This window comes from Variovorax sp. S12S4, from assembly GCF_023195515.1.
In the GTDB taxonomy this organism is placed as follows: domain Bacteria; phylum Pseudomonadota; class Gammaproteobacteria; order Burkholderiales; family Burkholderiaceae_C; genus Variovorax.
On record NZ_JALPKR020000002.1, the window covers coordinates 3,745,093 to 3,853,683 of the forward strand.

At 64.5% G+C, this 108,591-nt stretch carries 116 protein-coding genes, 3 tRNA genes, 1 pseudogene and 1 riboswitch (1 of these 121 only partly in view); of the genes and pseudogenes, 68 read left to right on the forward strand and 52 right to left on the reverse strand.

Features of this window, described 5'->3' with window-relative positions; genetic code table 11:
• The 3 genes in view from uvrC to M0765_RS18390 are tightly spaced (at most 56 nt apart) and all read left to right on the forward strand, a layout consistent with a single transcriptional unit that may run on beyond the window.
• A protein-coding gene (gene uvrC / locus M0765_RS18380) for an excinuclease ABC subunit UvrC (protein ID WP_258505252.1) crosses the window boundary here: on the forward strand, positions 1–569 show its final stretch. 1,393 nt of this gene lie to the left of the window's left edge; the window shows 569 of its 1,962 coding nt (coding positions 1,394–1,962); its start codon lies off the left edge, out of view; the stop codon is at positions 567–569.
• 56 nt (positions 570–625) lie between these two features.
• On the forward strand, positions 626–1,192 hold the full coding sequence (gene pgsA / locus M0765_RS18385; RefSeq protein WP_126747358.1) for a CDP-diacylglycerol--glycerol-3-phosphate 3-phosphatidyltransferase: 567 nt from the start codon (positions 626–628) through the stop codon (positions 1,190–1,192).
• A complete protein-coding gene (locus M0765_RS18390; RefSeq protein WP_443303855.1) occupies positions 1,189–2,076 on the forward strand; it encodes a DMT family transporter in 888 nt (295 codons plus the stop codon). Before pgsA ends, M0765_RS18390 begins: the two co-directional genes overlap by 4 nt.
• 17 nt (positions 2,077–2,093) lie before the next feature.
• On the opposite strand, the gene M0765_RS18395 is transcribed toward M0765_RS18390, so the two are convergent.
• Positions 2,094–3,056, reverse strand: a complete 963-nt coding sequence (locus M0765_RS18395) for a LysR substrate-binding domain-containing protein (protein ID WP_258505256.1) — start codon at positions 3,054–3,056, stop codon at positions 2,094–2,096.
• A 70-nt stretch (positions 3,057–3,126) separates the two neighbouring features.
• On the opposite strand from M0765_RS18395, the gene M0765_RS18400 reads away from it, so the two are divergent.
• The 6 genes from M0765_RS18400 to M0765_RS18425 all read left to right on the forward strand — a co-directional run bounded on the left by M0765_RS18400 (position 3,127) and on the right by M0765_RS18425 (position 8,432).
• Complete coding sequence (locus M0765_RS18400; RefSeq protein ID WP_258505257.1) at positions 3,127–4,041, forward strand: alpha/beta fold hydrolase; 915 nt, start codon at positions 3,127–3,129, stop codon at positions 4,039–4,041.
• On the forward strand, positions 4,038–5,123 hold the full coding sequence (locus M0765_RS18405) for a tartrate dehydrogenase (RefSeq protein ID WP_258505259.1): 1,086 nt from the start codon (positions 4,038–4,040) through the stop codon (positions 5,121–5,123). The genes M0765_RS18400 and M0765_RS18405 overlap by 4 nt, the downstream gene beginning before the upstream one ends.
• Positions 5,124–5,335: 212 nt before the next feature.
• Positions 5,336–5,608, forward strand: a complete 273-nt coding sequence (locus tag M0765_RS18410; RefSeq protein WP_007830705.1) for an HU family DNA-binding protein — start codon at positions 5,336–5,338, stop codon at positions 5,606–5,608.
• Between the two features lie 27 nt (positions 5,609–5,635).
• Positions 5,636–5,711 (forward strand) — tRNA-Val (locus M0765_RS18415).
• A gap of 75 nt (positions 5,712–5,786) precedes the next feature.
• Positions 5,787–7,697, forward strand: a complete 1,911-nt coding sequence (locus M0765_RS18420; protein WP_258505267.1) for a SurA N-terminal domain-containing protein — start codon at positions 5,787–5,789, stop codon at positions 7,695–7,697.
• Between the two features lie 60 nt (positions 7,698–7,757).
• Entirely contained in the window at positions 7,758–8,432 is a 675-nt protein-coding gene (locus M0765_RS18425) for a histidine phosphatase family protein (protein WP_258505268.1), read from the forward strand.
• Between the two features lie 42 nt (positions 8,433–8,474).
• Here M0765_RS18425 and M0765_RS18430 read toward each other — a convergent pair whose 3' ends face one another.
• Together M0765_RS18430 and M0765_RS18435 are read right to left on the reverse strand one after the other, a co-directional pair.
• Positions 8,475–8,807 carry a hypothetical protein gene (locus tag M0765_RS18430; protein WP_126747351.1) on the reverse strand — a complete coding sequence of 111 codons (333 nt, stop codon included), beginning with the start codon at positions 8,805–8,807 and terminating at the stop codon, positions 8,475–8,477.
• Positions 8,808–8,826: 19 nt separating this feature from the next.
• A complete protein-coding gene (locus M0765_RS18435; protein WP_126747350.1) occupies positions 8,827–9,075 on the reverse strand; it encodes a GlsB/YeaQ/YmgE family stress response membrane protein in 249 nt (82 codons plus the stop codon).
• Between the two features lie 348 nt (positions 9,076–9,423).
• On the opposite strand from M0765_RS18435, the gene M0765_RS18440 reads away from it, so the two are divergent.
• From M0765_RS18440 to M0765_RS18450, 3 genes are all read left to right on the forward strand, one after another.
• Positions 9,424–9,918, forward strand: coding sequence for a YbhB/YbcL family Raf kinase inhibitor-like protein (locus M0765_RS18440; protein ID WP_258505270.1), 495 nt, complete (start codon positions 9,424–9,426; stop codon positions 9,916–9,918).
• Positions 9,919–9,992: 74 nt separating this feature from the next.
• Positions 9,993–10,068 (forward strand) — tRNA-His (locus tag M0765_RS18445).
• Positions 10,069–10,344: 276 nt separating this feature from the next.
• Positions 10,345–10,689, forward strand: coding sequence for an H-NS histone family protein (locus tag M0765_RS18450; protein WP_258505272.1), 345 nt, complete (start codon positions 10,345–10,347; stop codon positions 10,687–10,689).
• 87 nt (positions 10,690–10,776) lie between these two features.
• Here the strand turns inward: M0765_RS18450 and M0765_RS18455 are convergent, their stop codons facing one another.
• Positions 10,777–11,763 (reverse strand): NADPH:quinone oxidoreductase family protein, encoded by a 987-nt coding sequence (locus tag M0765_RS18455; RefSeq protein WP_258505274.1) that lies wholly within the window; start codon positions 11,761–11,763, stop codon positions 10,777–10,779.
• Between the two features lie 127 nt (positions 11,764–11,890).
• Between M0765_RS18455 and surE the strand changes: the two genes are divergently transcribed.
• The 5 genes from surE to rlmD are packed head-to-tail and all read left to right on the forward strand — an operon-like array spanning position 11,891 to position 16,853.
• Positions 11,891–12,649: a 5'/3'-nucleotidase SurE gene (surE, locus tag M0765_RS18460; protein WP_258505275.1), complete on the forward strand. Its 759-nt coding sequence runs from the start codon at positions 11,891–11,893 to the stop codon at positions 12,647–12,649.
• 2 nt (positions 12,650–12,651) lie between these two features.
• On the forward strand, positions 12,652–13,425 hold the full coding sequence (locus M0765_RS18465) for a protein-L-isoaspartate(D-aspartate) O-methyltransferase (RefSeq protein ID WP_258505276.1): 774 nt from the start codon (positions 12,652–12,654) through the stop codon (positions 13,423–13,425).
• Between the two features lie 11 nt (positions 13,426–13,436).
• On the forward strand, positions 13,437–14,327 hold the full coding sequence (locus M0765_RS18470) for a peptidoglycan DD-metalloendopeptidase family protein (protein WP_258505278.1): 891 nt from the start codon (positions 13,437–13,439) through the stop codon (positions 14,325–14,327).
• The gene (locus M0765_RS18475) at positions 14,327–15,340 is read left to right on the forward strand and encodes a sigma-70 family RNA polymerase sigma factor (protein WP_258505280.1); all 1,014 of its coding nucleotides are present in this window, start codon (positions 14,327–14,329) and stop codon (positions 15,338–15,340) included. The genes M0765_RS18470 and M0765_RS18475 overlap by 1 nt, the downstream gene beginning before the upstream one ends.
• 52 nt (positions 15,341–15,392) lie before the next feature.
• Positions 15,393–16,853 carry a 23S rRNA (uracil(1939)-C(5))-methyltransferase RlmD gene (gene rlmD / locus M0765_RS18480; protein WP_258505281.1) on the forward strand — a complete coding sequence of 487 codons (1,461 nt, stop codon included), beginning with the start codon at positions 15,393–15,395 and terminating at the stop codon, positions 16,851–16,853.
• Between the two features lie 61 nt (positions 16,854–16,914).
• On the opposite strand, the gene M0765_RS18485 is transcribed toward rlmD, so the two are convergent.
• Positions 16,915–17,616 (reverse strand): Bax inhibitor-1/YccA family protein, encoded by a 702-nt coding sequence (locus M0765_RS18485; RefSeq protein WP_258505283.1) that lies wholly within the window; start codon positions 17,614–17,616, stop codon positions 16,915–16,917.
• A 162-nt stretch (positions 17,617–17,778) separates the two neighbouring features.
• On the opposite strand from M0765_RS18485, the gene M0765_RS18490 reads away from it, so the two are divergent.
• Positions 17,779–18,186 carry a GlcG/HbpS family heme-binding protein gene (locus M0765_RS18490; RefSeq protein ID WP_028258861.1) on the forward strand — a complete coding sequence of 136 codons (408 nt, stop codon included), beginning with the start codon at positions 17,779–17,781 and terminating at the stop codon, positions 18,184–18,186.
• 192 nt (positions 18,187–18,378) lie between these two features.
• On the opposite strand, the gene hemP is transcribed toward M0765_RS18490, so the two are convergent.
• The 5 genes and pseudogenes from hemP to M0765_RS18515 all read right to left on the reverse strand — a co-directional run bounded on the left by hemP (position 18,379) and on the right by M0765_RS18515 (position 20,927).
• Positions 18,379–18,591 (reverse strand): hemin uptake protein HemP, encoded by a 213-nt coding sequence (gene hemP, locus M0765_RS18495; RefSeq protein WP_018903010.1) that lies wholly within the window; start codon positions 18,589–18,591, stop codon positions 18,379–18,381.
• 95 nt (positions 18,592–18,686) lie between these two features.
• On the reverse strand, positions 18,687–19,100 hold the full coding sequence (locus tag M0765_RS18500) for an ExbD/TolR family protein (protein WP_126748853.1): 414 nt from the start codon (positions 19,098–19,100) through the stop codon (positions 18,687–18,689).
• 5 nt (positions 19,101–19,105) lie between these two features.
• A complete protein-coding gene (locus M0765_RS18505) occupies positions 19,106–19,822 on the reverse strand; it encodes a MotA/TolQ/ExbB proton channel family protein (RefSeq protein ID WP_258505287.1) in 717 nt (238 codons plus the stop codon).
• 22 nt (positions 19,823–19,844) lie between these two features.
• Positions 19,845–20,546, reverse strand: a pseudogene (locus M0765_RS29485) (energy transducer TonB).
• A gap of 108 nt (positions 20,547–20,654) precedes the next feature.
• Positions 20,655–20,927 carry a (2Fe-2S)-binding protein gene (locus M0765_RS18515; protein WP_258505289.1) on the reverse strand — a complete coding sequence of 91 codons (273 nt, stop codon included), beginning with the start codon at positions 20,925–20,927 and terminating at the stop codon, positions 20,655–20,657.
• A 373-nt stretch (positions 20,928–21,300) separates the two neighbouring features.
• On the opposite strand from M0765_RS18515, the gene M0765_RS18520 reads away from it, so the two are divergent.
• From M0765_RS18520 to M0765_RS18535, 4 genes are read left to right on the forward strand one after another with little or no spacing between them, the layout of a single operon-like run.
• The gene (locus M0765_RS18520) at positions 21,301–23,631 is read left to right on the forward strand and encodes a TonB-dependent receptor (protein ID WP_258505290.1); all 2,331 of its coding nucleotides are present in this window, start codon (positions 21,301–21,303) and stop codon (positions 23,629–23,631) included.
• Positions 23,632–23,677: 46 nt separating this feature from the next.
• Entirely contained in the window at positions 23,678–24,364 is a 687-nt protein-coding gene (locus M0765_RS18525; RefSeq protein WP_258505291.1) for a Fe2+-dependent dioxygenase, read from the forward strand.
• A gap of 37 nt (positions 24,365–24,401) precedes the next feature.
• Entirely contained in the window at positions 24,402–24,704 is a 303-nt protein-coding gene (locus M0765_RS18530) for a PepSY domain-containing protein (RefSeq protein WP_258505292.1), read from the forward strand.
• An 11-nt stretch (positions 24,705–24,715) separates the two neighbouring features.
• The gene (locus tag M0765_RS18535) at positions 24,716–25,270 is read left to right on the forward strand and encodes a cytochrome b/b6 domain-containing protein (RefSeq protein WP_258505293.1); all 555 of its coding nucleotides are present in this window, start codon (positions 24,716–24,718) and stop codon (positions 25,268–25,270) included.
• 49 nt (positions 25,271–25,319) lie between these two features.
• Here M0765_RS18535 and bfr read toward each other — a convergent pair whose 3' ends face one another.
• On the reverse strand, positions 25,320–25,796 hold the full coding sequence (bfr, locus tag M0765_RS18540) for a bacterioferritin (protein ID WP_126748857.1): 477 nt from the start codon (positions 25,794–25,796) through the stop codon (positions 25,320–25,322).
• Positions 25,797–26,058: 262 nt separating this feature from the next.
• Between bfr and ahpC the strand changes: the two genes are divergently transcribed.
• From ahpC to M0765_RS18575, 7 genes are all read left to right on the forward strand, one after another.
• Positions 26,059–26,622 (forward strand): alkyl hydroperoxide reductase subunit C, encoded by a 564-nt coding sequence (gene ahpC, locus M0765_RS18545; RefSeq protein ID WP_157613151.1) that lies wholly within the window; start codon positions 26,059–26,061, stop codon positions 26,620–26,622.
• A gap of 89 nt (positions 26,623–26,711) precedes the next feature.
• Complete coding sequence (gene ahpF / locus M0765_RS18550; RefSeq protein ID WP_258505294.1) at positions 26,712–28,268, forward strand: alkyl hydroperoxide reductase subunit F; 1,557 nt, start codon at positions 26,712–26,714, stop codon at positions 28,266–28,268.
• Positions 28,269–28,439: 171 nt separating this feature from the next.
• Entirely contained in the window at positions 28,440–30,650 is a 2,211-nt protein-coding gene (locus M0765_RS18555; RefSeq protein ID WP_258505295.1) for a TonB-dependent hemoglobin/transferrin/lactoferrin family receptor, read from the forward strand.
• A 44-nt stretch (positions 30,651–30,694) separates the two neighbouring features.
• Entirely contained in the window at positions 30,695–31,798 is a 1,104-nt protein-coding gene (locus M0765_RS18560) for a hemin-degrading factor (RefSeq protein WP_258505296.1), read from the forward strand.
• A gap of 45 nt (positions 31,799–31,843) precedes the next feature.
• Complete coding sequence (locus M0765_RS18565; RefSeq protein ID WP_258505297.1) at positions 31,844–32,743, forward strand: heme/hemin ABC transporter substrate-binding protein; 900 nt, start codon at positions 31,844–31,846, stop codon at positions 32,741–32,743.
• 28 nt (positions 32,744–32,771) lie between these two features.
• On the forward strand, positions 32,772–33,782 hold the full coding sequence (locus M0765_RS18570) for a FecCD family ABC transporter permease (protein WP_258505298.1): 1,011 nt from the start codon (positions 32,772–32,774) through the stop codon (positions 33,780–33,782).
• A complete protein-coding gene (locus M0765_RS18575) occupies positions 33,779–34,585 on the forward strand; it encodes a heme ABC transporter ATP-binding protein (protein ID WP_258505299.1) in 807 nt (268 codons plus the stop codon). The genes M0765_RS18570 and M0765_RS18575 overlap by 4 nt, the downstream gene beginning before the upstream one ends.
• A gap of 36 nt (positions 34,586–34,621) precedes the next feature.
• Here the strand turns inward: M0765_RS18575 and ppsR are convergent, their stop codons facing one another.
• The gene (ppsR, locus tag M0765_RS18580) at positions 34,622–35,443 is read right to left on the reverse strand and encodes a posphoenolpyruvate synthetase regulatory kinase/phosphorylase PpsR (RefSeq protein WP_021006527.1); all 822 of its coding nucleotides are present in this window, start codon (positions 35,441–35,443) and stop codon (positions 34,622–34,624) included.
• A gap of 191 nt (positions 35,444–35,634) precedes the next feature.
• Between ppsR and ppsA the strand changes: the two genes are divergently transcribed.
• The 7 genes from ppsA to dnaB all read left to right on the forward strand — a co-directional run bounded on the left by ppsA (position 35,635) and on the right by dnaB (position 41,945).
• The gene (gene ppsA / locus M0765_RS18585; RefSeq protein ID WP_258505300.1) at positions 35,635–38,028 is read left to right on the forward strand and encodes a phosphoenolpyruvate synthase; all 2,394 of its coding nucleotides are present in this window, start codon (positions 35,635–35,637) and stop codon (positions 38,026–38,028) included.
• Positions 38,029–38,233: 205 nt separating this feature from the next.
• Positions 38,234–38,788 carry a hypothetical protein gene (locus M0765_RS18590; protein ID WP_258505301.1) on the forward strand — a complete coding sequence of 185 codons (555 nt, stop codon included), beginning with the start codon at positions 38,234–38,236 and terminating at the stop codon, positions 38,786–38,788.
• A 115-nt stretch (positions 38,789–38,903) separates the two neighbouring features.
• On the forward strand, positions 38,904–39,278 hold the full coding sequence (rpsF, locus tag M0765_RS18595; RefSeq protein WP_126748861.1) for a 30S ribosomal protein S6: 375 nt from the start codon (positions 38,904–38,906) through the stop codon (positions 39,276–39,278).
• 4 nt (positions 39,279–39,282) lie between these two features.
• Complete coding sequence (priB, locus tag M0765_RS18600) at positions 39,283–39,600, forward strand: primosomal replication protein N (RefSeq protein ID WP_242631045.1); 318 nt, start codon at positions 39,283–39,285, stop codon at positions 39,598–39,600.
• A 21-nt stretch (positions 39,601–39,621) separates the two neighbouring features.
• Complete coding sequence (gene rpsR, locus M0765_RS18605; protein WP_007830781.1) at positions 39,622–39,903, forward strand: 30S ribosomal protein S18; 282 nt, start codon at positions 39,622–39,624, stop codon at positions 39,901–39,903.
• Positions 39,904–39,915: 12 nt separating this feature from the next.
• Positions 39,916–40,368, forward strand: a complete 453-nt coding sequence (rplI, locus tag M0765_RS18610; protein WP_126748862.1) for a 50S ribosomal protein L9 — start codon at positions 39,916–39,918, stop codon at positions 40,366–40,368.
• A gap of 170 nt (positions 40,369–40,538) precedes the next feature.
• The gene (dnaB, locus tag M0765_RS18615) at positions 40,539–41,945 is read left to right on the forward strand and encodes a replicative DNA helicase (RefSeq protein ID WP_157613155.1); all 1,407 of its coding nucleotides are present in this window, start codon (positions 40,539–40,541) and stop codon (positions 41,943–41,945) included.
• On the opposite strand, the gene M0765_RS18620 is transcribed toward dnaB, so the two are convergent.
• The 7 genes from M0765_RS18620 to M0765_RS18650 all read right to left on the reverse strand — a co-directional run bounded on the left by M0765_RS18620 (position 41,939) and on the right by M0765_RS18650 (position 47,217).
• The gene (locus tag M0765_RS18620; protein ID WP_258505303.1) at positions 41,939–42,679 is read right to left on the reverse strand and encodes a helix-turn-helix transcriptional regulator; all 741 of its coding nucleotides are present in this window, start codon (positions 42,677–42,679) and stop codon (positions 41,939–41,941) included. The genes dnaB and M0765_RS18620 overlap by 7 nt on opposite strands.
• Complete coding sequence (locus M0765_RS18625; protein WP_258505305.1) at positions 42,679–43,146, reverse strand: MGMT family protein; 468 nt, start codon at positions 43,144–43,146, stop codon at positions 42,679–42,681. Before M0765_RS18625 ends, M0765_RS18620 begins: the two co-directional genes overlap by 1 nt.
• Positions 43,143–43,610 carry a GyrI-like domain-containing protein gene (locus M0765_RS18630; protein WP_258505306.1) on the reverse strand — a complete coding sequence of 156 codons (468 nt, stop codon included), beginning with the start codon at positions 43,608–43,610 and terminating at the stop codon, positions 43,143–43,145. The genes M0765_RS18625 and M0765_RS18630 overlap by 4 nt, the downstream gene beginning before the upstream one ends.
• Positions 43,611–43,664: 54 nt before the next feature.
• Positions 43,665–44,036, reverse strand: a complete 372-nt coding sequence (locus M0765_RS18635) for a VOC family protein (protein WP_258505307.1) — start codon at positions 44,034–44,036, stop codon at positions 43,665–43,667.
• Positions 44,037–44,198: 162 nt separating this feature from the next.
• A complete protein-coding gene (locus M0765_RS18640) occupies positions 44,199–46,010 on the reverse strand; it encodes a PhoH family protein (protein ID WP_258505308.1) in 1,812 nt (603 codons plus the stop codon).
• Positions 46,011–46,221: 211 nt separating this feature from the next.
• Positions 46,222–46,698, reverse strand: coding sequence for a peroxiredoxin (locus tag M0765_RS18645; RefSeq protein ID WP_007830801.1), 477 nt, complete (start codon positions 46,696–46,698; stop codon positions 46,222–46,224).
• A gap of 135 nt (positions 46,699–46,833) precedes the next feature.
• The gene (locus M0765_RS18650; RefSeq protein ID WP_258505309.1) at positions 46,834–47,217 is read right to left on the reverse strand and encodes an Mth938-like domain-containing protein; all 384 of its coding nucleotides are present in this window, start codon (positions 47,215–47,217) and stop codon (positions 46,834–46,836) included.
• Between the two features lie 100 nt (positions 47,218–47,317).
• On the opposite strand from M0765_RS18650, the gene M0765_RS18655 reads away from it, so the two are divergent.
• The 6 genes from M0765_RS18655 to M0765_RS18680 all read left to right on the forward strand — a co-directional run bounded on the left by M0765_RS18655 (position 47,318) and on the right by M0765_RS18680 (position 53,495).
• A complete protein-coding gene (locus M0765_RS18655) occupies positions 47,318–48,547 on the forward strand; it encodes a pyridoxal phosphate-dependent aminotransferase (protein WP_258505310.1) in 1,230 nt (409 codons plus the stop codon).
• A 25-nt stretch (positions 48,548–48,572) separates the two neighbouring features.
• The gene (locus M0765_RS18660; RefSeq protein WP_258505311.1) at positions 48,573–49,895 is read left to right on the forward strand and encodes a homoserine dehydrogenase; all 1,323 of its coding nucleotides are present in this window, start codon (positions 48,573–48,575) and stop codon (positions 49,893–49,895) included.
• Between the two features lie 21 nt (positions 49,896–49,916).
• On the forward strand, positions 49,917–51,332 hold the full coding sequence (thrC, locus tag M0765_RS18665; RefSeq protein WP_258505312.1) for a threonine synthase: 1,416 nt from the start codon (positions 49,917–49,919) through the stop codon (positions 51,330–51,332).
• Between the two features lie 84 nt (positions 51,333–51,416).
• Positions 51,417–51,962, forward strand: a complete 546-nt coding sequence (gene mobB, locus M0765_RS18670; protein WP_126748873.1) for a molybdopterin-guanine dinucleotide biosynthesis protein B — start codon at positions 51,417–51,419, stop codon at positions 51,960–51,962.
• On the forward strand, positions 51,955–53,232 hold the full coding sequence (locus M0765_RS18675; protein WP_258505313.1) for a molybdopterin molybdotransferase MoeA: 1,278 nt from the start codon (positions 51,955–51,957) through the stop codon (positions 53,230–53,232). Before mobB ends, M0765_RS18675 begins: the two co-directional genes overlap by 8 nt.
• Positions 53,233–53,243: 11 nt before the next feature.
• Entirely contained in the window at positions 53,244–53,495 is a 252-nt protein-coding gene (locus tag M0765_RS18680; protein WP_258505314.1) for a MoaD/ThiS family protein, read from the forward strand.
• Here the strand turns inward: M0765_RS18680 and M0765_RS18685 are convergent.
• Complete coding sequence (locus M0765_RS18685) at positions 53,482–54,378, reverse strand: 4-hydroxy-tetrahydrodipicolinate synthase family protein (RefSeq protein ID WP_258505315.1); 897 nt, start codon at positions 54,376–54,378, stop codon at positions 53,482–53,484. The genes M0765_RS18680 and M0765_RS18685 overlap by 14 nt on opposite strands.
• A 252-nt stretch (positions 54,379–54,630) precedes the next feature.
• On the opposite strand from M0765_RS18685, the gene M0765_RS18690 reads away from it, so the two are divergent.
• Positions 54,631–55,107, forward strand: coding sequence for a molybdenum cofactor biosynthesis protein MoaE (locus M0765_RS18690; RefSeq protein ID WP_258505316.1), 477 nt, complete (start codon positions 54,631–54,633; stop codon positions 55,105–55,107).
• 126 nt (positions 55,108–55,233) lie between these two features.
• Here M0765_RS18690 and M0765_RS18695 read toward each other — a convergent pair whose 3' ends face one another.
• Positions 55,234–56,229, reverse strand: coding sequence for a Bug family tripartite tricarboxylate transporter substrate binding protein (locus M0765_RS18695; RefSeq protein ID WP_258505317.1), 996 nt, complete (start codon positions 56,227–56,229; stop codon positions 55,234–55,236).
• A gap of 110 nt (positions 56,230–56,339) precedes the next feature.
• On the opposite strand from M0765_RS18695, the gene clpB reads away from it, so the two are divergent.
• Complete coding sequence (gene clpB / locus M0765_RS18700; protein ID WP_258505318.1) at positions 56,340–58,961, forward strand: ATP-dependent chaperone ClpB; 2,622 nt, start codon at positions 56,340–56,342, stop codon at positions 58,959–58,961.
• Between the two features lie 9 nt (positions 58,962–58,970).
• On the forward strand, positions 58,971–59,309 hold the full coding sequence (locus M0765_RS18705) for a hypothetical protein (protein WP_258505319.1): 339 nt from the start codon (positions 58,971–58,973) through the stop codon (positions 59,307–59,309).
• A gap of 16 nt (positions 59,310–59,325) precedes the next feature.
• Here the strand turns inward: M0765_RS18705 and M0765_RS18710 are convergent, their stop codons facing one another.
• The 6 genes from M0765_RS18710 to M0765_RS18735 form a co-directional block, all read right to left on the reverse strand.
• On the reverse strand, positions 59,326–61,146 hold the full coding sequence (locus tag M0765_RS18710; RefSeq protein WP_258505320.1) for an AMP-dependent synthetase/ligase: 1,821 nt from the start codon (positions 61,144–61,146) through the stop codon (positions 59,326–59,328).
• Positions 61,143–61,988, reverse strand: coding sequence for an ABC transporter ATP-binding protein (locus tag M0765_RS18715; protein WP_258505321.1), 846 nt, complete (start codon positions 61,986–61,988; stop codon positions 61,143–61,145). Before M0765_RS18715 ends, M0765_RS18710 begins: the two co-directional genes overlap by 4 nt.
• 3 nt (positions 61,989–61,991) lie before the next feature.
• Positions 61,992–63,176, reverse strand: a complete 1,185-nt coding sequence (locus M0765_RS18720) for an ABC transporter substrate-binding protein (protein ID WP_258505323.1) — start codon at positions 63,174–63,176, stop codon at positions 61,992–61,994.
• Between the two features lie 16 nt (positions 63,177–63,192).
• Positions 63,193–64,230, reverse strand: a complete 1,038-nt coding sequence (locus M0765_RS18725; RefSeq protein ID WP_258505324.1) for a branched-chain amino acid ABC transporter permease — start codon at positions 64,228–64,230, stop codon at positions 63,193–63,195.
• A gap of 324 nt (positions 64,231–64,554) precedes the next feature.
• On the reverse strand, positions 64,555–65,436 hold the full coding sequence (locus tag M0765_RS18730) for a branched-chain amino acid ABC transporter permease (RefSeq protein WP_258505325.1): 882 nt from the start codon (positions 65,434–65,436) through the stop codon (positions 64,555–64,557).
• On the reverse strand, positions 65,433–66,296 hold the full coding sequence (locus M0765_RS18735; protein WP_258505326.1) for an ABC transporter ATP-binding protein: 864 nt from the start codon (positions 66,294–66,296) through the stop codon (positions 65,433–65,435). The genes M0765_RS18730 and M0765_RS18735 overlap by 4 nt, the downstream gene beginning before the upstream one ends.
• A gap of 139 nt (positions 66,297–66,435) precedes the next feature.
• Here M0765_RS18735 and M0765_RS18740 point away from each other — a divergent pair, with 139 nt between their 5' ends.
• Genes M0765_RS18740 through arfB form a run of 3 tightly spaced genes read left to right on the forward strand, consistent with a single transcriptional unit; the run spans position 66,436 to position 68,771 of the window.
• On the forward strand, positions 66,436–67,119 hold the full coding sequence (locus M0765_RS18740) for a TetR/AcrR family transcriptional regulator (RefSeq protein ID WP_258505327.1): 684 nt from the start codon (positions 66,436–66,438) through the stop codon (positions 67,117–67,119).
• Positions 67,120–67,162: 43 nt separating this feature from the next.
• Positions 67,163–68,347, forward strand: coding sequence for an acetyl-CoA C-acyltransferase family protein (locus M0765_RS18745; RefSeq protein WP_258505328.1), 1,185 nt, complete (start codon positions 67,163–67,165; stop codon positions 68,345–68,347).
• Between the two features lie 16 nt (positions 68,348–68,363).
• A complete protein-coding gene (gene arfB / locus M0765_RS18750) occupies positions 68,364–68,771 on the forward strand; it encodes an alternative ribosome rescue aminoacyl-tRNA hydrolase ArfB (protein WP_258505329.1) in 408 nt (135 codons plus the stop codon).
• Here the strand turns inward: arfB and M0765_RS18755 are convergent.
• Positions 68,740–69,270 carry a hypothetical protein gene (locus M0765_RS18755; RefSeq protein ID WP_258505330.1) on the reverse strand — a complete coding sequence of 177 codons (531 nt, stop codon included), beginning with the start codon at positions 69,268–69,270 and terminating at the stop codon, positions 68,740–68,742. The genes arfB and M0765_RS18755 overlap by 32 nt on opposite strands.
• Positions 69,271–69,384: 114 nt before the next feature.
• Between M0765_RS18755 and M0765_RS18760 the strand changes: the two genes are divergently transcribed.
• Entirely contained in the window at positions 69,385–69,954 is a 570-nt protein-coding gene (locus M0765_RS18760) for a DUF3299 domain-containing protein (protein ID WP_258505331.1), read from the forward strand.
• A 6-nt stretch (positions 69,955–69,960) separates the two neighbouring features.
• Here the strand turns inward: M0765_RS18760 and M0765_RS18765 are convergent, their stop codons facing one another.
• From M0765_RS18765 to M0765_RS18790, 6 genes are all read right to left on the reverse strand, one after another.
• On the reverse strand, positions 69,961–70,845 hold the full coding sequence (locus M0765_RS18765; protein ID WP_258505332.1) for a LysR family transcriptional regulator: 885 nt from the start codon (positions 70,843–70,845) through the stop codon (positions 69,961–69,963).
• Between the two features lie 18 nt (positions 70,846–70,863).
• On the reverse strand, positions 70,864–72,597 hold the full coding sequence (locus tag M0765_RS18770; protein WP_258505333.1) for a SulP family inorganic anion transporter: 1,734 nt from the start codon (positions 72,595–72,597) through the stop codon (positions 70,864–70,866).
• A 67-nt stretch (positions 72,598–72,664) separates the two neighbouring features.
• Positions 72,665–73,873, reverse strand: a complete 1,209-nt coding sequence (locus tag M0765_RS18775; protein WP_258505334.1) for a beta-ketoacyl-[acyl-carrier-protein] synthase family protein — start codon at positions 73,871–73,873, stop codon at positions 72,665–72,667.
• The gene (locus M0765_RS18780; RefSeq protein WP_126748885.1) at positions 73,870–74,112 is read right to left on the reverse strand and encodes an acyl carrier protein; all 243 of its coding nucleotides are present in this window, start codon (positions 74,110–74,112) and stop codon (positions 73,870–73,872) included. Before M0765_RS18780 ends, M0765_RS18775 begins: the two co-directional genes overlap by 4 nt.
• Positions 74,113–74,206: 94 nt before the next feature.
• Positions 74,207–74,923 carry a phosphatase PAP2 family protein gene (locus tag M0765_RS18785; protein ID WP_258505335.1) on the reverse strand — a complete coding sequence of 239 codons (717 nt, stop codon included), beginning with the start codon at positions 74,921–74,923 and terminating at the stop codon, positions 74,207–74,209.
• An 84-nt stretch (positions 74,924–75,007) separates the two neighbouring features.
• Complete coding sequence (locus tag M0765_RS18790; RefSeq protein WP_258505336.1) at positions 75,008–75,904, reverse strand: AraC family transcriptional regulator; 897 nt, start codon at positions 75,902–75,904, stop codon at positions 75,008–75,010.
• 88 nt (positions 75,905–75,992) lie between these two features.
• Between M0765_RS18790 and M0765_RS18795 the strand changes: the two genes are divergently transcribed.
• Positions 75,993–77,246 (forward strand): MFS transporter, encoded by a 1,254-nt coding sequence (locus tag M0765_RS18795; protein ID WP_258505337.1) that lies wholly within the window; start codon positions 75,993–75,995, stop codon positions 77,244–77,246.
• A gap of 54 nt (positions 77,247–77,300) precedes the next feature.
• Complete coding sequence (locus M0765_RS18800; RefSeq protein WP_258505338.1) at positions 77,301–78,053, forward strand: sulfite exporter TauE/SafE family protein; 753 nt, start codon at positions 77,301–77,303, stop codon at positions 78,051–78,053.
• A 17-nt stretch (positions 78,054–78,070) separates the two neighbouring features.
• Here M0765_RS18800 and arsC read toward each other — a convergent pair whose 3' ends face one another.
• From arsC to M0765_RS18845, 9 genes are all read right to left on the reverse strand, one after another.
• The gene (arsC, locus tag M0765_RS18805) at positions 78,071–78,454 is read right to left on the reverse strand and encodes an arsenate reductase (glutaredoxin) (RefSeq protein ID WP_258505339.1); all 384 of its coding nucleotides are present in this window, start codon (positions 78,452–78,454) and stop codon (positions 78,071–78,073) included.
• Positions 78,455–78,463: 9 nt separating this feature from the next.
• Positions 78,464–79,150, reverse strand: a complete 687-nt coding sequence (locus M0765_RS18810) for a glutathione S-transferase family protein (RefSeq protein WP_258505340.1) — start codon at positions 79,148–79,150, stop codon at positions 78,464–78,466.
• Positions 79,151–79,182: 32 nt separating this feature from the next.
• On the reverse strand, positions 79,183–79,698 hold the full coding sequence (locus M0765_RS18815; RefSeq protein WP_258505341.1) for a 6,7-dimethyl-8-ribityllumazine synthase: 516 nt from the start codon (positions 79,696–79,698) through the stop codon (positions 79,183–79,185).
• Between the two features lie 108 nt (positions 79,699–79,806).
• Positions 79,807–79,980: riboswitch (FMN riboswitch) on the reverse strand.
• 117 nt (positions 79,981–80,097) lie between these two features.
• The gene (locus tag M0765_RS18820) at positions 80,098–81,189 is read right to left on the reverse strand and encodes a DNA glycosylase AlkZ-like family protein (RefSeq protein WP_258505342.1); all 1,092 of its coding nucleotides are present in this window, start codon (positions 81,187–81,189) and stop codon (positions 80,098–80,100) included.
• A gap of 335 nt (positions 81,190–81,524) precedes the next feature.
• Positions 81,525–82,403 carry a sugar phosphate isomerase/epimerase family protein gene (locus tag M0765_RS18825; protein WP_258505343.1) on the reverse strand — a complete coding sequence of 293 codons (879 nt, stop codon included), beginning with the start codon at positions 82,401–82,403 and terminating at the stop codon, positions 81,525–81,527.
• A gap of 8 nt (positions 82,404–82,411) precedes the next feature.
• Entirely contained in the window at positions 82,412–83,599 is a 1,188-nt protein-coding gene (locus tag M0765_RS18830; protein ID WP_258505344.1) for a dihydrodipicolinate synthase family protein, read from the reverse strand.
• A gap of 10 nt (positions 83,600–83,609) precedes the next feature.
• On the reverse strand, positions 83,610–84,773 hold the full coding sequence (locus M0765_RS18835) for a Gfo/Idh/MocA family protein (protein ID WP_258505345.1): 1,164 nt from the start codon (positions 84,771–84,773) through the stop codon (positions 83,610–83,612).
• 51 nt (positions 84,774–84,824) lie between these two features.
• Positions 84,825–85,808 (reverse strand): tripartite tricarboxylate transporter substrate binding protein, encoded by a 984-nt coding sequence (locus M0765_RS18840; protein ID WP_258505347.1) that lies wholly within the window; start codon positions 85,806–85,808, stop codon positions 84,825–84,827.
• A gap of 144 nt (positions 85,809–85,952) precedes the next feature.
• A complete protein-coding gene (locus M0765_RS18845; protein ID WP_126748897.1) occupies positions 85,953–86,609 on the reverse strand; it encodes a TetR/AcrR family transcriptional regulator in 657 nt (218 codons plus the stop codon).
• Between the two features lie 93 nt (positions 86,610–86,702).
• Between M0765_RS18845 and M0765_RS18850 the strand changes: the two genes are divergently transcribed.
• Positions 86,703–88,421 carry a thiamine pyrophosphate-binding protein gene (locus tag M0765_RS18850; RefSeq protein ID WP_258505350.1) on the forward strand — a complete coding sequence of 573 codons (1,719 nt, stop codon included), beginning with the start codon at positions 86,703–86,705 and terminating at the stop codon, positions 88,419–88,421.
• A gap of 99 nt (positions 88,422–88,520) precedes the next feature.
• On the opposite strand, the gene M0765_RS18855 is transcribed toward M0765_RS18850, so the two are convergent.
• The 3 genes from M0765_RS18855 to M0765_RS18865 are packed head-to-tail and all read right to left on the reverse strand — an operon-like array spanning position 88,521 to position 89,984.
• The gene (locus M0765_RS18855; RefSeq protein ID WP_342456068.1) at positions 88,521–88,838 is read right to left on the reverse strand and encodes an SWIB/MDM2 domain-containing protein; all 318 of its coding nucleotides are present in this window, start codon (positions 88,836–88,838) and stop codon (positions 88,521–88,523) included.
• Positions 88,745–89,077: a hypothetical protein gene (locus M0765_RS18860; protein ID WP_258508501.1), complete on the reverse strand. Its 333-nt coding sequence runs from the start codon at positions 89,075–89,077 to the stop codon at positions 88,745–88,747. The genes M0765_RS18855 and M0765_RS18860 overlap by 94 nt, the downstream gene beginning before the upstream one ends.
• A 40-nt stretch (positions 89,078–89,117) precedes the next feature.
• Positions 89,118–89,984, reverse strand: coding sequence for a DMT family transporter (locus M0765_RS18865; RefSeq protein WP_258505351.1), 867 nt, complete (start codon positions 89,982–89,984; stop codon positions 89,118–89,120).
• A 97-nt stretch (positions 89,985–90,081) separates the two neighbouring features.
• On the opposite strand from M0765_RS18865, the gene M0765_RS18870 reads away from it, so the two are divergent.
• The 13 genes from M0765_RS18870 (at position 90,082) to M0765_RS29260 (ending at position 101,917) form a co-directional block, all read left to right on the forward strand.
• Positions 90,082–90,510, forward strand: coding sequence for a gamma-glutamylcyclotransferase family protein (locus tag M0765_RS18870; protein ID WP_258505352.1), 429 nt, complete (start codon positions 90,082–90,084; stop codon positions 90,508–90,510).
• Positions 90,511–90,764: 254 nt separating this feature from the next.
• The gene (gene aceA, locus M0765_RS18875) at positions 90,765–92,084 is read left to right on the forward strand and encodes an isocitrate lyase (protein WP_258505353.1); all 1,320 of its coding nucleotides are present in this window, start codon (positions 90,765–90,767) and stop codon (positions 92,082–92,084) included.
• A 323-nt stretch (positions 92,085–92,407) separates the two neighbouring features.
• Positions 92,408–94,315 (forward strand): threonine--tRNA ligase, encoded by a 1,908-nt coding sequence (gene thrS / locus M0765_RS18880; RefSeq protein ID WP_126748902.1) that lies wholly within the window; start codon positions 92,408–92,410, stop codon positions 94,313–94,315.
• A 104-nt stretch (positions 94,316–94,419) separates the two neighbouring features.
• Positions 94,420–95,034 (forward strand): translation initiation factor IF-3, encoded by a 615-nt coding sequence (infC, locus tag M0765_RS18885; RefSeq protein ID WP_157616638.1) that lies wholly within the window; start codon positions 94,420–94,422, stop codon positions 95,032–95,034.
• Between the two features lie 168 nt (positions 95,035–95,202).
• Complete coding sequence (gene rpmI, locus M0765_RS18890; RefSeq protein ID WP_007832497.1) at positions 95,203–95,406, forward strand: 50S ribosomal protein L35; 204 nt, start codon at positions 95,203–95,205, stop codon at positions 95,404–95,406.
• A gap of 24 nt (positions 95,407–95,430) precedes the next feature.
• On the forward strand, positions 95,431–95,790 hold the full coding sequence (gene rplT, locus M0765_RS18895) for a 50S ribosomal protein L20 (protein WP_012747009.1): 360 nt from the start codon (positions 95,431–95,433) through the stop codon (positions 95,788–95,790).
• A gap of 113 nt (positions 95,791–95,903) precedes the next feature.
• Positions 95,904–96,980 (forward strand): phenylalanine--tRNA ligase subunit alpha, encoded by a 1,077-nt coding sequence (pheS, locus tag M0765_RS18900; RefSeq protein ID WP_258505355.1) that lies wholly within the window; start codon positions 95,904–95,906, stop codon positions 96,978–96,980.
• 40 nt (positions 96,981–97,020) lie between these two features.
• Entirely contained in the window at positions 97,021–99,462 is a 2,442-nt protein-coding gene (pheT, locus tag M0765_RS18905) for a phenylalanine--tRNA ligase subunit beta (protein ID WP_258505357.1), read from the forward strand.
• A 5-nt stretch (positions 99,463–99,467) separates the two neighbouring features.
• Positions 99,468–99,839, forward strand: coding sequence for an integration host factor subunit alpha (locus M0765_RS18910; protein WP_258505358.1), 372 nt, complete (start codon positions 99,468–99,470; stop codon positions 99,837–99,839).
• 73 nt (positions 99,840–99,912) lie between these two features.
• The gene (locus M0765_RS18915; RefSeq protein ID WP_258505359.1) at positions 99,913–100,374 is read left to right on the forward strand and encodes a MerR family transcriptional regulator; all 462 of its coding nucleotides are present in this window, start codon (positions 99,913–99,915) and stop codon (positions 100,372–100,374) included.
• Positions 100,375–100,400: 26 nt separating this feature from the next.
• Positions 100,401–100,477 (forward strand) — tRNA-Pro (locus M0765_RS18920).
• A 190-nt stretch (positions 100,478–100,667) separates the two neighbouring features.
• Positions 100,668–101,477, forward strand: a complete 810-nt coding sequence (locus M0765_RS29255) for a tyrosine-type recombinase/integrase (protein WP_342456020.1) — start codon at positions 100,668–100,670, stop codon at positions 101,475–101,477.
• Positions 101,384–101,917: a tyrosine-type recombinase/integrase gene (locus tag M0765_RS29260; protein ID WP_342456021.1), complete on the forward strand. Its 534-nt coding sequence runs from the start codon at positions 101,384–101,386 to the stop codon at positions 101,915–101,917. Before M0765_RS29255 ends, M0765_RS29260 begins: the two co-directional genes overlap by 94 nt.
• Before the next feature lie 350 nt (positions 101,918–102,267).
• Here M0765_RS29260 and M0765_RS18930 read toward each other — a convergent pair whose 3' ends face one another.
• A complete protein-coding gene (locus M0765_RS18930) occupies positions 102,268–102,891 on the reverse strand; it encodes a tyrosine-type recombinase/integrase (protein WP_258505360.1) in 624 nt (207 codons plus the stop codon).
• Positions 102,892–103,840: 949 nt separating this feature from the next.
• On the opposite strand from M0765_RS18930, the gene M0765_RS18935 reads away from it, so the two are divergent.
• The 3 genes from M0765_RS18935 (at position 103,841) to M0765_RS18945 (ending at position 105,642) form a co-directional block, all read left to right on the forward strand.
• Positions 103,841–104,155, forward strand: coding sequence for a hypothetical protein (locus M0765_RS18935; RefSeq protein ID WP_258505361.1), 315 nt, complete (start codon positions 103,841–103,843; stop codon positions 104,153–104,155).
• A 148-nt stretch (positions 104,156–104,303) separates the two neighbouring features.
• On the forward strand, positions 104,304–105,020 hold the full coding sequence (locus M0765_RS18940) for a hypothetical protein (RefSeq protein ID WP_258505362.1): 717 nt from the start codon (positions 104,304–104,306) through the stop codon (positions 105,018–105,020).
• A 142-nt stretch (positions 105,021–105,162) separates the two neighbouring features.
• Positions 105,163–105,642: a shikimate kinase gene (locus M0765_RS18945; RefSeq protein WP_258505363.1), complete on the forward strand. Its 480-nt coding sequence runs from the start codon at positions 105,163–105,165 to the stop codon at positions 105,640–105,642.
• 135 nt (positions 105,643–105,777) lie between these two features.
• Here the strand turns inward: M0765_RS18945 and M0765_RS18950 are convergent, their stop codons facing one another.
• From M0765_RS18950 to M0765_RS18970, 5 genes are all read right to left on the reverse strand, one after another.
• On the reverse strand, positions 105,778–106,467 hold the full coding sequence (locus tag M0765_RS18950) for a hypothetical protein (RefSeq protein ID WP_258505364.1): 690 nt from the start codon (positions 106,465–106,467) through the stop codon (positions 105,778–105,780).
• 76 nt (positions 106,468–106,543) lie between these two features.
• Positions 106,544–106,915, reverse strand: a complete 372-nt coding sequence (locus M0765_RS18955) for a VOC family protein (protein WP_258505365.1) — start codon at positions 106,913–106,915, stop codon at positions 106,544–106,546.
• A 69-nt stretch (positions 106,916–106,984) separates the two neighbouring features.
• Entirely contained in the window at positions 106,985–107,332 is a 348-nt protein-coding gene (locus M0765_RS18960) for a hypothetical protein (protein WP_258505367.1), read from the reverse strand.
• A gap of 101 nt (positions 107,333–107,433) precedes the next feature.
• Positions 107,434–107,685 (reverse strand): hypothetical protein, encoded by a 252-nt coding sequence (locus M0765_RS18965; RefSeq protein ID WP_258505368.1) that lies wholly within the window; start codon positions 107,683–107,685, stop codon positions 107,434–107,436.
• A gap of 110 nt (positions 107,686–107,795) precedes the next feature.
• Positions 107,796–108,527: a hypothetical protein gene (locus M0765_RS18970; RefSeq protein WP_258505369.1), complete on the reverse strand. Its 732-nt coding sequence runs from the start codon at positions 108,525–108,527 to the stop codon at positions 107,796–107,798.
• Positions 108,528–108,591: the final 64 nt, after the last annotated feature.

Here is a 108,591-nt window from a genome sequence, read left to right on the forward strand (position 1 = left end):
AGGTGCTGCATCGCCGGTACGGCAAGCTCGCCGAGGCAATGGCGGCCGAGACCGACGCGCCGCCCATGGGCGATGCCGCGGGCGCGGGCACCGATGCACCCGCGAGGACCAAGGCCGCGCGCATGCCCGACCTGGTGCTGGTCGACGGCGGCAAGGGCCAGGTGTCGATGGCGCGCGAAGTGTTCAGCGAGCTGGGCCTGGCGCTCTCGCTCATCGTGGGCGTGGAGAAAGGCGAGGGCCGCAAGGTCGGGCTCGAGGAACTGGTGTTTGCCGACGGCCGCGAGAAGGTCTACCTGGGCAAGGACTCCGCCGCCCTGATGCTGATCGCCCAGATCCGCGACGAGGCGCACCGCTTCGCCATCACGGGCATGCGTGCCAAGCGCGCGAAGGTGCGCGTGGGCGGCAGCCAGCTCGAAGACATTCCGGGCATCGGGCCGAAGCGCCGGGCGCGCCTGCTGCAGCGTTTCGGCGGAATCCGCGGCGTGGCGGCCGCCAGCGTCGAGGACATCGCATCGGTCGAAGGCATTGCCACCGACCTTGCCGAGGAAATCTATCGCGCACTGCACTGACGCCGATTTGCCCTTTGGCCTTCGGCCGGTCACGCGCGCATGACACAATCGCCCGCATGTTCTGGACCCTCCCGACCATCATGACCTGGACGCGCATCGTCGCGATTCCATTGATCGTTGGCGTGTTCTACCTGCCGATCGCCGAGCCGATGCGCAACCTGATTGCCACGGTGATGTTCATCGTCTTTGCCGCCACCGACTGGCTCGACGGCTATCTGGCGCGCAAGCTCAACCAGACCTCGTCCTTCGGCGCCTTCCTCGATCCGGTGGCCGACAAGTTCCTGGTGTGCGCCGCGCTGCTGGTGCTGGTGCACCTGCAACGCGCCGATGTGTTCGTGGCGCTGATCATCATCGGCCGCGAGATCGCCATCTCGGCGCTGCGCGAATGGATGGCGCGAATCGGCGCTGGCAAGAGCGTGGCGGTCCACATGATCGGCAAGGTGAAGACCACGGTGCAGATGGTCGCGATTCCGTTCCTGCTCTATGACGGGCGCCTGTTCAAGGTCATCGACACGGGCCTCTGGGGCCAGTGGCTGATCTGGATCTCGGCGGTGCTCACCGTGTGGTCGATGGTCTATTACCTGCAAAAGGCCATTCCCGAGATCCGGGCCCACAGCAAATGACGGCGGCGGCCGCGGCACGTGGCTCCGGGTGGCTGCGGGCCATGCCGGCGGTCTTCGTGCTGATCTGGAGCACGGGTTTCATCGTCGCGCGGTACGGCATGCCGTATGCGCCGCCACTCAAGTTCCTGGCCGTGCGCTATGCGCTGTCTCTCGTGTGCTTCTGCATCTGGGTCGCTCTCGCGCGGGTCGCCTGGCCGAAGGAGCGTGCGCAGTGGGGGCACCTTGCGGCCACGGGCGTGCTGATGCAGGCGGGTTACCTGGGCGGCGTCTGGGCTGCTGTGCATGCGGGCATGGGCGCGGGGCTGGTGGCGCTGATGGTCGGCATCCAGCCGGTGCTGACCGCCATCTGGCTTTCGTTCACCGGCGGGCGCATTTCGCAGCGCCAATGGGCAGGGCTGGTCCTGGGATTTGCCGGCCTGGTGCTCGTGGTGTCGCGCAAGTTCGGGCAGGGCACTGAAGTCAGTGCGTTGACGATGGGGCTCGCCGTCATGGCGCTGCTTTCGATTACCGCGGGCACGCTGTACCAGAAGCGCTTCGTTGCGCCGTGCGACGTTCGCAGCGCGAGCGCCGTGCAGATGGCGGCGGCGTTGCTCGTGACCTTGCCCTTTGCGGCCATGGAAACGCAGGGCATCGAATGGAACGTGTACTCGACCGGCGCCATGGCGTGGTCGGTGCTGGTGCTGTCGCTCGGCGGCAGTTCGCTGCTCTACATGCTGATCCAGCGCGGCACGGCCACCGCCGTTACCAGCTTGCTGTACCTTGTGCCGCCATGTACGGCGGTGATGGCCTGGCTGCTGTTCCGCGAGCCGATCACCCTGGTGACCTTGCTGGGCATCGGGCTGACTGCGGCGGGCGTGAGCCTGGTGGTGCGCAGCGAGCGCTGACCGGGCGCGTTTTTCTTTCAGCGCGGCGAACCGGGCTTTCCCGGCTTCCAGGGTTCGCCGCGGAACTGTTCGGCCAGATGGTCGAGCAGCAGGCGCACGCGGCGCGGCGTCTTGGGGCGCCAGGGCGCGATCCAGTGGATGTCCGCATCGGGCATGGCATAGTGGGGCAGCACGCGCACCAATTCGCCGGACGCCAGTTGCGGCGCAATATCCCACAGGCTGCGCAGCATGATTCCGTGGCCGGCCAGGCACCAGTCGCGCACCATCTCGCCGGAATTGCTTGTCAGCGGCCCCTGAACGCGCACGCGCGCCGTGCTGCCGTCGCGCGCGTGGCGCAGCGTCCACAGCGCGAACTGGTGCTGGTTGACCTCGCCGTTTTCGCGCGCCACCAGGCAGTCGTGCGTGCCCAGCGCGTCGACCGTGGCCGGCAGGCCGCGCCGCTCTATATATGAAGGAGAGGCGGCAAGCACGCGCTGGTTGCGCGCGATGCGGCGCGTGACCCAGTCGGCCGCGCGGCGCTGCTGCACGGCCCAGAGCCACAGCGCGCCGTCGTAGCCTTCGGCGCCGAGGTCCGGGAGCCGCTCGGTCAGCAGCAGCTCGATCTGCAGCCCGGGGTGCCGCGCCTGGAACGCGGCCAGCGCGGGGCCGAGCCAGCGCCGGCCGAACCCGAAGGTGGCGGCGAGCCGTATCGTGCCGACCAGTTCGTTCTGCCGTTCGCCGAGTTCGCTTTCGAGAGCCGCAAAACCCTCGAGCAGCGCCTTGGCATGCAGGCAGACAGCCTCGCCCTCGGCCGTGACGCTGAGCCGGCGGGTGGTGCGTTCGAACAGCCGCTGGCCCAGCCGCGCCTCGAGTGCGCCCAGTCGCTTGGTCACCACCGAAGGCACCACGTCCAGCGTGGCGGAAGCGCCCGCCAGGCTGCCCTGGTCGCGAATGGTCAACACCAACTCCAGGTCGCCCCGGTCCATCGACAATGAATTCATGCCAGATTGGAAAGTATGAATTGGCTGATTGTTGCTTGATGGCCGGCAGAGCGCAACGCACAATGGCTGCGTGACTGCTTCCTTCTTCGACTTTCCTGAATTCGACATCGAACGCAACGGCGTGCGCGTGCATGGCCGCATCGGCGGCCGCGGTGCTCCGTTGCTGCTGTTGCATGGCCATCCGCAGACGCACCTCATCTGGCATCGGGTGGCACCGGCGCTTGCCGAGCGGTTCACTGTGGTGGCGGTGGACTTGCGCGGCTACGGCGACTCTGGCCGCCCCGCGGACGACGCCGAGCACGTGGCCTATAGCAAGCGCGAGATGGCGCTCGATGCACTCGCCGCCATGCGGCACCATGGCTTCGAACGCTTCGGCGTGCTTGCACACGATCGCGGCGCGCGTGTGGCGCACCGGCTGGCGGCGGACCATTCCGCTGCCGTCGATCGCATGCTGCTGCTGGACATCGCGCCCACGCTCTCGATGTACGAGAACGCCGGCGAGGCATTTGCTCGCGCTTACTGGCACTGGTTTTTTCTGATCCAGCCGCCGCCGCTGCCCGAGGCGCTGATTGCTTCGGACCCTGTGCGCTACGTGCGCAGCGTGATGGGCGGGCGCCACGCGGGGCTCGCGCCCTTCGCGCCCGAGGTGCTGGCCGAGTACGAGCGCTGCGCCGCAATAGCGGGCACGGCCGAATCCATTTGCGGCGACTACCGGGCTTCCTCCACCATCGACCTCGTGCATGACCGCGCCGACATTGCCGCCGGCCGGCAACTTGCGCAGCCCCTGCGCGTGCTTTGGGGCGAACACGGCGCGGTAGGCCGGTGCTTCGACGTGCTGGCGCTCTGGCGCGAATGCGCCCGGCAGGTTTCGGGCCGTGCATTGCCGTGCGGCCACTATGTTCCGGAAGAAGCTCCCGGCGAGGTGCTCGCCGAAGCACTCCAGTTTTTTACTCCCCCTCTCCAGCAAGAAGGAACCAGACCATGACCACCCACAGAATCGCAGTCATCGCCGGCGACGGCATCGGCAAGGAAACCATGCCCGAAGGCCTGCGCGTGGTCGATGCCGCGGCGCGCAAGTTCGGTATCGACCTGAAGTTCGACCACTTCGATTTCTCTAGCTGGGATTACTGCGAGAAGCACGGCAAGATGCTGCCCGACAACTGGAAGGACCAGATCGGCGGACACGATGCGATCTACTTCGGCGCGGTGGGCTGGCCCGAGAAGATTGCCGACCACGTGTCGCTGTGGGGTTCGCTGCTGCTGTTCCGTCGCGAGTTCGACCAGTACATCAACCTGCGCCCCGCACGGCTGATGCCCGGCATCATCGCACCCGTGGTGCGCCGCGACGGCACCCCGCGCGAGCCGGGCGAGATCGACATGTACATCGTGCGCGAGAACACCGAGGGCGAATACTCCAGCATCGGCGGGCGCATGTACGAAGGCACGCCGCGCGAGATCGTGGTGCAGGAAACGGTGATGTCGCGCGTGGGCGTGGACCGCGTGCTCAAGTTCGCCTTCGAGCTTGCGCAATCGCGGCCGAAGAAGCATTTGACGAGCGCCACCAAGTCGAACGGCATCTCGATCACCATGCCGTACTGGGACGAGCGCGTGGCCGAAATGGCCAAGAACTACCCGGGCGTGAAGCTCGACAAGTTCCATATCGACATCCTCACCGCCCACTTCGTGCAGCGGCCCGACTTCTTCGACGTGGTGGTGGCCAGCAACCTGTTCGGCGACATCCTGTCCGACCTGGGTCCGGCATGCACCGGCACCATCGGCATTGCGCCCAGCGCCAATCTCAACCCCGAGCGCACGACGCCTTCGCTGTTCGAACCGGTGCACGGTTCGGCGCCCGACATTGCCGGCAAGGGCGTTGCCAACCCTATTGGACAGATCTGGTGCGGCGCGATGATGCTCGAGTTCCTGGGGCACAAGAAGGCGCACGACGCGATTCTTTCCACCATTGAAAAGGTGCTCGCGCCCCAAAGCGGAGCACCGCGCACGCCCGACATCGGCGGCAAGGCGAGCACCAGCGACTTGGGCAAGGCAATTGCCGAAGCGCTTTGAAATAGAGTTCACGAAACGCCCCTAAAATCGCGCGCTCCGCTGTTCTGCATGGCCTCGTGTCGTATTGACACCCTGCAGACCAGTGGTTGTAATCCTCGCTGGCAGCGCGCTGCCGAGGCGTCAGTCCTGCCACACTTCTTGCGCCGCGTCATTCGCGGCCAGGTCGCACTGACGAAAGCCGACCAACTTTATTTCTTCGACAAGGGGCCCTTGTGAACAAGACCGAACTGATTGAGCACATCGCAAAAAACGCCGATATTTCCAAGGCAGCCGCCACGCGCGCGCTCGAATCCACCATCGGCGCCATTCGTACCACGCTCAAAAAAGGCGGCTCCGTGTCGCTGGTCGGTTTTGGCACTTTCGCAGTGGGCAAGCGGGCTGCTCGCACCGGCCGCAATCCCCGGACCGGCGACGCGATTAAAATCAAGGCCGCCAAGATTCCGAAGTTCCGTCCGGGCAAGGCGCTGAAAGACGCGCTCAACTAAGACGTAGACTCGGAGAGTTTCCCGGTGGGGTGCTTAGCTCAGTTGGTAGAGCGGCGCCCTTACAAGGCGTAGGTCGGGGGTTCGAGCCCCTCAGCACCCACCACCACCGATGCAAAGGCGAACACAGGTTCGCCTTTTTTATTGCCGTTCGACATCCGTCGCAAGAGAGTGTTCAAGCATGTTTGATTTCTTCCGCAAGTACAACAAGATCGTCATGATTTTCTTGTTCTTGCTGATCATTCCCTCGTTCGTCCTCTTCGGTGTGGACCGCTACCAGGGCTCCGGCAACGAGGAAAAGGTTGCGCGTGTCGATGGCAACAACATCACCCGTTCCGAATGGGACGCGCAGCACCGCAACGAAGTCGACCGCATCCGGCAGCAGTCGCCGAACGTCGACCCGACGCTGCTCGATTCCGATGCAATGCGCTATGCCACGCTGGAACGGCTGGTGCGCGACCGCGTGCTGGCAGCGGCTGCGGCCAAGTCGAACATGACGGTTTCCGAAGAGCGGCTGACCCGCATCTTCGCGCAGGACTCGGGCCTTGCCGCATTCCGCACGCCGGACGGCAAGTTCGATCGCGAGACCTTCCAGCGCGTGACCGGCCGCACGCCGGAGCAGTACGAGGCCTCGATGCGCGCCGACCTTGCAACGCAGCAGGTGCTGTTGGGCATTTCGGGTACGGCGTTCACGCCGCCCGCGCTGGCTGCCGCCACCATCAACGCCTTTTATGACAGCCGCGAGATCCAGGTCGCACGCTTCACTCCCGATAGCTTCGCATCGAAGGTGACGATCAGCGATGCCGACATCGAGACCTACTACAAGGACCACACGGCGCAGTTCCAGGCCCCCGAGCAGGCCAGCATCGAGTACCTGGTGCTCGACCTCGAGGCAGCCAAGAAGAACGTCTCGGTGAACGAGGCCGACCTCAAGACCTACTACGAACAGAACAAGGCGCGCTTCGGCACGAAGGAAGAGCGCCGCGCGAGCCACATCCTGATTACCGCACCGGCCAGCGCGTCGGCGGCCGATCGTGAGAAAGCCAAGGCAAAAGCAGAACAACTGCTAGCCGAAGTGAAGAAGGCACCCACCACCTTTGCCGATGTGGCGCGCAAGAATTCGCAGGACCCTGGCTCCGCCGAGAAGGGCGGCGACCTCGACTTCGTGACCCGCGGCGCAATGGTCAAGCCTTTCGACGACGCGATGTTCGCGCTCAAGAAGGGTGACATCAGCGACGTGATCGAAACCGAGTTCGGCTATCACATCATCCGGCTGACCGACATCAAGCCGGCCGTGGTGCCTCCGTTCGAGCAGGTGCGCGCCACCATCGAGAGCGACGTTCGCGCGCAACAGGCAACGCAGGAGTTCGCAAAGGCCGCGGAAGCCTTCACCGACGCGGTGTACCAGCAGCCCGACAGCCTCAAGCCGGCGGCGGAAAAGCTGAAGCTCACGATCCAGACTGCAACCAATGTGGCGCGCACGCCCGCACCGGGCGCCACCGGCGCGCTGGCGAGCCGCAACTTCCTGAGTGCGTTGTTTGCGCCCGATTCGCTCGACCGCAAGCAGAACACCGAAGCCATCGAAGTCGGTTCGAACCAGCTCGCATCTGGCCGCGTGACGCAGTACTCGCCGGCGCGTCCCATTCCGTTGGCCGAAGTGAAGGACAAGATCCGCGCGCAACTCGTCACCGAACGCGCCGCGGTATTGGCAAAGACCGAAGGCGAAGCCAAGCTTGCTGCCTGGACCACGAAGGCCGACGGCGCAACCTTTGGCGCACCGGTCACGGTTTCGCGCCGTGAATCGCAGAGCCAGCCGCTGGCGATCATCGATGCCGCGCTGCGTGCCGATGCGTCCAAGCTGCCCGCGCTGGTGGGTGTCGAACTGGGCACCCAGGGCTATGCGGTGGTTCGCGTGACCAAGGTCGTTCCGCGCACGCCTTCGGCCCCTGAGCAGGCGCAGCAAGAGAACGCGCAGGTCGGCCAATCTGTGGCTGCCGCGGAAGACGTGGCGTACTACAACATGCTGAAGGAACGCTTCAAGGCCGAGATCCTCGTGCCGAAGCCAGCTGACACGCTGCCAGCGGCACGCTGACCCGGCGTTCCGTCACACGAGGGACAAGCGCGCAATGCGCTTGTCGCCAGAATCGCATGCATGGGAACCCTCTATCTCGTGCGCCACGGGCAGGCCAGTTTCGGCGCTGCCGACTACGACAACCTGAGCGAGCTCGGACACAGGCAGTCCGTGCGGCTGGGTGAATACTGGCGCGAGCGCGGCATGCACTTCGATGCGGTGATCACGGGCACCCTGAAGCGGCATCGGCAGACCTGGGAGGGCATTGCACAAGGGCTCGGACTGCAGCGCGACGACGTGCTGCCATGGCCCGGGCTCAACGAGTACGACAGCGAGGCTGTCATTGCCACCATCCACGAAGGCAAGCTCGAGAAGCCCGATTCGCCCGAGATGTACCGCCACCATTTCCGCCTCTTGCGCAGCGGCTTGGGCGCCTGGATGCAAGGCACGACCCAGCCTGCCGGCATGCCGAGCTATGTGGACTTTCTGGCGGGCGTGACCACGGCGCTCGACCATGTGCGCGACCGCCACCATGGCGCAAAAGTTCTGGTGGTGTCGAGCGGCGGACCGATCAGCACGGCGGTCGGACATGTGCTTGGCACGAGCGCGGAAACGACCATCGAACTCAACTTGCGCATTCGCAATACGGCGGTGACGGAGTTCGCCTTTACGCCCAAGCGCCACATGCTCGTGACGTACAACACCCTGCCGCACCTGGATGCCCCGGCCTACGAGGGCTGGATCACTTACGCCTGAATCTGCAGCGCCAGAAGAGGGCGTTGAAAGAGGGCGTCGGTTTCAGGCCTGCCAGACGCCATAGCCGTTCGCGCGCAGCCGGATGCCGAGTTCGACCTCCATCGACCGCGCGTCCTCGTAGCTCATCGGGTTGTAGCGCTCATAGAGGGCGGGCAGCAGCCGCAGGCCGAACTCCTGCACGAAGGTGTTCGCCTGGATGCCGGCCTTGTGCTTGTCGAAGCGAATGTCCGGGTCGAGCCCGGTCATTCCGACATAGACGAAAGGCTTGCCGAGTTGATAGTCGGGATTGGCCCGCCTGAAGCGGCCATGGTTCCATACGCGGTCGTCGAGCTCGACCACGTAGACATGATGCTTGGCGCGTGGTTTGCGCGGCATCCCTACGCAGCCCCCGGAATCAGCTCTTGCGCTTGATCAGGCCGTAAAGAACGAGCAGCACGATCGCGCCGAGCACCGACGCGATGAAACCGGCGCCCTGGCCCGCGGTGTACCAGCCCATGGCCTGGCCGACATAGGTCACGATCAATGAACCCGCAACGCCGATCAGCGTGGTCACGATGAAGCCGGCGGAATCGTCGCCCGGCTTGACGGCCCGCGCAACCAGACCCACGATGAACCCGATCAGAATAGTCCAGACGATGCTCATGAAGAAGTTCCTTTGGCGGTGAATTGGAAGAAGCGGGAAAGCATTGCCCGTTGATTCGGGCGACGATCATGATAGCGGAGCAAAACCGGCTCCACGGGCCGGGAAATACATCGGATTTGCGTTCGAGAAATTTGGCGCGGACGACCGCCATCTCTTGCATGCAGCGGCGTCCTACAGGGTGAACTGCCGGACGGGGCTATACCGAAGCCATGCTCGAAAAATTGCCTGAAGTCATTGGCCACGCCCTGCACGGCGTGCGTGCCGGCCTGGACAAGATCGTTTTCAATACGCTCGGAATGCGGCAGGGCATGGCGTCCATCGCCCTGACCAGCGTGGCATTCGTGGACCATGGGCCGCTGCCCCCGCGCTATACGGCCGACGGCGAAGGCTTGTCGCCGCCGCTTCCAGTGGGCCCAACTGCCGGCGGAAACCACTTCGTTGGTGCTGGTGGTGGAGGATGCCGACTCGCCAACCCCGAATCCGCTGGTGCATGCGATCGTGGTGGGGCTGCGGCCGAGCGACGGCAAGCTCGACGAGGCCGCAATTCCGAGCCGCGACAACGAAGGCACTGCCGGCCTGCAGGTTGGCCGCAACTCGGGACTGCAGGCCGCGTGGCTACCGCCGGACCCGCCTCCGGGGCACGGCGCGCACCGCTACGCCTTTCAGTTGTTTGCGCTCGGCAGCGCGCCCTCGTTTTCGTCCACGCCGGGGCGCGACGAAATATTCGAAGCGCTGCGCGAGCATGCACTGGCGAGCGGCCTGCTGATTGGCACCTGCGAAAGGCCGGACGGCTCCATCAAGATCGAGAAGACCGCGCCGGCGGGCCCTTTGGCAACGGGTTGAGCAGGGCTTCAAGCGTCTTTGAATGCCCGGTGGCGAAAACGGGAGTTTTTGACGCTACAATTGCGGGCTCTTCGGTGGCTGTAGCTCAGCTGGTAGAGTCCCAGATTGTGATTCTGGTCGTCGTGGGTTCGAGTCCCATCAGCCACCCCAAATACTTTCCCTGACTGCTATTGCGCAATAGCGTCCAAGGGGGCATGAACGCCGGGCCAGCCCCGGCGTTGTCATTTCCGGCTGTTGCTGCCGTTGGGGCTTAACCCCTTGTATTCCCTCTTTTTGTTCGATAAGAACGCGCGAGCCAAGTGCGCTTTGCATTGTGCGCCGCCGCAAACTAACGGTGCGCCCCGGGTTTTTTCTGGTACCGGCATGCTTGTTTTAAATTGGAATTGAATTAAAATCCGCCCCGTTTCCAATTTTCAGGAGTCCACAATGGCTTCGACCCTTGCCGATATCAATTCCCAGATCAAGAAGCACGACGAGCTGATTGCGCAATTGCGCAAGCAGGCCGAAGACCTCCGCAACCAAGAACGTGCGGGCGTCATTGAAGAGGTGCGCAAGAAAATCGCCGAATACGGTTTGACCGCTTCCGATCTGAAACTCAGCGCGCGCGGCGGGTCGGTCAAGCGCGGCAACGCGGTTCCCGGAGCCAAGGCAGCGGCCAAATACCGCGGCCCGAGCGGTGAAACCTGGTCTGGCGGTCGTGGCCGCAAGCCGCGTTGGGTGACCGAAGCCCTGGCCGCCGGCAAGTCGCTTTCCGAGTTCGAGATCAAGTAAACGCTCGACAGGGCCTTCAGCCAATAAAAAAGCCCGCATCTGCGGGCTTTTTTATTGCGGGCGTGGAACCAACCGGGCGCAGGGCGCTCAGTTCACCATGACGAGTTTTCCTTTGACGCCGCGTGAGCCCATGTGGGTGTAGGCCGCTTTCAATTCTGCCATCGGCATCGTGCTGTCGATCACGGGCTTGATCTTTCCCTGGCCGTACCACTGCGCCAATTCAGCCATCATTTGTGCATTGGCCTTGGGCTCGCGCTTGGCAAAATCGCCCCAGAACACACCAACCAGCGATGCGCCTTTCAGCAGCGTCAGATTCAATGGCAGCGACGGAATCGGGCCCGATGCAAAGCCGACCACCAAATAGCGGCCGCGCCAGCCGATCGAGCGAAATGCCGGCTCCGCAAAATCGCCGCCCACCGGGTCGTAAATGACGTCAGGCCCCTTGCCGTCGGTCGCCGCCTTGATGGCGTCGCGAAAGCCGTTTGGAAGCGCATGCGTCGTGTAGTTGATGGTGGCATCGGCGCCAATGGAGCGGCAGAGTTCGCATTTCTCGTCGGTGGAAGCCGCCGCAATCACTTTTGCACCGGCTGCCTTTGCGATCTGTATGGCCGCGGTGCCCACGCCGCCGGCGGCACCCAGCACGAGCACAGTTTCCCCGGCCTTCAGCTGCGCCCGGTCCATCAGCGCATGCCACGATGTGGCATAGATCATGATGAACGCCGCCGCGTCGACATGGCCGAAGCCTTCCGGCAAAGGCATGCAAAGCGCGGCCGGCGCCAGCGTGTGGGTTGCGAAGCCTCCGGTTCCCGAAAGGCACGCCACGTTCTGGCCGATCGAAAGATGCGTGACGCCTTCGCCCACCGCCTGGACGATGCCGGCGTATTCCGAACCGGGCACGAAGGGCAGGGGCGGCTTGATCTGGTATTTGTTCTGGACGATCAGCAGATCGGGGAAATTGAGGCTGGCAGCCCTGATTTCGATCAGCACCTGGCCCGGACCCGGCGTTGGTGTGGGCAGTTCCTTCCAGGTCAGCGCATCGACGCCGGTGGGGTTTTCGCAAAGCCATGCGTGCATGCTCGGTCTCCTTGGATGAGTCGTGTGTGGGCAATGAATGCGAGGCGATGATAGGGGGCGCGGCAGGGCGCCGTTGTCCCTGCTGCGACGCACCCGGCGCCTACAATCCGGGGCACCCAGAAGCACCATGAAGATACTTATTTCCAATGACGATGGCTTTCAGGCGCCGGGCATCGTCGCATTGCACGACGCCCTGAAAGACATCGCCGATGTCGAGGTGGTTGCACCCGAGCACAACAACAGCGCCAAGTCGAATGCGCTGACCCTGGCCGCACCGCTCTACGTGCACAAGGCGCACAACGGTTTTCGCTACGTCACGGGCACCCCGGCCGATTGCGTCCATATCGCGCTCAAGGGGCTGCTCGACTACCGGCCCGACCTGGTGGTGTCCGGCATCAACAACGGCGCCAACATGGGCGACGACACCATCTACTCGGGCACCGTCGGCGCGGCGATGGAGGCATACCTGTTCGGCATTCCGGCCATTGCGTTCTCGCAGATCGAAAAAGGCTGGGCGCATGTCGATGCGGCCGCGCAAGTGGCGCGCCGGCTGGTTCAGCGGATCGAAAGCGAGCGCATGATCGAAGGCGGCGCTTTCCTGCTCAACGTGAATGTGCCGAACCGGCCGTTCGAGGAACTCAAGCCGATCAAGGTTTGCCGGCTCGGCCGCCGCCACGCGGCAGAAAAGGTGATTACGCAGGAAAGCCCGCGCGGCGAAACGATGTACTGGATTGCGGGCGCCGGCAGCGCCAAGGACAGCGGCGAAGGCACCGACTTTCACGCAACCGCCGCGGGCCACGTGGCACTGACGCCGCTGCAGATCGACCTGACCGATCACGCCAACCTGGCGCAATGGCGCGAGACGGTAGCCCGTCTCGGCAACTGAGCATGGCCACGCAACGGCCTGGTTTCCCGGTTCGCCTGACACCCACCGCATCGGCCGCCACGCGAGGGCGCATGCCCGCCGTGCCGGCCAAGCCAATGGTGCCGGCCACCCCCTCGATGGCTTCCGACGCCGTGCGCGCACGCATGGTGCAGAAGCTCGCCGCCCAAGGCATTACCGACCCCCGCGTGCTTCGTGCGCTGGGCGCGGTGGAGCGGCATCGTTTTGTCGACAGTGCGCTGGTCAACCAGGCCTATGAAGACACGAGCCTGCCCATCGGGCTGGGCCAGACCATTTCCAAGCCCAGCGTGGTGGCTCGCATGATCGAGCTTCTGCTGGGTGCGCCCGCGTTGGTGGGCAAGCCGCAAGAGCGGCTCGGACGCGTGCTCGAAATCGGCACCGGCTGCGGCTACCAGGCCGCGGTGCTGAACCATGTGGCCACGGAGGTCTACAGCATCGAGCGCTTGCGCGGGCTGCACGAGCGCGCGCGCGCCAACCTGCGGCACTTCCGGCTCGCGACCGTGCACCTGATGCTCGGCGACGGCATGGTTGGCTACGCCAAGGGTGCGCCCTACGCAGGAATCATCGCCGCCGCAGGCGGCGAAGCGGTCCCGCAAGCCTGGACCGATCAACTCGCAGTGGGCGGACGCATCGTCGCGCCCACGCAATCGGCGGGGGGCGGACAGGCCCTCGTCGTCATCGATAAAACCGCCCGTGGACTGGAGCGCCGCATTCTTGAGGCGGTTCACTTTGTCCCCCTAAAATCGGGCATCGCTTGAAGGAACAACACATGCAGGGTTTTGGCAATCGGAGTTGGTGCGCTGGTATCACGTTGGCCGTTGTGCTCGTGATCGCGGGCTGCGCCGCACCGCGAGGGCCGGCGCCGGTCGAAGACCGTGGCACGATGACGCGCGCCCCCAATGCGGCACCCGGAGGCCCGCTCATCACCACCGATGCGTCGGGCAAGCCGCTGCCCGGCATCGAGAACTATGGCAAGCCGGGCTACTACGCTGTGCGCCCCGGCGACACGATTCGCCGCATCGGAATCGAAACCGGCCAAGGCTGGCAGAACATTGCACGCTGGAACAATCTCGAGAATCCCGACCTGATCGAAGTCGGCCAGGTGCTGCGCGTGGTTCCTCCGGTGGGGCCGACGTCCACCACCGTGGCGGCCGCGGCCGCTCCCGCCGAGGGCGCCGTAACCAAGCCTGTGACGCCGCCCGCGGTGTTGCCCGCGGCGCCCGCGAGCGCGGCGGCCAGCAAGCCGGCGGTCACCGCATCGCCATCGGCACCCGCCGCCAATTCGGGCGACGAGGATCTCGGCTGGATCTGGCCCGCGCATGGCACGCTCATCGCAGGGTTCGACGACGCCAAGAACAAGGGCTTCGATATCGGCGGCAAAGCCGGCGACGCGGTCCTGGCCGCGGCCGATGGCCGCGTGGTCTATGCAGGCGCGGGCCTGCGCGGCTACGGCAACCTGATCATCCTGAAGCACAACAACACCTACCTCACGGCGTATGCGCACAACCAGACGCTGCTCGTGAAGGAAGACCAGTCGGTGCAAAAGGGACAGAAGATCGCCGAAATGGGCAACAGCGACGCGGACCGTGTCAAGCTGCACTTCGAAATCCGTCGCCAGGGCAAGCCTGTCGATCCGGCACGCTACCTGCCGAGCCGGTAATGCCATGGCCGCCTCCTCGCCCCCGTCGCACACTGCCTGTGCGCCGGGCGGTGGGCAAGGGCGAAGCGGCCGCAGACAACAATCCAGAGAGCACGCCTGCCGCAAGGCCCGGCCGTGCTGCCGCAGACCCGATTGCGTTTGCCGAACCGCTAGGCGGCGAGGGCGCGGATGCCCTGACCATCTACCTGCGGCAGGTGCGGCGCACGGAACTCTTCACGCCCGAGCAGGAATACCAGGCCGCATGCGCTGCCCGCGCCGGCGACTTTGCAGCGCGGCAATCGATGATCGAACACAACCTGCGGCTGGTTGTGAACATCGCCAAGGCGTATCTGGGCCGCGGCGTGCCGCTCTCCGATCTGATCGAGGAAGGCAACCTCGGCCTGATGCACGCGATCACCAAGTTCGAACCCGAGCGCGGCTTTCGCTTTTCCACCTATGCGACGTGGTGGATCCGGCAATCGGTCGAGCGAGCCGTCATGACGCAGGCGCGTGCAATCCGCCTGCCCGTGCAGGTGGTGCGCGAACTGCAGCAGGTGCTGCGGGCCCGCCGCACGCTGGAGGGCGATTCAGACTTCCTGGCGAACCGGCCCGACGGTGTGCGGGTGGAAGACATCGCCGCATTTCTGGGACGCGAAGTGCAGGCAGTGGCGGAGCTGCTGGCGCTTGCGGAGGCGCCGCGCTCCCTGGATGGCGGCGACGCGCACGGCGACGAGGGCTTTATCTTGGCCGACACCGTGGCCTCCGACGACGAGCGAAGCAGTCCGACCGACGTGACCCACACGCACGAGGTCGAACGCCTGCTCGACCAATGGGTTCATGCGCTCGATGCGCGCGAGCGCGAGGTGCTCGAAGGTCGCTACGGCCTGCATGACCGGGAGCCCGAAACGCTCGAGGTCCTGAGCGTTCGGCTGGGCCTGACGCGGGAGCGCGTGAGGCAGATCCAGAACGAGGCGCTCGCCAAGATGCGCCGCCAGCTGGTCCGCTCCGGTGTGGGGCGCGACGCCTTGTTCTAGGCGGCGCCGGCGCAGCCGCGGGAGGCCGGGCCGGCGCTGAGACAATCGGGGGATGACGGAATCCACTGAAGAAAAGAAAGTCCCCACGAAAGCGGCCGGGAAGACCCCGGCCAGCGCCCCGGACGAATGGCTCAAGGTCGAGTCGCTTGACCTGGACGCGCAGGGCGTCGCGCACAACGCCGAGGGCATGGTCGTGTTCATCGAGGGCGCCTTGCCCTTCGAGGAAGTGCAGCTCAACGTGCACCGGCGCAAGAACAACTGGGAGCAGGGCACGGTCACCGCAATCCGGCGTGAATCGTCGCAACGCGTGCGCCCGGGCTGTCCGCATTTCGGGCTGCACACCGGCGCGTGCGGCGGTTGCAAGATGCAGCATCTGGACGCCGCGGCGCAGGTGGCGGTGAAGCAGCGTGCGCTCGAAGACAACCTGTGGCATCTCGGCAAGGTGCGGCCCGAGAACGTGCTGCGGCCGATGGAAGGGCCGGCCTGGCACTACCGATACCGCGCCCGGCTCTCGGTGCGCCACGTGGTCAAGAAGGGCACGGTGCTGATCGGGTTTCATGAGCGCAAGAGCCGGTATCTCGCCGACATGCAGGTGTGCCCGGTGCTGCCTAAGCAGGTCAGCGACATGCTGATGCCGCTGCGCGCACTCATCGGCTCGATGGATGCACGCGAGACCTGCCCGCAGATCGAACTTGCCTGCGGTGATGCGCCGGGAACGACCGCGCTCGGCACAATCGCGCTGGTGCTCAGGCACCTGGAGCCGCTGTCCAGCGCGGACATCGGCCGCCTGAAAGCGTTCGCGGCGCAGAACCCCGGCGTTCAATGGTGGCTCCAGGCCAAAGGCCCCGAGACAGTGAAGCTGCTGGAAGAGGGCGGCACGCCGCTGTCGTACGAACTGCCCGAGTTCGGCGTCACCATGCCGTTCAAGCCAACTGATTTCACGCAGGTCAACCCGCACATCAATCGCGCGCTGGTGGGCAAGGCGCTGCGCCTTCTCGATGTGCAGCCGCAAGAGCGGGTGATCGACTGGTTCTGCGGGCTGGGAAATTTCACCCTGCCGCTGGCCAGCCGTGCGCGCGAGGTGCTGGGCATCGAAGGCAGCGACACCCTGGTGGCGCGCGCGAGCGACAACTTCAAGAAGAACGAACCAGCCACGCTGGCCAGGCGGGCGCTTTCGCCGACCCGGTTCGTGGCGCGCAATCTCTTCGAAATGACGCCCGCCATGCTGGTGGCCGACGGCAGCGCGGACAAGTGGCTGGTCGACCCCCCGCGCGAAGGCGCGTTCGCGCTCGCCAAGGCCATGGCCGACCTGCACCTGCAGCCGGAGCTGCGAACCGACGGCTGGACGCCGCCGAAGCGCATCGTGTACGTGAGCTGCAATCCGTCCACCTTGGCGCGCGATGCCGGCCTGCTGGTACATCAGGCGGGATACCGCTGCACCTTTGCCGGAGTGATCAACATGTTTCCGCACACGGCGCACGTGGAGTCGATTGCGGTGTTCGATCTGGCATGAAAAAAGGGCCCGACGGGGCCCTTTTTCTTGGCGCCGCGGGAAGCGCCTTCGTTCGATTCGATCAGTCGCGCTCGCCGCCGGCAATGCCCAGCAGGGCCAGCAGGCTCTGGAATACGTTGAACAGGTCCAGGTAGAGCGCGAGCGTGGCGCTGATGTAGTTGGTTTCGCCGCCGTCCATGATCTGCTTCAGGTCATAGAGCATGAAGGCCGAGAAGATGCCGATGGCGGCCACCGAGATGGCCATCATGCCGGCGCTCGAGCCGACGAAGACGTTGATGATGGAGCCCACCATCAGCACCATGGCGCCGACGAAGAGCCACTTGCCCATGCCGGACAGGTCGCGCTTGATCACGGTGGCCAGCGAAGCCATCACGAAGAACACGCCGGCGGTGCCGCCGAACGCGGTCATGATGAGCTCGGAGCCGTTCTTGAACCCCAGCACCATGGCGATGAGCCGCGACAGCATCAGGCCCATGAAGAAGGTGAAGGCCAGCAGCACCGGCACGCCGGCGGCCGAGTTCTTGGTTTTCTCGATGGCGAACATGAAGCCGAAGGCGCCGCCGAGGAAAACGATAAGGCCCAGCCCGCCCGTGAGCGAGCGGGTAATACCGGTGCTCACGCCGATCCATGCGCCCAGCACGGTGGGCAACAGGCTCAGGGCGAGCAGCCAGTAGGTGTTGCGCAGGACGCGTTGGCGCTCAGCCTGCGGCAGCACCTGGCCGTAGCCGGTGGAAGTGTCGAGGGTGGTCACGCGGTCGTTCATGGCAGTAGCTCCTTTGGTTGCTGCACTGACGCAGTTGGGCGCATTCTAGGGTTCTGCAAGAGGGGGTGATACAAAGACCGTATGGATGATGGTCCTAAGGGCGCCGGGACCGGCCGGCTCTTTGGCCGTTATGCTCTTGGGTTTACGCAACCGACGCTCCAAATGAAGACCAAGTCCTTCCTCGAACTCGCCGACGTCAAGGCCATTGCCGCAGCCGCGGAAGCCGAAGCCCTCAAGAACAACTGGGCCGTCACCATTGCCATTTCGGACGACGCAGGCAACCTGCTCTGGCTCCAGCGCCTGGACGGGGCTGCGGCCCTGTCTTCGCACATTGCCCCGGCCAAGGCCCATACGGCAGCCATGGGCCGCCGCGAAAGCAAGGTCTACGAAGACATCATCAACGGCGGTCGCACCGCGTTTCTCACGGCACCGGCCGTGCAGGGCCTGCTGGAGGGCGGCGTGCCGATCGTGAAGGACGGCCAGGTGATCGGCGCCGTGGGCGTGAGCGGCGTGAAGTCGAACGAAGATGCGCAGATTGCCAAGGCCGGCATCGCAGCGCTCGGCCTTTGAAGTAATTCGTCCGGCGGGCTGTGCCCCGCTGAAAGCAAAACGCCGACTTCAAGGTCGGCGTTTTCTTTCGGGTATTCAGCGTGAAAAAAGCTTGGCTAGTCGGCGAACCGTTGGCTAGCAAAAACGACCCTTCGGAGATGAATCTCCTGGAGTCGCCCCACGATGAAACTTGCGTGAAGGGCGGGCTGATGCTTACTTGGTAAGAATCAGCTTGCCGAGTTTGGTCGCCTGAAGACGATAGAGGGAGCCGTTGTGCATGATGCCCACGGTCTTGCTTCCCTTGAGAAGCTCCGTGCTTTCGACCATCGGCGCCGGACGCGGGGCCTGGATGGACGCATGTCCGCCACCCGATTGGTCGAGCGACGGATGGCTCAGAACAGAAAAGGCGTTCGGTTTGGCTTGCATCTGAAATTCCCCTTATCGAAGCGATGAGTGAATGATAATGATTCGCAATAAAAAGTCAATCGCGGCGATCAACTTTTTTTGCGGCATTCAGTGACTTACTTCGCGTCGGGTTCGGTAATGAAGCCGATCTTGCGCACGCCTGCCTCGCGGGCCGCAGACATTGCCTTGGCCACGCGCTCGTAGCGCACTTCCTTGTCGCCACGGATGTGCAGCTCGGGCTGCGGGTTCTTGGCGGCCTCGGCCGCGAGGCGGCCAGGCAGCTCGCCGTCGGCGATCTTCTGCTCGTTCCAGTAATAGTCGCCCTGGGCAGAAATGCTGAAGAGGATGTTCTCCGGCTTGGCCTGCTCGGGCTCGCTGGTGGCGCGGGGGAGGTCGATGTTGACCGCGTGCTTCATCACCGGCACGGTGATGATGAAGATGATGAGCAGCACCAGCATGACGTCGACCAGCGGCGTCATGTTGATCTCGTTCATCACCTCATCGGGTTCGTCCTGGGTACCGAAAGCCATGATGCTCAGCCCTTCTTGAGCGGAACCACGATGGCGTCGCCGCTGCCGCTTTGCACGCGCGCGCCGGTGACGAAGTAGGCGTGCAGGTCATGGGCAAAGCTGTTGAGCTTGGTCAGCACGAACTTGTTGCCGCGAACCAGCGCGTTGTAGCCCAGCACGGCCGGAATGGCCACCGCCAGGCCCAGCGCCGTCATGATCAGCGCCTCGCCGATGGGGCCTGCCACCTTGTCGATGGTGGCTTGGCCGGCCGAGCCGATGCTCATGAGCGCGTGATAGATGCCCCACACCGTGCCGAAGAGGCCGATGAACGGCGCGGTCGAGCCGACGGAAGCCAGGATGGCAAGGCCGGTTTGCAGGCGCGCCGTGAAAGCGTCGATGCCGTTGCGCAGTGCGCGCGTGATCCAGTCGCTCACGTCGAGCGCATCGTGCAGATGGGCCTTGGTGTTGCGGTGGTGCGCAGCCGCTTCACGGCCTTCGAGCGCCAATGCGCGGAACGGATTGCTGTCGTCCTTGCCGAGCTTGTTCAGCGCGGTTGCAAAGTCTTCGCTGTGCCAGAAGTCCTGCGAGTGCTTGGCAAGGCGCTTGTATTTGATGACGTCGAGGGCCTTGACGATGATCACGATCCACGACGCAAGCGACATGCCGATCAACAGCACCGCGACGGCCTTGGTGACGAAATCGCCCTGGTTCCAGACGTTCATCAAGCCGAATTGGGATTCCATACGAAGTTGCTCCAGAGAAAAATTAGTTCAATTTGAATGAGAAGGGCGCCCGCAGCAGGTAGGTCGTCTGTGCGTTGCCTCCTGTTTGCCTGAAGGGCGTGACCTGGGCGGTTCGGGCGGCGCTCAGCGCCGCTTCGTCGAGGCGTTCGAAGCCGCTGGATTTGTAGAGTTCGACCCGCTTGGCGAAGCCTTCGCTGTCGAAGTAGATCGAGACGACCGTCGTTCCCGACTCGCCCAGGCGCCGGCTCATGCTCGGGTAGACGAGCTTGGGCTCTCTTATATAGCGGGTCTGGCCCTCGGAGATCTCGATCATCCGCGGTGCCGGCGGGGCGGGGGCGCGGGCGGCGGTGCGGGTGGCGCAGGCGGAGCCGGCGCCTCGACCGGGGGTGCGGGGGAGGCGGCTCGGTCACGCCCACGGGCGCAGCGGGGGCGGGTGTCGGCTTGGGTTCGCGAATTGCCACCGGGCGGGGCGGAGGCTTGACGGCCTCGGGCTTGCGCTGGGGGGCGGCGGCGGTGGGGGAGGCGGCGGCTCGGCCGGCTTGGGTGGTTCGACGAACTGGCTCAGTATTTCTACAGGAATCACCACTTCGGCAGCGCGGCGCAACAGGCCGCTTTGCAGCGCCCACAGCGCGGCTGCATGAAACAGGATCACGCCTCCGGCAATGAGTGCATTGCGCGAGAGGCCCAGAACGGAGGGAGGGGGGGCAAAGCGGTCAGACACGATCAACCAATTCGAATGCGGGCACGCACGGAACGCGCCCCGATTGCAGCAAAACCGCTACGACTACTGTTTACTTACGAAAGATCCACCAGACGGAGCCTGCGACGAGTATCAGGCTGCCGCCGATTGCCGAGAAGAGTTCCATGCCTTGCTTTCCGAAATGGAGGTGGCAAGCTGGATCGCACTCGTTCCGGATTCGCGGTTCAACGCGGCGACCGGGTGCGAGGCGCTGCACTGCGCGACGATATCGCGCGCACAACCTTCACATTGACCACACTGGGTGGCCACGCCAAGCTCGAATTGCACTTCGTCGAAAGTCATGCCGGCCCGCACATGACGTGCGATTTCACGGTCGGAGACTCGGCGGCAGACGCAAACGATCATGGCGGTGAAAGCGGCAGTGGCTGGCTGGTTTGGGTTCGAGCCGATTATAAATACGAATCTCTCGCATTTTCAATAACTATGGCCGCAGAGAGGCCTTCCGTATTGTTATGGGAGAAAGTAGCATTTTGACAACAGCGAATCTAAATGTGAATGATTAAGACTACGCCGGCACTACACTCCAGCCCAATTTCGGCAAGCCACTACCGTTAAAGCGGTCCCAGCCAGCCATTCAAACCAGCCGTTTGGCTTTCTGGGAGGTCATCTTGTCCAATGTTGCCGGTCGGCGCGCTCGTGTGTCGCGCCCCAAGTCTTCTTCTGTTTCCGCCACCGGCAGCCTGCCGCGAGAAGCGGCAGTCCTGCCTTTGGCGCGCTGATGCTGGCCGCTTCGGTCAGCAGCTGGGCGCAGACACCGCCGGCAACAGTGCAGGGCGGCACCCTCGGAACCGTCACGGTGACCGAGCAGGCCGAAGCGCAGGGCAAGGACCAGGTCCAGACCAGGAAGACCAACATCGGCAAGGGAACGCAAGAAATCCGCGATATTCCCCAGTCGATCAACGTCATCACAGAGAAGCTGATCGACGACGTCAAGCTCGACACCCTCAAGGACGCCTTGCACTACTCGGCCGGCATTACTTTCGCGGCAACGGAGAACGGCACCGACCAGGACATCCGGCTGCGTGGTTTCCCCGTGGCCACCGTGGGCGACCTGCTGATCGACGGCATGCGCGACCCTTCGCAGTACGACCGTGACACCTTCAATCTCGAACGCGTCGAGGTGCTGCGCGGCTCCGCTTCGATGATTTTCGGACGCGGCTCCACGGGCGGCGTGATCAACCAGGTCTCCAAGAAGCCCTTGCTGGCCGACCAGACCGACGTGGAAGCCACGGTCGGCTCGCGCGGCTACTACCGCACCACGGCGGACTTCAACGTTCGCACGGGCGAAACCTCGGCATTGCGAATCAACGCAATGTGGAACAAGGCCGACAACGGCGGTGCCAAGATCGACAAGTACGGCATTGCGCCTTCCTACAGCTGGGGCGTCGGCACGGCCAACGAGTTCACCGTGGGGCTGTTCCACCTGAACGTGGACAACGTTCCGCTGTCGGCAGTTCGCTGGGTGGCGACCGGTCGGCAAGGCATTACCGGCTACAACGCGAGCGGTGTGCCGACTATCGGCAGCCTGGGCACCCTCGCGCCTGTCAAGCCCGGCAGCTTCTACGGCACCACGGCCGACAAGCTCCTTGGCAAGGCTACCTACGGCACGGCTTCGTGGCTCCATCGCTTCGACGACGGCGGCGAACTGCGCACCCAGGTGCGCTCGGGCACCTTCGACCGCAACCAATGGTCGACGGCCGCCGGGGCCAGCACCACGTTCGGCGCTCCCACCACGCTGGCCAACTTCAGCGAATACACGATGCTCACGCGCAGCGGCCTGACGCCGCGCAAGGATGAGTACAAGGGCACCTACCTGCAAAGCGACTACAGCAAGGAGCTGAGCTGGGGCGGCATGAAGCACCAGCTGCTGGCCGGTGTCGACGCCTCGAAGGAGGAGGCGAGCCGCTACCAGAACGACGCCTTCTTCAACAACAGCTTCCGAGGCCGCGCGCTGGGCTCGCGAGCCAACACCTTCGTCGGCACGCCGAACGACGGTGCGGGCTTGAGCGGCACGTTCGTGGAGCCGGTGTACCGCGATTCGAGCGCCTATTCCGCGAAGTCGGTCGGCATCTACCTGCAGGACCTGGTCCAGGTGGCGCCCGATTGGAAGGTTCTCGGCGGCGTGCGCTACGACCGACTGAGCGGTGATTTCGACCAGTACACCTATTCGAACCCCGCCTGCGTGAGGCCCACTCCGGCACCGCGCGGCTATACGCAAACGGCGAATTGCAGCGACCGTCGCGAGCGCTATTCCGCCGGCAGCCCGTTCCCGACCGTCACCAGCACCCATCTTTCGCAAGGCGCATGGAGCTACCGCGCCGGCGTGCTGTACCAACCTTCGACCACGCAGTCATATCACCTGTCGTACAGCACCTCGTTCAACTCGTCGGCCGACACCTATCAGTATGTGTCGCCCCAAACCGCGGGCACCCCGCCCGAGAAGAGCCGCAACATCGAACTGGGCGCCAAGCTCGACTGGCTCGACGGCAAACTCTCGACGCGCGCCGCCATCTTCCGCACCGAAAAGACCAACGAGCGCACCACCGATTCGGACTTCGCGGGCAGTTCCTATCTGCTGTCGGGCAAGCGCCACTCGCAGGGCCTTGAGCTCGACGTGGTGGGTCGCCTCACGTCGCAGTGGGAAGTGTATTTCTCGTACTCTTTCATTCCCAGGGCAACCATCGACCAGGTGGGCAGCACTGCAACGCCCGGTACCGTAGGCTCGCGCGTCGGCCTGACGCCCAAGCACAGCGGCGCGGCATGGATCAGCTACCAGGCAACGCCCAAGCTGCGCATTGCAGGCGGCGTGCGCGGCGCATCCGAAAACCGGCCGCTGCAAGGCGTCACCGGTGCCGCCAGCCTGGCCAACAGCACCCCCGGCTATGTGGTCGGCGACATGATGCTCGAGTACAAGTTCACGCCCGACCTGTATGCGCAGCTCAATGTGAATAACGTGACGAACAAGCTCTACGGCGATCAGCTCTACCCGGGCTTTGCAATTGCCGGTGCGAAGCGCACGGTGCTCTTCACGGTCGGGGCGCGCTTCTAAAGGTCTCTTGAGTTTCTAGAATAGCCAACGCCGTTGCTCCTTACACATGCTCTTGCACATTCGCGAAGTGCTCTCGCTCGACGAGGTTCGTCAAGCCAGGGAAATTCTGGGCCAAGCACCTTGGGAGGACGGCCGCCTGACCGCGGGCGAGCAGTCCGCCAAGGCGAAGAACAACGAGCAGCTGCGGGAAGACTGCGAAGAAACCCGAGCCGTTCAGCAACTGCTGCTAAGGGGCCTCGAGCGGCACCAGGTTTTCTTCTCGGCCGCTTTGCCGAAGCAGATCTCGCCGCCTCTGTTCAATCGCTACGGCGGTGAGTCCAACAGCTTTGGCAATCATGTGGACAGCGCGGTTCGTTTTCTTCGCGACGGCTCGGGGCGGGTGCGCACCGATATCTCGTGCACCCTGTTCCTGGCCGAACCGAGTGAATACGACGGCGGCGAACTGGTCATCGAGGACACCTTCGGCACCCAGCGCGTCAAGCTTGCCGCCGGCGACATGGTGCTCTATCCGGGCACCAGCGTTCACCGGGTGCTGCCCGTCACGCGGGGCTATCGGCTGGCGAGCTATTTCTGGATCCAGAGCATGGTGCGCAGCGACGAACAGCGCCGGCTGCTGTTCGAAATGGACAACCATCTGCGCCACCTTCGCAGTAAATATGGCGAGACCGACTCCGGCGTGATCGGCCTCACGAGCACGTACCACAACTTGCTGCGCATGTGGCTCGACATTTGAGCCGCGGCGTGGCGCCTGCCTGTCAGGAAACGCATTCATGATGAACAAGTCACTTCTTCCGGCCGCCGCAGTCGCGGCCGCAATTTTCTGCTCCGCATCGGCGTCTGCCCAGTTCGTCGACCACGACGCCGTCAAATGCACACCGGTTCCCAAGGAGCAAATGCGTCCGCAGATGGAACTGCAACGCAAGCTGACCGGCGAAGGCTGGAAGGTTCGCCAGATCAAGAACTTCAATGGCTGCTACGAGGTCTACGGCTTCGACGAAAAGGGCCAGCGCACCGAAGCATTCTTCGACCCCAAGACCTTCGAGAAGGTCGGTCAGGTGAAGCAGCCATCCTGAGGATGCGGAAGGTGCGTGCAGCGCCAGCGCGTTCGTCGGCGCAGGTCTGGGCGCTTTGGTTGCGCGCAACGCATTGGGCGCTGGTCGCCGCCATTGCCGTGGCGTGGTTCAGCGGCGAGGCGTTGCTGCGGCAGCACGAACTTGCGGGCTACGCGGCGCTGGTTCTGGTTGCGGTCCGCTGCATCGGCGGATGGCTCGGAGGCCGCTATGCAAGCTTCAGGCAGTTTGTGCGGCCTCCGTCGCAGGTGCTGCGCTATGCGTCCGAAGTGCTCGCACGGCGCGAGAAGCGCTACCTAGGCCACAACCCGCTCGGCGGCTGGATGGTCGTCGCCTTGCTTGCCACGGTAACGGCTGTCGGCGTCACGGGCTGGATGTATTCGCTGGATATGTTCTGGGGATTGGCGTGGGTGGAATGGCTTCACCGCACATTGGCCTGGACACTGGTGGCGCTGATTGCGCTGCATCTGGCCGGCGTCGCTTTCACGAGCTGGCGGCACCGGGAGAACCTGGTCAGCGCCATGTTCAGTGGGCGCAAGCGCCCCGAAGAGCCGGGCGACATCGCCTGACGGCGGCACCTCGCTCGCCGAAAAGGGCCTGGCGGCCCCTTTTCGGAGTTCAGCCGATCTCGCCCATCTGCGACTGCAGGTAGTTCTGCAGCCCGACCTTGTCGATCAGGTCGATCTGGGTTTCGAGGAAGTCGATGTGCTCTTCCGTGTCGTCCAGAATCTCTTGCAGCAAATCGCGTGACACGTAGTCCCGAACGGTTTCGCAGTACGCGATGCCGTCCTTGATGGTGGCTTGCGCGCCGGTCTCGGCACCCAGGTCGCAGCCGAGCAATTCGGGCACGTCTTCACCGATGTTCAGCTTGCCCAGATCTTGCAGGTTGGGCAGGCCGTCCAGCATGAAGATGCGGTCCATGAGCTTGTCGGCGTGCTTCATTTCGCCGATGGATTCCTCGTATTCCTTCTTGGCCAGCTTGTCCAAGCCCCAGTGCTTGAGCATGCGGTAGTGCAGGAAATACTGGTTGATTGCGGTGAGCTCGTTCTTGAGCTGCGCCTGCAGATGTTCGATGACCTTGGGGTCGCCCTTCATGATTGTTTTCCTTGTTCTGAAAGTAGGGATTGTGAGAGGGGCGAGCGAGCTCTTGCAAGCAATCCCATGCTCCGCTGGTCTGCATGCGTTTGATGGTGATACACGTTCGTATTCGAGCAGGAGGCGAGGGTGACCTTGCCTTTGGTTTTCATAGGCCGCAGCGATACAGTCGATAGCTGATTACTATGAATTTGTCTTATTTGGTAGCTATACTCATGGCTCGCACTTATTTTTGTCCACCCGCAGCATCCAAGGAAGCAACATGTCCCTGATCAACACCCAAGTCCAACCCTTCAAGACCCAGGCCTACCTCAACGGCAAGTTCATCGATGTGTCCGACGAGACGCTCAAGGGCAAATGGTCCGTGCTGATCTTCATGCCGGCGGCATTTACCTTCAACTGCCCGACCGAAGTCGAAGACGCGGCCGACAACTACCCCGAGTTCCAGAAGCTGGGCGCCGAGGTCTACATCGTGACCACCGACACGCACTTCTCGCACAAGGTGTGGCACGACACGTCGCCCGCCGTGGGCAAGGCCAAGTTCCCGCTGGTGGGCGACCCGACCCACGCGCTGACCAACGCTTTCGGCGTGCACATCCCCGAAGAAGGCCTGGCACTGCGCGGCACCTTCGTGATCAACCCCGAAGGCATCATCAAGACCGCCGAAGTGCACTCCAACGAGATCGCCCGCGACGTCAAGGAAACCCTGCGCAAGCTGAAGGCCGCGGTCTACACCGCCGCTCACCCGAACGAAGTCTGCCCGGCCAAGTGGAATGAAGGCGACAAGACCATCGCTCCGTCGTTCGACCTCGTCGGCAAGATCTAAGCGTCCCGCGCGAAAGCCCGGGCGCTCACGAGGCCCCGGGCTTTTTTGCCCCAAGTTGATAGTTTTAAGTTATCGAAAGAGAGTCCCTCATGCTTGACGCCAGCACCAAAGCCCAATTGAAGAGTTACCTCGAACGCGCCACGCAGCCGATCGAGATCGTCGCCTCGCTCGACGACAGCAAGGCCTCGGGCGAAATGCTGTCGCTGCTGAAGGACGTTGCGGAAGCCTCGCCGCTGGTCAAGCTGACCGAAAGCCGCGATGACAACCATCGCAAGCCCTCTTTCTCGGTCAACCGCCCGAGCGAGAACCACGGCCCGCGTTTTGCCGGCTTGCCGATGGGCCATGAATTCACGTCGCTGATCCTTGCGCTGCTGCAGATCGGCGGCTATCCCCCGAAGGTCGAAGAAGCCGTGCTCGAGCAGATTCGCGCGCTCGACGGCGACTTCGAGTTCGAGATCTACGTTTCGCTTACCTGCCACAACTGCCCCGACGTGGTCCAGGCGCTGAACCTGATGGCCATCCAGAACCCACGTATCCGCACGACGATGATCGAGGGCGGCACCTTCCAGGACGAAGTGAAGGAACGCCAGATCATGGCTGTGCCGACCGTGTTCCTGAACGGCACCGAATTCGGCCAGGGCCGCATGAGCCTGGAAGAAATCCTCGCAAAGATCGACACAAGCGGCGTCGAGCGCGAGGCGAAGAAGATTGCCGGCAAAGACCCGTTCGACGTGCTGATCGTCGGCGGCGGCCCCGCAGGTGCCGCGGCTGCCGTGTATGCGGCGCGCAAGGGCATCCGCACCGGCGTGGCGTCGGAGCGCTTCGGCGGCCAGGTGCTCGACACGCTGGGCATCGAGAACTTCATCTCGGTCAAGGAAACCGAAGGACCGAAGTTCGCCCATGCGCTCGAAGAGCACGTGCGCGACTACGACGTCGACATCATGAACCTGCAGCGCGCCAGGGCGCTTGTTCCGGGCAAGGACCTCATCGAGGTGCAGCTCGAGAGCGGTGCTTCGCTCAAGAGCAAGTCGATCATCATTTCGACCGGTGCGCGCTGGCGCAACATCAACGTGCCCGGCGAGCACGAGTTCAAGAACAAGGGCGTGGCTTACTGCCCCCACTGCGACGGCCCGCTCTTCAAGGGCAAACGCGTCGCGGTCATCGGCGGCGGCAACTCGGGTGTCGAAGCGGCCATCGACCTGGCCGGCATCGTGGGCCACGTCACGCTGATCGAGTTCGACACCGCGCTGCGTGCCGACGCCGTGCTGCAGCGGAAGCTCAAGAGCCTGAGCAACGTCGACGTGTTCACGAACGCGCAGACCACCGAGATCACCGGCGACCAGAAGGTCAACGGCCTGGTCTACAAGGACCGCGCGACCGGCGAGTTGAAGAAGATCGAACTCGAAGGCGTGTTCATCCAGATCGGCCTGGTGCCCAATACCGATTGGCTCAAGGGCGTGGTCGAGCTGACGAAGCACGGCGAGATCGTGGTCGACGCCAGGGGGCAGACCTCGGTACCGGGCGTGTTTGCCGCGGGCGACGTGACGACAGTGCCGTTCAAGCAGATCATCATTGCGGCAGGTGATGGTGCCAAGGCGGCGCTGGGCGCGTTCGATCATTTGATCCGCACGTCGGCACCGGCTTGAGCGACTGGAAAAACTGTAGCCCGAGTAGGTTGCAAGTTGTACAAATGAGAATTATTCTCATACAATAGTGGTCAAGGGCAGCACGCCCTTTGCCGCCAGCCAGGTCAATGGGCGCAGCACTTGCGCCAAGGTCCAGCAAGCAGTTCTTCAACTGTTTTCTGGACCTTTTTCGTGGCCTCCCAATTCAACCTACCCTCCCAACGTTTTGCACTTCTGCCCTGGCTGATTGCCACCGGCTTCGGCATGTCCGCGCCTGCCTGGTCCCAGCAGCTCGCAGTACTGAATGAAGTGGTGGTGAGCGGCTCGCGTTCTGAACAGGCCAGGGACGACTTGCCGGTCAGCGTGGAGGTCATCAATCGGGAAGACATCGAGTCCAAGCAGATCAACGACATCCGCGATGCGGTGCGCGATCTGCCCAATGTTTCAGTCAAGCGCTCGCCAGCGCGCTTCGGGCTGGCGCAGGGCAACACGGGCCGCGACGGCAACGCCGGCTTCAACATTCGCGGGCTCGACGGCAACCGGGTGCTGCTGCTGACCGACGGCATCCGCACGCCGCGCAGCTACGTCTTCAGCGCCAACGCCTTCGGCCGCGACTACTTCGACATCGGCCTCGTCGAGCGCATCGAGATCATCAAGGGTCCGGCTTCGGCACTCTACGGTTCGGACGGCCTGGCCGGCCTGGTCAACTTCGTGACCCGCGAACCCGCGTCTTTCCTGCGTGAAGGCCGCAGCTTCGGTGGGAGTGCAAGCATCGGCTACAGCGGCGACGACAACGGCATGCGCGGCGGTGTCACGCTTGCCGGCAAGGCCAACGACACGCTGCAGTGGCTCATTTCGGCCAACGCAGGTCGCGCCAGCGAACTCGAGAACATGGGCACGCTCAATGTGCCCAATGTGGACCGCACCACGCCCAATCCGCAGCGCGACAGCAACCGCTCGCTGCTGGCCAAGGCCATTCTCACGCCCAACGCAGACCAGCGGCATTCGTTCACCTTCGAGCACATCGAGAAGACCAGCCGCTACGACCTGCTCTCGGGCATTGCCAAGCCTCCTTATGCGTCCACCTCCGTGGTCGGCCTCAACGCGAAGACCGACCTGGAGCGCGACCGCTTTACCTACGAAGGCCGGCTGCGCCTGAACGCCGCCGTGGCCGACAACCTGCTCGCGGTCGTGAGCTACCAGAAGGCCAAGTCGCGCGAGTTCATCCATGAAGACCGCTTCACCGCTGCCGACCGCACGCGCGACGTGACCTACGACGAGAACACCTGGCAGCTTGGCCTGCAGGCCGACAAGACGCTCCGCATGGGTGAGTGGGCGCAGAAGATCACCTACGGATTCGACTACACGCGCACCAACGTCGAGAACCTGCAGACTGGCCTCGTGCCGCCCACCGGCGAGAGCTATCCGCTCAAGCGCTTTCCCGATACGCGCGAAACGTCGTCGGCGTTCTACGTGCAGGATGAATTCATCCATGACCGCTGGAGCATCACGCCCGGCATTCGCTTCGACCGCTTCTCGCTCGACGCGAAGCAGGCCGGCTTCAACGCGCAGGCCGTGTCGCTGTCAGGCTCGGCTGTATCGCCCAAGCTGGGCGTGCTGTTCCGTGCCACGCCGCAATGGAGCGTCTACGGCAACTACGCATCCGGCTTCAAGGCGCCCAACGCGTTCCAGGTCAACAACTTTTTCGAGAACGTGATCCAGGGCTACAAGACGATTCCCAACCCGAATCTCAAGCCTGAAAAGAGCCAGAACATCGAACTCGGCGTGCGCGGGCGCACCGGCGTCCTGAGCTTCGACGTGGCTGCGTTCACCGGGGACTACAAGAACCTCATCGAGAACGACAAGCTCGTCGGCGGCCGCGGCATTCCGCGCATCGATCCGCTGGTGTACCAGTCGGTCAACGTGGGACGCGCGCGCATCAGCGGTTTCGAAATCAAGGGCGAGCTCGACTTCACCGAAAACGGCACCGGCTTTTCCGTGCCTTTTGCCTATGGCCAGACGCGCGGCCGCGACCGCACCAACAACCGGCCGCTCAACTCGATCGATCCGCAGAAGTTCAGCGCCGGCCTCAAGTACCAGGCGCCGTCCTGGAGCGTGCGCCTGGACGCAGTGCATCACAGCGCCAAGGAGTGGGAGGACGTCGATCGCAGCGAAGTGACGACCGGCCTGCAGTTCCGCACCCCGCAAGCCACCACGCTGGACATCAGCGCGCAGTGGCGCATCAAGAAGGACCTGCGCCTCAACGCCTCGGTGACCAACCTCACCAACAAGCGCTACTGGATGTGGAGCGATGTGCGCGGGGTGACAACAACCTCGGCCATTCGCGAGGCCTACACGCAGCCGGGCCGAAGCTTCAATGTCTCGCTCGTGGCCGACTTCTGAAACTGCCTCATGGCAACCCAGCAAATCAAACAACAGGAAACCCGATGACCTTGGAAGAAATTCGAGCTCGCTTCTCTGAACTGCGTGCCAAAGGCATGCGCCACAAGGATGCCGCCGCCGCCATGGGCTTGTCCGAAGGCGCGGCCATTGCGGCGCACACAGGCGCGCACGACAAGGCCCTGCGCGCCACGCGGCTCAACGGCCCATGGGTCGAACTGCTGCAGGCACTGGAGCTGTGCGGCCCGGTGCTTGCGCTGACGCGCAACGAGACCACGGTGCACGAGAAAACGGGCGTCTACGAGAAAGTCTCCGGCAGCGACAAGCTGGGGCTCGCGTTGGGCGAGGCCATCGACCTGCGCCTTTTCTTCAGCCGCTGGCACGCAGGCTTTGCGGTGAATGAAGCGGCGGCCAATGCGGGCGTGCCGCCTTCGCTGAGCCTGCAGTTCTTCAATGCGCAGGGCGTGGCGGTCCACAAGATCTTCGCGCGGGACGCCACGGACCGCGATGCATTCCAATCGGTCATCGACACGTACACCGCACCGGAAAGCACGGTGCAGTTCGAGCCGGCTGAAGACAAGGCCGTACCGCGCGACGACGGCACCATCGATGCACGCGGTCTCTCCGATGCATGGCGGGCCATGCAGGACACGCACGAGTTCTTCGGGCTGCTGAACAAGTTCGAGGCCGAGCGCCAGCAGAGCTTTCGCCTGACCGAAGGCGAGTTCACGCAACGCGCCGAACTGCACGCCGTTCGCGACCTGCTGCTCGAGGCGTCTTTCGACGGCACGCCGATCATGGTGTTCGTGAGCAGCCCCGGCTGCATACAGATTCACAGCGGCCCGGTGTCGCGGATCGAGCCGATGGAAATACCCAGCAGAGACGGGAACGCGCCGCCCGTTCGCTGGCTCAACGTGCTCGACACCGGCTTCAACCTGCATCTGCGGGAGGACTGCATCCAGAACGTGTGGATCGTCGAAAAGCCCACCAGCGACGGCATCGTCACCTCCGTCGAGGCCTTCGACAAGGACGGTGAGCTGATGGCCATGTTCTTCGGCGCGCGCAAGCCCGGCGTGCCCGAGCGCGAAGAGTGGCGCCGCATCGTGCGGAATCTTCCGCGTTCAACTCGGGCGACCGCGCAGTCCGCGTGAACATCGCCAAAGACGCATCGTGCCTTGACTGTGATCCGATATCCAATGAGCGAACTTCACCTTGATCCGACTCCTTGCGCTGTGCATCGCCGCAAAGCGCTGCGCCTTCTCTCGGCCGCTTCGTTCGGTGCCGCCGCGCTGCCCTTGTTCGCACAGTCGGCAAAGCTTCCGAGGCTGGTAACCGTGAGCGGTGCCATCACCGAGGTGGTGTATGCGCTCGGCGCGGAGGGCCAGCTCGTCGGCACCGACACCACCAGCCTTTACCCGGCTGCCGCACGCGGCACGCCCAAGGTCGGCTACATGCGGCAGCTGTCCGCCGAGGGGCTGCTGTCGCTGAAGCCCGATGCGATCATCGCGACCAATGAATCCGGCCCTGCGGTCGTGCTCGACCAGGTTCGCAGCGCCGGGGTCAAGATCGAGGTCATCGAGGCCGACCACACCTGGGGCGAGGTGCAGCGCAAGGTGCAGGCCGTTGGCCGTGCGGCCGCCAGGGAGGCGCAGGCGCGTGAACTGCAGGCCAGGCTCGATGCCGAATGGGCGCAGGTGCAGCAGCGCATCGGCGCTGCGAAGGGGCGCAAGCCGAAGGTGCTCTTCGTGCTGTCGCACAGCGCGAGTCCGCAGGTGTCGGGCGAGAAGACGGCGGCGCATTCGGTGATCGGCTTTGCGGGCGGCGTCAATGCGATGAGCGGCTTCCAGGGCTACCGTCCGATGACGGCCGAGGCTATGGCCAGCGCCGCGCCCGACGTCATCCTCACGAGCACCCAGAGTATCGAAGCCCACGGCGGCGTCGACCGGTTCTGGCAACGGCCCGAGCTCGCGCTTACGCCGGCTTATAGAAAGCGCGCGCTGATCACGCAGGACGCCTTGCTGCTGCTCGGCTTCGGTCCGCGCCTGCCGGCGGCGATCGGCGAGCTCCACGAGAAATTCCAGGCGGCGCTGGCATGAGCCAGCGCCTCGGTTTTGGAACCGTGTTGTGCGGCAGCATCTGCCGTTGCTCGCGGTGGCCTTTGCAACGGGAGCGATTTCGGGCGCCTATGCGATCAGTCTCTCGCAGCTCTGGAATGTGTTGGCCTCAGTGGGGCAGGGCAGTGCGGGCAATCCGTCGCCCGAGCACCTGGTGTTCCTCAACATTCGCCTGCCGCGGCTGATCCTCGGCATGGCGGCCGGCGCCGGGCTCGGCATGGCGGGCACCCTGATGCAGGGCCTGTTCCGCAATCCCTTGGCAGACCCCGGGCTGATCGGCATCAGCAGCGGGGCGGCGCTGGCAGCGGGCATCACCATCGTGCTCGGTGCCTGGTTCTGGCCCGTGCTGCCGCGCACGCTGGGAAGCTGGACACTGGTGGCCATGGCCTTCGGCGGCGGCTTCATCGTGACCCTGCTGATCTACGGCCTTTCCCGCAGCGAAGGCGGCACGCGCATGGCGCTGATGCTGCTGGCGGGCATTGCCATCAACGCGCTGGCAAGCGCAGGGCTCGGCCTGCTGAGTGTCATGGCCACCGACGAGCAGTTGCGCAGCCTGCAGTTCTGGCTCCTGGGCAGCCTGGGAGGCGCGCGCTGGAGCGCGGTGTTGCTCGTGTGCGCGGCGGTGTTTCTTTCTTGCTGGGCGGCGGCTGCACTTGCTTCGCCGCTGAACGCCATTGCGCTCGGCGAGGCGCAGGCGGCGCTGCTCGGGGTGGACGTCGAGCGCACCAAGCGGCGCGCCGTCGTCATCACGGCGGTGGCCGTGGGGGCGATAACGGCCACGACCGGAATCATCGGCTTCATCGGGCTGATTGCGCCGCACTGGGTGCGCATGCTGGCCGGGCCTGATCACCGCGTGGTGCTGCCGGCCTCGGCTCTGGTGGGCGCCGTGCTGGTGCTTGCAGCCGATACGGTGGCGCGGACCGTGATTGCGCCTGCCGAGTTGCCGCTGGGCGTGCTCACCGCGTTCATCGGTGTGCCCGTGTTCTTGCTGATGCTGCGGCATTTCAGGGGGCGCATATGACGTCGGCCGAGCACAACCGGGCGCCGCTGCTGTCGTGCGCGGAGGTGGAGGTTCGCATGGGCGCCAAACTGCTGCTGGCCAACGCCTCGGTAAACCTGGCGCCGGGCCGCGTGACGGCCATCCTCGGCCCGAACGGCGCGGGCAAGTCGACCCTTCTGTCGGTGCTTTCAGGCCAGCGCGAGCCGACGCGGGGCAGGGTTGTGCTCGACGGCCGGCCGCTCGCGGACCATGGCATGGCGGCGCTGGCGTTGCGTCGCGCGCTGATGCCGCAGGAAAGCGCGGTCGCGTTCGACTTCACCGCGCAGGACATCGTCGCACTCGGCCGCTATCCGCACCGCCGCGCACCGGCTCGAGACGAAGACGACATCATCGGCCGCGCCATGGCGCTGACCGATGTCACGGCGCTGGCGACCCGCATCCTCAATACCTTGTCGGGCGGCGAAAAAGCCCGGGTTCATCTGGCGCGTGCGCTGGCGCAGCTGTGGCATCCGCGTCCGGACGGCGCCACCCGCTGGCTGCTGCTCGACGAGCCCACTGCGGCGCTGGACCTCGCGCACCAGCATTCGGCAATGCGGCTGCTTCGGGCCTGGGCGGCGCAGGGCGTGGGTGTGGTCGCCGTGCTGCATGACCTGAATCTCGCGCGCCGGTACGCCGACGAGGTCGTGGTGCTCGGTGCGGCGGAGGGGCTGCGGCAGGGGCCAACGGCCGAAGTGCTGCAGCCGGAGTTGATCGAGGCGGTCTGGGGCATGCCCTGCCAGCCGGTCAGCAGTGCCGATGGAACGCTGCAATACCTGTTTGGCTAGCGGGCGAGCGATGCCGTTGAAGCTGGCGCTTCAGCTTCAGTAGGTCAGCCGCTCGGGCTTCAACTCCTGCAGGATGGTGGTGGCAATTTCCTCGATCGACTTGGTGGTCGTCGAAAGCCACCGGATGCCGGCCCGGCGCATCATGGCTTCGGCCTCGCTCACCTCGTTGCGGCAGTTCTCGAGGCTGGCGTAGCGCGAATCCGGCCGGCGTTCATTGCGGATCTGGCTCAGCCGCTCGGGCTGGATGGTCAGCCCGAAGATCTTCTTGCGATGGGGCATCAAGGCCGGCGGCAGCTGGCGGCGCTCGAAATCTTCAGGAATCAACGGGTAGTTGGCGGCCTTCAGGCCATGCTGCATGGCCAGGTAGAGCGAGGTTGGCGTCTTGCCGCTTCGGCTCACGCCCACCAGGATCACGTCCGCGCCTTCCAGGTCGCGGTTGCTCTGGCCGTCGTCGTGCGCCAGGCTGAAGTCGATGGCGGCGATGCGGGCGTCGTATTCCTTGCTCTTGCTGACGTCGCTGAAGCGGCCGATGCGGTGGTTCGACTTCACGGCCAGTTCAATTTCGAGCGGCCGCACGAAGGTGCCGAACATGTCGAGCAGCATGCCCTTGCAGCCGGTCTCGATGACTTCAAGCACTTCCATGTTGGCCAGCGTGGTGAAGACGATGGGGCGCACGCCCTCGAGCTCGGCCGTGTGGTTGATCTGCCGTACTGCCTGGTGCGCCTTGTCGACCGTGTCGGTAAAAGGCAGCCGGACATGGCGCGGTTTCATCTCGAACTGCGCGAGCACGGCGTTACCGAAAGTTTCAGCGGTGATGCCGGTGCCGTCTGAAATGAAGAAAACAGTGCGTGTATGCATGGTGTAGCTCTTGCGGCCTTGTCCTGCGGCGCGTGCAATCTCGCCACGCCTACAATCCGGGCCATTATCGGGAATCCGCTTTCCCTTGACCCAATTCTTTCCATGCACGCCGCGCCAGCACCCAAAGCAACGACAACGATCGTGCCGCGCCGCCTGCATGCAGCACCGGTTTCAACTTCTGGAGCTTTCCCATGTCTGCACTTTTCGACGCGACCGCCCTGGTCGTACCGTTTGAAAACCTGAGGATGACCGACGTCGAGTCGGTCGGCGGCAAGAACGCCAGCCTCGGCGAAATGATCTCGCAGCTGCCGCAGGGTGTGCGGGTGCCCACGGGTTTTGCGACCACGGCGCACGCGTTTCGCCAGTTTCTGGCCCACGACGGGCTGGCCGACAAGATCAGCAAGCGGCTTGCAGCCCTGGACACCGAAGACGTGCGGGCGCTGGCCGCAGCCGGTGCGGAAATTCGCGCCATGGTCGAGGCCCAGCCTTTTCCGGCCGATCTGCAGAAAGCCATTACCGAAGCGTTCGCAAAGCTGAGCGCCGGCAATCCCGCCGCCTCCTTCGCCGTGCGCTCCTCGGCCACGGCCGAAGACCTGCCCGACGCTTCCTTTGCCGGCCAGCAGGAGACCTTCCTCAACGTGGTCGGCATCGAAGACGTGCTGCACAAGATGAAGGAGGTTTTTGCCTCGCTCTACAACGACCGCGCCATCAGCTACCGCGTGCACAAGGGCTTTGCGCACGACGTGGTGGCGCTCTCGGCCGGTGTGCAGCGCATGGTCCGCTCCGACCTGGGCGCGGCCGGCGTGATGTTCACCATCGACACCGAATCGGGCTTCGAAGACGTGGTGTTCATCACCTCGAGCTACGGCCTGGGCGAAACGGTGGTGCAGGGCGCCGTGAACCCCGACGAGTTCTATGTGCACAAGCCCACGCTGCGCGCCGGCAAGAAGGCCGTGATCCGCCGCAATCTCGGCTCCAAGCTGATCCAGATGGAGTTCGCGACGCCCGAAGAGAAAAAGGCCACCGGCAAGCTGGTAAAGACCACCGACGTGAAGGCCGAGCAGCGCAACCGCTATTCGCTGAGCGACGCCGACGTGGAGCAGCTCGCCAAATACGCGCTGGTCATCGAAGAACACTACGGCCGCCCGATGGACATCGAGTGGGGCAAGGACGGCACCGACGGTCAGCTCTACATCCTTCAGGCGCGTCCTGAAACCGTGAAGAGCCAGCAGCAGGGCAAGGCCGAGCAGCGCTACAAGCTGCTGGGCAAGGGCGCAGTGCTGGCCGAAGGCCGCGCCATCGGCCAGAAGATCGGCACCGGCCCCGTGCGGCTCGTGCACAACATCAGCGAGATGGACAAGGTGCAGGCCGGCGACGTGCTCGTCACCGACATGACCGACCCGAATTGGGAACCGGTGATGAAGCGCGCTGCCGCGATCGTCACCAACCGCGGCGGGCGCACCTGCCACGCGGCCATCATTGCGCGCGAACTCGGCATTCCGGCCGTGGTGGGCTGCGGCGACGCCACCGACCTGCTGAAGGAAGGCACGCTGGTAACCGTGAGCTGCGCCGAGGGCGACACCGGCTTCATTTACGACGGCCTGCTCGAGACCGAAGTGACCGAAGTGCAGCGCGGCGTGATGCCCGAGATCGACATCAAGATCATGATGAACGTCGGCAACCCGCAGTTGGCCTTCGACTTCGCGCAACTGCCCAACCATGGCGTGGGCCTGGCGCGGCTCGAGTTCATCATCAACAACAACATCGGCGTTCACCCGAAGGCCATCCTCGACTATCCGAACGTCGACAACGACCTGAAAAAGGCCGTCGAGTCGGTGGCGCGGGGCCACGCGTCGCCGCGCGCCTTCTACGTCGACAAGGTGGCGGAAGGCATTGCGACGATTGCCGCGGCCTTCTGGCCCAAGCAGGTCATCGTGCGCCTGTCGGACTTCAAGTCGAACGAGTACCGCAAGCTGATCGGCGGCAGCCGCTACGAGCCCGAAGAAGAAAACCCGATGCTCGGCTTCCGCGGTGCCGCCCGCTACCTGAGCAAGGACTTCGGCGAAGCCTTTGCTATGGAATGCGAGGCGCTCAAGCGCGTTCGCAACGACATGGGCCTCGTCAACGTGCAGATCATGGTTCCCTTCGTGCGCACCCTGGGCCAGGCCGAGCGCGTGACCACGCTGCTTGGCGAGCACGGCCTGAAGCGCGGCGAGAACGAACTCAAGCTGATCATGATGTGCGAGGTGCCGAGCAACGCCGTTCTGCCCGAGGAGTTTCTGAAGTTCTTCGACGGCTTCTCGATCGGCTCGAACGACCTGACCCAGCTCACGCTCGGCCTGGACCGCGATTCGGGCCTCGAACTGCTGGCCGCCGACTTCGACGAGCGCGACCTGGCCGTCAAGGCGCTGCTGAGCCGGGTCATCAAGGCCTGCAAGGCCGAAGGCAAGTACGTGGGTATCTGCGGCCAAGGCCCCAGCGATCATCCGGATTTCGCGCTTTGGCTGGCGGAAGAGGGCATCGAATCGATTTCCCTGAACCCCGACAGCGTCATCGACACCTGGCAGCAGCTCGCCAAGCGCTGACGAAAAAAGGGCGGTTGTAACCGCCCGGTAAGGCGGTCGTGGGAATCCCCATTGGGGAAATTCCCGCTTCCGCAGGGCACAAATGAATCAAAATGTGTTCTTTATGCCAGACTTGTGACGCTCACAAGGGCGGCAGTCGCTTGCGGGTTGCGCATGGCGAAATTGCCAGTCGCGCAAACCGGCGGTACATCGCGGAAGAAACATCATGATTCTTGTCAAGACAGAAGCCGGACAGCAGGTGTTCAAGGACCGTTCGGTGCCGCTTTCGCCGCGCCAGCGCACGGCGTTCATCCTGTTCGACGGCAAGCGCTCGGTCGATGAGGTGCTGGCTGCGGGAAACGGCATTGCACGCGAAGAGATCGACCAGATGGTCGACCTGGGGCTGCTCCAGCCAGCGGCGGGAAGCAAAGCGGCTGCGTCGCCCAAGGCACCCGAACCCGCCACCGCAAGCAAGACGGCGGCAACCGCCGCGCCGCAGCCTTCCGGCGGAAGCAGGCCACCCGAGTCAGCAAAGCCGAAACCGGCCGAACCCGCGCCCGCGGCCGCGCCCGCTGCGGGCCGCAGCAGGCAGCAGCGCTACAAGGACGCCTATCCCATCGCCACCCAGCTGACCGGAGCCCTCGGGCTGATGGGCTTCCGGCTCAACCTGCAGGTCGAAGGCACCACCAGCTATGAAGATCTGGTGGCGCTGGCGCCCAAGATTCGCGCCGCGGTGGGCGCCGAGAAGGCGGCCGCCCTCGACAAGGCCTTGAACGACTGAGCGCTGGACCAACGCCGTGCCTATAGTGCTACAATCGCTGGCTTTGCCTTGCCACACTGCGCCCGACGCTGCAGGTGGCTTTTCCTCTTCCACGGAAGAATCCACAAGGAGTGCCATGCGTCACTACGAAATCATTTTGCTGATCCACCCGGATCAGAGCGAACAAGTTCCGGCCATGCTGGAGCGCTACAAGGGCCTGATCACGGCCGGCGGCGGCAAAGTCCACCGCGTTGAAGACTGGGGCCGCCGTCAGCTGGCCTACCAGATCAACAAGCTCAACAAGGCGCACTACCTGTGCGTCAACATTGAAGCCGAACAAGCCGTGATGGGCGAACTCGAACACGCGTTCAAGTTCAACGACGCCGTGCTGCGCCACCTCACCGTCCAGAAGAAGAAGGCCGAAACCGGTCCTTCGTCGATGATGAAGACGGTCGAGCGCGAAGAAGCCCGCAAGGCCCAGCAGGCCGAGTACGCCGCCAACAACAGCTGATGGCGTGACCGCTGCCGCTGCTGCGGCAACCGGGGTCAATCAGCTCCTGCTGACAGCCTCCGTTGCCGAACTCGGAACCTTGCGATACACGCCCGCCGGCCTTCCCGCCATCGACCTGAAGCTCGAACACGAGTCGACGCTTCAGGAGGCAGGAAAAGCCAGGCAGGTGAAAACGGCCCTCAAGGCCGTTGCCTTCGGCGCCATCGCCGAACGGCTCGCAACGCAGTCGATGGGTAGTCTCTGGTGTTTTCAGGGATTTCTCGCGACACCGGGCAACGGCAAGCATCCGGTCCTGCACATTCAGGATTTTCAGCAAAATTAATTTTCGACAAGAGGTCCCCAAATGGCCACGTTCAAGAAATTCAACAAAGACAAGCGCCCGAAGCGCAACACCCAGTCGCTGCTGTTCAAGCGCAAGCGCTTCTGCCGCTTCACCGTCGCTGGCGTCGAGGAAATCGACTACAAGGACATCGACACGCTGCGTGACTTCATCAGCGAAAACGGCAAGATCATCCCCGCACGCCTGACCGGCACGCGCGCGATCTACCAGCGCCAGCTCAACACCGCGATCAAGCGCGCACGCTTCCTCGCGATGGTGCCGTACAGCGATCAGCACCGCGTCTAAGGAGCAAGCACCATGCAAATCATTCTTCTGGACAAGGTTGTCAACGTCGGTGGCCTGGGCGATATCGTCAAGGTCAAGGACGGCTACGCACGCAACTTCCTGATTCCGTCGGGCCGCGCCCGCCGCGCCACCGCTGCCAACAAGGCCGAATTCGAAGCCAAGCGCGCCGAACTCGAAAAGGCTGCGGCCGCCAAGCTGGCCGAATCGCAAGCGCAGGGCGAGAAGCTCGGCGGCACGACCATCAAGCTGACCCAAAAGGCTGGCGTTGACGGCCGTCTGTTCGGCTCGGTCACCAACGGCGACATCGCCGAAGAGCTCGGCAAGCAAGGCTACAAGGTTGCCAAGTCGCAAGTGCGCCTGCCCAACGGCCCGATCAAGGTCGTCGGCGACAGCACCGTGAGCGTTGCGCTGCACACTGACGTGGTGGTCGACATCACCGTGACGGTCTACGGCGAAACCGCCTGATCGTCTGCGGCGCCTTGTGCGCTGCCGCAAAAGCCGCCTCCGGGCGGCTTTTGTTTTTGTGCCTCTGGGTTTTCCACTCCGTTGCACCGGAAGATCACCGTTTATTCACAACCTTGTCCACACGCGCAACGCCGCGCGCGGCTTAGCATGCAGGGTTGCAAGGGAAGTCCATGTCCGCCGTTTTCTCCTATGCCGACAATGACCCGTCGGCCGATCGCCAAGTCGCCAAACTCCGCATTCCGCCTCACTCGATCGAGGCCGAGTCGAGCGTGCTCGGCGGCCTGCTGCTCGACAACGGCGCATGGGACCGCATGGGCGACCTGTTGGTGGACGGCGACTTCTACCGCCACGAACACAAGCTGATCTACGCGGCCATCGGCGGGCTGATCAATGCCAGCAAGCCGGCCGACGTCATCACGGTCTACGAGCAGCTGCAGGGCCTGGGCAAGGCCGAGGAAATTGGCGGACTGGTCTACCTGAACTCGCTCGCGCAATACGTGCCAAGCGCGAGCAACATTCGCCGCTACGCCGAGATCGTGCGCGAGCGCTCCATCCTGCGAAAACTGGTGTCCGCGAGCGACGAGATCGCGACCAACGCCTTCAACACGCAGGGCAAGTCGGTCGACAAGATCCTGGACGAGGCCGAGCAGAAGATCTTCAACATCGGCGAAGAAGGCACGCGGATGAAGCAGGGCTTCCAGAGCATGGACGCCCTGGTGGTCGAACTGCTCGACCGCGTGACCGAGATGGCCGAGAACCCGAACGACATCACGGGCGTGCGCACGGGCTTCTACGAGTTCGACAAGATGACCTCGGGCCTGCAGCCGGGCGACATGATCGTGCTGGCCGCGCGTCCCTCCATGGGCAAGACCTCGCTGGCCATCAACATCGCCGAGCACGTGGCCCTGAACGAAGGACTGCCGGTGGCGGTCTTCTCGATGGAAATGGGTGCCTCGCAGTTGGCGGTGCGTATCGTCGGCTCGATCGGGCGCATCGACCAGGGGCACCTGCGCACCGGCAAGCTCAGCGACGAAGAGTGGCCGCGCCTGACAGAGGCCATCGAGAAGCTGCGCAACGTGTCGCTGCACATCGACGAAACGCCCGGCCTCTCTACCAGTGAGCTGCGGGCCAATGCACGCCGGCTCGCGCGGCAGTACGGGCGGCTCGGCCTGATCGTGGTCGACTACCTGCAGCTCATGTCGACCAGCATGAGCGGCGACGAGAACCGCGCGACCGCGGTGGGCGAAATCTCCCGCGGCCTGAAGATGCTCGCCAAGGAACTCAAGTGCCCGGTGATCGCGCTGTCGCAGTTGAGCCGCGGCGTTGAAAGCCGTACCGACAAGCGCCCCATGATGAGCGACTTGCGCGAATCCGGCGCCATCGAGCAGGACGCGGACATCATCATGTTCATCTACCGCGACGACTACTACGACAAGAACAGCAAGGAGCCGGGCGTGGCCGAGGTGATCATCAGCAAGCACCGGAACGGGCCCACGGGCACCGTGAAGCTGGCTTTCCTGAAGCCGCTCACCAAGTTCGAGAATCTGGCCAGCTACGGCAGCAGCGACGACTATTGACGCTGCGGACTTGGCGTGGCCGCTGCTGTTTCCGCAGCGTTGCATTCGGCCGCAGCCCGCGCCTTCAGTTGGCGCATCATGTCGGCCAGTGTCTTGCCCGCTTCGTCGCGAAACCGCTCCGGCAGCACATCGACCGCATCCATGCGGTCGAGGCGAAAACCTCGAAAGTCGCTGCGCAGCTCGCACCAAGTCGAAAGCGTCCAGACCTTGCCCCAGTAGAAGCAGCCGAGCGGACGCACAGTGCGCTCGCTGGCATCGCCCGATACATCGCGATAGCTGAGGCGCAGCTTCTGGTGCGCTTCGACGGCCTCGCGCAAGATCTGCAGCCTGGCTCGGATGGTGTCATCCAAGCCCAGCGCGGGCGCATAGAGCGCCAGCGCCTCAGCCGACACGCGTGCCGCCGCCGGCAGCACCGAAAGAATCTTGCCCAGCCCCGTTTCGATGTTGCGCGCCAGCGCCGGATCGACCCAGCTCTGCGCGAGCCGGGCCGCGGCCACGAGGGCGGACGCCTCTTCCTGGCTGAACATCAGCGGCGGCAGTTCGAAGCCCGCACCAAGCCTGTAGCCCACGCCCGCTTCGCCTTCGATGGGCACGCCCTGGTGCTGAAGGTCGGCGACGTCGCGGTACACGGTGCGTTCCGACACTTCCAGGCGCTGCGCCAGGAAGGCGGCCGTGGTGAGCCGCCGGCCACGGATGATCTGCACGAGCTGGAACAGGCGGTCGGCGCGGCGCATCAGTGTGTCCGGGCAAGTTTCTTCGCGAAGTCTTCGACGAAGTAGCGCTTGCCGCGCTGCACGACTGTGTGGCCTTCAGCCTCGAGCCTTGTCATTTGCGCCTCGATGCCACCCGGATATTTGGCGTTGAGCTCGCCGCCGATCTTGAGCGTGCGCCAGTAAGGCGTCTCGGCCTCCGCCTGCACGGCTTCTGTGGCCGCATGCGCGACCATGTGCGCAAAGATCGCGGTCGTCACCGTGCAGCCGATGGTGGCACGGTGACGCACGGCAATGTTCTCTCCAATGCCAAAGACGGTGGCGAGCCGGCCTTCCGGAATTTCCCGCATCGCCTCTTCGACCTCGCGGGGTGAGGGCGTTGCAATGGTGCCCTCGCCGTGCCGCTTGCGCAGGGGTGGAGGAATCTCCTTGACGTTCGGCAGGTGCGGGTAGCCGGCGAGCCTGTCGCGCCAGCTCTTCTTGGTGCTCATGAAATTCCGATGTGGATCGCCACTTTGTCAGGCCCGTCGTACGCTTCGAAATCGCTGCGGTAGCGGCGCGTGATTGTGGGGTTTGCCTCGAAATACTGCCAGATGCGCTGCCAGGTATCGATCACCATGTGCGGCATTTCACCTTGGCCGGAAAAGACGAGGTAGTCACCGGCTTCGATGCCCACTGCCCCTGTTCCGTCCGAAACGGCCACACCCACAGTCACGTCGAACGCGCCATGGGCGTCGGACTCATAGCCGGAGTACACGCCGAAGATGCGGGCGTCCTGCGTGCGGTGGGGCGTCGAGCGGTAGGTCTCCTCGGTGAAGAAGCGGTTCCACAACGGGCCGATGCGGGCCGTGGCAGCGTCGTTCTCTTCGCTGTTCTTGGTGCGGGCCGTGAGGCCCGCGACCTGAAATTCGCCATGGTGCTGGCGGACCGGTTCCATCTGGTTCTTCTCCTGCATGAATGATGTCTTGATGTTGTTGGGGCCGTGCTGCGAAGCGCTGCGGCTCGTCGATCAGGCAAGGGCGTGGAGCCCGACTTCGTTGCCCTCGGTATCGCGCAGATGGGCAATGAAACCCATACCCTCGGGCAGCGCCGATTTGGGCGCCACGATCTGGCCCCCGGCCGCCTCGACGCGGGCAAGCACGGCATCGATGCTCGGCATGCAATCGAGGTAGATGCGGATGCCGCTGCCCGCGCGTGCGCTGGCGTTGGCACCGGCCTGCAGGGCACCGCCCGTGGCCGGATTGTCGTAGGGAAAGACGGCGAGCGTTTCACCGCCGAACTCTTGGCGGCGCAGCGTGCGGCCAAGAACGGTTTCGTAGAAGGCTTGCGCACGGTCGATGTCGGCGACCGGAATCTCGAACCAGCTGATGGCGTTTTGCATGAAGTGCTCTCTTTCGTTTGTGCGTTGAAGGAGCCTCGATGGTGCGGACAGGCTCCTGACAACGTCGTGTCAGGAGCCTGTCACCACGGACGAAAAAAAGCCCGCGCATGCTCCTGGGAGCATGCGCGGGCCTTGATTGCTCGGCAGTCGCGGGAGGGCGGCCTAGAGCACGTCGCTCGCGAAGTCGGCCAGCCGCGAACGCTCGCCGCGCGCCAGCGTGATGTGCCCGCCGTGCGGCCAGCCCTTGAACTTGTCGACCGCGAAGGTCAGGCCCGAGGAGCCTTCCGTGAGGTACGGCGTGTCGATCTGCGCGAGGTTGCCCATGCAGATGATCTTGGTGCCAGGGCCAGCGCGGGTGATCAGCGTCTTCATCTGCTTGGGCGTCAGGTTCTGCGCTTCGTCGATGATCACGTACTTGTTCAGGAAGGTGCGGCCGCGCATGAAGTTCATGCTCTTGACCTTGATGCGGCTGCGGATCAGCTCGTTGGTGGCCGCGCGGCCCCATTCGCCGGCGCCGCCACCATCGCCCTTGGCCAGGAACTCGAGGTTGTCGTCGAGCGCGCCCATCCAGGGGCCCATTTTTTCTTCCTCGGTGCCAGGCAGGAAGCCGATGTCCTCGCCCACGCTCACCGTGGCGCGGGTCATGATGATCTCGGTGTAGCGGCGGTCGTCGAGCACCTGCGTCAGGCCCGACGCCAGCGCCATCAGCGTCTTGCCGGTGCCGGCCGTGCCGGTGAGGGTGACGAAATCGACCTCTGGATCCATCAGCAGGTTCATCGCGAAGTTCTGCTCGCGGTTGCGCGTGTTCACGCCCCACACCGCGTTCTTGCCCGAGCTGTAGTCCTTCAGCGTCTTGAACACCGCGGTCTTGTCGCGGATTTCGGTGACGCGCGCATACATGCTCGGCTCGCCCGGCGCCTCGAAGTACACAAACTGGTTGATGTACAGGTTGGGCACCAGCGGGCCGCTGATCCGGTAGAAGGTGCTGCTGCCGCTTTGCCAGCTCTCGACCGTCTTGCTTTGGCGCGTCCAGAAGTCGGCCGGCAGCGCGAGCGAGCCCGCGTAGAGCAGGTCGCCGTCCTCCAGCGTCTTGTCGTTCTGGTAGTCGTCGGCGGCCAGGCCGAGGGCGCGCGCCTTGACGCGCATGTTGATGTCCTTCGACACCAGCACCACCTCTTGCTTGGGACGGCCGGGCTGGTCCTTGGCGTACTGGTCGCGCAAAGCCTGGACCACGCCGAGGATCTGGTTGTCCGCCTTGCCCTGGGGCAGGCTGACCGGCAGCGAATAGTCGAGCGGCGCGGTCTGGAAGAACAGCTTGCCGCCGGCCTCGCGGTGGCCCGTGGTGTCGAGTTTCAGGCCCTTGGCAATGTCGGCGTCTTGCGCTGCCGCCAGGGCGTCGAGCGTGCGGCTGGTCTGGCGGCCGTTGCGGGCCACTTCCGTGGTGCCCTTCTTGTGGCCGTCCAGTTCCTCGAGCACGATCATCGGCAGGAAGATGTCGTGTTCCTCGAAGCGGAACAGGCACATCGGATCGTGCAGAAGCACATTCGTATCGAGCACGAACAGCTTGGCCGGTCCATTGGACTTGGCGCGCTTGGTGCGGGCCGGGGCCTGCGGCACCGCCACTTGCGCCGGCGCCGGCACATAGGCCGCCGGTGGTGCTTCAGGCTCGCCGCGGGCAGCGGGCCGGTGCTCCCGGTTTCGGTCCTCGTTGCGTTCCTGGTTCCGCTCCTGGTTGCGGGACGAGGCAGGTTTCGACCGGCCACGCGTCGCAGGGGCGGCCTCCGCGCTGCCGCCGACCGCTTCCGCGGCATTGCGGTCGAACAATTCCAGGGGCTGGGAGCCGCTCGTCGAGGCCGAGTCGGCGCGCGATTCGCCTGAGCGGCGCGATCCCTTGTGCGAGGAGCGGGCGGGTGCATCGTGCGCATCCGGCGAGAGCAATGCGGCGCGTTTCGTGGGGGCGGGAGGCAATGGCATGTGTCAGGTCGCTCGCAGGAGTTGGAAACCAGAAAACGAAAAAGCCGCCTGTAGACCAAGGCGGCTTTGTTCGGGGGATGCGGTCGTGGAGCTCAACGGCATGAGGCCATTATGCACACCGGCCGTGACGCGTCTCGTGCTCTTTGCACCGTTCGTTGGGCATTCCCCACGAAGCGAAGCAAAAGCGCACAGAAGGCGCTTCTTGTAACTGTCAGGCAGCCTTCTTGAGGGCCTTGACGGCCTTGAGCACGTCGTCGACATGGCCGGGGACCTTGAGGCCGCGCCATTCGGCCTTCAGGATGCCGTCGGCGCCGATGAGGAAGGTGCTGCGCTCGATGCCTTTGACCTTCTTGCCGTACATGATCTTGTTCTTGACCACGCCGAACATGTGGCACATTTTTTCTTCGGTGTCGGCGATGAGTTCGAACGGGAGTTCGAGCTTGGCCTTGAACTCGTCGTGCGACTTCATGTTGTCGCGGGACACGCCGAACACGGTGGCGCCGGCTTTTTCGAAGTCCTTGTAGCGGTCGCGGAACTGCATGGCTTCGGTCGTGCAACCCGGAGTGTTATCTTTCGGGTAAAAATACATGACCAGCACGTGGCCGAGATGCGAGGTATTCGAGACTTTCAAGCCGCCCGTGGCGTTGGCGTCGAATTCAGGAATGGGTTTGTTGACAACGATCGCCATGAAACTTGTTTTCTCCGTTGGTTTCCATTGAATCGAGCTCTTTCGGGCAGACCCGATGAATGGAGGATTGGTCGTTGCTAACTGAGGGCAGCTGGCCTGTTCGCAACCCGGTATTTTACCCCGAAAAGCGCCCCCTCAGCCATCCTGGGGCGGTTCGACCAGCAGGGCGGCAATCACATGGCGGCCTTCGCCGGCCAGGATGTTGTAGGTACGGCAGGCGGCAGGGGTGTCCATGGTCTCCACGCCGGTGCGCCTGGCCATGAGCGGCTGCAGCCAGGCGGCCTGTGGAAAACGGATGCGCGATCCGCTTCCAAAAATGATCAATTCCGCGCCAAGCGAGGCCAGTTGGGCGAAATGCTCGGGCCCCAGCTGGTCGAAGCGGGTGCAATTCCATTCGAAGCGCTCGCCCCGGGAGCCGACCACCACGCTGCCCTCGACCTTCTCGTTGTTGATCGCAACCCACCCGGGGCCGTGAGCGGTAAGGGACTGGGCGTCGGATTTGTCGGGCTGGAGCTTCATCGGGGCACTGGGAACTGTGGTCAAATTATAGGTTTTCCCCAGTGACACGAGGCCTCCAAGGGCCTTTCGACATCGAGTAACCCGCGCCCGGGAGGGCCCTTTGAAGCAGTTCAAGAAATCGGCCAAGCTGGCCAATGTGCTCTACGACATCCGCGGCCCCATCATGGACGCCGCGAAGCAGATGGAGGAAGAGGGCCAGAAAATCATCAAGCTCAACATCGGCAACCTCGCCGTGTTCGGTTTCGATGCGCCCGAGGAAGTGCAGCAGGACATGATCCGCAACCTGCCGGCCTCGGCGGGCTATTCGGACAGCAAGGGCATCTTCGCGGCGCGCAAGGCCGTGATGCACGAAACGCAGAAGCAGGGCATTGCCGGCGTCACGCTCGACGACATCTACCTGGGCAACGGCGCGAGCGAACTGATCGCCATGGCCACCAACGCGCTGCTGAACGACGGCGACGAAATGCTGCTTCCGGCGCCCGACTACCCCCTGTGGACGGCCGCATCGAGCCTTTCGGGCGGCACGCCGGTGCACTACCTGTGCGACGAGGCCAACGGATGGATGCCCGACCTGGACGACATCCGCGCCAAGATCACGCCCCGCACCAAGGGCATCGTGGTCATCAACCCCAACAACCCCACGGGTGCGCTCTATTCCGACGAATTGCTCAAGAGCATCGTGGCCATTGCGCGCGAACACGACCTGGTGATCTTCGCGGACGAGGTCTACGACAAGGTGCTGTACGACAACGTCAAGCACACCGCCATCGCGAGCCTTTCGACCGACGTGCTCACGCTCACCTTCAATTCGCTTTCCAAGAGCTACCGTTCGTGCGGCTATCGCGCAGGCTGGCTCGTGGTTTCGGGCGACAAGAAGCGCGCGCAGGACTACATCGAGGGCCTGAACATGCTCTCGAACATGCGTCTTTGCGCCAACGTGCCCGGCCAGTGGGCCATTCAGACTGCCCTTGGCGGCTACCAGAGCATCAACGACCTGGTGGGCGACGGCGGCCGCCTGCGGCGCCAGCGCGACCTGGCCTACGAGCTGATCACGGCCATTCCGGGCGTGAGCTGCGTCAAGCCCAGCGCTGCGCTCTACATGTTTCCCAAGCTCGATCCGAAGATCTATCCCATCGAGGACGACCGGCAGTTCTTTCTTGAGCTGCTGAGAGAAACCAAGGTCATGCTGGTGCAGGGCACGGGCTTCAACTGGGCCACGCCGGACCACTTCCGCATCGTGTTCCTGCCTCACGAGGACGACCTGCGCGAAGCGATTCACCGCATCGCCAGATTCCTGGAGCTGTACCGTCTGCGCAGCAAGACCGACTGACACGAACCCTCAACGCGAATCCCCAATGAAACCCATTCAAGTAGGCCTGCTCGGTGCAGGCACGGTCGGTAGCGGCACCTTCAAGGTGCTGCTGCGCAATCAGGAAGAAATCAAGCGACGTGCGGGCCGGGGCATCGAGATCACGATGGTGGCCGACCTCGACCAGGCGCGTGCGCGCGAAGTGGCGGGCGAGGGCGTGCGTGTCGTCTCCGATGCGCGCGACGTCATTGCCAATCCGGACATCGACATCGTCATCGAACTGATCGGCGGCTACGGCATTGCGAAGCAGCTGGTGCTCGAGGCCATTGCGGCCGGCAAGCACGTGGTCACGGCCAACAAGGCGCTGCTCGCGGTGCACGGCACCGAGATCTTCGCGGCCGCGCACGCCAAGGGCGTGATGGTGGCTTTCGAGGCCGCGGTGGCCGGCGGCATTCCGATCATCAAGGCGCTGCGCGAAGGCCTCACGGCCAACAGCATCCAGTGGCTGGCCGGCATCATCAACGGCACCACCAATTTCATCCTTTCGGAGATGCGCGACAAGGGGCTGGATTTCGCCACCGTGCTCAAGGAGGCGCAGCGCCTGGGCTATGCCGAGGCCGATCCGACCTTCGACATCGAGGGCGTCGACGCCGGCCACAAGGTCACGCTGATGAGCGCCATCGCGTTCGGCATTCCGGTGCAGTTCGACAAGGCGCACATCGAAGGCATCACCAAGCTGGCCGCGCAAGACATCAAGTACGCCGAACAGCTCGGCTACCGCATCAAGCTGCTCGGCATCACCAAGCGCACGGCGCAGGGCGTCGAGCTGCGCGTGCATCCCTCGCTGGTGCCGTCGAAGCGGCTGCTTGCGAACGTGGAGGGCGCGATGAACGCCGTGGTGGTGCACGGCGACGCCGTCGGCACCACGCTGTATTACGGCAAGGGCGCGGGCAGCGAGCCGACCGCCAGCGCGGTGATCGCCGACCTGGTCGACATCACGCGCCTGCACACGGCCGACGCCGCGCACCGCGTGCCGCACCTGGCCTTCCACCCCGACGCCATGAGCGACCTGAAGGTGCTGCCGATGACCGAGGTGGTCACGAGCTACTACCTGCGCCTGCGCGTGGCCGACCAGGCCGGCGTGCTTGCCAAGGTCACGGGCCTGCTGGCCACTGCCGGCATCAGCATCGACGCGGTGCTGCAGCGCGAAGCCGACGAAGTGGGCGGCGAAGGTTCCACCCAGACCGACCTGATCATCCTCACGCACGACGCGCGCGAAGGCACGGTGAACGACGTGCTCGCCGAACTGCAGGCTTTGCCCACGGTGCTGCAGCCGATCGTGCGCATCCGCAAGGAAGAGCTGTCCTGAGGACGGCACAAGAGAACCATCGTGAACTACCTGAGCACCCGCGGGCACCCGGACCGCAAGCGTTTCTGCGAAATCCTGCTTGAAGGCCTCGCGCCGGATGGTGGGCTTTACCTGCCCGAGCACTATCCGCAAGTCGATACCGCCACGCTCGCGAAATGGCGCGACCTGCCGTATGCGGAGCTGGCGTTCGAGATTCTCTCGCTCTACATCGACGACATTCCGCCGGCCGACCTGAAAGCCATCTGCGCGAAGACCTACACGCCCGAAGTGTTCGGCAGCGAAGAAATCGTGCCGCTGCGTGAGCTCGAAGACGGCGTGTACCTCGAAGCCCTGTCCAACGGCCCGACGCTTGCCTTCAAGGACATGGCGATGCAGCTCCTGGGCAACCTGTTCGAATACGAACTGGCCCGCCGCGGCGCCGAGCTCAACATTCTTGGCGCCACCAGCGGCGACACCGGCAGCGCCGCCGAGTACGCCATGCGCGGCAAGAAGGGCGTGCGCGTCTTCATGACCTCGCCGGACGGCCGCATGAGCCCGTTCCAGCAGGCGCAGATGTTCAGCCTGCAGGACGAGAACATCCACAACATTGCCATCACCGGCGTGTTCGACGACTGCCAGGACATCGTCAAGGCGGTGTCGAACGACCTGGGCTTCAAGCGCAAGTACCGCATCGGCACGGTCAACTCGATCAACTGGGCGCGCCTGCTCGCGCAGGTCGTCTACTACTTTGCCGGCTACTTCCAGGCCACGGCGGGCAACGACAAGCCGGTGAGCTTCACCGTGCCGTCAGGCAACTTCGGCAACGTGTGCGCGGGCCACGTGGCGCGCATGATGGGCCTGCCCATCCACACGCTGGTGGTGGCCACCAACGAGAACGACGTGCTCGACGAGTTCTTCCGCACCGGCATCTACCGCGTTCGCGCGGCGGCCGATACGCACGAAACCTCAAGCCCTTCGATGGACATCAGCAAGGCCAGCAATTTCGAGCGCTTCGTGTTCGACCTGGTGGGGCGCGATGCCGGCAGGCTGCGCTCGCTGTTCGTGGACGAACTGGGCAGCCAAGCCCGCTTCGACCTGAGCGGCGAACCCGCATTCGAGCAAGCGGCAGAACGCTTCGGCTTCAAGAGCAGCCGCAGCACGCATGCCGACCGCCTTGCGACCATTCGCGACACCGAGAAGCGCTTTGCCACGCTGGTCGATCCGCACACGGCCGACGGCCTCAAGGCCGCTCGCGAACACCTCACACCCGGCGTGCCGATGGTGGTGCTCGAGACCGCGCTGCCCATCAAGTTTGCCGCCACGCTGGTGGAGGCTCTCGGCCACGAGCCCGCGCGGCCGGCCAGGTTCGAAGGCATTGAGGCGCTGCCCAAGCGGGTGGTGAAGCTTCCGGCCGATGTCGAAGCCGTGAAGGCCTACATCGCCCAGAACTGCGATTGACTGCCGCCGCACGCCGAAATGGCCGCCCCGCATTTGCACATTTGCATTCGACTGTTGCCTAGATAGCAGCCACAGGAATTCGACATGAAGGTGATCGGCTTTTCCGGGTACTCGGGTTCGGGCAAGACCACGCTGGTCGAGCGCCTGATTCCGGTGCTCAGGCTCCATGGGCAGCGCGTGTCGGTGGTCAAGCATGCGCATCACAAGTTCGACATCGACCATCCCGGCAAGGACACCTACCGCCATCGCGAGGCGGGTGCTTTCGAGGTGGTCGTGGCATCGGACAAGCGGCTTGCGCTGATCCGCGAATTCGAGCAGCCCGCGCAGCTGACGGTGCACGACCTCATTGCGGAGCTTCACGATGGTGTCGACTGGGTGCTGGTCGAGGGCTTCAAGCACAGCGACCTGCTGAAGATCGAAGTGTGGCGCGCGCCCGAAGCAGGCCAGGCGCCTCGGCCTTCGAAGTACATCGACGATGCCTTCGTGACCGCCATTGCCACCAACGCGCCCGAAGGATTGCCGGCGCCTACCAACCTCCCCATGTTCGACCTCGACGACATCGAGGGCATCGCGCAGTGGCTGATCGACAGCGGAAGCCGCTTCGAATACAACCCCGAACATCATGGCTGACACCGCTCCTCCCTCGCGCCCGCCGCTGATGGCGCTCGACGATGCGTTGGCAAGTCTGCTCGAAAAAGCGCAACCGAAGCTGCCCGCCGAAAGCGTTGCCACCTTCGACGCGGACGGCCGGGTGCTGGCGCAAGACATGGTCTCCGCGCTCACCGTGCCGCCCCGGGACAACAGTTCGATGGACGGCTACGCGGTGCGCGTGGCCGACTGCGCCGCGCCTGGCGCCTTGCTCCAGGTCGCGCAGCGCATTCCCGCCGGAACCGTGGGCACGCCGATGGCGGCCGGCACGGCGGCGCGCATCTTCACGGGCGCGCAGATTCCCGAAGGCGCGGATGCGGTCGTCATGCAGGAAGACACGCAGGCCGTGCCGCAGGAAGGCGGGCTTGGCGCGGTGCGCATCCAGGTGGCTCCCACCGCCGGCCAATGGATTCGCCGCGCTGGCGAAGACGTGGCCTCCGGCGACGTCGTGCTGCGCAAGGGCGAGCGCCTGACGCCCGCGGCACTGGGGCTTGCCGCGAGCATCGGCTTCGACCGGCTCCAGGTGGCGCGGCGGCCGCGTGTGGCGCTGCTGTCCACCGGCGATGAACTGGTGATGCCCGGTGAAGTCGCGCCCGAGGCCATGAAGCCCGGCGCGATCTACAACTCCAACCGCTTTTTCATGCGCGCCTTGCTGCATCGGCTGGGCTGCGAGGTGAACGACTTGGGCATCGTGCCCGACAAGCGCGAAGCCACCATCGAGGCGCTGCGCGGCGCTGCCGAGGGCAGCGATCTGATCATCACCACTGGCGGCGTGTCCGTGGGAGAAGAAGACCACATCAAGGCCGCGATGCAGGCGCTTGGCGAATTGCAGCTGTGGTCGCTCTCGATGAAGCCCGGCAAGCCTTTCGCCTACGGATCGATCCCCAGGGCGGGAGGCGACGCAAAGGGCCGCTGCCACGTGACCGGGTTGCCCGGCAACCCCGTCTCCAGCTTCCTGACCTTTCTGCTGCTCGTGCGGCCCTTCCTGCTGACGCTGCAGGGCGCCACGCGCGTGGCGCCCGAGCCCGTGCCGATGCGTGCCGACTTCGACTGGCCGCGCGCCGACAAGCGCCGCGAGTTCCTGCGCGCGCGGCGCAACGCGGCCGGCGGGCTCGACCTGTTCGCCAACCAGAGCTCGGGCGTGCTGACGTCGATGGTCTGGGGCGACGGCGTCATCGACAACCCGCCGGGCCAGACCATCAAGGCTGGCGACACGGTGAAATTCATCCCCTTGGCCTCGCTGCTGGCCTGAACCGCACATCCATGAAGGTCCAGATCCGTTATTTCGCCTCCGTGCGCGAGGCGCTCGCCACCAGCGGCGAAACCGTGGAAACCGGCGCCGGCACGCTGGCCGCCTTGCGCGACGAACTCATTGCACGCGGCGGGGCGTACGCCACGGCACTTGCACGCGGCAAGGCCGTGCGCATGGCGCTCGATCAGGTCATGAGCGACGAGGCGGCCGCGCTGCGCGAGGGCGCCGAGGTCGCCTTCTTCCCGCCCGTTACGGGCGGCTGAGCCGGGCGTCGAGTTCTACCAACCGGTCGCGCAACGCATCGGATGCGCGAGTCATCGGCGAGCGCAATTCATCGCTCATCGATCCGTCATGCGCCAGCAGCGCCTTGAGCGGCGCCGGGTTCGGTTCGGCAAACAACATCTCTATCAACGGCTGCAGCAGCTGCCACTCGGCGCGCGCTTCCGCAAGCCGGTTGTCGGCCAAGAGGCGCAGCAGTTGCACAAAGCGCCGCGTCTGCACATGCCCGCTCGCCGCGATGGCGCCCACGCCGCCTTCGGCCACCGTACTGAAGATCTGGTGGTCTTCGCCGGACAGCACCTGCAGCCTGCCGTCCGCAATCACGGCGCGCGTCTTGGCCATGTCGCCGCCGCAGTCCTTGATGCCTCGAATGCGTGGGTGCTCGGCGAGGGTCAGCAGTGTTTCGCGCGCAATGGTCGCGCCGGTGCGGTAGGGAATGTCGTAGACCAGCACCGGCGCGGCGCTGGCGTCGGCAATGGCGCGGAACCATTCGAGCAGACCGGCCTGCGACGGCCGGATGTAGTGCGGCGCGGGCACCTGCAGCCCCGCCAGGGGGCGTTCGGCGAGCCGCCGTACCCAGGCCGTCGTCTTGCCCAGGTGGTACCCCGAGAGGCCCATGATGATCGGCAGCCCGCCGGCGGCGGCTTGCACGGTGTCGAGCGCGGCCAGCTGTTCCGTTTCATCGAGCGCGGCGGCTTCGCCCGTCGAGGCGCAGACCACGAAGCCGGCCACGCCATCGTCGGCGAGCCGGCGTACCAACGCCGACAGCGCGGCATGGTCGACGGCGCCGCCGCGAAACGGCGTGACAAGAGGAATCCAGAGGCCCGAGAAATCAGGATTGGCGGAGGGGTTTGATGATTGCGACACGCGAGCTTCCTTTGAGGAATCGACCGATGGAAAGAACCGTCGTTCGATGCGCGCGCAACCCAAATCGGGGCCAAGGCCTTTGCAGGTTCCGTCGCTCATCCGACGACGGAACCGCAGCTCCGGTCAGACGAGCTTTGGTTTTTTGGCTTTGCTGCTTTGGCGCGCGCGGCTGCTTCCCAAGTGCGAAAGCACTGTGAAGAGCGTGGCGTGGCAAGGCATTGCCGAAGTCTAGCGCGGTGCCACAATCCCGGCATGAGCGATGCACGCGTTTCGATCCAGACAGCCGATTTCGACCTGGGACAGGAGGTCGCCGCGTTGCGTGCCGGCGACAAACGCGTGGGCGCAGTGTGCAGCTTTGTCGGCACGGTAAGAGACCGCAACGACGGCAGCGCCATCGCCTCGATGGAACTCGAGCACTACCCCGGCATGACCGAGAAAGCCATCGAGGCCATGATCGACGAGGCGCACAAGCGTTTCGATATTTTGGGTGCACGCGTGATCCATCGCGTGGGCCTGCTGCAGCCGCTCGACCAGATCATGATGGTGGCGGTGGTGTCGGCCCACCGCGGCCAGAGCTTCGAGGCCTGCGAGTTCCTGATGGACTATCTGAAGACGCAGGCGCCGTTCTGGAAGAAGGAACAGACGCCTGAGGGCGCCCGTTGGGTGGATGCGCGGGTGAGCGATGACGCGGCATTGGCGCGTTGGGGCATTACCGCCAACAACGCTTGATGTCTTTTCCCTCTCCCTCTGGGAGAGGGCAGGGTGAGGGCAGCAGCCCTCGCTGAGCACCGCGCCTCATCGGCGGCACATGCCCTCACCCCAACCCTCTCCCAGAGGGAGAGGGGGCAAGAGCGGTCAGAGGGGCTTGAAACCGCTCGACTGGATGATGCGCTCCCACGTCTGCGTATAGCTGCGCACGCGGCCGGCAAACTGCCCTTGCGGCTCATACGCCACGGTGAGCCCCATCGTCGTCAGCTTCTGCTTCACGTCGGGCATGGCCAGCACCTTCTGCAGCGCCTCGCCGTATTTGTCGATGACCGGCTGCGGCGTACCCACGGGCGCGAAGATGCCGTAGTAGGGCAAGTCTTCCAGGTTGGAGAAGCCCAGCTCGGTGAAGGTCGGCACGTTCGGCAGCACGGCCTGCCGCTTGGCGCCGATGGAGGCGACGATGCGCACCTTGCCCGCCTTGTGGTTCTCGATGAAGTCCGGCACCGAGGCAATGCCCGCGGTGATCTGATTGCCCAGCATATCTGCCGTCATTGGCGCGCTGCCGCGGTAGGGTGCGGGCTGCACGTCGATCTTGTATTTTTCCGAGATCATCTTCACCAGGAACTCGGGAATCGACGCAGGCGCCGGAATGCCGATGGTCTCTTTGCCGCCGCGCTGGGTGCGAACCCACTTCACGTATTCATCGATGCTCTTGGCCGGCGTGCCGCCCGACACGGCGAGCACGTTGGCGAAAGTGGCGAAGCCGGCCACGGGCACGAAGTCGGTGGCGGGGTTGAAGCCGGGGTTCTTCACCACCTGCGGCAAGATGGAGATCGAATGGTCATGCGAGAGGAACAGCGTATGGCCGTCGGCCGGGGCAGCCTTGAGTGCCTGGGCCGCGATCTGCCCGCCCGCACCGGCGCGGTTTTCGACCACCACCGGCACGCCCAGCACGTCCTTGAGTTTTTCTCCCAGCGTACGTGCAATGGCATCCGTGCCCGCGCCGGCCGGAAAGCCGACCAGGATGCGGACAGGCGTGCCTTGCGCCTGCGCAACGCCTGCGAGGCCCAGGGCCGCTACAAAGAGGCCGACGCCGAGCGCCCGGCGAACCGGATGAGGGCGCTGCTGCATTGAAAAAACCATGATCGACTCCATTCGAAAAATGACGAGGCACAGTGCAATAGCCGTGCCCGATGCGCCGGACATCTTGAATCGCGCCCGAACAGTCCTATTTTGAGTGCAGGAATACCACCATGCGACAAGACAAACTCACCACCAAGTTCCAGGAAGCGCTGAGCGACGCCCAGACGCTCGCGCTCGGCAACGACAACGCCTATATCGAACCGGCCCACCTGCTGGTCGCCATGCTGCGCCAGGAGGACGGCCCGCGCGCCTTGCTGGAACGCGCCGGCGTCAACGTGCAGGGCCTTGCAAACGCGGCCGAGGCGGCCATCAAGAAGCTGCCGCAGGTGCAGGGCCACGACATCGTGCAAGTCGGTCCCGAGCTCGGCAAGCTGCTGCAAGCCACCGAGAAAGAGGCCATCAAGCGCAACGACCAGTTCATTGCGGGCGAACTCTTCCTGCTGGCCGTGGCCGACAGCAAGTCCGACATCGGCCGGATCGCCAAGGAGAACGGCCTCAGCCGCAAGTCGCTCGAATCGGCCATTGACGCCGTGCGCGGCGGGCAAGGCGTGAATAGCGCCGATGCCGAAGGCCAGCGCGAAGCCCTCAAGAAATATTGCCTCGACCTGACAGAGCGTGCCCGCCTGGGCAAGCTCGATCCGGTCATCGGCCGCGACGAGGAAATCCGCCGTGCCATTCAGGTATTGCAGCGCCGCACCAAGAACAACCCCGTGCTCATCGGTGAGCCCGGCGTCGGCAAGACCGCCATCGTCGAAGGCTTGGCGCAGCGCATCGTCGCGGGCGAGGTGCCCGAGTCGCTCAAGGGCAAGCGGGTGCTGTCGCTGGACATGGCCGCGCTGCTGGCTGGTGCCAAGTTCCGCGGCGAGTTCGAAGAGCGGCTGAAGACCGTGCTGAACGAACTCGCGAAGGACGAAGGCCAGACCATCGTCTTCATCGACGAACTGCACACCATGGTCGGCGCCGGCAAGGCCGAGGGCGCCATGGACGCCGGCAACATGCTCAAGCCGGCGCTCGCGCGCGGCGAGCTGCATTGCGTGGGCGCCACCACCCTCGACGAATACCGCAAGTACATCGAGAAGGACGCCGCGCTGGAGCGCCGCTTCCAGAAGATCATCGTGGGCGAGCCGAGCGTCGAGGCCACCATCGCCATCCTGCGCGGCCTGCAGGAAAAGTACGAAGTGCACCACGGCGTGCAGATCACAGACCCGGCCATCGTGGCCGCTGCGGAGCTGAGCGACCGCTACATCACCGACCGCTTCCTGCCCGACAAGGCCATCGACCTGATCGACGAGGCCGCGGCCAAGATCAAGATCGAGATGGACTCCAAGCCCGAGGTGATGGACCGGCTCGACCGCCGCCTGATCCAGCTGCAGATCGAGCGTGAAGCCGTGCGCCGCGAAAAGGACGAGGCCTCGCAGAAGCGCTTCGGCCTGATCGAGGACGAGATTGCGCGCCTGCAGAAGGAGATCGCCGACTACGACGAGATCTGGCAGGCCGAGAAGGCGCAGGCGCAAGGCAGCGCGAAGATCCGCGAAGACATCGACAAGATCAAGTTCGAAATCGAAGAGTGGAAGCGCAAGGGCGACTTCAACAAGCTCGCCGAGCTGCAGTACGGCCAGCTGCCGGCGCTGGAAAAGCGCCTGCACGAAGCCGAGGAAAGCGAAGCGAACAAGGGCAAGTCGAGCGCGCCCACGCTGCTGCGCACCCAGGTGGGATCGGAAGAAATTGCCGAGGTCGTGGCGCGCGCCACCGGCATTCCGGTTGCCAAGCTGATGCAGGGCGAACGCGACAAGCTGCTCGTGATGGAAGACAAGCTGCACGAACGCGTCGTGGGGCAGGACGAGGCCATCGGTGCGGTCGCCAACGCCATCCGCCGCTCGCGCTCGGGCCTTTCGGATCCGAACCGCCCGACCGGCTCGTTCCTGTTCCTCGGCCCCACGGGCGTGGGCAAGACCGAGCTGTGCAAGGCGCTCGCGGGCTTCCTGTTCGACAGCGAAGACCACCTGATCCGCATCGACATGAGCGAGTTCATGGAGAAGCATTCGGTGGCCCGCCTCATCGGCGCGCCGCCGGGCTACGTGGGCTATGAAGAGGGCGGCTACCTCACCGAGGCCGTGCGCCGCAAGCCCTACAGCGTGGTGCTGCTCGACGAGGTCGAGAAGGCGCACCCCGATGTGTTCAACGTGCTGCTGCAGGTGCTCGACGACGGCCGCCTGACCGACGGCCAGGGCCGCACGGTGGACTTCAAGAACACCGTGATCGTGATGACGAGCAACATCGGCTCGCCCATCATCCAGTCGATGGTGGGGCAGCCGGCCGAAGACATCAAGGAAGCGGTGTGGGGCGAGCTGCGGAACCACTTCCGCCCCGAGTTCCTGAACCGCATCGACGAGACGGTCGTGTTCCACGCGCTCGACGCGAAGAACATCGAATCGATTGCCGCGATCCAGCTCAAGGTGCTGCAGGCGCGGCTCGCCAAGATGGACCTGGCGCTCGAGGTGTCGCCCGCGGCGCTGGCCGAAATTGCCAAGGTCGGCTTCGACCCGGTGTTCGGCGCCCGGCCGCTGAAGCGCGCCATCCAGCAGCGCATCGAGAACCCGCTCTCGAAGCTGCTGCTCGACGGCAGCTTCGGGCCGAAGGACACGATCGAAGTCAACACCGACCCGATCCGGAACCCTGGCCATTTTTCGTTTACGAAGGCCGGGGAACCATCGGAGGCCGTTGCGGCCTAAAGTCGGATGATGAACTTCATTTTTCGCGTCATTCTTCTGCTCCTGGGGTTGGTTTTCGCGGCCAGCCTGGCGGTGGCGGTCACGCTGTTGGCCGCTGTGTGGGGCGTGCGCTACGCCTGGGGCCGGATCACGGGCAAGCCCGTGACGCCCTGGATGGCCTCGATGGGCGGGCGCTTCGACCCGCGCTCGGGCTTTGAGCGTTTTCGCAATGCGGCAAAGCCGGCCGAACCCAACGCCGCGGACGTGGCCAATGCGCGCGCGCGCGGCGAATCGGTGCGCAGCCCGCTGTCGCTGCGTCCGGCCGGCGACGTGACCGACGTGCGGGCCCGGCCTGCTCGCGGCGAGTAAGCCGCCCCCGCACCGATCAGGCGCGGTACAGCGCCTCGATTTCTTCCGCGTAAGCCTTGTAGATGCTGGAGCGCCGCACCTTCATGGTTGCGGTGACTTCGCCGTCGTCGTGGTCCAACTCTTTTGTGAGCAGGTGAAAACGCCGGATCTGCGACACCTGCGCGAGCTTGTCGTTGCCGCGTGAAACTTCCGATTCGATGAGCGCGCGCACGCGCGGCTCTTCGACCAGCGAGCGGAAATGCGTGAACGGAATGCGCTCCGCCTCGGCCCACTTGCCCACCGTTTCGTAGTCGATCTGCAGCAGCGCGCCGACGAACTTGCGTCCGTCCGCCACCACGATGCATTCCTTGATGAAAGGGCTGCCCTTCATGGTGTTCTCGATTTCCGAGGGCGTGAGGTTCTTGCCGCCGGCCGTGATCATGATGTCCTTGAGCCGGTCGACGATGCGCAGTTGGCCGTCTTCTTGCCGCACCACGTCGCCCGTGTACAGCCAGCCGTCGCGTATGGACGCGGCGGTGGCCTCAGGGTTCTTGTAGTAGCCCTCGAACACCATGTCGCCGCGCACCAGCAGCTCACCCGCTTCGCCGATGCGGTGTTCGGTGCCCAGCGTGGGCACGCCGACGGTGCCGACTTTCACGGCATCGCGGCGATGGCCCGCGATCATGCCGGTCGATTCGGTGAGCCCGTACACCTCCACCAGCGGCACGCCCAGCGTGCGAAAGAAGCGCACCACGTCGGGCGGAATCGGCGCCGCGCCGGTGAGCGCAATGCGCGCGCGCCGCAGGCCGATGAAGTTCTGCAGCGCGCGCAGCACCGTCCAGTAGTGCAGTGCGAAGCGGCCGCGCTCGGCCACGGTCCATGTGTTGCGCGGCTTTTCGGCCAGCGGCGCGCAGGCGGCAATCGCACGGTTGAACAGCGCACGCTGCAGCCGGCCGGCCTCCTGCATCTTGATGCTGATGCCGGCGTGCAGCTTTTCCCAGATGCGCGGCACGCCCAGGAACATGGTGGGCGCGACTTCGCGCAGGTCTTCCTGCACGGTGCGGATCGATTCGCCGAAGTTCACCTGCGAGCCCAGGTACAGCGGCACAAAGGCCGTGAGCATCTGCTCGGCCACGTGGCACAGCGGCAGGTACGACAGGTGCGTGGTGTCGCCGTCCAGCGCCAGCCGCTCGACGATGCCGGGCACCACGCCGCGTATGTTGCGGTACGAGATCATCGCGCCCTTGGGCTTGCCGGTGGAGCCCGAGGTGTAGATCATCAAGCCGATGTCGGCCAGCGTCTGGCGCTCGAGCGCGGCGTCGACGAGTGCGGTGCCGTCGCGCGCCTCGGCCTCCGCGCCGGCCTGCTCGACTTCCGCGAAGGTCGAGACAAGCGCGCGCACCTCGGGCGGGTAGCTCGCCAGGCCCTTGGTCTCGATCACCACGATCCTGCGCAGGCGCGGCAACTGGTCGATGGCGTGCAGCACCTTGTCGGTCTGCTCCTGGTCCTCGCAGACGATCACTTCGATGTCTGCATGCGCGACCACGTAGGCCACCTCGTTGCTCGGGCTGGTCGGGTACACGCCGACGGTGACGGCACCGGTCAGCCCCGCGCCCATCTGCGCGATGAGCCATTCGACCCGGTTCTCCGAGATCACGCCAAGGTGGCCGCCCGGCGCAAGGTCCATCGCATGCAGCCCAAGGCCGAAGTGCGTGGCGCGCCGCAGGTAGCCGCGCCAGTCCAGCGGATGCCAGATGCCGAAGTCCTTTTGGCGGATTGCGATGCGATGGGGCCGCAGCCGCGCCTGCTCGCGCAGCATCTGCGGCAGGGTGAGCGAGGGAAGCGCAGCATCGGTCATGAGAGCCAGCGCTTGCGGCGCTTGTAGTGCTTCAGCGCGCGGAAGCTGCGCGACTCGCCGCCGCCGCCCACGCCCAGGTAGAACTCGCGCACATCGGGGTCGGCAGCCAGACGCTCGGCGCTGCCGTCGATCACCACCTTGCCGCTTTCCATGATGTAGCCCGTGTGCGCAATGGCCAGCGCCACGCTCGCGTTCTGCTCGACCAGCAGCATCGAGGTGCCGCGCTCCGCATTGATGCGCGCGATGATCGTGAAGATGTCCTCCACCAGCTTGGGCGAGAGGCCGAGCGAGGGCTCGTCGAGCAGGATGAGCTTCGGTTGCGCGACGAGCGCGCGGCCGATGGCCAGCATCTGCTGCTCGCCGCCGGAAAGGTAGCCTGCCAGGCCCTTGCGGCGTTCGTGCAGGCGGGGGAAATAGGCGTACACATCGTCGAAGTTGCGCGGGGTTGCGGTGCCTGCGCGGCCTGTCAGCGCATAGGTTGCGGCCACGAGGTTCTCCTCGACGGTGAGGTCCTCGAAGATGCGCCGGCCTTCCATCACATGGCTGAGCCCCCGCCGCACGAGTTGCTGCGGCGCCAGCTGTGCGGTGGGTGCACCGTCGAACACGATGCGGCCCGCCTCGACCTCGCCGTCCTCCAGCGCCAGCAGCCCAGACACCGCTTTCAGCGTGGTCGACTTTCCTGCGCCGTTGCTGCCCAGCAGCGCCACGATCTGTCCACGCGGCACGGCGAGCGACAGTCCGCGCAGCACCTGCACGACCTTGTTGTAGACCACCTCGATGTTGTTGACCTCCAAGACAAGGTCAGCCCTTTCGAAGGCGGGCGCAGCCGCGGACAGGTTCATGGTTCAGTTCAGCGAGATCCAGTCCGAGGCCGCCACCATCTTCTGCGCCTTCATGTCGGCCTTGTAGACGCGGCCCACCGGAATCGAGTTGCCCTTGATGGTGATTGGCGTGCCGACGATGCCGCCGGTGTCGAAGTTCTTGATGGTGTTGAGCGAGGCCTTCAGGTTCTTGCCGTCCAGCGGCTTGCCCGCATCCAGCGTGCGCTTGGCCGCCTCGGTGAACAGCATTGCGGTGAGAAAGCCCTGCGTGTAGGCCGTGCTCTGGTACTCGGGGCGCAGCGCACGGATCTTGTCGAGCATCGGCGCCTTGGCCGAGGTGTCGTAGTAGTAGCGGTAGGGCATCACGCCCATGAAGCCGTCGGCGCCTTCGCCCATCTTCATGACCGTCGAGCTGTCCATCGTCCAGAAAGTGCCCATCCATTTGCTGGTCATGCCCATCTGCTTGCCCTGCTGGATGAACTCGGGAATCGGCGCGAGGATGTAGCCGTGGAAGATGGTGTAGTCAGGCGCGGCCCGGCGCAGCTTGATGACTTCGGTCGACACGTCGACGCTGCCCGGCGGTGTCATGAGCTTGACCGGCACGGTGAGGCCCAGCTTCTTGGCGGCCGCCTCGCTGGCCTCGATCGGGTCGCGGCCAAACTCGGAGTCGGAGTACACGAAGGCCACCTTGGCACCCGGCTTCTCCTTGGCGATGTGGCGCAGCAGGATGCCGAACTGTTCGGTGTAGTCGGGCCCGACCAGGAACTGGTTGGGGTACTTGGCGGAGTCGTTCAGCTCGGTTGCAAACGATGCGCCGGCCATCAGGATCTGGCCGTTGCGGTCGAGCTCGGGGTTGATGGTCTTGGAGAAGCCGGTCGAGTCGCCGTAATACAGGTTGACTTTGTTCTGGCTCGTGATCTTCTTGAAGGCCGCCACCGACACGTCGACCTTGTAGCCCGTGTCTTCGGGCACGTAGCGCAGCTTGCGGCCCTTGATGCCGCCCGCGTCGTTGACGATCTTCACGTAGTCGGCAATGCCGGCATTGATGCCGACGCCCGCGAAGGCGAACACGCCGGTCATCGGAATCGAGCCGCCGATGACGATGTCTTCGTTACCCTGCGCGCTGGCAGCAAATGGAACGGCGGCTGCGAGGCCGGCGGCAATCAGCAATGCGCGGCGGTGCTGGAAAAGCTTCGGTGTCTTGGGCATGCGTGTCTCCTGCGGTCTAGTTACGGAAGGGCCATAGATGAAAGAAGCGGCGGATGCGCCGCCACACTTCTGCGAGCCCATGCGGCTCGAACACCAGAAATCCGACGATGAGCAACCCGAACACGACGGTGCGCACGGGTGAGAGAAACACGGTCATCTCGACACCGCCCGGCAGCAGGTCGACCACCAGCTTGAGCAGTTCGGGCACCATGGTCATGAACACCGCGCCGAAGATCCCACCAAGGATCGTGCCCATGCCGCCGACGATGATGGCGGCCAGGAAGAAGATCGACATCAGGAGCGGAAAGCTCTCGGGCGTGACCACGCGGAAGAAGTAGGCCCACAGCCCGCCGGCCACGCCGGCATAGAACGACGAGAGACCGAACGACAGCAGCTTGTATCGCAACAGCGGAATGCCGAGCACCTCGGCCGAGATGTCGCGGTCGCGGATGGCAATGAAGGCACGGCCCACGCGGGTGCGAAACAGATTGGCGGCGCCCAGCACCATGAGCACCATTACGGGCACGATCACCCAGTAGAGGCGGAACGACGTGTCCAGCGGCAGCCCGAAGAACTGCGCCGGCGGCAGCGAGAGGCCCGAGGTTCCGCCCGTGAGCTTGAGGTTGGCGAACAAAAAGTGCGCAATGAATGACGCGGCAATGGTTGCGATGGCCAGGTACAGGCCCTTCACCCGCAGCGAGGGAAGGCCGACGACCAGCCCGCCGAGCATGGCGACGATGCCGCCTGCGACGATGTTCAGCACGAAGGGCGTGCCCAGCCGGGTCTGCATGATGGCGACGGTGTAGGCGCCCAGGCCCATGAACGCCGCCTGGCCCAGGCTCACCAGCCCGGTGTAGCCGGTGAGGATGTTGAGGCCCGTGGCGCTGGCCACGTTGATTGCGACAAGGCAGGCGAGATAGAGCCAGTAGTCACTGGCCATGAACGGGAACAGCACCAGCAGGGCTGCGCCGATTGCCAGCCATGCCTTCTGGGTGCGTGAGTCGAACAGCGCCGCATCGGCTGTGTAGCTTTGCTTGAGGGTGCCTATGCGCATCGGTTTTCCCTCTGCTTGTGTTTTTTGCGTTGCTGCTCGGGGCGCGTGCAAAGGCCACCGGGTACTCCCCTCCGCGAATGTCCCCCGCCTTCGGCTCCTCCTTTAGTTCGCTGCGGGGAGCACCCGATGCCCTGTGCATTGGGGCGCGCTCGTGGTGCAACGCTGATCAACGACCGGCGCGTATGACGCACACGTCGATGGGGTGCCTTGCGCAGCGAAATAAAGGAGGAGGCCGCAGGCCGGGGGACATTCGCGGAGAAAGGTACCCCGTCGGCGGGTGCGCACCCCGGACAGCATGCCTCACGAACACAAGAGGACGCCATCTCAAAGCCTCTCGATCTCATGCGTGCCGAACAGCCCATAGGGCCGCACCATCAGCACGAGCACCAGCACGATGAAGGTTGCCAGAAGCTTGTATTCGCCGCCGAGATACGAGCCCGCGAGCGCCTCCACCAATCCGATGAACAGGCCGCCGACCAACGCGCCCAGCACGCTGTCGAGCCCGCCTACGATCACCACCACCAGCACCGACAACCCGAACACGCCCATCGACGAAGAGATGCCGCCGATGGCGCCGACGATGATGCCGGCCACCGCGGCGATCATGGCCGAGGTCACCCATGCGAGCGAGAACACGCGGGGTACGTTGATGCCCATCGAGTACGCCGCGGCCTGGTCCGACGCCGTGGCCCGCAGCGCCACGCCGCCGCGCCAGAAGCGGAACAGCAGCAGCACCAGCCCGATCAGCACCACGGCAATCAGTGCGCCATAGGCAATCTTGGGGGCGAGGAACGCGTCGCCGATCATCACCGGTGCGTTGGGCAGGAACTCCGGCAGCCGGCGCTGGTCGGCGGTCCAGATGATCTCCACCAGCCCCACCAGGATGGACGCGAGCCCGACCGTGACCATGAACACCGAAATCGGCGGCTCGCCCAGGAGCGGCCGGATCATGGTGCGTTCGATCACCGCGCCCAGCAGCCCTGTGCCGATCACCGAGCCCAGCACCGCGAGCCAGATCGGCAGCGAGAAGCTCGCGGCGAAAGCAAAGAACAGGTACGCGCCGACCATCAGCATCTCGCCGATGGCGATGTTGACCACGCGCGTGGCCTTGTAGACCAGCACGAAGGCCAGCGCGGCCAATGCATAGAGGCCGCCGCCCGCGATGCCCGTGAGCGCGATTTCGAAGAGATAGGCCCAATCCATCATGCGGCCGCCTGCGCCATGGACTCGCCGCGCAGCTTGCGCCGCAGCTCGCCGACATCGCCCGCGCCCAGGTAGGCGCGAATCACTTCGGGGTCGGCCTGCACCTGCGCCGGCGTGCCCTGCGCGATGACCTGGCCGAAGTTGAGCACCACCACGTGGTCCGACAGGTCCATCACCATGCCCATGTCGTGCTCGACCATCAGCACCGTGACGCCCCACTCACGACGCACGTCGAGGATGAAGCGCGCCATGTCTTCCGTCTCTTCGCGGTTCATGCCGGCCACCGGCTCGTCGAGCATCAGCACCTTGGGCTGCATTGCCAGTGCGCGCGCCATTTCCACGCGCTTTTGCAAACCGTAGGGCAGGGCGGCCACGGAGGCGTGGCGGATGTGGTCGATCTCGAGGAAGTCGATGATCCGTTCTTCCACGTCGCGGCGCAGCTCGGCCTCTTCGCGCCGCGCCCGGCCCAGGTAGCAGAGGGCGTCGAACACATTGGTCTTCAGGTGTGCATGCCGGCCGAGCTTGATGTTGTCGAGCACCGTCATGCCGCGGAAGAGCGCAATGTTCTGGAAGCTGCGCGCCAGCCCGAGCGCCGCCCGCTTGGGTGCGGGCAGGCGGGTGATGTCCTCGCCCTCGAACAGCACGCGGCCCTGCGCGGGCTTGTAGAAGCCCGATATGGTGTTGAAGAGCGATGTCTTGCCCGCGCCATTGGGGCCGATCACCGCGGTGATCGAGCCCGCGGCCACGCCGAAGCCCACGTTCGTCAGCGCCTTCACGCCGCCGAACGAGAGCGTCAACGCCTCGACCTGCAGCACGGTGGAGGCAGAGGCGGGAGAGGCGTCCCGTGAGGGCTCGTCAGGCATGGCTCGCAGGGTTGGGATAGGGTCAGGGTTTGTGTCCAGGGCAGAAAAGCTACTGGCCCGTAAAATTCCTACTGGCGGGTAATGTCACAGTTCGCCGCATCGCGCGGCATCAGGACTTTCCCCGCCCGCACAAACCCCCATGCCCCGCCCAGCCCTCATCGCATCCTCCACGGCTTCTCCCTGGGAGCCCGCGGACAAGCGCGCGCAGCAGCGCGAGCTCAAACGCAACGCCGTGCTGCAGACGGCCGCACAGCTCTTCAACGAACGCGGCTTCCATGCCACCTCGCTCGACGACATTGCCGAGCGGCTCAACGTCAGCAAGCCCACCGTCTACTACTACGTCGAGAGCAAGGACCAGATCCTGCTGGAGTGCGTGAAGATTGCGCTCGATCTCATGCAGGCCGGCATCGACGAGGTGCGCGCCGCAGGCGGCAGCGCCATCGACCAGCTCAAGGCCTGCATGCGCATCTACTCGAGCGTGGTGACGCAGGACTTCGGCATGTGCGTGATCCGCATCGGCGAAGACCCGCTGCCAGATCCGCTGAAAAAGGAGCTGCGCGGCCTCAAGGCCGGTATCGACGGGCAGTTTCGCCGGCTCATCGCGGAAGGCGTGGCCGAGGGCTCGCTCGCGCCCTGCGATCCGAAGATGGCGGCCTTCATGCTGGCCGGCGCGCTCAGCTGGATCGGCCGTTGGTACCGCCCCGACGGCGACCTCACGCCCGACCAGATTGCCGACCAGGGCATCGAACTGCTGTTGAATGGCGTACTGCATCGCCCGGCCGCCGGCGCGCGCCGAAAGCCCGCCGCGGTAAAGGTCCGGTGAGCGCCCGCCCAAACGATCTTTTCCAATCCAGGAGACCCATCCCATGACCCAACGCGACATCTTCGTGGTCGGCACCGCCCGCACCGCCATCGGCACCTTCGGCGGCTCGCTGAAGGATGTGCCCAACACCCAGCTGGCCACCACCGCCGTCAAGGCGGCCATCGAGCGCAGCGGCGTCGCGGCCGATGCCATCGGCCACGTGGTGATGGGCAACGTGATTCCCACCGACGTGAAGGACGCCTACCTGAGCCGCGTGGCGGCCATCGACGCGGGCTGCCCCATCGAGACGCCGGCCTTCAACGTCAACCGCCTCTGCGGCTCGGGCCTGCAGGCCATCGTGTCGGCGGCGCAGGCCATTGCGCTGGGCGACTGCGACATCGCCATCGGCGGCGGCTCGGAGTCGATGAGCCGCGGCCCGTACTTCGACACCTCGGCCCGTTACGGCGCGCGCATGGGCGACGCGGTGCTGGTCGACTACATGCTCGGCATCCTGCATGACCCGTGGGAGAAGATCCACATGGGCATTACCGCCGAGAACGTGGCGGCGCGCTACGGCATCACGCGCGAGCAGATGGACGAGCTGGCCGTGGCCAGCCAGCAGCGTGCCGCCGCCGCCATTGCCGCGGGCCGCTTCAAGGAGCAGATCGTTCCGGTGGAGGTCAAGACGCGTAAGGGCGTCGTGCTGTTCGACACCGACGAGCACGTGCGTGCCGACACCAGCATCGACACGCTCTCGAAGATGAAGCCCGCCTTCAAGAAGGACGGCCTCGTGACCGCCGGCAATGCCTCGGGCATCAACGACGGCGCCGCCGCCGTGGTGCTGGCCGAGGGCGGCCGCGTGAAGGCGCTGGGCCTTAAGCCGCTGGCGCGCCTGGTCGGCTACGCGCACGCCGGCGTGGAGCCCGCCTACATGGGAATCGGTCCGGTGCCCGCCACGCGCAAGGTGCTGGAGCGCACGGGTCTGAAGGTGGCCGACTTCGAGGTGATCGAGTCGAACGAAGCCTTCGCGGCGCAGGCCTGCGCGGTCATCAAGGAGCTGGGCTTCGACCCGGCCAAGGTCAACCCCAACGGCTCGGGCATTTCGCTCGGGCATCCGGTGGGCGCGACCGGCGCGATCATCACCACCAAGGCGATTGCCGAGCTGCACCGCACGGGCGGCCGCTACGCGCTGGTGACGATGTGCATCGGCGGCGGCCAAGGCATCGCGGCCATATTCGAACGGGTTTGAAGGCACACTTGCGGGCATGCTCCGCCCACCCATCCTGATCGACCCCGACGAGGTCGAGATCAGCGCCATCCGGGCGCAGGGCGCGGGTGGGCAGAACGTCAACAAGGTGTCGAGCGCGGTGCACCTGCGCTACGACATCCACGCGAGTTCGCTGCCCGCCGACGCGAAGGAGAGGCTGCTCGCGCTGCGCGACAGCCGCATCACGCAGGAGGGCGTTTTCGTGCTGAAGGCGCAGCAGCACCGCACACAGGAGATGAACCGCGCCGACGCTCTGGCGCGCCTGCAGGCCGTGGTCGATAGCGTGGCCACGCCGCCGCGCGTGCGGCGCCCCACCAAGCCCACCTACGGCTCGAAGCAGCGCCGGCTCGAAGGCAAGAGCCAGCGCTCGCAGATCAAGAACCTGCGCGGGCCGGTGCGGGACTGACCGGCTTGCTGCCGCGCAGCCGCTTGACCTGCAGCGTCACGCCAATCAGGTACAGCGCGCCGAGCACCGCGGTGATCGCCTTGAGCTCAGGCGCATCGGCGTTCGGCAACAGCGGGGCGTCCAGCGGCAGGCGCGTCAGGGTTTCGGTAAAAGCCGGAATCCAGTGGAACATGAAGCTTGCCGAAAACGCCGCGGCTTCGATGTAGCGAGACGCCTGGCCGAAGAAGGCGCCGCGCCCAGCGGCCGCCCCTACGGCGAGCGCCGCGAGCGTGAGAATGCCCAGTGCGTGCGGCTTGCCGAAGCCGCCGTGCTGGAAGATGCCGAAGCCCGTCAGGCAAGTCAGCACGGTGGTCCACACGAAGATCCGGCCCCAGCCGGTGCGCAGGGTGATTTCCTTGTAGCGGAACAGGGCGATCAGCCCCGCGATCACGGCGATCAGGCTGATCGCGGTATGAACAATGCCAAGGGACGTGAGTCCCAGCCATCCTGTCGCTGCCATGCCGGATCTCCTCGGAGTCGTGGTGGGGCGATTCTGTCCGGGCATGGGCAATTTGTCTCCATCATTAAGGCCCCGCTAAGCTGGCGGACACGAGCCGCAAGCACAATAGGCGCCATGAGAGCCCTCTTTTGCCGCGCCTTGCCGGCTTTGCTGCTTGCCCTGGGCGCACTGGCCCTGACGGGGTGCGGGCCGGCCTCCGACGGCAGCCCGGCTGCAATCGGCGCGGTGCAGGAGCTCAAGTGGGAAGAGCTCGTTCCCAAGGACTGGGACCCGACCAGGCGCTACCGCAACATCAGCCTGGAATCGCTGCGCGACAACGATCCGCGCGCGGTGCAGATGCTCGACGAGATGCGCGCCGTCTGGGACAACGCGCCGGTCAACGTGGCGCTCGACGGCACCGCCGCGCGGCTCTCGGGCTTTGTGGTGCCGCTGGACAACACGCAGGGCGGTATTCGCGAGTTCTTGCTGGTGCCGTATTTCGGTGCCTGCATCCACACCCCGCCGCCGCCCGCCAACCAGATCGTGCACGTGATCGCGTCCGATACGGTGAAGGGCCTGCATGCGATGGACACAGTGCGCGTCAGCGGGCTGCTGAAGGCGGCGCGTTATTCCTCGGCGGACATGGGCGTGAGCGGCTACGAGATCAAGTCGGCCTCGGTCGAGCCCTTTGTCGCGGCGCGCTGAGCCTCGTCAGCCCATGCGCTGCGAAAGAAAATCCAGGAACGAAGTGATCCGCGCCGACAGCTGCGTGTTGCGGTAGTACACCGCATTGACCGGTTGGCGCACGTCGACCGTTTCCTTGGTCAGCACCTGCACCAGTGCGCCGCTCGCGCGGTCGGCGCCGGTCATGAAGTCCGACAGGCAGACGATGCCCGTGCCCGCCAGGGCCAACTGCCGCAGCGTTTCACCGCTCGATGCGGCGAGCGTGGGCGTGATGGTCCACTCGTCGCCATGCACGCTGCGCAGCGGCCAGCGGTTGAGCGATTCGGGCTGCGTAAAACCCAGCAGTGCGTGGCCGCCCAGGTCTGCCACCTTGCGCGGCTTTCCGTGCGCCTCCAGGTAGGCCGGGCTTGCGAGCACGCGCAGCCTGTGCGTGCCGAGCGGGCGGGCGTGCAGCGTGGAGTCGCGTAGCGGCCCGATGCGGATCGCAATGTCGGTGCGGCGCTCCAGCAGGTCGATGGGCAGGTCGTCGGTGTCGAGCTCCAGGCTGATCTGCGGAAACAGCCGCCGGAACTCCGGCACCAGCGGCACGATGGCGTGCAGCATGAAAGGCGAGGCCGCGTTCACCCGCAAGCGTCCGGCGGGTTGCTGGCGGCGCGCGGCAAGCTGCTCTTCGGCTTCGTCGATGGCGTCGAGGATGGCGCGCGTGCGCAGCAGGAAGGCGGCGCCTTCTTCCGTGAGTTCGAGCCGCCGCGTGGTTCGCCGCAGCAGCGTGGTTTCCAGCTTCTGCTCGAGCCGGCTCAGCGCGCGGCTGATGCCCGACACCGTCTGCGAGAGCTGTTCTGCGGCCGCGGTGATGGAGCCGGTGTCCACCACGGCGCGAAACGCGACCAGTTCTTCGATGGTGGTCTTCATTGCAAGAAGTGCCGCCTGTCAGGCGACGGCTTCGCCCTGTACCGGCGCGGGAGGCACAGCTTCGGCGGCCTGCGTCAGCGCCGCCAGTGCCTCTGAATCGGTGCGGTAGCTGAAGAGCATCGGCCCGGGCGCGAGCAGTCCGGCACGCTCCAGCACCTGCATCGCGGGCAGCTTCAGCCCGCTCAGATGCAGCCGGACGCCCTTGGCTTCCATCATTCGCCGGATGGAGCCGAACACTTCGGCCCCCGTAATGTCTATGCGATTGATGGGCTGGGCGAAGAGGCACACGTCCGTCAGGTCAGGCCGCTCGGCCAGCGCGACCGTGAGCGCGCGCTCGAGCGTGGAGGCCGATGCGAAGTCGAGCTCGGCATCCATGCGCAGCGCGTACAGATGCGGCGCCAGGGGCGGCAGTTTCCAGAGATTGCGGTCGCGCAGGCTGCCGTCGGGGTGCAGGCCCACCTCGATGATGCGCGGATGCAGGTGGCGGTACATGTAGTGAGCCAGGCTCGCGAGCAGCCCGCCCAGCACGCCCCAATAGATGCTGGGCGCCGTGGCAATCGTCAGCACGAAGGTACCGAACGCAATGCCCGCCTCGATGCGCGACACGCGCCAGAGCGCGGCAAAGCTCGCCGGCTTGACCAGCCCGAGAATGGCCGTGACCACCACCGCCGCCAACACCGCCTGCGGCACGTGATAGAGCAGCGGCATCAGCCACAGCAAGGCGCCGGCCACCACCGCCACGCTGAACAGCGTCGCCCACCCGGTCTGCGCGCCCGCATACAGCGTGATGGCCGAGCGCGAGAACGACGAGCTGGTGGGAAAGGCGCCGGAGAAGCCCGAGGCCAGCTTGGCCAAGCCTTGGCCGATGAGATCCTGGTTCTCGTTCCAGAGCGTGCCGGCGCGCGCGTTGTCGACCTTGGCGCTCGATGCGGTCTCGAGAAAGCTCACCAGCGTGATCATCAGCGCCGGCAGCACGAGTGCGCCGAGCGTTGCTGGCGGCAGAACTCCCGGCCAATAGAACGAAGGCAGGCCCGAGGGCAGGCTGCCCACCACCGCGCCGCCACGCAATGCGTAGTTGAGCGCCCAGCTGATGGCCGCGGCTCCAGCCACCAGCGCCATGGTGGTGGGGAAGCGCGGCGCCAGGCGCTTGCCGAGCCACAGCACTGCAATGCTGCCGAGCCCGAAGGCAACGGCCACCAGGTCGGGCGGCGGGCCGCCCTGCAGCACCTGCGGAATGGTGCGCCCGGTGAAGCCCAGCAGCGCCGGCAATTGCGAAATGGCGATGAGCACCGCGGCACCTTGCGTAAAGCCGATCAGCACTGGCGAATTCACCAGCCGCAGCAGCCAGCCGAAACGCCCGGCGCCCAGCACGACCTGGATGGCACCCGAAATCAATGTGAGCCACACCGCCATCGCCACCCATTCGGAACTGCCGGGCACCGCCAGCGGCGCAAGCGATGCGCCCACCAGCAGGCTCGTGAGCGCCGTGGGCCCGACCGACAGCCGCTGCGATGAACTGAAGATCACCGCGACAAGCGCCGGGAAGAGCGCCGCGTAAACACCGGTGACCAGCGGCATGCCCGCCAGGGCGGCGTAAGCCACGCCTTGGGGAATGACCATCAGCGCCACGGTAATGCCCGCCATGGCCTCGTTGCGCAGCAGCGCAGCCGAGGGGCGCGGCCAGGCGAGGCAGGGAACCCAGCGCGAGAGGCGTTGGCGCAGGGAAGAAGAGGGGGAGGCTGCCGGATTCATGAATAAGGATGGGCACTCTGTTCCGGCGTCAGCTTACCCCCGGCGCCGTGCGCTGCAGCCGGTCGCGCTAGGCCCTGCGAAAGAGCAGCACCGAGTTGGTCCCGCCGAAAGCGAACGAGTTGCTGATGGCGGCCTGGAGTTCAGGCGCGGCGGTTTCGCCGGGCTTGACCAGGTTCAGGCTGCAAGCGGGATCGATCGCGCTGCAGTGCGCGTTGGGCGGCAACTGGCGACGATGCAGCGCAAGCACGGTGATGACGGCCTCGACCGCACCGGCGGCGCCGAGCATGTGCCCGTGCAGCGCCTTGGTGGAGCTGACGCGCAGATGTTCGAGGTCGTCGCCCCAGACCTCCGCGAGCGCATTGCGCTCGACCACGTCGCCGATGCGCGTGGCCGTGCCGTGGGCGTTGCAGTAGCCCACGTCGCGCGGCTGCAGGCCGGCTTGGCGCAGGGCGGCGCGCAATGCACGGGCCTGCCCGGGGGCGTCGGGCTTGGTGAGGTGCGTCGCGTCGCTGCTGAGGCCCCAGCCCGCGAGCGTGGCGTAGCTGCGGGCGCCGCGGCGGCGGGCGCGCTCGGCCGATTCGAGCACGACGAACGCCGCGCCCTCGCCGAGCGCAAACCCGTTGCGGTCGGCCGCGAAGGGGCGTACGGCGCCGGCTGCTTCGCCGGGCTGGAAGGTGGCCAGCGTCTGCATGGCCTGCCATGCCAGCACGACGCCCGGCACGATGAGCGCCTCGCTGCCGCCGGCAATCGCCAGGTCGACTTCGCCGCGTTGAATGGCCTTGGCGGCTTCGGCAATGGCCACCGACGACGAGGCGCAGGCGACCGAATAGGTGAGCACCGGCCCCTGCACGCCGTTGCGCATGGCCACGTGCGCCGCGGGAGCGTTGGGCATGAAGGCCGGAATGGTGAGCGGCGGCACGCGCATGCCACCGCGGTAGGCCGCCTCGAGCGCCGCGGCGCCGCCCATGCCGCAGCCGGCGTAGACGCCGATGCGCTCCGGGTCGGCGTCTGCACGGTCGAAGCCCGCATCCTGCAGCGCGAGGTCGGCGGCCGCTACCGCGAGCTGGCTGACGCGGTCGACGCCGGCGAGCTGCAGCTTGGTGAACCAGCGTGTTTCGTCGAAAGCCACGGTGGCCGCGGCGGCCGGCTTGGGCAGGTCGGGAAAGATCGGGCGAATGGCCGACTGGCCATCCTGCAGCGCCTGGAACAGCGCATCGGGCTCGCCGCCGTGCGGCGCCATGACGCCCAGGCCGGTAACGCAGACCTCGTGGTTCACGCTGCCTTCGCGGCCCTGACCTTGTCGACGAGCAGCGCCAGTTCGCCCAGCGTGTCGATGTTCGCGTCGTCGTCGGGCATGGTGATGCCGAAGTGGTCTTCGATGGCAAACAGGAACTCGGCCAGTGCGAGCGAGTCGAGTCCGCCGGTTTCGCGCATCGATGCGTTGGGATCGAGCTTCGACGGTTCGATACCGTACTTCTCGTGGATCAGGTCCTGCAATTCCTTCAGCGAACTCATCGTGCGATGCCTGTTGTCGTGTGCCGGCCGCTGATCGATCGCCACCCCTCAGGGTGCTCCATGGGATCGACCCCTTCCTCGCTCGGCGTGTGGGTCAGTGATGGCCAATGATATCCGCTCCCACCAAAGTAGTCGGCCGGTTCCGGTAGGCCGGCCGCCATCGCAGGGAGGGGAGCGCAAAGGCCGTTCCCAGCAGCGCGCCGGCCACTGCGTCGAGCACCACGTGCTGCTTCACGGCCAGTGTCGAGTAGGCAATGGCGGCAAACCAGATCCAGTTGACCACACGCAGAAAGACTGGCGTGCGCGCCTCGCGCAGCACGTGGTCCAGGCGTATGGCCGTGAAGATGGCCACGGCCACGTGCATCGAGGGGCAGGCGTTGCCCGCGGCATCCACACCCTGCAGCATCGCAAAGCCCGGGTAGCCCGACACGTCGATGGTGAGCGGCGGTATTTGCGTGGGCCAGAAGTAGAAGAGGCCCAGGCCCGTGAGGCACAGCGCGCCGATCCACAGTCCGTAGACCACCAGCTCCCGAAAGCCCAGTTGCAGTCCGGGCGCAATGCCGACATAGAACCAGAGCGAGAGGTAGGCGCCCAGCGTGTAGGGCTGGAACGGTATCAGGTGGTCCAGCGCCGTGAGCGGCATCACCGTGACCGGGTACGCCGGGTTGCGCAGCAGATGGAAATAGCCGATGAAGAAGAGCCAGGTAAAGGCCGTGGTGCCGATCGCCTTGAGCCAGAAGAGGGAGCGGATGCGCTCGCCGACGTCTGCGGTCCAGGTCAGGGGTCGGTGCGATCGGGAAATGGGCGCCATGGGGCAGGTCGGTCGGGGTCCGTGGTTTCTTGAGCCCGCCGATCTTGCCAGAGCGCCATGACGGCTTTGCGTGATTCCAAGCGCTCAGGCGAGCGCGGCCGATCGCTTCCGGTGCTGGAACGAGGTTGGCGAGCGCCCCGTCGCTGCCTTGAACATGGCGCAGAACGCGCTGTCGGTCGCATAGCCGCTGGCCGCGGCCACCTGGCTCACGGCCATGCCGCGCGCCAGCAGCGGCAGCGCATGCGCCATCACGGCCTGCTGCCGCCATTGCTGCCAGCTCATGCCGAGCTGGTCGCGAAAGAGCCGCGCTACGGTGCGCTCGCTCGCGCCGATGGCGGCGGCGCGCTCGGCCAGCGTGGCCCGGTCGGCGGGGTTGCGCAGCAGCGCTTCGCAGAGCTGGCGCAGCCGCTTGTCGGTGGGCAGCGGCACGTCGATGCGTATCTGGGTGGCACGTTCCAGTTCGTCGACCAGCAGCGGGGCGATCATGCGTTCGCGCTGCGGTGCATGCGGATCGGCGGGCGGCAGGCCATCGGGCGTGGTGTCGAGCGCGAGCATCAGCGCGCGCAGCAAGGGACTGATTTCGAGCACCTCGCACTTTTCCCACGGCGGGCCGAGCCAAGCATGCAGATAAACGGTGCGCAGCTCGGCATCTTCGATCAGCATGATGCTGTGCGGCATGTTGGCCGGCACCCAGACTGCGCGAGAGGGCGGCACGATGTAGCTGCCGTCCTGCGTGCTGAGCCGGATCACGCCGCGGGTCGAGAAGGTGAGCTGCGGCCAGGGGTGCTGATGCAGTTCGACGAAGGTGTCTGCGCTCAGGAAATGTTCCTTGGCGCGCAGCGGACGCACCGCGTCGGGTGCGTAGAGGTGCGGCGTGAGCGAGGCGACGCTGGTGACCGGTGCCACGTTCGGGCCGCGTGGCTTGGCGGCGCGCGGGCTTGTGGAATCGGTTGAAAAAGAGGTGGAAACGGCGCTTGGCATGGTTTCGACAAATGTTGTCGCTGTATCGCCATTCTGCCGCGACCTGCGGGCATAGCATCGGTGCCTGCCCGGTTTTTTGTAGCAATCCATGTCTTCAACTTCCTCCCCGACAGCCACCCCTTCCACCAGCCTGCGCAGCGATGCCCAGCTGATCGGCCTCGTCGGCCTAGCCCATGCCATCAGCCACTTCAGCCAGCTGATCCTGGCGCCGCTGTTCCCCTGGCTGAAGGACGCGTTCAACGTGAGCTACACCGAGCTTGGCGCGGTGCTGACGGTGTTCTTCGTGGTTTCGTGCGTCGTGCAGGCGGCCTCGGGCTTCATCGTCGACAAGCTCGGTCCGCGGCCGGTGCTCTTCGTGGGGCTTGGGGCGCTGGCGCTGGCGGCTTTCGGCTATGCCATGGCCCAGAGCTACTGGATGCTGCTGGCCTGCGCGATCGTGGGCGGCATCGGCAACGGCGTGTTCCACCCGGTCGACTACACGCTCTTCAACCGCAAGGTCGCGCCGACGCGGCTCGGCCATGCGTATAGCGTGCACGGTATCACCGGCAGCTTGGGCTGGGCGCTGGCACCGGCTTTCGTGGTGCCGATTGCCATCGCCTTTTCTTGGCGCGTGGCGCTGGCATCGGCAGGTGCGCTGGCCATCGTGGTGCTGCTGGTGCTCTGGGTTTACCGCAGCGTGCTGTCGCTCGATGTGAAGGCGGTGCAAAAAGCCACCGGCCACGGCGAGCCCGCGCCCATCGGCGGCGAGTTCGACTTTCTGCGCATTCCGGCCGTGTGGATGTGCTTCGGCTTCTTCTTTTTGTATGCCGTCGTGATCAGCGTGGTGCAGACCTTCGCGCCGGTGGCCGCGGGCCATCTGCACGCGGTGCCGGTGGCGCTGGTGGCGGTTTGCCTGACGGTGTACATGGTGGCCAGCGCGGCCGGCATGGTGGCGGGCGGCTTTCTCGCTTCCGATCCGTCGCGCTGCGAGCGCATCGTGGGAACGGGCTTCGGCATTGCGGCGGCCGTGGCGCTGGTGCTGGCCTTTGCGCAGTTTCCGCCGGTGCTGGTGCCGGTGCTGTTCGGCGTGATGGGTTTCGTGTCCGGCGTGGCCGGGCCTTCGCGCGACCTGCTGGTCAAGCGATCGACGCCGCCCAACGCCACGGGGCGCGTCTACGGCGTGGTGTATGCGGGCCTCGATATCGGCCAGGCGCTGGCGCCGCTGGTGTTCGGGCGGCTCATGGACCATGCCCAGTACACGAGCGTGATCGTCGGCCTGGCGCTGGTGCAGGGCGTGCTGATTGCCAGTGCCTTCAATGTGACGAAGGTGCGCCGCACGGCACTGGTGCCGGCCTCGGCCTGACGCGTCGGGCGCCGCCAACATGGCGGTAAGCATGCGGTCGATATCATCGGCCGCATGCAGGCCTTGTATGTGTATGTGATCGCCGGCGCCGTGCTGGCGGGCTTTGTGCAGGGCCTGTCCGGTTTTGCGTTCGGCCTGGTGGCCATGTCGGTCTGGGCCTGGACCCTGGAGCCGCAACTGGCCGCCGTGCTTTCGCTGTTCGGCGCGCTCACCGGCCAGGTGATTGCGGCGGTCACGGTGCGCCGCGCTTTCGACAGGCATGTGCTGTGGCCCTTCGTGCTCGGCGGGCTGGTCGGCGTGCCTTTCGGCGTGTGGCTGCTGCCGCACCTCGATCTGGTGCTCTTCAGGGTTTGCCTCGGCGTGCTGCTGGTGCTGTGGTGTCCTGCCATGCTGATGTCGCAGCACCTGCCAAAGGTGACCTTCGGCGGACGAATCGCCGACGGCATCGCGGGAACCATCGGCGGCGCCATGGCGGGCATCGGCGGCTTCTCGGGCACCATTCCCACGCTCTGGTGCACCTTGCGCGGCTTCCAGCGCGACACGCAGCGCGCGGTGATCCAGAACTTCAATCTCTCGATGCTGCTGGTGGCGTTTGCAATCCACCTGGCGACCGGCAGCATCGGCCGTTCGATGGTGCCGCTGCTGGGCGTGGTGGCGCTCGCCGTCGCGGTGCCGGTGCTCTTGGGCGCGCGGCTCTACATCGGCATCAGCGAGGCGGCGTTCCGCAAACTGGTGCTGGGGCTGCTGACAGCCTCTGGCGTGGCGATGCTGGCTTCGGGCGTGCCTGCACTGTTGCAGCGCGGCTGAGCCGCCGGGTTTCGCCTCTACGCGGTGGGCAAAATCTCGCGCACGCGCGCCCATGGCCGGCACATCAGCGTGCCGCGCGGAGAGACCACGATGGGCCGCTGCAGCAAGATGGGGTGGGCGACGATGAAGTCGAACAACTGGTCGTCTGTCCATTTCGGGTCGGCCAGCTTCAGCTCTTCATAAGGCGCTTCCTTCGTGCGCAACAGGTCGCGCGCGCCCATGCCCATGGCTTTTGCCAAATCGCGCAGCTTCCTCTTCGATGGCGGTGTTTCCAGGTAGAGAACGATCTCGGGTTCCACGCCGCTCTCGCGGATCAAGCCCAGCACGTTGCGCGACGTGCTGCAGTTGGGCTTGTGGAAGATGGTCATCGGATACGCAGTGGTCGGGGTGCGTGCGGTCATACGTCGTCGTCAGTCTTTCTGCACCTGCGGGTCCAGCGAAAAAGGAAAGCGCTCCGCCCAGAAATCGCCCAGCCGGGGATCGGCGTCCACGCGCCGCACCACCTGGGCCATGCGCGGCGCCACGCGGTAGAAGCGCTTTCGATGCGGCGTCCAGCGCGACAGCACGGTCACGTAGAGGTCGAGCATGCTGATCTTCTCGCCGAGCAGGTAGGGCGCGGGTTCGTCGATCTGCGTGTCCATGAGGTGCCAGCAGTGCGCAATGCGCTCGGCCGAACGTTCGAGCATCGCAGGCTGGGCTGCAGGGTCGGGCGTGAGCCGCGCCGGATCGTCGCGCACCCAGTACAGCGAATAGATGGCCGCCGGCAGGTAGACCATCCAGCGCAGATAGCGCGCGCGCAGCGGATCGTTGGGCGCGGGGCAAAGCCCCGCCTCCGGATAACGATCGCCAAGCCAGATCAGGATGGCCGCGCTCTCGGTCATTACCTCGCCCGAAGGCAGCACGAGTGCGGGCACCTGGCGCATCGGGTTGATGCCCGACACGCGCTCGCGCTCGGATTCGCCCTCCCACGGAGAGACGCCGACGGTGTCGACCTGCGCACCGATCAGCGTCAACGCCGCATGAACGGGCGTGGCGCCGGAACCGGGCGCACCGTAGAGGGTGTAGCGGTCGTTCGAAGGAGCGGATGAAAAAGTCATCCGCCCAGATTACTGCAGCAGCCTGCCGCTTGTCACGCGGTGGCCAGCAGCGCGTCGACCTTCTTCAGGCCTTCGAGCGTCTTCACGCAAGCCTCGGCCACTTCGGTGCCCTTGACGGCAAAGTGGCGGTGGAAGTACTTGCGATGCTCCACATGCTCATGGAAATGGTGCGGCGTGAGCACGGCCGAGAAAATCGGCACGTCGGTTTCGAGCTGCAGCGACATCAGCGTGCTGACCACGGTGCTGGCCACGAACTCGTGGCGGTAGATGCCGCCGTCCACCACCAGCGCGCAACCCACGATGGCGGCGTACTTGCCCGAGTTGGCAAGCCGTTTGGCGTGCAGCGGAATCTCGAAGGCGCCGGGTACATCGAACACGTCGATGAGGTCGCGCGCCACGCCGAGCCGTTCCATTTCGGCAAGAAAGGCGTCCCGCGCCTGGTGGACGATGTCGGAATGCCACTGCGCCTCGACAAAAGCGATGCGCTCGCCGCGCGGATTGCCCGACGCGTTGATGGCGGAAAGGGGAAGGTCGTTGATCTGACTCATGGTGTGCCTCTTGAAAGCAGGTTTCCTGAATCAGGGCGCACGAAACCGCACGCCAGACCACGCGCCATTGCACCGGAGACGGCAAAGCGCGCGGACCAGCCCGCATTTTCGCGCTCTCTTTCATCCGGACTGTGACCGTCGGCTTCGGAATTGCACCGAAATCTGCTGACCCCGCAGCCTGTTTGTTGCAGGCCGCGGGCGCTCGCGGGCTCGTGCGGCCCATCTCTCGAAGAAGCCGCCATTACCGCCGGTGGGGAGTTTCACCCCGCCCTGAGAACGCTTGCCGTCCGGCATGCCGGGCGACGGCGCGATTCTAGGAGCGAGCGGCGGCGTGGGTTGTCGCCGGTGCGCCAGACCTTCCGCGACGCGGGGATTTTCTTTGCGTGGGTGCGACGGCGCTCAGCGCCTGGCGAGGAACTGCGTCATGCGCTGCAGTTCGTCGTCTAGCGCCGCACTGAAGGCCGCATCGCGCGGCTTGCGGCCGACATAGCCGAACGAAGGCTGCAGCCGGCCTTCGGGTGCAGTGACGTTGGCCCAACCTATGACTCGGTCGTGCCAAAGCAGCGGCAGTGCGTAGTAGCCGAATCGCCGCTGGGGCGCCGGCGTGTAGGCCTCGAACTTGTATGTCCAACCCCACAGCAGCTCGAAGCGGCGGCGGTCCCACACCACGGGGTCGAACGGTGCGAGCAGGCGCACTTCATCATCAGACGCGTGGCGGCGCGAGGCCGGGTTCTCGCCGGCCGGCCAGTACCAGATGGTGCCGTCGATGCGGCAGCTTGCAAGCTCTTCACGCGCAAGGCGCAGCGCCGCCTGCGTCTGCGCCGACAGATGCGGGGCGCCGTAGTCGAGCAGCCGCACGAGATACGTCAGGCTCGCAGCCGGCAGCGGTGCGTATTTGCGCACCACCAGGTCGATGAGGGCGGCGGCGCGTTGGGCACGGCCGGCGGGGCTTTCGTCGGCGGGCGCATGCGTGACGGCTTCGTAAACACGCGTGCCGCTGTCGCGCCGCACCACGCGCAGCATGCCGCGATAGTGCAGCCCGTCCAGCAGCCGCGTCGTCGCATTGCTGGAGCCGCCCCAGTAGTTCTTGACGCTGCCATGTGCAAAGTGCTGTTCGACTTCACGCGGATGCACCGGCCCGCGCTCGCGCACGAAGGCCAGCACATCGGCTGCCTTGCGGCGGGTATCCGCGTCCCATGGCTGCCTGGGTTCGCGCGGATGCATCAGCGCCAAGTGCTCGCGCGGAAGAAAACCGTAGTTGACGAGGCAGTCTTCCTCGATGGCCAGGCGCGTGTAGCGGCTTTCAAGATCGCCCGCGCGGTAGTCTTTTACGCGGTGGCGCAGCGTCAGGTCTTGCGCGCGTGCAGGGGCTCGGATCGGGTCTGCCTGAACAAAGCCGAGCTGGCGGATCGCGCCGGGGAGGGTGGTGGGCTTGAAGAGCGTGCGGGCAATTGCATAGCGACGCAGGTCGTCGAGGGTCGGGGTAGCCATGGGCGAATTGCAGCACAAGTGGCTGTTTTTCGTAGCGCTGCTGCTTCGGGGCGCGCCCCCGCCGTCGGGGTACCTTACTCCGCGAATGTCCCCCGGCCTGCGGCCTCCTCCTTTATTTCGCTGCGCAAGGCACCCCGCCAGCGGGTGCGAGTTCAGAGCACTGGTTGATCAGCCGTACACCAGTGGCGTGCCCCAGTGCACAGGGCATCGGGTGCTCCACGCAGCGAAATAAAGGAGGAGGGGCGCAGCCCCGGGGACATTCGCGGAGGGGGAGTACCCGGTGGCCTTTGCACACGCCCTGAACACGATCCCGAATGCGCCCACAGGCAAAAAATTCAAACAGCCTGCTTATGCCGCTCAATACACACATCGAGCGTCTCGTCACCGCTCCGCTGCCACCAGTCGAGGTTCGAAAAGATCTCGACTTCGCTGAATCCCGCAAAGCCCGCCTCTTCGACCCAGCCGCGGATCTTCTTGAGTTCCACGACGCCGTCACCCATCATCCCGCGGTCAGACAGCAAGTCGCGTGTCGGCGTGAGCCAGTCGCAGACGTGGTACGCCAGCAGGCGCTCGCGGCCGGCGCGGGCGATCTGCTGCTGCAGCTTCGGGTCCCACCACACGTGATAGATGTCCAGCGCCACGCCCAGCATGCCGCTCTTGCCTGCATCGAGCTCGTCGCAAATGTCCAGTGCATGTTCGAGCGTGTTGATGCAGGCGCGGTCGGCTGCTTGCATGGGGTGCAAGGGTTCGATGGCCAGCGGCATGCCGACTTCGTGGGCGTACTCCAGCGAGGCGGCGATGCCGTCGCGCACTTCGCCGCGCGCACGGCCGATGTCCTTGTAGGCCGCTTTGCCGTCGAGCGCGCCGGGCAGCGCGCCGACCACCAAGACCAGGCAGGGCGCATTCAGCGTCTTGGCCTCGTCGATGGCGCGGCGGTTGTCGTCCAGCGCGGCCTTCAGGCCTGCCGCATCGGGCGCGGGGAAGAAGCCGCCCCGGCAATAGCCCGAGAGGCCGATGCCGTGCGCCTTCAACTGCGTCGCGATCTTGTTGAGGCCGACGGCGGCCACTTGATCGCGCCAAGGGCTGATCGCACGAATGCCGCGTTCGGCGCACTGGTCGATGATGCGGTCCAGCGGCACCTCGGCGCCCGACTGCTTGCGGATGGTCGCCGTATTGATCGACAGCCAGTCGTGGTTCTGCGAGAAATCGCGCATGAGCTTGCTCAGCCTTCCACGCCGTGCAGTGCCAGCAGCGTCTTCATTCGCCGCACCGCCAGTTCCGGCTGCTCCAGCAGGTTGGCCGCATCGGCCAGCCGGAACAACTCGGCAAAGTGCTGCAGCGACCGCGTGCTCTGCTGGCCGCCCACCATCGCGAAGTGCTTCTGGTGGCCGTTGAGCCAGGCCATGAACACCACGCCGGTCTTGTAGAAGCGCGTGGGCGCCGCAAAGATGTGGCGCGACAGCGGCACCGTGGGGCCGAGAATCGCGTGGAACTTCTCGGTGTTGCCTTGCGCCAGCGCGCCCAGCGCCGCACTTGCTGCGGGCGCGATGGCGTCGAAGATACCCAGCAGCGCATCGCTCTTGCCGTGCGTCGGCTCGCTGCCGAAGCCGTCACCGGCAATCAATTCTGCGTAGTTGAAATCGTCGCCGGTGTACATGCGAACACCTGCCTGCAGGCGGCGGCGCATCGCAATTTCCTTGTCCTTGTCGAGCAGCGAAATCTTGATGCCGTCCACCTTGTGCGGATGCGCAGCAATCACGGCGAGCGCCGTGTCCATGGCCGCATCGGTGTCCTTGTTGCCCCAGTAGCCCGCCAGCGCAGGGTCGAACATGTCTCCCAGCCAATGCAGCACCACCGGTTGCTTTGCCTGGCTCAGGATGCGGTCGTACACGCGCTCATAGTCGGCCGGGCTCTTGGCCACGCGGGCGAGGGCGCGGCTGGCCATGACGATCAGCTTGCCGCCAAGCGCCTCGATGGCGGCCATCTGCTCTTCGTAGCCGCGGATCACGTCGTCGACGCTCTTCACGTCGTCGATGTTCAGGTGGTCGGTGCCGCAGCCCGAGGCCACCAGCGCGCCGGGCACGTCCTTCGCCGCATCGAGCGAACGGCGGATCAGCTCGAGCGAGGTCGGCCAGTCCAGGCCCATGCCGCGCTGCGCGGTGTCCATGGCTTCGGCCACGCCCAGGCCCAGCGAGAACAAGTGGCGGCGGTAGGCGATGGTGGTGTCCCAGTCGACTGCAGCCTGTAGCCACGGGTCCACCGCGGCCAGCGGATCGGCCACCACGTGCGCGGCCGAATAGGCAATGCGGTTGAACTTGACGCCCGCTTCGGGCTTGACCGGCGCGGTGCCGCGCAGGGCGTAGGGCGCGAGCGAGCCGCTCGCGGTGGGAAGGGTCAGCGAAAGTGCCATGCTGCCTGCCTCAGACCTTCAGCGCGGGCACGTCGATCCAGCGGCGTTCCTTCCACGACTCGAGCGCGGCCTCGACCAGCTGCACGCCCTTGGCGCCTTCGGGCAGCGTCCACTTGTAGGGCTCGTTCTCGACCACGTGGCGAATGAAGTGCTCCCACTGGATCTTGAAACCGTTGTCGTACACCTGCGAATCCGGAATCTCCTGCCACTGGTCGAAGAAATTCATCATCTGCTTCTCGTCCGGATTCCACACCGGGCGCGGCGTGGCCACGCGCGATTGAGCCCGGCAACTCGAGAGGCCCGCCACGGCCGAGCCGTCGGTGCCGTCGACGTGGAAGGTCACGAGGTCGTCGCGGCGAACGCGCGTGACCCAGCTCATGTTGATCTGCGCAATGACCGGCTCGCCGTTGTGGCCGGTGAGCTCGCAGGTGGCGTAGGCGGCGTCGTCGGCGGTGGCCTCATAAGGCTTGCCGGCTTCGTCCCAGCGCTTGGGAATGTGGGTGGCGCCCAGGCACGACACCGACTTGACCTCGCCGAACAAGTTGTCCAGCACATAGCGCCAGTGGCACATCATGTCCAGGATCATGCCGCCGCCGTCTTCCTTGCGGTAGTTCCAGCTCGGGCGCTGAATGGGTTGCAGGTCGCCCTCGAACACCCAGTAGCCGAACTCCAGGCGCACGCTGAGCATGCGGCCGAAGAAGCCCGCGCGGCGCAGCATGTCGAGCTTGCGCAGGCCTGGCAGGAACAGTTTGTCCTGCACTGCGCCGTGCTTCAGGCCCGAGCCTTCGGCCAGGCGAGCGATTTCGACCGCTTCGTTCAGGTTGGTGGCAATCGGCTTCTCGCAGTACACGTGCTTGCCGGCGCGGATGGCCTTGGCCAGCAGCGTGGGGCGCATCTGCGTGGTGCCGGCGTCGAAGAAGATGGTGTCTTCCTTGTTGGCCAGCGCCGCGTCCAGGTCTGTGCCCCAGCGGGCGATGTTGTGCGTCTTGGCAAGCGCTTCCATCTTCTCGGCGTTGCGGCCGATGAGGATCGGGTCGGGCATGACCTTGTCGCCGTTCGACAGCGTGACGCCGCCATGTGCGCGGATCGCGCAGATCGAGCGGATCAGATGCTGGTTCATGCCCATGCGTCCGGTGACGCCGTGCATGATGATTCCGAGTCGTTGTGTAGCCATGTCTTCAGCCGAAAAAGAGTTGGGGAGAAAAGGGAGAAAGAAGAGGGCGGATTACTGCGCGGGCGTCAGGCCGGCAGCCTTGACCAACGCCGCGTTGGTCTTGATTTCGTCCTTGATGTAGGTGTCGAACTGCTCGGGCTTGAGCGTCCATGCATCGGCGCCCAGCTTCAGGAAGCGTTCCTTGACCTCGGGCGAAGCAAGCGCCTTCGCCACTTCGTCGTGCAGCCGGTTGACGATGTCGCGCGGCGTCTTGGCCGGCGCCATCATGCCGATCCAGAAGTTGAACTCGGAGCCCGGCACACCAGCTTCAGCGGTAGTGGGCACGTCGGGCAGCGCGGCAGCGCGCTTGGGCGAGCCGACCGCCAGCGCCAACAACTGGCCGTCCTTGATCTGGCCGATGACCGGTGCAATGGGCGAGAAGTAGTAGTCGACCCGGCCCGACAGCACTTCGGTCACGGCCTCTGCCGAGCCCTTGAACGGAATGTTGGTGGCGTCGATCTTCGCGGCCAGCTTGAACTTCTCGGCGTTGAGGTGGGTGGCGCTGCCCTGGCCTGCCGATGCGAAGTTGATGGTGCCGGGCTTGGCCTTGGCTGCCGCGACCAGCTCCTGCAGCGTCTTGATGTTCTTCGACGGCGAGATCACCAGCGCATTGGGTAGCGACGAGATGGGTGTGACCGCGGCAAAGTCGTTCACCGTGTCGAACGGGAGCTTTGCGAAGGTGGACGGGCTCACCGTGTGCGACGACGAGTGAATCATGATCGTGTAGCCGTCCGGCGCGGCCGTGGCCACTGCCTGTTGGCCGATGGTGCCGCTGGCGCCGCCCCGGTTGTCCACCACCAGCGTCTGGCCCATGCTCTGGCCCATCTTGTCTGCAATGGCGCGCGCAATGATGTCGGTGGTGCTGCCGGCCGCGAACGGAACGACCACGCGAATAGGCTTGTTGGGATACCCGTTCTGCGCCGATGCCAGACCGGGCATCAAGGCGGCGAGGCAGGTGAGCGTGGCGAGTGCAGTGGTGCGTGCAAGTTGCTTCATGGTTGTCTCCGTGCGGTCGGGCCGCCTTGTCTGATCGATTAATTCACCAATAAGTGAATTAGACAATTCTAGGAAGGCTGGCGCCGCGGCGCAACCGCCGCTGATTGGTAAATACCCGGGGATGGAGAAAGGGCGCCCGAAGGCTCAGTGCAGCACGTAGCCCAGCACGAGGTCGGTCATATGCGAGAGGCGCTGCGCCATGGCTTTGGGCGCGCGCAGGTCACGGCCGAAGACGGCCGAGAGCGTGTGGTTGTTCGACAGGTAGAAATAGCAGAGCGAGGCGATCGAGATATAGAGCTGCACCGGGTCGACGCCGGCGCGGAACAGCTTGTCGCGCTTGCCGCGCTCGAGCACCGTGTCGAGCAGTTGCACCAGCGGCGAGTTCATCTCCTGGATGCGTTCGGAGCGCTTGAGGTGCGCGGCGCAATGCAGGTTCTCGCTGTTGAGCAGCGTGATGAACTCGGGATGCTCGAGGTAGTAGTGCCAGGTGAAGGAGACCAGTTGGCGGATGGCCTCGACCGGATCGATCTCGTCCAGGTGCAGCTGCTGCTCGGCCTCGCGGATGTCGGCATAGGTGCGCTCGAGCACCGCCAGGAACAGGTCGTCCTTGCTGCCGAAGTAATAGTAGATGAGGCGCTTGTTCAGCCCCGCGCGCGCGGCGATGCTGTCCATGCGGGCGCCGGCCAGGCCCCGCTGCGCAAACTCGTCGCGTGCCGACGCAAGAATGGCCAGCTGCGAGCGATCGGCATCGCGGGAGCGCGGCTCGATGGCTTCGGGTGGGGAATCTTTCGCGGCTTTCATCGCACGAATTTAACCATTTGGTGAATTAACGCAAGGTGTTGGGAGCGGGCGCACATAATTCCGAAGACATTTGCAGCTGAGGTTCGACTTCTCATGAGTACATCACAACCCGCCGGCCACCTGATCGTCGAATGCCTGGTCGAGCAGGGCATGGAGATCGCGTTCGGCGTTCCGGGCGAAAGCTTTTTGGCCGTGCTCGACGGCTTTCACGCCTACCGCGATCGCGCGCGGTTCATCGTCAATCGCCAGGAGGGCGGCGCCGCATTCATGGCGGAGGCGCACGGCAAGCTCACGGGGCGGCCGGGCGTGTGCTTCGTCACCCGCGGGCCGGGGGCCACGAATGCCTCCATCGGCGTGCACAACGCTTTCCAGGATTCCACGCCTATGGTGCTGTTCGTCGGCGACGTGGGCAGCGACTTTCGCGACCGCGAGGCGTTCCAGGAAGTGGACTACGGCAGCTTCTTCGGGCCGAGCACCAAGGGCTTTGCCAAGCGCGTGGAGCGCATCGACGACGCGGATCGCATCCCTGAGTACGTGGCGCGCGCGTTTTCTACAGCGATGAACGGAAGGCCCGGACCGGTGGTGCTGGTGCTGCCTGAAGACATGCTGCGCACGCGGACCGCGTCGCGCCCGCTGCCGCGCGTGGATGCCGTTCAGCCCTGGAGCGACCCCGGCTCACTGCGCACCTTGCGCGAGTTGCTGCTTCAGTCGCAGCGGCCGCTGGTGATTGCGGGCGGCGGCGGCTGGACGACGCAGGCCGCGCAGGCGCTGCAGCGCTTTGTCGAGAACTGGCGGCTACCCGTTGCCAATGCGTTCCGCTTTCAGGACACCTTCGACAACCATCATCCGCTCTACGCGGGCGACGTCGGCATTGCCATCAATCCCAAGCTCGCGCAGCGCGTGAAAGACAGTGATCTCATCATCGCCATCGGCCCGCGGCTGGGCGAAATGACCACCGGTGGCTACACGTTGCTGGAAGCGCCGAAGGCCAGGCAGAAGCTGGTGCACATCCACGCGAGCGCGGAGGAGCTCAACCGCGTCTACCAGGCCGACCTGGCCATCAACGCCGGCATGAGCGCCGCGGCACGCAGCCTCGAGGTGCTGAGTGCGCCCAATACCTTGCCGTGGGAGGAGTGGGCCGCGCAGGCGCACGCGGACTACGAAGCGAACCTGGAGCCGCAGGCGCTCGCGGGCATGCCGGCTGAAACGCCGCGCGGTCCGGTCGACATGGCGGAGGTGGTCGCGCTGCTGCAGAAGCACCTGCCGCCGGATGCGGCCATCACCAACGGGGCCGGCAACTTTGCGAGCTGGGTGCACCGCTATTTCCGATATCACGGGCTTGCCAAGGGCAGCAAGACGCAGCTGGCGCCCACCAGCGGCGCCATGGGCTATGGCGTGCCAGCGGGCATTGCGGCCAACCTTGCGACCGGCCGGGTGGCCTTCACGATTGCGGGCGACGGCGATTTTCTGATGACGGGGCAAGAGCTCGCGACGGCTTCGCAGCATGGCGGCAAGAGCATCATCGTGCTGCTGAACAACGGCATGTTCGGCACCATCCGCATGCACCAGGAGCGCGAATATCCGGAGCGCACGAGCGGCACCGCGCTGCGCAACCCCGACTTCTGCGGCCTGGCGCGGGCCTATGGCTATGCCGCCGAACGCGTGACGGAAACCGCACAGTTCGAAGCGGCGCTGCTGCGCGCACTGGCGGCAGATACGGGCACGCTGATCGAGATTCCGCTCGACCCGGAGGTGATCACGACACGCGGCACGCTGGCGTCGATCACGCGTGCGGCGCAGGCGCGGGGCTGAACGAGCAAGGCGCGCCGAGCGCCGCGCGCGGCCAAAAAAAAGCCGGCATGTGCCGGCTTTTTGATTCGGGAGCGCGATGAACGCGCAGTACCCGAGCGCTTACTTGACGTGCTTGCCGATCAGCGCGGCCAGTTCGAACATCGACACTTGCGGCTTGCCGAAGATTTCCTTCAGCTTGGCGTCGGCGTTGATGTTGCGCTTGTTGGCCTTGTCTTGAAGGTTGTTCTTCTTGATGTAGTCCCACAGCTTGCTTACGACTGCGGTGCGCGGCAGAGGCGTCGAACCGACCACAGCGGCGAGTGCCGGGCTGGGGGTCAGGGCCTTCATGAACGCGGCGTTGGGCGTGCGCTTCTTGGCGGGAGCGGCCTTCTTTGCAGGAGCCTTCTTCGCCGGTGCAGCCTTCTTCGCAGGGAGCAGCCTTCTTTGCGGGAGCTGCCTTCTTGGCCGGTGCGGCCTTCTTTGCAGGAGCCGCAGCCTTCTTGGCGGGAGCGGCCTTCTTTGCCGGAGCTTTCTTGGCCGGAGCCTTCTTTGCAGTTGCCATGGTTGATTTCCTTTTTTGGTTGAACAGTCACCAATGAAAAACTTGCGTCTCCAGTGGCATTGCGGATGCTAAAGGAGAAAAAACGCGTTTCCAAGGGAAAAAGAGCTTTTTTCATTGGGAGTTGTTGTTTTTTCAGAGGGGAGAACCCGAGGTTTTCACCTCCGGCGTTCAGGCCAGGTCGCCAGCACCACACCAATGAGCGCGAGCGCGAATGCAAAGAGCTGTGCTGCGGAGAGGCTTTCGCCCAGCACGAGCACGCCCACAAGGGCCGCGCTCACAGGCAGCATCACCGCGAAAACACCGGCTTGCGCAGCGGGCACATGGCGCAGGCCCGTCATCCAGAGCCACACGGTCCAGATGCTCGCTGCGAGTGCGTAGACCACGAGCAAGGCCCAGGTGCCGACGCGCACCGCCGAGAAGTCGAACTGCAGTGCGAACCAGATGCCGAAGGGCATCGACAGAACGAAGCCCCAGAGGTTGATGAGCGACGAGATCCGCTTGGGCCCCAGGTGGCCGGTGAGCGACTTGCCGATCACCGCGTAGGCTGTCTCGCAAAGCACCGCGCAGAACACGAGCAGGTTGCCGAGCCAGGGCATCGATGAGCGCGCCGCGCCCTCAGTGGCCGGCGGTGCATGCGCGGGCGTGAGGGCCAGCAAGCCAATGCCGAGTGCGGCGCAACCGATGGCAAGGCCGATGCGCACCGTGATGCGTTCGCGCAGGAAGAGCCAACTCGCCACCGCCACGGCCGCAGGAATGGACGCCATGATCACGCCCGCGGACACCGCGCTGGTGAGGCTCACGCCGAACAGCATGAAGATCGAGAACAGGAAATTGCCAAGGAACGATTCCAGGAAGACGAGGCCGCGTGTGCGCGCGCTCATGGGCGCTTCGTCCGGCGCGCGTCGAAGCCAATGCGGCATGGCCAGTGCTGCGATGCCGAACCGCAGCCATGCGAGCAGCAGCACCGGAAAGGCCGCCACCAGCGGTTTGGAAAGGGCGACGTAGCCGCCGACGAGAGACATGCTCAACGCCAGGCAGCCATAGGCCACAAGACGGCTGGAGGCGGGAGCGGCGGTGTTCAATAGACTGGACGGCTTGTTGGGAACGATGGATTCAATGATGCCGCAATCGCTGGAATTCGATGGCGCACCGGCCGTGCGCACACCAGGCCATGTCTTCGTCTACGGCACGCTGCGCCGCGGCGGGCGCAACGACATCGCGCGCTTTCGGCCTGAACCGATCCATGTGGCCGACGCCGCCATCCCCGGCACCTTGTACGACCTGGGCGCATATCCCGGTTTGGTGCTGAACGGCAAAGGACGCGTGCTGGGCGAGATCTACCGCATCGAGCCCGAGGTGGAGGCGGCGCTCGACGTGCTCGAGGAAGTTGCGGACGACGACTCCGGCGAATACATCAAGCGACGTGTGACGGTGGATGCCGGAACCGGGCAGTTCGAATGCCTGGTCTACGAAATCCATCCGAATCGGATCAATGGGCGTGCGGTGATTGGCAGCGGGGACTGGATTGCGCATGCCGCTGCCAAGTGAGTGAAATGAGTGGGCTGCCGCGATGGTTTTTCACACCTGAAGCAGTGATTGCACATTGCGAAATGCGAGGCTGCTGCATTGCAATATTTTTTCTCGATATGAGAAAAATAATTTTGCATGGAGAAATAATGCCGTAAGCCTTTGATTTTGTTGGGCTAAAAATATGTCTTCTATAAGACATAAGAGTGTTGCTTGCGCTTAAAGTAACTCCACGGCCGCAGCGCCCAACCTTCAATCAACCTCACGGAGTGACCATGCCCCAGACCCTTACCGAACAACTGAGCCGCGAACAGCAAATTGCCGCCCTCGAGAAAGACTGGGCCACCAATCCCCGCTGGAAGGGCATCAAGCGCGGCTACAACGCGGCCGACGTGGTGCGCCTTCGCGGCTCGTTCCCCATCGAGCACACGCTGGCCCGCCGCGGCGCCGAGAAGCTCTGGGAGCTGGTGAACAACGAGCCCTACGTCAACTGCCTCGGCGCGCTCACGGGCGGGCAGGCCATGCAGCAGGTGAAGGCCGGCGTGAAGGCCATCTACCTGTCGGGCTGGCAGGTTGCGGCAGATGCCAACAGCTATTCGTCGATGTACCCCGACCAGTCGCTGTATCCGGTGGATTCGGTGCCCAACGTGGTTGAGCGCATCAACAACACCTTCCGCCGCGCGGACGAAATCCAGTGGTCGAAGAACGTGAACCCGGGCGACAAGGGCTATGTCGACTATTTCGCCCCCATCGTTGCCGATGCCGAAGCAGGCTTTGGCGGCGTGCTGAATGGCTTCGAACTGATGAAGGCCATGATCAAGGCCGGCGCCGGCGGCGTGCACTTCGAAGATCAATTGGCTTCGGTCAAGAAGTGCGGCCACATGGGCGGCAAGGTGCTCGTGCCCACCACCGAGGCCGTGCAGAAGCTCATCGCAGCGCGCATGGCGGCTGACGTTTGCGGCACGCCGACGCTCGTGATTGCACGCACCGACGCGGAAGCGGCCGACCTCATCACGAGCGACTACGACGAGAACGACAAGCCCTTCCTGACCGGTGAGCGCACCGCCGAGGGCTTCTACAAGACGAAGAAGGGCATGGAGCAGGCCATCAGCCGCGCCGTTGCCTACGCGTATTACGCCGACCTGGTGTGGTGCGAAACCGGCACGCCCGACCTCGAATTTGCCCGCAAGTTCGCCGAGGCCGTGCACAAGGTGCATCCCGGCAAGATGCTGGCCTACAACTGCTCGCCGTCGTTCAACTGGAAGAAGAACCTCGACGACGCGACCATTGCCAAGTTCCAGAAGGAACTGGGCGCCATGGGCTACAAGTACCAGTTCATCACGCTGGCCGGCATCCACTCGATGTGGTTCAACATGTTCGACCTGGCGCAAGACTACGTGCAGCGCGGCATGTCGGCCTATGTCGAGAAGGTGCAAGAACCCGAGTTCGCAGCACGCGACCGCGGCTACACCTTCGTGTCGCACCAGCAGGAAGTGGGCACCGGCTACTTCGACGAGGTGACCACGGTCATCCAGGGCGGCAAGTCCAGCGTCACGGCGCTGACGGGCTCGACCGAAGAAGAACAGTTCCACTGATCGGCCGTTACTCGAACTGCCTGAATAGGCGGTTCGCGGCCACCTACGAGCCCGGCCCCGCGCCGGGCTTTTTCGTCTGGGCATGCAAGACCCGATGCCGACGGCCTGAACCGGCAGCGGATAGAATCGCGGTCTCTGCACCCAACAAGAGCGAGAAAGGCACCCTGGTTATGACACCGCGAACTACTCCGCAAGGATTCAGCGGCTTTTTCTTCTTCGAAGGAAAAGGCCGGTAGACCGCGCTCGCTGGTTTCTTCCAGCTCTCACACCAGGCAAAGCGCGGCCAATCACCGCGCTTTTTGTTTTTCCGCCCGAGGTTTTCCATGATCCAGATCACGCTTCCCGACAACTCGCGCCGCGAGTTCCCTGGCCCGGTTTCGGTGGCCGAAGTTGCCCAGTCCATCGGACCGGGGCTCGCCAAGATGACGGTGGCCGGCAAGGTCGACGGCAAACTGGTCGACGCCAGCGACGTCATCGACCGCGATGCCAAGCTGCAGATCATCACGCCCAAGGACGACGAGGGCCTGGAGATCATCCGCCACTCGACGGCCCACCTGGTCGGCCATGCGGTGAAGCAGCTGTATCCGACGGCCAAGATGGTCATCGGCCCGGTGATCGAAGAGGGTTTTTATTACGACATCTCGTACGAGCGCCCCTTCACGCCCGAAGACATGGCGGCCATCGAGGCGCGCATGCGCGAGCTGATCGCGCAGGACTACGACGTGGTCAAGAAGATGACGCCCCGCGCCGAAGTCATCGAGGTGTTCAAGTCACGCGGCGAAGATTACAAGCTGCGCCTCGTCGAGGACATGCCCGACGAGCAGGCCATGGGGCTGTACTACCACCAGGAATACGTGGACATGTGCCGCGGCCCGCACGTGCCGAACACGCGCTTCCTGAAGGTCTTCAAGCTGACGAAGCTGGCCGGCGCCTACTGGCGCGGCGACGCCAAGAACGAGCAGCTGCAACGTATCTACGGCACGGCCTGGGCCGACAAGAAGCAACTCGACCAGTACATCCAGCGCATCGAAGAGGCCGAGAAGCGCGACCACCGCAAGCTGGGCAAGGAACTCGACCTGTTCCACATCGACGAAGTGGCGCCGGGCGTGGTGTTCTGGCACCCCAAGGGTTGGGCCGTGTGGCAGGCGGTGGAGCAGTACATGCGCGGCATCTACCGCGACACGGGCTACTGGGAAGTGAAGGGCCCGCAGATCCTGGACAAGAGCCTGTGGGAGAAAACGGGCCACTGGCAGAACTACCGCGACAACATGTTCACGACGGAATCGGAAAAGCGCGAATACGCGCTCAAGCCGATGAACTGCCCTGGCCATGTGCTCATCTTCAAGAGCGACCTGCGCAGCTACCGCGACCTGCCGCTGCGCTACGGCGAGTTCGGCCAGTGCCACCGCAACGAACCCAGCGGCGCGCTGCACGGCATCATGCGCGTGCGCGGCTTCACGCAGGACGACGGCCATATCTTCTGCACGGAAGACCAGATCCTCGACGAGTGCATTGCGTACACGGAACAGTTGCAGAAGGTGTATGCCGACTTCGGCTTCACGGACATCCTCTACAAGGTGGCCACGCGGCCCGACAACCGCGTGGGCTCCGACGAGCTGTGGGACAAGGCCGAGCATGCGGTGATGGAGGCGCTGCGCCGCTCGGGCGTCGACTTCATCATCTCGCCCGGCGACGGCGCCTTCTACGGCCCGAAGATCGAATACACGCTGAAGGATGCGCTGGGCCGCCAGTGGCAGTGCGGCACGATGCAGGTCGACTTCAACACGGCCGAGCGCCTGGGCGGCGAATACGTGACGGAATCGAGCGGCCGCGCCCACCCCGTCATGCTGCACCGCGCCATCGTGGGCAGCCTGGAGCGCTTCATCGGCATGCTGATCGAACACCATGCCGGCGCACTGCCCGCATGGCTCGCTCCGGTGCAGGTGGCGGTGCTCAATATCAGCGAAGGGCAGGCGGATTACGCCGCTTCAGTGGCGAAAACGCTGCAGAATCAAGGGCTTAGGGTTCAGCTGGACCTGCACAACGAGAAGATTACGTATAAAATACGCAAGCATTCGTTGCAAAAGCTTCCCTATATCCTCGTCGTAGGCGACAAGGAAAAGGAAGCCGGTGCCGTCGCAGTGCGCGCCCGGGGCAATCAAGACCTCGGTGCAATGTCCCTCGAATCGTTCGTACTACGGCTCGTTCAGGATATTGCTGACAAGCGTTGATTTGTCCCGGAAGCACCCTCACATGTGTTGCCTGACCCAATCATGCCGCTTGTTCGCGAGAACTGACCGGCGTCCGCTACAGATTTTGTAGCAACTTTTGAAGGATTCTGACCATCGCTACTGCATTTCGCGACCGCCGCCACCGCGAGGAACGCCAACACCGCCTGAACCGGGAAATCATGGCCCCGGAAGTCCGCCTTGTAGGCCCGGAAAACGAGCCATTGGGTGTTATGAGTCTCTCCGAGGCGTTGCGCCTCGCCGGTGAGGCTGACGTGGATCTGGTCGAGGTCGTTGCCGCGGCCAACCCGCCTGTCTGCCGTCTGATCGAGTACGGCAAGTTCAAGTACCACGAGCAGAAGAAGGCAGCCGAGGCAAAGTCGAAGCAGAAGGTCATCGAGGTCAAGGAAATCAAGTTCCGGCCCGGTACCGACGATGGTGACTACAACATCAAGATGCGCAACATCAAGCGCTTTCTTGAAGAGGGTGACAAATGCAAGATCACGCTGCGCTTTCGCGGCCGCGAGATCACGCACCAGGAGCTCGGTTTGGCTTTGCTGCAGCGCATTCGCGATGAGCTTGGCGACCTGATCGTCGTCGAGCAGTTTCCGAAGCTCGAAGGCCGGCAGATGATCATGATGATCGCTCCGGGCCGCAAGAAGCCGGGCGGCGGTACCGCCAAGCCGGCGTCGTCGGAGACGTCGGCGCCTGCAGCAGCCTGAAAAGGCTGGCTGAGCGACGGAAGAGAGATAGCAGGGTTTGAAGAATTCCGCCCCTGCTGGCGCTTCGAAAGAAGGGCCGGCAGGGGCGGAGTAAAGAAGTGTCTCGGGGCCAACAAGTCCGTGGAGTATCCGCGGCGCCTCACGAGCACAAACTAAAGGAGCATTCATATGCCCAAAATGAAGACCAAGAGCAGCGCGAAAAAACGTTTCCGCGTTCGTCCCGGTGGCACCGTCAAGCGCGGTCAAGCCTTCAAGCGTCACATCTTGACCAAGAAGACCACCAAGAACAAGCGTCACCTCCGTGGTGCCGTGGCAGTGCATGAAACCAACATGGTTTCCGTCGCCGCCATGCTGCCAGGCCGTGGCATTTAACTCAGACGAACAAGGAGTACACACATGCCTCGCGTCAAACGTGGTGTAACGGCTCGCGCCCGCCACAAGAAAGTTCTCGCACTCGCCAAGGGTTTCCGTGGTCGCCGCGGTAATGTCTTCCGCATCGCCAAACAGGCGGTAATGAAGGCTGGGCAATATGCCTACCGTGACCGCCGCACCAAGAAGCGCGTTTTCCGTCAACTGTGGATCGCGCGTATCAACGCCGCCTCGCGTGAACTGGGCCTGACCTACAGCCAGTTCGCAAACGGCATCCGCAAGGCCGGAATCGAGATCGACCGCAAGATGCTTGCGGACATCGCAGTGCACGACAAGGCCGCTTTTGCCGGCATCGTGGAGCAGGTCAAGGCCAAGCTGGCTGCTTGATCCTGTACAGCAGGGCGGCTGTCTTCGGGCAGCCTCCTGCGCCCACGACACAAGGGCTGGCGCTTGAAAAGGCTCCAGCTCTTTTTTATTTCCCCCGCCTATTTTTTGTTGCTATGAACGAGTTGGACTCCCTGGTCGACACCGCACGCGTTGCCTTCGCCGAAGCGAAAACGCCCGCCGAGCTCGAGAACGCCAAGGCGCAGTTCCTTGGCAAGTCGGGCCGCATCACCGAGCTGATGAAGGGCATGGCCGCGCTCAGCGTCGACGAGAAGAAGTCGCGCGGCGCCGCAATCAACGTCGCCAAGCAGGCCATCGAGTCCGCACTGACCGAGCGCCGCCAGCAGCTGGCGGACGAAGAGCTTTCGCAACAGCTGCGCGCAGAAGCCCTCGACGTGAGCCTGCCTGGCCGCCGCCGCATTCCGGGCGGCCTGCACCCGGTGAGCCGCACCCTGGAGCGCATCGAGGAGATCTTCTCGAGCATGGGCTTCGACGTGGCCGACGGCCCGGAGATCGAGAGCGACTGGCACAGCTTCACCTCGCTCAACAACCCGCCGAACCACCCGGCGCGTTCGATGCAGGACACCTTTTATGTCGACCTGAACGGCGACGACGGCATTCCGTACAACCTGCGTCCGCACACCAGCCCGATGCAGGTGCGTTATGCGCATCAACACATCAAGAAGTACGCGGCTGAGTTTGCCGCCGCGGCAGCCGACGCCACCGGCATCGTCAAGGCGCCCGAGATCCGGGTGATTGCGCCGGGCCGCACCTACCGCGTCGACAGCGACGCCACGCACTCGCCCATGTTCCACCAGTGCGAAGGCTTGTGGCTCGGCGAGAACGTGAGCTTCAAGGACCTGAAGGTCATCTTCACGGACTTCTGCCGTACCTTCTTCGAGAGCGACGACCTCGTGCTGCGCTTTCGGCCGAGCTTCTTCCCGTTTACCGAGCCCAGCGCCGAGATCGACATCCAGTTTGCGAGCGGCCCGCTGGCAGGCCGCTGGCTCGAGGTTGCGGGCTCGGGCCAGGTGCATCCGAACGTGGTGCGCAACATGGGCCTCGACCCGGAGCGCTACATCGGCTTTGCCTTTGGCATGGGCCCCGACCGGCTCACGATGCTGCGCTACGGCGTGAACGATTTGCGGCTGTTCTTCGACGGCGACTTGCGCTTTCTCTCGCAGTTCCAGTAAGCACCCATCCATAGAAGAAACCGAATACGAGATCGAAGAGATGCAATTCCCGGAATCCTGGCTGCGCGAGTTCTGCAATCCGCCCCTCGGCAGCGCCGAACTGGCCGAAACGCTCACCATGGGCGGCTTCGAGGTCGAAGAGCGCCGCCCCGTCGCGCCGCCCTTCAGCCGCATCGTGGTCGGCGAAATCAAGGAAGCCGTGCAGCATCCCAATGCCGACCGCCTGCGCGTGTGCCAGGTTGATGTGGGGCAGGGCGCTTTGCTCAACATCGTGTGCGGCGCACCCAATGCACGTGTCGGCATCAAGGTGCCCTGCGCGCTGGTCGGCGCTGAATTGCCGCCGGGTGAAGACGGCAAGCCCTTTCTCATCAAGCTCGGCAAGCTGCGCGGCGTCGAGAGCCAGGGCATGCTGTGTTCGGCTCGCGAATTGAAGCTCAGCGAGGACCACGGCGGCCTGCTCGAGCTCGATGCCGATGCGCCCATTGGCGCCGACGTGCGCGACGTGCTCAAGCTCGACGACGCGCTGCTCACGCTCAAGCTCACGCCCAACCTTGCCCACGGCCTGAGCGTCTACGGTGTTGCGCGCGAGCTCGCAGCGCTCACCGGCGCGCCGCTCAAGACGCCCGCCATCCCGCCGGTGGCCGCATCGTTTGCCGATGTGTTGCCGGTGAAGGTGGAAGCACCCGAACTCTGCGGCCGTTTTTCGGGCCGCATTGTGCGCGGTGTGAACACCAAGGTGACCACGCCGGCATGGATGGTCGAGCGGCTTGCGCGCTGCGGCCAACGCAGCGTGACGCCGCTGGTCGACATCTCGAATTACGTGATGTTCGAATACGGTCAGCCCAGCCACATCTTCGACCTCGACAAGATCCACGGCGGCCTCACGGTGCGCTGGGGCAAGGCCGGCGAGCAGCTCAAGCTGCTGAACGGCAACACCATCAGCGTCGACGACAAGGTGGGCGTGATTGCCGACAACGAGGCCGTCGAGTCGCTCGCCGGCATCATGGGCGGCGACGCGACCTCGGTGTCCGACGACACCCGCAACATCTACGTCGAGGCCGCCTTCTGGTGGCCCGAAGCCGTTCAGGGCCGCTCGCGCCGCTTCAACTTTTCGACCGACGCGGGGCATCGCTACGAGCGCGGTGTCGACCCGAGCCGCACGGTGGAGATCATCGAGCGCATCACGCAACTCATCGTCGAGATCTGCGGCGGCCAGGCCGGCGCCATGGACGACAAGATCCTGAATGTGCCCGAGGCCATGCCCGTCACGCTGCGCGTGGCACGCGCTGCGCGCGTCATCGGCATGCCGCTCTCGCAAGCGCAGTGCGCCGACGCGCTGCGCCGCCTCGGCTTTGCGCTCAGCGAAGGCGAGGGCACATTGACCGTGACCCCGCCGCCGCACCGCTTCGACCTGCTGATCGAGGAAGACCTGATCGAAGAGGTTGCACGCCTGATCGGCTTCAACAACCTGCCGACCACTGCGCCGCTTGCACCCATCACGGCGCGCGTGCGGCCTGAAGCCCGGCGCAGCCGCTTCGCGGTGCGTCGCAGCCTGGCGGCGCTCGGCTACCAGGAAACCATCAACTTCAGCTTTGTCGAGGCGCATTGGGAGCAGGACCTGGCGGGCAACGCCAATCCGGTGAAGCTGCTGAACCCCATTGCCAGTCAGATGAGCGTGATGCGCTCGTCCCTGATCGGCTCGCTGCTGCAGGTGCTCAAGTTCAACCTCGACCGCAAGGCGCCGCGTGTGCGCGTGTTCGAGCTTGGCCGCGTGTTCATGCGCGACGACAGCGTGGCCACGACCGACAGCACCGTGCGCGGCGTACACCAGCCGATGCGGGTGGCCGGCCTTGCCTGGGGCGATGCCGAAGAAGCACGCTGGGACGGCAAGCCGCACCGCGTCGACTTCTACGATGCCAAGGGCGACGTCGAAGCATTGCTCGCGCCGCTGGTGCCGAGCTTCGAGGCGGCCGAACATCCAGCCCTCCACCCTGGCCGTTCCGCGCGCGTGCTGATCGACGGCAAGGCCATCGGCTTTGTCGGCGAACTGCATCCGCGCTGGCGCCAGAAGTGGGACTTTGCGCTGGCCCCGGTGGTTTTTGAGCTTGACCTCGACGCGGTTGCCGCGCGCCCCGTGCCCGTGGCAAAGCCTGTGCCCAAGCACCAGGCCGTCGAGCGCGATATCGCCGTGGTGGTGGCCGAGGCCGTCACGCACAATGCGTTGATGCAGACCATCCATTCAGCTGCGGCAGCCCAGGGGCTGCTGCGGGACGCCACGCTGTTCGACATCTATCGCCCGCAACCCGCGCGCGACGGTGCCGTGCCGGCATCGGGCGGCCTGGCGCAAGGGGAGAAAAGCATGGCGGTGCGCCTGGGCTTCCAGGACGACAACGCCACGCTGACGGACGAGCAGGTGGAGCCCGCCGTGCGCGCCATCGTCGAACAATTGAGCGCCAAGCTCGGCGCACGCCTGAGGGGTTGATGAGAATGAACGCCGCGGAATTCACGCTCGAAGCCCTCGAAACGCCCGCACTCACGAAGGCGCACCTGGCCGACCTGCTGTTCGAGCAGATCGGCCTGAACAAGCGCGAATCCAAGGACATGGTCGAGGCGTTTTTCGACCTCATCGCCAACAGCCTGATCGAAGGCACGGACGTGAAGATTTCCGGCTTCGGCAATTTTCAGATCCGTGTGAAGGCGCCGCGTCCCGGCCGCAACCCGCGTACCGGTGAAGCCATTCCGATCGGCGAGCGCCGCGTTGCCACCTTTCACGCAAGCGCCAAGCTGAAGGAACAGATTCACGGAAGCATCGAGCAGAACGGTACTCCCGAGGTCGAGTGGAGCCTGGGCGCCGAATAGTGCTTGGCGCTGCGCGGGTGCGTAGAGTAATCTCTAAGGTTTCCCGCGCACGGTCTTGATTTCAATGGAAATAATGGAGAAAGCGCTCCCGCCGATTCCCGTCAAACGCTACTTCACCATCGGTGAGGTCGGCGAGCTTTGCGGCGTCAAGCCGCACGTGCTGCGCTACTGGGAGCAGGAATTCACGCAACTGCGCCCCATGAAGCGGCGCGGCAACCGGCGCTACTACCAGCACCACGAGGTGCTCATGATCCGCCGCATTCGAGACCTGCTCTACGACCAGGGCTTCACCATCAGCGGTGCGCGCAACAAGCTGCAAGAGCTGGTGCAGGGCGAGCGCGACCGCCGCAAGGCGGGCATGGTGCCGCTCGAAGGCATGGAGGCGGTCGAAATCGATCAGGAAGAGTTCGATGCGGCCGTTCACGAGGACGATCCCGCATCCGAAAGCGCCACTCGCACGATCGATCCGTCGCAGTTGCTGCACCTGCGACGCGAACTCTTTGAAATTCGTGAGCTGCTGACCGTCGGACGGTGATTTCAGCCGGTTATAATCGAGAGCTTCGGTGTGTGGCGCAGCCTGGTAGCGCACTTGCATGGGGTGCAAGGGGTCGAAGGTTCGAATCCTTTCACACCGACCAACAAAACGTCCAAGGGCGTCCGGAATCATCCTCCGGACGCCCTTTGTCATTGGGGAACTGGGCAAATCGTGTTCGGAGGCATACACTGAAATCCGGTGACTGCCAGCCCCAAGTGGGGGTACAGAAGGGGGTACAGACCTCCTGAATCCCCGGGATGGCGGTTTTGTACCCCCACCCCCGGATGTACCCCATGCCGTTGACCGATGCCGCATGCCGCAACGCCTCCTGTCCGCCTGACCGAAAGCAGGCCCGCTATACCGACGCCGGTGGCCTGTATCTGGAAGTCTCAGCGTCGGGTTCTCGCAGATGGTTCTGGAAGTTCAGGATCGAGGGCGTCGAGAAGAAATTCGCCCTGGGCTCCTATCCCGATGTGAGCCTGGCGGCGGCGCGCAAGGCGCGTGATGCGGCCAAGGTGCAGAAAGCGGCCGGCATCAACCCCATCCAGGCGAGGCAGGTCATCAAGCTCAAGGCGGCCGTAAACACCGGCGACACCTTTCGAGAGACGGCGCTCGAGTGGTTCGACAAGCACCATGGGCGCTGGAGCGGTCACTATGCGACACGCGAGAAACGCAATCTGGAAAAGGACCTGTTTCCGTACTTCGCTGCTCGTCGCATCAGCGAGATCGAAGCTATCGAGTTGCTGGCGGCCCTGCGCCGCGTCGAGGAGCGTGGCGCTCTCGACGTGGCCGGCCGTGTGCTGATGACGGCACGCGCAGTGTGGCGCTACGCGGTGGCGACAGCGCGGGCGCCGCGCGATATCACGGCGGATCTCAAGGGGCCCTCACGCCCCACAAGAAGCGCCACTTCGCGGCAATCACGGATCCGGCCCAATTGGGGACGCTGGTACGCGTCATTCGGGGATACCAGGGCGGTCCCATCGTGCGTACGGCGCTTCAACTGGCGCCCATGCTTTTTCAGCGCCCGAACGAACTGCGAGCGGCGGCCTGGGCCGAAATCGATCTCGACGGGGCGCTCTGGACGGTGCCCGCTGCGCGGATGAAGCGGCGCATCGAAGGCAAGCAACATGGTGATCCGCACTTGGTGTCTCTGCCCAGGCAGGCTGTGGAGTTGCTGCGCAAGCTGCATCCCATTACTGGCCACAGCATGCTGGTCTTCCCGGGCGAGCGTAGTCATGAGCGGCCGATCTCGGACAACACTCTGCGTGCAGCGCTTCTGACCCTGGGGTACGGCCCGACCGTGCAGACGGTTCATGGCTTTCGGGCGACAGCCCGGACCCTGCTGGCGGAAGTACTGGAGGTCGACCCCTTGGTGATCGAGGCCCAGTTGGCGCATGCAGTCAAGGACGCCAATGGTCGCGCCTACAACCGTACGCAGTACCTCAAGCAGCGCATCGTCATGCTTCAGCGGTGGGCGGACTATCTGGATGTGCTGGCTACCAGGGCGAGTTCTTCACCAGTTGAGTTGAAAGTGGCGGGATGAGAACGGCCCACTTCGGTCTTAGAGCGGCCTACCCGAACTGCTGGTAGAGCGTCGTCGCCGACCGTACTTTGCCGGGGCGTCGCGCATCACCGCTGCGGGGAGTTGCCCTTCGTCAATCCGATCCAGGGAGCAACCATCAGCTTACTGGCGCTGTAGCGAGCGGGAAGTCCCAGCCATGAACGGTCCCCTCATTTGGTGTCGGCCTGCGGCCGGTCAAGACTGGTTGCGGTCAGTCGGCGTGACCCGCTGATTGTCTGCTGTGCGCCGCAATCGAGTCATCCGGCAGCGCATTGATCCGCCTTACCACCGCAGCAAGGAGGACGGATCTGCGCTGCTCAATCGACGCTCGCTCAGATTTCTGTCTGCTCCGAGATCTCCAGGGCGTCATCCACCTCGATGCCCAGATATCTGACGGTCGACTCGAGCTTCGAATCGCCGAGCAGCAACTGCACCGCACGAAGGTTTCTCGTCCGCCGGTAGATCAGCGTAGCCTTCGTCCGCCGCATGGAGTGAGTTCCGTAGTGGGCAGGATCTAGTCCAAGCTCTCTGACCCAGCCACCCAGAATGAGGGCGTACTGCCGGGTGCCGAGGTGCGGCGAGCCGTGCATTCGGCTCGGGAACAGGAAGTCGTCCGATCGCAGGCCGATGCGCTGGATCCACGCATGCACAGCCTCTCGGGTTCCAGGCGTGAGCTCAAACTGCACCGGACGCTGGGTCTTGTGCTGCATCACCGTCGCCCGTGGTGCAACCTGCTCTCCGTGGCAGACGTCCCTGACCTTCAGGCTGACAAGATCGCAGCCGCGCAGCTTGCTGTCCAGGCCCAAGTTGAAGAGAGCCAGCTCGCGCACACGGCCCTCTAATTGCAGCCGTACCCGCAGCGCCCAAATGTCCTTGAGTTTGAAAGGTGCCTTCTGGCCGACGATCTTGCCCTTGTTCCAGGGCACTTTGCAGGTTGCAGTGTTTACTGATCCCATGATGGTCTCCCATCGAGTTGAGGGAGCCTCAGCATGCGCTGGCCGGACTGCAGCTGTCCTGGATGCAGCGCCCAAGCAGCGCCTGCTATTTCCGGGATAGACATCAGCTTTCGCGGCCATGTTTGGCCTACGGCAAGGGGCACAATCGGCCAGGAGCAGACCTTCGTCGCTGCCTCACAACGAAGCCATCGGGAGCGCGTGCGCACTGACCATGGGGGTAGTCACAATTGGCCAGTAGCGGAAGTTCGCTGCTGCAGTCCACCGTAAACCAGATGCCCAATTGGATGACCCGAATCGCCACCTTCCTACTCGTCCTCTTCCTGTGTGGGCGAGTCCCGGCCGAAGAGCTGACATTTGGCCGATTCATCATGTCTTGGCCAGACGGGTTCTCCCATGTTGAGGGCACCAGCCCGGCAATCTACAGGGGCCCTGCGGGTGAGCGCGTCCGAATAGTCACGGTGCCTAATCGGCGCAATCGAACTGCGGAAGAGGCGCATGACGAGGTCCGAAAAATTGTTGGACAGACGACGCGAGAGTCTCGTGACCTCGAACGAGAGTTCGGGCGATCGCTCTGGCCCTTGAGAACCACTGTATCGTCCGCGGGCGATGTCCATATCTCGAGCGCAATGCAAAGCGACTCCAACAACATTCCGGGCTATGTCTTGAACTACGCAGTCGTTTCACCGCAAAGCGATTTCAGTCTCATCATGGTTGCTGGTGACGGCGACGCGTTTGAAGCCTTTGGGCGATTCAAAGCAGCTCTTGCATCTGCAAGATGGCGATAGTCAATTCTCGGCCAGGAGCAGACATCTTTAGACCCGTCAGCCCAGCCCATCTCTGGCTACAAACCTATGACAAATCAAGTTCAGATCAACGCCGCGTCAGCAGTTGAGCAACTGCAAAGGCGCGCTGGAGGAAGGTTAGATTACTCCCCGCAAGTCTTCAAGCGGTGGAGGAAATCCTCGCGGAAGCAGCACATCAATCGCTAAAGTCCCAGGCGCGCGAGGCGTTAGTAGAACTCCTGGGCTGCTACATCCTTGAAGTGGGCTTTCGAGAATTCGGCGGCAAGTGGAGTTGGTATGAGAAGGGCACGCAACCAGTCTTGGTTGTTGGCGAACCCGAATTCCATGTGGCAATGATGTCGTTCGACAAAGTCCGAGGTCGCTTGTCCGGCGATGTGGGCGACAACATTCCGTTCTTCTATGCGGGGTTCTCAGAACGCGCTCGAAGTGCTGAACCTGGAGTCCGCGCAACCTACGTCTAGATCGCGCCGACGCCGTTGGAGGGTGCAATGAACGTCCGCTTCCGGCATTTCTGACCGGCAGCTTGGGCTCTTTGCACCGACAGCCTGTCCGGCTACAGTCGGCCATGACCGGTCGTTGAGCTTCGACCGCTGATTGAAGGGAGAACAAGTGTTTGACTACTCAGCCCTGAAGAAGTCACATCATTCGGCTGAGTGGTTTGGCGAAAGCGGAAATGGCGTCGGTCTCTATGTACGTGGAGGAGACGATTCCCCCGACGAAAACGCAGTCGCGCAGGCCAAAGCTGTCGTTGCCGCCTTGAACGAGATTCAGGCCAAGGCGGTCGCCGTAGCCGACTCCTTCATGAAAGACCGCGGTGATTGGTCGTTGAGCGAGATTGATGTCGGCCTTGAAGCGCAGAGGGCCTGCTGCGACTACATCGTCCGGCTGGCGTTTGACCCGCAAGGACGGCTCCGGCGCCTATGGATATACGCAGTTTTCCGTGCACTTTCGAGCTCACCGAGACCAGCCTTCCCCGAATCAGAACCATCCGTTCCGGCTTGCCATCGAGTTTCAGTAACATGCCTGCAGTCGGCCAAAACCGGACCTTCGCAAGCACTCAGGGTGCACCAACTGATGAACAACTTTCCTGCGTTTGGGTTTCTGCTGGCCTTCGCGGCCGTGGCACTGTCGCTCGGCGCACTGGTCCTCATTGGCTGCTTGGTCGTAGCGGCGATGTATCCTCGCGGCCATCCGTCCGCAGACCGATTGCGAACGTTCGCCGCGCGCCTGCCTCGCCTCGTCGCCCGTAGCATCATGCTTTTCGACGGGCTGGCTTTCATATTCATCTTGGCCATGTTCGCGGTTCTGACATTCGTCTTCTCCTGACCTCGCCAGCAAGGACAGAATGCGGCCAGAACCCGACTTTCGAGTGGCTGGCTTTCTAACCATTTTCAGCAGCATGAAACTTGTTTTTGTCCATGGCCCCGTCGCTTCTGGAAAGCTGACCATTGCGAAGGAGCTCGGGCGCATGACCGGCTACGCCGTCTTCCACAACCACTTGGTGGTTGATGCCGTGGCAGCGGTGTTCCCTTTCGGAACCGAGCAGTTTGTGAGGCTGCGCGAAAAAATGTGGCTCGACATGTTGCGCGAGGCGGCAATGGCTAAGCGCTCTCTCATCTTCACGTTTGCGCCAGAGCCGACGGTCGTCGAAGGCTTCGACAGGCGGGTGGTGGAGAGCGTGAGGGCCGCCGGTGGCAGTACCCATTTTGTTCAACTGACCGTTCCTGCAGCCGTACAAGAGGAACGTCTTACGGCACCGAGCCGGGCTGCTTTTGGAAAGCTTCAGTCGGTGGACCTTCTGCGTGAATTGCGCACGCAGTTTGAAGCGTCCGAGCGGTTGATGCCGAAAGCGGAAGTAGTCATTGATACCTCCGCTCTCGGCCCTGCGGAGGCCGCGCGCGCGATTGCCGAAACATTGGGTTTGCCACTCCTGCCAACTCCTCACTAGTCGCGGCTATTTGGGACAATGAGGCGTCGGCTCAGCGGGAGGTCACACCGAGCGTCCGCTCCCCGGCAGGCTGAAGGTCAGCAGTGGGCCCATACCGGCTGTACAGTTTTCTCCAAAGCTGACCGTCGATGCGGCTTAGAGGTATTCCCGTAAGAGTGGGTTGGCTTGGTACAACGGCGCAATGACTTTCGAATTGCCATCGACCACAACCATGTCGTGCGCGTGATGCAGCCCGTTGTGCACCCGCACGTGAGGCGGCAAACTCCACGTTCTCCCGGCGAGCGTCTTCAACTCGGCTTCGAGCGCGGAGGAAATCAGGATGGAAAGACCGTCATTGCTTTGCTCAGGAAGACTTGAGTGCAGATGAGGAAACTCCGGACTCACGAGCGAATAGCCGCATCCGAAGCGAGGCATGAGGAAGTGTTCCGAGCGAAGAGCCGGCGCTGCGTAATACGACCAAAATTCCTTCGGTACGACGATATACAGGGTGTTGGACCAATACGGTTCGGACTCAACTGTCGATAGATGCTCGACGTAGAAGCTCTTGCCCTGGAGGTACACCGCCTTGAAGGCGGCGTTCTGAGGTTGGGCAAAAACTCTTCCGATTGCTTTGCCTTTCCAGGTCTTCTCAACAATGTCCAAGAATGCATTGTTGAAATACACCGGAAACATGACGTGATCGATTTGAAGCTGCATTGCGTTTCTGGTCTCAGCGACAGGGTGGCTCTGTTCGGCAGCCTTAAGTAAATGGCTCGACAGGCCGGTACTCGCAAGAGCCATGTAGGTAGCAAGTCGTCGTCGCGTCAACGGTTGAACCTTCATCATCCCCGAGTGTTCTGAAGTTGTGGAGGGGCACCGTGAACGGCCGGTTCTGGCCGGCAACCGCCGGTGCTTCCTCGGCTCAGTCAGGGCCAGAAACATCCTCTCCAAACATCATGCGGTGACCGTCAATGGTCTCGATTCCAAACTCTCGCATGCCCCAGGGCTCTGTACGAAGAGCCTTGACCATCTGAACACCCCGCGCAGCCAGATCCTTGTGCAAGCCAGTGACATCGTCGACCTCAACGTAGGCCATATATGAATGCTCGCCCAGTTCCCGCGCGGCAGGTGTGTCCGGGCACTCTCCCGCCATGATGGTGCAGGCGTCGCGTCTGAACAGACGCCAGCCGGACACTTCCTTCCACTCGATCGAGAACCCCAGGACGTCGCGGTAGAAATCGGCGGACCGGGCCAGGTCGCGCACTGCGATCACGAACCGAGGTTGTTTGAGCATGACGAATATGACGGAGGATCGAATGACTACCCGCAGGATTCTGCTTCAGAGGTCGGCTGGTCGCCAAGGTCAATGCCCAGCGTCGGAACCGACGCGCGGCGCGCTGCAAGTGGCGCAGTAGTTCGCGGCGGGAGTGCGAAGCGGCTTCCCGCATTCAGAACACGGCGGCCCATAGAGGCTCAGGCGATGGTGGTAAAGAGCAAGAGGATTGGTCTCTTTGAAGCCGGTGATGCGCTCATAAGTTGCTAGCGCTTGCTCTCCGACGTCCGTCTGTGCCTGACGTAAGTCGACCCCTGTTTTCTCGCGATATTCCCGTATCTGCTCTATGAAACTCTTAGGGAAGACCAGTTCATATTCCTCCTCCGTGAGAATCGGGAGATCGATCTTGCATCGCCAGCAATACATAGTGGTAGCCACTCTTCCTCGCTCCTTTGTATGAGGCACATGCTTCTGGAAGACAAAACTGGACGTCCGCCAGAATGTCCGGTCCTGGCCGCATTCTGTCCTTGCTGGCGAGGTCAGGAAAAGACGAATGTCAGAACCGCGAACATGGCCAAGATGAATATGAAAGCCAGCCCGTCGAAAAGCATGACGCTACGGGCGACAAGGCGAGGCAGGCGCGCGGCGAACGTTCGCAATCGATCTGCGGACGGATGGCCGCGAGGATACATCGCCGCTACGACCAAGCAGCCAATGAGGACCAGTGCGCCGAGCGACAGTGCCACGGCCGCGAAGGCCAGCAGAAACCCAAACGCAGGAAAGTTGTTCATCAGTTGGTGCACCCTGAGTGCTTGCGAAGGTCCGATCTGGCCGAGTGCGGGCTCTGCCTTAACGGACTCGAAGTCGCCTCGAGATCGAGAGCAAGGACGCAGCTAGCGCACTAGACATCGAGCGCTCGCTGCCTGCGGATTTGACGTTTCTCCTCAGCACTAGGCGGCTTGTAGGCGTCGGAACGGCGTCGCCGGAGGGACTTTATCGCGGCAGATCTTGCGCGCATCGCACCAGGATCGGTCACCGTCTGGGCTTCTGCCCACTCCAATGAAGCTTCGATGGGCGCCCCTCTCAACGCGCACAGGCAAAGCGTCTGCTGATATGCCGTCCCGGAGGCGGAGAATGTTCTGATCACGAGCTCTTGCAGTTTTTTCTGTTGTTCTTGCGGCGGCACCAACCCGTCATCGAAGCTCGTCAATCCGCTCAACGCGCCCAGCGCTCGCCAGAACGGATCATCTGGATCGTCCGATAGAGCGGTGGTCGACATGCAGTAGTCCAACAACACCGTTACGCTAGATTCAGCGTGAACTTCACTTAAAACCGCAATGGCAAATGTTGCGAGCGCTCGATCGGCGAGCAAATGCTTCAGTGAAGCGATGCCGCCGCGGCCGTAGCCGACGCAGACTGCAGCCCACCGCGCGAGCGGCGTTACTCTTTTTCCGTCTGCCAGCACGCCGTCCTGGTGCCATCCATGCTGCTTGCAGAGCCGCTCAATCTCATCAGCACCGTCCGCGCCGTAAGCAACTGAGAACCGAATCAAGTCTTCCGGATGAACCGTGCCACCGTAGGACGGTGGGCCGGATCCCTTGGCGGCCTTGCGGGCAAGATCATTGAATTTCATGGGAATTCGGCGGGCGTGCTTGCAGCGATTATGTCGTTCGCCAGCTGCCATCTAGGCCAACGTG

Excerpts from the sequence above, each read along its gene's own strand:
- M0765_RS18840 (WP_258505347.1), bottom strand. The coding sequence starts at position 85,808 with ATGAAGCAACTTGCACGCACCACTGCACTCGCCACGCTCACCTGCCTC.
- M0765_RS18590 (WP_258505301.1), top strand. The coding sequence starts at position 38,234 with ATGATTCTTGTCAAGACAGAAGCCGGACAGCAGGTGTTCAAGGACCGT.
- M0765_RS18500 (WP_126748853.1), bottom strand. The coding sequence starts at position 19,100 with ATGGCTTTCGGTACCCAGGACGAACCCGATGAGGTGATGAACGAGATC.
- rpmI (WP_007832497.1), top strand. The coding sequence starts at position 95,203 with ATGCCCAAAATGAAGACCAAGAGCAGCGCGAAAAAACGTTTCCGCGTT.
- M0765_RS18625 (WP_258505305.1), bottom strand. The coding sequence starts at position 43,146 with ATGAGCACCAAGAAGAGCTGGCGCGACAGGCTCGCCGGCTACCCGCAC.
- rlmD (WP_258505281.1), top strand. The coding sequence starts at position 15,393 with ATGACGGAATCCACTGAAGAAAAGAAAGTCCCCACGAAAGCGGCCGGG.
- M0765_RS18620 (WP_258505303.1), bottom strand. The coding sequence starts at position 42,679 with ATGCGCCGCGCCGACCGCCTGTTCCAGCTCGTGCAGATCATCCGTGGC.
- M0765_RS18520 (WP_258505290.1), top strand. The coding sequence starts at position 21,301 with ATGCTGGCCGCTTCGGTCAGCAGCTGGGCGCAGACACCGCCGGCAACA.
- M0765_RS18745 (WP_258505328.1), top strand. The coding sequence starts at position 67,163 with ATGACCCAACGCGACATCTTCGTGGTCGGCACCGCCCGCACCGCCATC.
- M0765_RS18525 (WP_258505291.1), top strand. The coding sequence starts at position 23,678 with ATGCTCTTGCACATTCGCGAAGTGCTCTCGCTCGACGAGGTTCGTCAA.
- M0765_RS18955 (WP_258505365.1), bottom strand. The coding sequence starts at position 106,915 with ATGCTCAAACAACCTCGGTTCGTGATCGCAGTGCGCGACCTGGCCCGG.
- M0765_RS18740 (WP_258505327.1), top strand. The coding sequence starts at position 66,436 with ATGCCCCGCCCAGCCCTCATCGCATCCTCCACGGCTTCTCCCTGGGAG.
- M0765_RS18705 (WP_258505319.1), top strand. The coding sequence starts at position 58,971 with ATGAACTTCATTTTTCGCGTCATTCTTCTGCTCCTGGGGTTGGTTTTC.
- M0765_RS18650 (WP_258505309.1), bottom strand. The coding sequence starts at position 47,217 with ATGAAGCTCCAGCCCGACAAATCCGACGCCCAGTCCCTTACCGCTCAC.
- dnaB (WP_157613155.1), top strand. The coding sequence starts at position 40,539 with ATGTCCGCCGTTTTCTCCTATGCCGACAATGACCCGTCGGCCGATCGC.
- M0765_RS18950 (WP_258505364.1), bottom strand. The coding sequence starts at position 106,467 with ATGATGAAGGTTCAACCGTTGACGCGACGACGACTTGCTACCTACATG.
- M0765_RS29255 (WP_342456020.1), top strand. The coding sequence starts at position 100,668 with ATGCCGTTGACCGATGCCGCATGCCGCAACGCCTCCTGTCCGCCTGAC.
- M0765_RS18860 (WP_258508501.1), bottom strand. The coding sequence starts at position 89,077 with ATGAAAAAAGCTCTTTTTCCCTTGGAAACGCGTTTTTTCTCCTTTAGC.
- M0765_RS18675 (WP_258505313.1), top strand. The coding sequence starts at position 51,955 with ATGGCTGACACCGCTCCTCCCTCGCGCCCGCCGCTGATGGCGCTCGAC.
- M0765_RS18830 (WP_258505344.1), bottom strand. The coding sequence starts at position 83,599 with ATGGCACTTTCGCTGACCCTTCCCACCGCGAGCGGCTCGCTCGCGCCC.
- M0765_RS18680 (WP_258505314.1), top strand. The coding sequence starts at position 53,244 with ATGAAGGTCCAGATCCGTTATTTCGCCTCCGTGCGCGAGGCGCTCGCC.
- M0765_RS18690 (WP_258505316.1), top strand. The coding sequence starts at position 54,631 with ATGAGCGATGCACGCGTTTCGATCCAGACAGCCGATTTCGACCTGGGA.
- M0765_RS18640 (WP_258505308.1), bottom strand. The coding sequence starts at position 46,010 with ATGCCATTGCCTCCCGCCCCCACGAAACGCGCCGCATTGCTCTCGCCG.
- M0765_RS18735 (WP_258505326.1), bottom strand. The coding sequence starts at position 66,296 with ATGCCTGACGAGCCCTCACGGGACGCCTCTCCCGCCTCTGCCTCCACC.
- rpsR (WP_007830781.1), top strand. The coding sequence starts at position 39,622 with ATGGCCACGTTCAAGAAATTCAACAAAGACAAGCGCCCGAAGCGCAAC.
- rplI (WP_126748862.1), top strand. The coding sequence starts at position 39,916 with ATGCAAATCATTCTTCTGGACAAGGTTGTCAACGTCGGTGGCCTGGGC.
- M0765_RS18790 (WP_258505336.1), bottom strand. The coding sequence starts at position 75,904 with ATGCCAAGCGCCGTTTCCACCTCTTTTTCAACCGATTCCACAAGCCCG.
- pgsA (WP_126747358.1), top strand. The coding sequence starts at position 626 with ATGTTCTGGACCCTCCCGACCATCATGACCTGGACGCGCATCGTCGCG.
- rpsF (WP_126748861.1), top strand. The coding sequence starts at position 38,904 with ATGCGTCACTACGAAATCATTTTGCTGATCCACCCGGATCAGAGCGAA.
- M0765_RS18505 (WP_258505287.1), bottom strand. The coding sequence starts at position 19,822 with ATGGAATCCCAATTCGGCTTGATGAACGTCTGGAACCAGGGCGATTTC.
- M0765_RS18455 (WP_258505274.1), bottom strand. The coding sequence starts at position 11,763 with ATGCACGCATGGCTTTGCGAAAACCCCACCGGCGTCGATGCGCTGACC.
- M0765_RS18630 (WP_258505306.1), bottom strand. The coding sequence starts at position 43,610 with ATGCAGGAGAAGAACCAGATGGAACCGGTCCGCCAGCACCATGGCGAA.
- ppsA (WP_258505300.1), top strand. The coding sequence starts at position 35,635 with ATGTCTGCACTTTTCGACGCGACCGCCCTGGTCGTACCGTTTGAAAAC.
- M0765_RS18390 (WP_443303855.1), top strand. The coding sequence starts at position 1,189 with ATGACGGCGGCGGCCGCGGCACGTGGCTCCGGGTGGCTGCGGGCCATG.
- M0765_RS18645 (WP_007830801.1), bottom strand. The coding sequence starts at position 46,698 with ATGGCGATCGTTGTCAACAAACCCATTCCTGAATTCGACGCCAACGCC.
- M0765_RS18575 (WP_258505299.1), top strand. The coding sequence starts at position 33,779 with ATGACGTCGGCCGAGCACAACCGGGCGCCGCTGCTGTCGTGCGCGGAG.
- M0765_RS18470 (WP_258505278.1), top strand. The coding sequence starts at position 13,437 with ATGCAGGGTTTTGGCAATCGGAGTTGGTGCGCTGGTATCACGTTGGCC.
- M0765_RS18395 (WP_258505256.1), bottom strand. The coding sequence starts at position 3,056 with ATGAATTCATTGTCGATGGACCGGGGCGACCTGGAGTTGGTGTTGACC.
- M0765_RS18970 (WP_258505369.1), bottom strand. The coding sequence starts at position 108,527 with ATGAAATTCAATGATCTTGCCCGCAAGGCCGCCAAGGGATCCGGCCCA.
- M0765_RS18945 (WP_258505363.1), top strand. The coding sequence starts at position 105,163 with ATGACCGGCTACGCCGTCTTCCACAACCACTTGGTGGTTGATGCCGTG.
- M0765_RS18780 (WP_126748885.1), bottom strand. The coding sequence starts at position 74,112 with ATGAGTTCGCTGAAGGAATTGCAGGACCTGATCCACGAGAAGTACGGT.
- M0765_RS18565 (WP_258505297.1), top strand. The coding sequence starts at position 31,844 with ATGAGCGAACTTCACCTTGATCCGACTCCTTGCGCTGTGCATCGCCGC.
- M0765_RS18755 (WP_258505330.1), bottom strand. The coding sequence starts at position 69,270 with ATGGCAGCGACAGGATGGCTGGGACTCACGTCCCTTGGCATTGTTCAT.
- M0765_RS18515 (WP_258505289.1), bottom strand. The coding sequence starts at position 20,927 with ATGATCGTTTGCGTCTGCCGCCGAGTCTCCGACCGTGAAATCGCACGT.
- thrS (WP_126748902.1), top strand. The coding sequence starts at position 92,408 with ATGATCCAGATCACGCTTCCCGACAACTCGCGCCGCGAGTTCCCTGGC.
- arsC (WP_258505339.1), bottom strand. The coding sequence starts at position 78,454 with ATGACCGCACGCACCCCGACCACTGCGTATCCGATGACCATCTTCCAC.
- M0765_RS18930 (WP_258505360.1), bottom strand. The coding sequence starts at position 102,891 with ATGGGATCAGTAAACACTGCAACCTGCAAAGTGCCCTGGAACAAGGGC.
- M0765_RS18720 (WP_258505323.1), bottom strand. The coding sequence starts at position 63,176 with ATGCCCAAGACACCGAAGCTTTTCCAGCACCGCCGCGCATTGCTGATT.
- arfB (WP_258505329.1), top strand. The coding sequence starts at position 68,364 with ATGCTCCGCCCACCCATCCTGATCGACCCCGACGAGGTCGAGATCAGC.
- rplT (WP_012747009.1), top strand. The coding sequence starts at position 95,431 with ATGCCTCGCGTCAAACGTGGTGTAACGGCTCGCGCCCGCCACAAGAAA.
- M0765_RS18660 (WP_258505311.1), top strand. The coding sequence starts at position 48,573 with ATGAAACCCATTCAAGTAGGCCTGCTCGGTGCAGGCACGGTCGGTAGC.
- M0765_RS18825 (WP_258505343.1), bottom strand. The coding sequence starts at position 82,403 with ATGCGCGATTTCTCGCAGAACCACGACTGGCTGTCGATCAATACGGCG.
- M0765_RS18715 (WP_258505321.1), bottom strand. The coding sequence starts at position 61,988 with ATGAACCTGTCCGCGGCTGCGCCCGCCTTCGAAAGGGCTGACCTTGTC.
- M0765_RS18760 (WP_258505331.1), top strand. The coding sequence starts at position 69,385 with ATGAGAGCCCTCTTTTGCCGCGCCTTGCCGGCTTTGCTGCTTGCCCTG.
- M0765_RS18725 (WP_258505324.1), bottom strand. The coding sequence starts at position 64,230 with ATGCGCATAGGCACCCTCAAGCAAAGCTACACAGCCGATGCGGCGCTG.
- clpB (WP_258505318.1), top strand. The coding sequence starts at position 56,340 with ATGCGACAAGACAAACTCACCACCAAGTTCCAGGAAGCGCTGAGCGAC.
- M0765_RS18450 (WP_258505272.1), top strand. The coding sequence starts at position 10,345 with ATGGCTTCGACCCTTGCCGATATCAATTCCCAGATCAAGAAGCACGAC.
- M0765_RS18695 (WP_258505317.1), bottom strand. The coding sequence starts at position 56,229 with ATGGTTTTTTCAATGCAGCAGCGCCCTCATCCGGTTCGCCGGGCGCTC.
- M0765_RS18635 (WP_258505307.1), bottom strand. The coding sequence starts at position 44,036 with ATGCAAAACGCCATCAGCTGGTTCGAGATTCCGGTCGCCGACATCGAC.
- M0765_RS18915 (WP_258505359.1), top strand. The coding sequence starts at position 99,913 with ATGGAGAAAGCGCTCCCGCCGATTCCCGTCAAACGCTACTTCACCATC.
- M0765_RS18465 (WP_258505276.1), top strand. The coding sequence starts at position 12,652 with ATGGCCACGCAACGGCCTGGTTTCCCGGTTCGCCTGACACCCACCGCA.
- M0765_RS18425 (WP_258505268.1), top strand. The coding sequence starts at position 7,758 with ATGGGAACCCTCTATCTCGTGCGCCACGGGCAGGCCAGTTTCGGCGCT.
- M0765_RS18800 (WP_258505338.1), top strand. The coding sequence starts at position 77,301 with ATGCAGGCCTTGTATGTGTATGTGATCGCCGGCGCCGTGCTGGCGGGC.
- surE (WP_258505275.1), top strand. The coding sequence starts at position 11,891 with ATGAAGATACTTATTTCCAATGACGATGGCTTTCAGGCGCCGGGCATC.
- M0765_RS18765 (WP_258505332.1), bottom strand. The coding sequence starts at position 70,845 with ATGAAGACCACCATCGAAGAACTGGTCGCGTTTCGCGCCGTGGTGGAC.
- M0765_RS18910 (WP_258505358.1), top strand. The coding sequence starts at position 99,468 with ATGAACGCCGCGGAATTCACGCTCGAAGCCCTCGAAACGCCCGCACTC.
- M0765_RS18795 (WP_258505337.1), top strand. The coding sequence starts at position 75,993 with ATGTCTTCAACTTCCTCCCCGACAGCCACCCCTTCCACCAGCCTGCGC.
- M0765_RS18835 (WP_258505345.1), bottom strand. The coding sequence starts at position 84,773 with ATGGCTACACAACGACTCGGAATCATCATGCACGGCGTCACCGGACGC.
- M0765_RS18965 (WP_258505368.1), bottom strand. The coding sequence starts at position 107,685 with ATGAACAACTTTCCTGCGTTTGGGTTTCTGCTGGCCTTCGCGGCCGTG.
- mobB (WP_126748873.1), top strand. The coding sequence starts at position 51,417 with ATGAAGGTGATCGGCTTTTCCGGGTACTCGGGTTCGGGCAAGACCACG.
- M0765_RS18865 (WP_258505351.1), bottom strand. The coding sequence starts at position 89,984 with ATGTCTCTCGTCGGCGGCTACGTCGCCCTTTCCAAACCGCTGGTGGCG.
- M0765_RS18485 (WP_258505283.1), bottom strand. The coding sequence starts at position 17,616 with ATGAACGACCGCGTGACCACCCTCGACACTTCCACCGGCTACGGCCAG.
- hemP (WP_018903010.1), bottom strand. The coding sequence starts at position 18,591 with ATGCAAGCCAAACCGAACGCCTTTTCTGTTCTGAGCCATCCGTCGCTC.
- M0765_RS18820 (WP_258505342.1), bottom strand. The coding sequence starts at position 81,189 with ATGGCTACCCCGACCCTCGACGACCTGCGTCGCTATGCAATTGCCCGC.
- M0765_RS18785 (WP_258505335.1), bottom strand. The coding sequence starts at position 74,923 with ATGGCGCCCATTTCCCGATCGCACCGACCCCTGACCTGGACCGCAGAC.
- M0765_RS18815 (WP_258505341.1), bottom strand. The coding sequence starts at position 79,698 with ATGAGTCAGATCAACGACCTTCCCCTTTCCGCCATCAACGCGTCGGGC.
- M0765_RS29260 (WP_342456021.1), top strand. The coding sequence starts at position 101,384 with ATGCTTTTTCAGCGCCCGAACGAACTGCGAGCGGCGGCCTGGGCCGAA.
- M0765_RS18420 (WP_258505267.1), top strand. The coding sequence starts at position 5,787 with ATGTTTGATTTCTTCCGCAAGTACAACAAGATCGTCATGATTTTCTTG.
- M0765_RS18770 (WP_258505333.1), bottom strand. The coding sequence starts at position 72,597 with ATGAATCCGGCAGCCTCCCCCTCTTCTTCCCTGCGCCAACGCCTCTCG.
- M0765_RS18530 (WP_258505292.1), top strand. The coding sequence starts at position 24,402 with ATGATGAACAAGTCACTTCTTCCGGCCGCCGCAGTCGCGGCCGCAATT.
- pheS (WP_258505355.1), top strand. The coding sequence starts at position 95,904 with ATGAACGAGTTGGACTCCCTGGTCGACACCGCACGCGTTGCCTTCGCC.
- M0765_RS18490 (WP_028258861.1), top strand. The coding sequence starts at position 17,779 with ATGAAGACCAAGTCCTTCCTCGAACTCGCCGACGTCAAGGCCATTGCC.
- M0765_RS18810 (WP_258505340.1), bottom strand. The coding sequence starts at position 79,150 with ATGACTTTTTCATCCGCTCCTTCGAACGACCGCTACACCCTCTACGGT.
- bfr (WP_126748857.1), bottom strand. The coding sequence starts at position 25,796 with ATGAAGGGCGACCCCAAGGTCATCGAACATCTGCAGGCGCAGCTCAAG.
- M0765_RS18850 (WP_258505350.1), top strand. The coding sequence starts at position 86,703 with ATGAGTACATCACAACCCGCCGGCCACCTGATCGTCGAATGCCTGGTC.
- M0765_RS18730 (WP_258505325.1), bottom strand. The coding sequence starts at position 65,436 with ATGATGGATTGGGCCTATCTCTTCGAAATCGCGCTCACGGGCATCGCG.
- pheT (WP_258505357.1), top strand. The coding sequence starts at position 97,021 with ATGCAATTCCCGGAATCCTGGCTGCGCGAGTTCTGCAATCCGCCCCTC.
- ppsR (WP_021006527.1), bottom strand. The coding sequence starts at position 35,443 with ATGCATACACGCACTGTTTTCTTCATTTCAGACGGCACCGGCATCACC.
- M0765_RS18435 (WP_126747350.1), bottom strand. The coding sequence starts at position 9,075 with ATGAGCATCGTCTGGACTATTCTGATCGGGTTCATCGTGGGTCTGGTT.
- M0765_RS18560 (WP_258505296.1), top strand. The coding sequence starts at position 30,695 with ATGACCTTGGAAGAAATTCGAGCTCGCTTCTCTGAACTGCGTGCCAAA.
- M0765_RS18440 (WP_258505270.1), top strand. The coding sequence starts at position 9,424 with ATGGGCCGCTGCCCCCGCGCTATACGGCCGACGGCGAAGGCTTGTCGC.
- M0765_RS18845 (WP_126748897.1), bottom strand. The coding sequence starts at position 86,609 with ATGAAAGCCGCGAAAGATTCCCCACCCGAAGCCATCGAGCCGCGCTCC.
- aceA (WP_258505353.1), top strand. The coding sequence starts at position 90,765 with ATGCCCCAGACCCTTACCGAACAACTGAGCCGCGAACAGCAAATTGCC.
- M0765_RS18475 (WP_258505280.1), top strand. The coding sequence starts at position 14,327 with ATGCCATGGCCGCCTCCTCGCCCCCGTCGCACACTGCCTGTGCGCCGG.
- M0765_RS18710 (WP_258505320.1), bottom strand. The coding sequence starts at position 61,146 with ATGACCGATGCTGCGCTTCCCTCGCTCACCCTGCCGCAGATGCTGCGC.
- M0765_RS18430 (WP_126747351.1), bottom strand. The coding sequence starts at position 8,807 with ATGCCGCGCAAACCACGCGCCAAGCATCATGTCTACGTGGTCGAGCTC.
- ahpC (WP_157613151.1), top strand. The coding sequence starts at position 26,059 with ATGTCCCTGATCAACACCCAAGTCCAACCCTTCAAGACCCAGGCCTAC.
- M0765_RS18870 (WP_258505352.1), top strand. The coding sequence starts at position 90,082 with ATGCCGCAATCGCTGGAATTCGATGGCGCACCGGCCGTGCGCACACCA.
- M0765_RS18405 (WP_258505259.1), top strand. The coding sequence starts at position 4,038 with ATGACCACCCACAGAATCGCAGTCATCGCCGGCGACGGCATCGGCAAG.
- ahpF (WP_258505294.1), top strand. The coding sequence starts at position 26,712 with ATGCTTGACGCCAGCACCAAAGCCCAATTGAAGAGTTACCTCGAACGC.